This window comes from Streptococcus infantarius subsp. infantarius ATCC BAA-102, assembly GCF_000154985.1.
In the GTDB taxonomy this organism is placed as follows: Bacteria; Bacillota; Bacilli; order Lactobacillales; family Streptococcaceae; genus Streptococcus; species Streptococcus infantarius.
This window is the reverse complement of sequence record NZ_DS572689.1, coordinates 1-115,343: the sequence shown is the minus strand read 5'-3', so window position 1 is coordinate 115,343 and position 115,343 is coordinate 1. Positions and strand designations below refer to the sequence as shown.

Below are 115,343 nucleotides of genomic sequence, written 5' to 3'. Positions count from 1 at the left end.
ACAGCTGCTGTAAAAATCCTTCTTGATGACTTGATTTCGATGGACATTATTGCTAGTTATGATGAAATAACTGGTGTTGGTCACCGCGTGGTGGCTGGGGGTGATTATTTCAAAGAATCTGCCCTGGTAACCGATAAGGTGATTCAACAGGTTGAAGAATTGTCAATGCTAGCACCGCTTCATAATCCTGGAGCAGCTCTTGGGATTAAAGCGTTCAAGGAAATATTGCCTGATATTACGAGCGTTGTTGTTTTTGATACTGCCTTCCATATGACAATGCCTGAAGTAGCTTACCGTTATCCTATTGCTAATCGTTATTACACTGATTATAAGATTCGTAAATACGGAGCACACGGTACAAGTCATCAGTACGTTGCCCAAGAGGCAGCTAAGGTTTTAGGCAAACCTTTAGAAGACTTGAAATTGATTACTTGTCATATTGGTAATGGAGTCTCTATTACAGCCATTAAAGGTGGTAAATCTGTTGATACTTCAATGGGATTAACTCCACTTGGTGGTACAATGATGGGAACACGTTCAGGAAGTATTGATCCAGGTGTCATTACTTATCTTCTAGAATGTGAGCCAGCGATGGATGATCCTAAAAAAATTCGTACCATCTTGAATCGTGATTCAGGTTTACTTGGTATTTCGGAAAAATCAAGTGACATGCGTGATATTCTAGCAGGAAAAGCAGAAGGTGATGAAAAATGCCAACTTGCTTACGATATGTATGTTGATCGCTTGAGAAAATATATTGGACAATACTTCGCCGTTTTAAACGGTGCCGATGCTATTGTCTTCACCGCTGGTATCGGTGAAAATTCTAGTGATGTTCGTGCGGATGTCATTTCTGGAATGACTTGGTTTGGTGTCGATGTTGACCCAGCTAAGAATGTTTCAGGTGCTTATGGTGTGATTTCAACAGATCAAGCTCGCGTAAAAGCAGTTGTTATTCCAACGGATGAAGAACTTGTGATTGCGCGTGATGTTGAACGTTTCAAACACCCTACTAATTAGTTATCAAAATATTATGATAAGACCAGAAAAGCTGACCTACGGGTCAGCTTTTTTGATGTTTTTATAAAAAAGTAAAATAAACTTGACACAAAATGTAAAGTGTACTATACTTTAAATGTAAAGTTAACTTTACCAATGATAAGTCGTTGGAGGGATAAATGGAAACAAGAATTCAAGAACTCCGAAAAGCAAATAAAGTTAGCCAAGCTGAGCTTGCTGAGGCACTTGGAGTTACAAGACAAACCATTATTTCCTTAGAAAAAGGACGCTATAATGCTTCTTTAGAATTAGCGCATAAAATTGCCGAATATTTTGGTATGACAATTGAGGAAATCTTTATTTTTGATGAAGCGTAAAGAGGAGATGTAGAAATGGAAAAGATTAGAGCTATAGTTGATAGGCAAGAAAGTAGAAAAGAAACTGGAATGTTCTTGTTATTTTTAGGAGAAAGTTTATTTGTTTTTAGCTACTTCATGAAGATGAGCGATTTTCTTCATGGTATGGGGCTTGGTATGAGTATGATATTAAATTTACTTGCAGTGATTTTTCTATCAGCAAAGGGAGAGGAGTAAATGATGTTATTAAAAGCTGTTGCTAGCTGGAATCGTAAGAAGAGTTTGGAAGAGTATCGCCGATATTTACTAAGACTTTCCTACTTTATCTTAGCTTTGGCTGGTCTTAGTTTGGTGTTAGCTAGTTTGATAAGAGACAATGATTTTGCGTCAGGATTACTGCTTGGTGGTGGTAGCGCTGGTCTTGTTTTTGCTATTTACTATTGGCTGCTTTCTCGTCAGCCAAAACGTTTGAAGGCTGCTTACATTGCTCTTTATGATGAACGTAATCAGTATATTTTGCGAGTGACTGCTGTATCAACTTTGATTTTTATGTTTCTTGTAAATGTGATGTTGATTGCTTTGTATGCTTTCCTAGGCATTGCCTTTTCTTATGTTATTTTACTGATGATTTGGTTGTATTGTTTGCTTCTAGGATTTTTAGGCTTACGAATTATTTTTTCAAAGATTTTATAATGGGGGAGATTCTTATGAAAAAATTGGTATCATTTTTTAAATATTTGGGGCTAGCAGTAGGTGTGATTTTCTTGGAACAATTACCTATTGCTTTTCTAAGAAAAAATCAGCCTTTTTGGCAAACTTTTATGTTGATCCTAGCTTTTTTAGTGGTGACTTTAGTAACGGTTTTGATTGCTAAGCGTTTAGGCTTTTTAAATCATGCTAGTCAGTTGTTGACGGGAGATGCTTGGAAGAGTATTTTTATGGGATTTTTAGTTATGGTTCCTGTGAGAATGCTTGGAGGCATTACTTTAGTTTTGGAGCATGGTACAAAGGCAAATACGCTGAATCAATCAGTTATTGAAAATCTTGGCATGTCACCAGCTTTGCTTTTTGTGATGACAGTTGTAGCAGCTCCGATTGTTGAAGAATTTGTTTTTCGTGGATTGATTGTCAAACAAGCCTTCCAATTTTCGAAACTGGGTATTTTTGTTAGCAGTTTTCTTTTTGGGGCAATTCATATGCCGACAGATTTGGGAAGTTGGATTCTTTACGGTGGTATGGGATTAGTGCTGGCGATGATTTATCGAAAAACACAAAAACTAGAGTTCTCTATTGCTGTTCATGCTCTGAATAATTTTCTAGGTGTTCTAAGTATGATTTTATAAACAAAGCGACTGAATTCAGTCGCTTTTTAGTGTATTACAAGGTTTTTGCTTTTGCAATTGTCGCATCAATACTTGAAACAACGCTTGCGGTTAAACCAGTTTTTTCAAGGTCTAGAAGGCCTGCAATGGTTGTTCCACCAGGACTTGAAATTTTATCAATCAAATCGTGTGGACTGTCAGAGCCTTGAAGAAGATTTTCAGCACTAGCAAGGACTGTTTGTGTCACGATGTCTAGTGATTTTTCCTTTGGAATACCGTATTTAACGCCAGCTTTGGCAAGTGCCTCGATAAAGAGGTAAATGTAAGCTGGGCTTGATCCAGCAAGGGCTGTAAAGGTATCAAAATCTTTTTCAGGGATATCAAAGGTTGAACCAAAACTGTCAGTGATTTCTTTGGCAGTTGCTAGAAGTTCAGCAGAGACTTTGTCATTTGTACAAATAGCAGTCGTACTTTTCAAGATTTGTGCATTAAGGTTTGGCATAATGCGGATTAAGGGAAGGTTTGGATCTGTCAATTTGCCAAGGCGTTCAAGGGTGACACCAGCTGCCATTGAAAGAATGGGTTGGTGAAAGTGAAGTCCAGCAAGGACAGGTTCAAACATTTGAGGCTTGATGCCAAGGACAACCAAATCAGATTGGTCGATGAGTTCTTGGTGTGAAAGAGCTGCTTCAACTTCAAGTTGCTCTGCAATTTCGCGTGAGCGAGAAAGTGAAGAACCTGAAATGATGATATCGTGTGATGTTGCATTAAGTCCATTGATAATGGCAGTTGCCATTTTTCCGACTCCGATAAATCCGATTTTCATAGTAAGACAAAGGGGAAAGTACAAGAGAAATGTTTAATGACCTGAGTCCCCTAGCTCCTTTCTAGTATTTTTTGATGAGGTCAACAGTTGAGCGGTCTAGTTTTTTAACGATAGCTTGAATGAAAGCTTGGGCTTGCAAGAAGTCATCCATAGCATAAAGGCTTTGATGTGAGTGAATGTAACGCGCACAAACACCGATAGTTGTTGATGGAATACCACCGTTTTTGAGGTGAGCAGCACCAGCGTCTGTACCACCTTTGGCGGCATAGTATTGGTATTTGATACCAGCTTCTTCTGCAGTTGTGAGCAAGAAGTCACGCATATCTTTCAACATCACGTGTCCTGGATCGTAGAAACGGAAAAGTGTTCCGTCGCCAATTTTACCTTGGTTGCCATAAATGTCACCAGCTGGTGAGCAGTCAACAGCAAAGAAGAGTTCTGGTTGGAATTTTGTAGCAGAAACATGCGCTCCGCGAAGACCAACTTCTTCTTGAACGTTAGCACCAGCGATAAGGGTGTTATCAAGTTTTTGACCTTTAAGGCTTTCAAGCAATTCTGTCACCATAAGCACACCAAAGCGATTGTCCCAAGCTTTTGAGATAACATTTTTTTGGTTGGCTGTAAGGATTGTTTCAGATTTTGGCACGATAATATCGCCAGGAAGGATACCAAATGTTTCGGCTTCAGCTTTGTCTGTAAATCCTGCATCAAAAATGATGTCATCGATTTTTGGAAGAGTAGCAGAGCCATTTGCTCCGCGAAGGAAATGTGGTGGGACTGAGCCAGAAACAACAGGAATGGCAGAACCATCACGTGTGTAAAGAGTGAAGCGTTGTGAACTTAGAACTAGTGGATTCCAGCCACCGATGCCAACAGCACGCAATGTCCCGTCAGCTTTGATATCGCTGACCATGAAACCAACTTCATCCATGTGAGCAGCAACCATGATGTGTGGGGCGTTTTCAGCGTCAGAGTGTTTGATACCGAAAATACCACCAAGTCCATCAGTTTGCACCTCATCAACAAGTGGAGTGATTTTTGAGCGAAGATAGTCACGAACGCTGTGTTCGTATCCAGCGATACTATCAAGTTCAGTGACTTCTTTTATTTTTGAAAATAAATCTGACATAAAAACCTCGATTCTATGGTTTCTATTTTACCACGTTTTCTGACAATTTTTAGATTGAAATAACATTAAATATTTGGACCTTGGTATTATGTGCTGAAATATGCTAAAATAAAGCGTATGAGAAACAAAAAAAGAAGCTTACTGCCAAGTCTTGGTTTAGTGGGAGTCGGTGGTGTCATCGCTTTGGGAGCAATCTTAAAGAAGAAACACGAAGAAAAGCGACAAGAACAGATTAAAGATACCATTCGTGAATATTTCAGCCGATTTGGTAGCATTTCGGTGCTTTATTTGAATGTTTATGAATCTGATGAGGAAAAAACGACTGGAGGTCTCGTTTTAGAGGACGGCCGCGCTTTCCAATTTATTTACCAAAATGGTGAGATTAGCTACGAGGAGGAGAAAAATGATTAGTCCAAAATCCTATGAAGAAATGGCTACCTACCTAGAAAATGATGGCAAAGTAGTTTTCTTTTTTACGGCAAATTGGTGCCCAGACTGCCAATTTATTTACCCAGTAATGCCAGAAATTGAAGTGGAAAATCCAGAATTTACCTTTGTTCGTGTTGACCGTGATGATTTCATGGAAGTCGCTCAACGTTGGAACATCTTTGGCATTCCAAGTTTTGTGGTAACAGAAAATGGGAAAGAAATTGGCCGTTTAGTTAATAAATTACGCAAAACCAAAGCAGAAATTAACAGCTTTTTAGCTGGATTGAAATAGGAGAGAAAATGATTTTTACGTACAACAAAGAACACGTCGGTGATGTCCTTATGGTGATTGTCAAAGATATCAAAGGTGCTAAACTTGACTACGAACGTAAAGGTAACGTATCACGTGTTTTCCTTGAAAAAAATGGTGAAATAGTCGCTTGGAATATTTTTGAAGTATCAAGTCTAATTGCAATTGACGGTGTTGGACAAGTGACTTTGTCTGATGAAGATGTTGCTAAGCTTAACGCTGAATTGACAAAAGAAGGATTTAGCGAACAATTGGAAAATGACCCATCACCAAAATTTGTTGTTGGTCAAATCAAAGAAATGGTTGCTCACCCAGATAGTGACCACTTGAACATTTGCCAAGTGCAAATCTCAGATGACAAAACTGTTCAAATCGTTGCAGGTGCGCCAAATGCTGCGGTTGGTTTGAAAACAATCGTTGCTCTTCCAGGAGCTATGATGCCAAACGGAAGCCTCATCTTCCCAGGTGCCCTTCGTGGTGAAAAGAGCTTTGGTATGATGTGCTCACCTCGTGAATTAGCTCTTCCGAATGCTCCACAAAAACGTGGTATCATTGAACTTGATGACACAGCTGTTGTCGGTGAAGCCTTTAATCCAGCAAAACACTGGAAAGGATAACATAATAAAAAACGAGTTAGAATAATCTAGCTCGTTTTAGTTTTTTCGTAAAGTAAGGTGTTGTAGAAAAGCGATGTCTTTATAGGGCTTTTGATTAGCGACAGCTAATTCCATTTTTGTTAAACGTTCTAGCCAACCATCCTCAGTTTTGAATTCATTTGGCTGAAGGGCATAAAATGTGCGCAGACTTTGGTAATTTTCAAGAGTCAAGTTAGTTTTGTTGGTAAGCTCTTCAATACTGTAAGTTTCCCCACGTCCGAATGATGAACTATTGTAACTGTCTTTCCCATCTAAGAGATAAAGTGCATCTTCAATATTATTGTTAAAAATGACTTGATGTAAGACTTTTCCAGTAAGATTGTGTTTAATTAAGGAAAGTTCACCATGTGGTTTTAAGAGGCGTTCAAATTCATTAAGGTATTTTTGATGTTGAGATTTGTCGATGTATTCAAAGACATTGTGACAAACGATGATATCAAAAGATGAATCAGGTAATTCTTTTAAAGCATCTAGACTACCATTGATTTTAGTGAAGGTCTGTGTGCCATCTGCAAAAAGCATATCAGCATTTGGCTCAATCGCAGTAACGGTATTATTTTGTGATAAATATTCTGAGGTTGTTCCAAAACCAGCACCAAAATCAAGGACTTGTTTATCTTTGATGTGGCTTAGTTGTGCAAAAATCAAACGGTACATGATTTTTCCCCAAGGCTGATTCAGCATTTCTTTGTAGGCATTGATGTTGACTGTCATAGAATCTCCTAGCTTGTAAAATATATTTTATTTTAACAGAATATTTTGAAAAATTCTTTTTTAAAGTGGATTACCAAATTTTTTTCGAATAATAAGATAGGAGGTAATTGATGTATAATAAAGTTATTATGATTGGGCGTTTGACAGTGCAGCCTGAATTGGTGACAACGCCAACCGAAAAATCTGTTACACGTGTAACACTAGCCGTTAACCGTCGTTTTAAATCACAAAATGGTGAGCGTGAAGCGGATTTTATTTCGCTTGTGGTTTGGGGGCGTTTAGCAGAAACGCTCGTTTCTTATGCTGGAAAAGGGAGTTTGATTTCTGTTGATGGAGAGCTTCGTACGCGTAAATACGAAAAAGATGGTCACACCAATTATGTGACAGAAGTGCTCTGCCATTCTTTCCAACTTTTAGAAAGCCGTGCCCAACGTGCCATGCGAGAAAATAATGTGGCAAACGACCTCGCTGACTTAGTTTTAGAAGAGGAAGAATTGCCGTTTTAACCAACCCAAGCTCGAGTTATTTTTTGACTTGGGCTTTTTTTGTTATTTAGTGAGATAAATTTTTCTTATATTTGGTCATAAGAAAAATAGATTAGGCAATTACATTGAAACATGTTAATCTAATCGTATCATTAATTCGGAGGTAATAAATGCTTTTAAAAATAATTTCAGGTGGTCTTGTAGGTATTGCCTTTGGGTTTGTCTTGCAACGTACACGGTTCTGTATGACAGGTGGCTTTAGAGATATGTATATTGCCAAAAATAATACTTTATTCTACGCGTTTTTAATAGCAATCACGGTAGAAAGCGTTGGTGTTCTTAGTCTAATTAAGTTGGGAATTGTTTCCTCTCCTTATGAGGATTACTCAGTGCTGGGGGCGATTATAGGATCTTATTTGTTTGGGATTGGTATTGTGTTAGCAGGTGGTTGTGCTACAGGAACTTGGTATCGTGCAGCTGAAGGATTAATAGGTAGTTGGGTGGCCTTATTTTTCTATATGTTAAGTGCAGCAAGTATGAAGTACGGTGCTTTACAATTTTTAAATCAAGCAATTTCCAAATACTGGGTAGTTAACGATAATTTAGCAGGGCAATTAGGTATTTCGGTGTGGTATTTTGTTTTACTTTTAGTCATTGTAACAATACTTTTAGTAATCAGAGAATTAAATAAACCTAAAAAAATTGTTGCTACTCTTGCTCCCAAATATAAAGGAATTCGACATTTGCTTTTTGAAAAGCAATATCATAAGTTTTGGGCTGGATTCGTCATTGGTTTGATTGCTCTTATAGCATGGCCAGCAAGTGAGTTTGCTGGACGTACAGGTGGTTTGGGTATTACAACACCTTCTGCTAATCTTATTAGTTATGTTGCGACTAGTGATATTAATTTACTTAATTGGGGAGTCTTTCTTGTTTTGGGAATATTCCTAGGATCTTATATTGCTGCTCGAGGTGCTGGAGAATTCCGATGGCGTCTTCCTGATATAAAAACTATTAGGAAGAGCACTGTTGGTGGTATTCTTATGGGAATAGGTGCTTCTTGGGCAGGGGGATGTACGATTGGAAATGGTTTAACAGCGACAGCGGTCATCTCTAGCAAAGGTTGGATTGCTTTGCCCTTAACTATTCTTGGAGTATGGACTGCATCTTATTTTATATTTGTTAAGCCAAATCAATATTTGAAAGGAGAGTAGTTATGGCTGTGGTAGAACTTGAAACGGGTGGATTAGTGTGTCCTTTTCCATTGATTGATGCTAAAAACAAGATGAAAGAATTATCAATTGGTGATGAACTTCTTATTAAATTTGATTGTACACAAGCAACGGAGAGTATTCCAAATTGGTCAGCAGAGAATAGCTACCCTGTTACGCGTTTTGAACAAGTTGGTCAAGCTTCATGGGAGATTGTTGTTCAAAAACAGTAACTAACCTTTTAACCAACCCAAGTTCGAGTTAGTTTTTGACTTGGGCTTTTTTTGTTATTATCAGGAAATAGTTTTTGAAACCCTTTTCAAAAAATGCTATACTGAGAGAAAATAGGAGGAAAAGTACAATGGTAAAAATAATTTTTAGTGATATTGACGGCACTCTTATTAATCATGCCTTGAAAGTGACGCCTAGGACACGCCGAGCTCTTCGTCATGCTGCTGATACTGGTATTTTATTTGTTCCAGTTTCGGCGCGTATGCCAGAGGCGATTAAGCCAATTTTGAAAGATTTTTTACCTGATGTACCCATGATTTCCTATAATGGTGCCCTCACCCAAGATGAACAAGGGCAAGTGATTGATAGCTGTCCGATGAGTCCACAAGAAGCGCAAGCGATTTGTCAGTATTTAGAAAAAGAAGTTTTTGACGTTGCTTGGAATGTTTACAGCAGTGAAAAGTGGTTGTCACAAAACCTTGCTAATCGTTGGATTTCACGTGAAGAGCGCGTGGTGGGCTTAGCCTCTAAGGAAGCGAACTTGGAACAAATCGGTCGATTGCCAGAAGTTCATAAAATCTTGTTAATGGGTGAACCAGAACGCATGGAAGCTTTGGAAAATAAGCTAAATAGTCTCTATTCAGATTTGTCAGTTGCAAGGTCGCTGCCTTATTATATTGAAATTATGGCAAGTGGGATTCATAAAGGAAGGGCAGTCCAGACTTTGGCGCAGCATTACGAGGTTGATATGGCAGACACGCTTGCTTTTTGTGACAATTTTAACGATTTAGACATGCTAGAGGCAGTAGGTGAAGCTTATGTTATGGCAAATGCGTCTCAAGAAGTCAAGGAGCGTGTTGGACACGTAACAGCCAGTCACAATCATGACGGTATTGCCTTAGTTCTGGAAAAACTTGGCATAAGTAGTTTCGAATAATAGAGTATAAAAAACACCTGCGGGTGTTTTTAAAATTCGTTAGATAGAATGAGGGGCTATCTCTGACTGAATTGTCTGTACAATTTAAACGTGTTATAATTAAGGCAAATATAGCTATCAGTGGTCTCTTGGTTTTAGTGAAAAGGTATGAGATAAAAAAAACGGAAATATGTTGGTGTTTTGATAAGTGCTTTTATTGGGGTTCTTGCCATTGTTGGGGTTTATTGGAACTATAAAATGGTTCCTTCAAATGAAAATCAGGTTAAGATTGGTGCAACCTACATGACCATGAACAATGATTTTTACAAGGTATTAAACAATGAAGTTGAAAAAATCGTTGAGGAAAATAATGATATTTTGTACACCAGAGCCCCTGCTTTGGACGTTGATAAACAAACGCAACAGGTTGAATCGTTTATTGAAAAGGGTGTTAATATCATTATCATCAATCCTGTTGATGCAAACAGTCAAAAATTAATAAAAGCTTTGAAGAAAGCGAAAAAAGCTGGGATAAAAATTGTTGTTGTCGATAGTCAACTATCAGATGATTCTTCAGTAGATACGAGACGATTGTATCGGATAATTATCAAGCTGGTGTTTTATGCGCTCAAAATTTAATGCAGACGCAATCAAGTGCCAAAATTTTGTTATTGGAACATCAAAATGCAGTATCAGCAGTAGATCGTATCAATGGATTTTTAGATACGATTAAAGGACATGATGCCTATCAAGTGGTAGACCGTAAGGATTGTTTGGGTCAGACAGAACTCTCAATGCCGCAAGTTGAATCAGTGATTAATTCGGCGGAATCTTTTGATACGGTGATGGCACTTAATGACCAAGTGGCTATTGTTGCCCTAGCGGCGATTGAAAATATGGGCTTGACGGATACGGTGAAAATTTACGGTGTCGATGGTTCGCCAGATATGAAAATTCTTTTGGCAACAACATCATCAATTCAGGCAACCATAGCTCAATCACCGATAACGATTGGCGAAAAGGCGATTCAAGCAGGTTATCAGCTGGACAAAGGAAAAAAGGGTTCTGTTGCAAAGTTTTAAATCTACTATCAAATAAGGTAGAATAATAGAAAAAGATAGCAGGAGGAATGACGATGAATCATTTTAAAGGAAAGCAATTTCAGCAGGATGTGATTATTGTAGCCGTGGGCTACTATCTTCGTTATAACCTTATCCACGGTGTTCAAGAAGCAACTCCTCAGCAATAAGCGCTAGATTTCCAAAATATGAGAAACTATTTTAGAAATCTAGTTCTTATTTGCTCGGAGCTGGACGCTTCTTTCACAACCTCTATCCTCGATCTTTTTGGTCATACACTTCTTTGACGTTGATAAATTGATCAAGTATTGGATTTTCTCCTTTTAGGTCAGCTTCGAAACGGATACCGTCAATATTGATTCTGGCGTTACGGTAGTAGTCAGTTCCTAGTTGTCCCCATGCAGGAGTTGAGGCATCGACATTGCAGAAGATATCAAATCCTTGTTGTTTCAAGTAAGCAAATTTTTGATTTGCTTCAGAATAAGGTTGCCAATCGCTGATGTCAGCGCCAAATGGGTAGATCAAAATATTTGTTTTGCCTAAAATAGGTGCAACTTCATTTTGCCAACGTTCATTATCTTGTTGGATATCGGCTAAAGAAGCTTGTGTCATATTCAAGTGTCCCCAAGTATGAGAAGCAAAACTCCAACCATCTTTCTTTAATTGATCAGCAACTTTTTTGGCTGCTTCGATTTCTTTGTTTGTTTTTTCGTTATCACCATATTCTGATTTTGATGTACGGTAACCTAATACACCATTATAGCCTGTTAAAGCTAATGTTCCTTTGGCGCCTTGATAAGAAAAATCGGGATGTTTTTTAATGAATGAATCGATCAATGGAACCATATCATAGTCACCAACAGTTTCCTTCTTATTGTCGATATAAATATTCTTGATTTGGTTCTGTTTATCGACAATCAACTTACTAGGAAATCCTGAATTGTCCATGTATTCATAATAGCTGACATCGTCTTGCGAAAGAATTAACGGTTTCTTTCCTTCTGGAAGAGAAACACCTGTAAAAGTCAGTTTTCCATCTGTTCCTTTTTTGACTAATCCATTTAGATTAACAAGAACATAGTTATTTTTATATAACTGATCAATGGTTTTATTGAATTCGGAAATAGTGACCATATAATCTTTATACCCTTGTGCTTGCTGGGAATGAAAAGCCTTAGCTGGATCAACAATCAGACTATGAAAGAAGACGTGTGAGATTTTGGTCGGGTCTTCCCATTTTACCAAGGATTCTTTTTCTTTTTTCAAAGTTGCTAACAATTGTTGCGCTTCTTTGGCGTCGTCTTTTTCAAGTAAGGCGATGGCTTCATCATAATGATAACTTGCAGCAAGCTGTTTTGCTTGATCAAGCTGTTTCGTCGTTTGTTTATCTTCAACAGGTTTTGAGCTGCTGCTTGAGTGTTGAGTTGTTTGACTAGTGTTTTCTAATTTATTGTTTGTTGCTCCTTGTGTAACAAAAAAGATACTTACACCTAGAATAATAACAGTGCAAACAGAAGTGACAGCCAATATGATTTTGTGTGTATGTTTCATTTTATCGTCCCCTACTACTTTTTGATTTCAAAAACCCCCGTAAGCTTTTCTTAACCTTTTGAAAAACTTCCCATAACCATTGTAACGAATATAGGGTTCGTTTGCAAAGTTTTAAATCTACTATCAAATAAGGTAGAATAATAGAAAAAGATAGCAGGAGGAATGACGATGAATCATTTTAAAGGAAAGCAATTTCAGCAGGATGTGATTATTGTAGCCGTGGGCTACTATCTTCGTTATAACCTTAGCTATCGTGAAGTTCAAGAAATCTTATATGATCGTGGCATTAACGTTTCTCATACGACGATTTATCGTTGGGTGCAAGAATATGGCAAACTACTCTATCAAATTTGGAAAAAGAAAAATAGACAGTCCTTCTATTCGTGGAAAATGGAAGAAACCTATATCAAAATTAAGGGGCGTTGGCATTATCTCTATCGAGCGATTGATGCGGACGGTTTAACCTTAGATATCTGGTTACGAAAGAAACGAGATACACAAGCCGCTTATGCTTTTTTAAAACGACTCCATAAATAATTTGGACATCCTAGAGTCATCATAACAGATAAAGCTCCCTCTATTGGATCTGCCTTTAAAAAGTTACAAAGAAACGGGTTATACACCAAAACAGAGCATCGAACAGTGAAATATCTTAACAATTTAATAGAACAAGACCATCGACCAATTAAACGACGGAATAAATTTTATCGAAGTCTACGTACTGCCTCAACCACGATTAAGGGCATGGAGACCCTTCGAAGAATATACAAAAAGAACCGAAGAAATGGAACACCCTTCGGCTTTTCAGTTTCTACTGAAATCAAAATATTAATGGGAATCCCAGCTTAAATCATAGATACCGTAAGGGATTTTATTCTTTATTTAAAACTTTGCAACAGAACCATCAGATGTTATGAAACTGAAATAGCTTATCAAAAACACATGCTTGAAAATTTAGGTCGTTGGATGACCTTATTTCTAGCAGTAACGAGTTTAGGATTTTTACTCATTTATTTCTTTAACAAACACATCATTTTGCTAATTCTCGGTTTTGTCTTAATGATTTCTGGAAGTATAGAAATGCTGTTATTTGGTTACGGCATATACCATGGCAAAAAGAATGTTGCCAAGGTTATTGATGATTTTGAAACGAAACTCCAATCTTTTAAAAAACTATTCTAAAATAGCAATACAAAAAAATTACAATACTTACTCAAACACTCAATATGAAAAAGTTTCTAGCAGATAATCTCCATGCTAGGAACTTTTTTATTGTTATTTTTTCTGAATTTTAAAAATATATTGACAAAACATCAAAATAAGGCTAGAATAGTTTATAATCAAAAACAATTGATGCAAGTCAATACCTAGCACTCATTGATTTGTAAATCTTAACAGGAGAAAAAGTATGCTTAATTTAATGTCTATAACGACTGAAAAACTGAATCGATACTATTACTTTAGTTTCTTTAGATAGACGTTTGTAGCCATCATGGATGCAAACGTCACCTGCGTTTGTATCTATGAAGCTAAAGCATTTTGCCTGTTTTGAAAAGCCGATTAGATACTTAAAAATCTAACTGGCTTTTAAGTGTTTCTACTTTTTTTGCATATGCATAAAAACCAGTTAGTTTTTTGAACTAGCTGGTTTTTGTTGTGATTGATTTAGGGGAAATCCCTAATGGTGATATTAGGTTACCTTGTCTAGCACGTGCTTTAGGCAAGTAAGTAAAAAGTAGAGGAAGGTAAATTATGAAAAAAGGTTTAACGGCTTTAATGGCTGTCATGTTAGCCGCACTCGCCTTAGCTGGGTGTTCGTCAAGCAAAAATGCAAGCAAAGATGTTGTCCATCTTGGCATTCTCCAATATGTGGAGCATCCATCATTGACTGCTGCGCGCAAAGGTTTTGTGGATGAATTGAAAAAAGAAGGTTATGTCGAAGGTAAGAATCTTAAGCTAGATTATGAAAATGCTCAAGGTGACCAGTCTAATCTTCAAACCATTTCCACAAACCTGCTTTCAAATAATGACTTGGTGCTTGGTATTGCGACGCCAGCCGCGCAAACTTTGTCAAATCTATCATCAGATGTTCCCGTGGTCTTTACAGCCGTTACCGATCCTGTGTCAGCTAAATTAGTAGATACTATGGAAACTCCTAACGGCATTGCGACTGGAACGAGCGATATGTCTCCTATCTCAAAACAGGTTGAATTGCTGCAAAAAGTTATGCCTGATGTGAAAAAAGTTGGGATTATGTACACAACTAATGAACGTAATTCAGAAGTTCAAGTTGAAGAAGCACAAAAAGAATTTGCTAAAGCAGGCATTAATGTCATTACCAAAGGGATTTCATCAACTAATGATGTTCAAGACACTGCTAAAAGCTTAATGAGTCAAACACAAGTTCTTTTCATCCCAACAGATAATATGATTGTCAGTGCCATTTCACTACTTACTGAACTATCAAAAGAAATGAAAGTTCCAGTTGTTGGTGGCTCTGCAGACGTAGTTGACCAAGGCGTCCTTTTCACTTACGGTGCCAATTACGAGGCGCTTGGTCGTCAAACAGCTAAATTAGCAGTTCGTATTATCAAAGGTGAAGACGTAAGCAAGGTTGCTGCAGAATATCCTAAAGCTCTCAATGTTGTTGCTAATGATGATATGGCAAAAACGCTTGGTATTGATTTAAGTAGCATTGAAAATGAAGCAACTAAAGCATCGACTGATGATAGTGAAAAGACAAGTACGCAGGCAAGTAGCACTGCTAAAGCAAATCCGACAAAAACATCAAATAAGTCAGCTAAAAAAGCTTCAAATGCTTGGATTGATATCATTTTAACAGCTATTTCACAAGGTCTCTTGTGGGCTATCATGGCTATCGGTGTGTTTATTACTTTCCGCATTTTGGACATTGCTGACCTTTCTGCTGAAGGATCATTCCCACTTGGTGCAGCTTCAACAGCTATCATGATTGTTAATGGCATTAATCCATTGCTTGCGACAATTGGTGGTTTTGTGGCTGGTATGTTAGCTGGTGCTGTTGCTGGCTTCTTGCACACCAAGATGAAAATTCCAGCACTCTTAACAGGGATTATCGTGTTAACAGCTCTTTATTCTGTTAACCTTTTGGTTTTGGGTAGTGCCAATGTGTCACTAGTTGGTCAAGAAACTCTTGTAACAGTGATGACGTCAGCTCTCAGCTTTTCAAAACTTTACGCCGTGATTTTGATTGGTGTTATCTTTGTAGCTTTGGTCATTCTATTACTTGTGGTCTTGTTGAACACACAAATGGGACTTGCTCTTCGTGCGACAGGTGATAACCTTGCTATGGGTGAGGCTAACGGGATTAAAGTTGACCGTATGAAGATTCTAGGTTACATGGTTTCAAATGGTTTGATTGCTCTTGCTGGTTCACTCTTAGCGCAAAATAACGGCTACGCTGATATGAATATGGGAACAGGAACAATCGTTAATGGCTTGGCTTCAATTATTTTGGCTGAAGTGATTGTCAAATACTTGCCACTTGGTAAACGCCTCTGGTCAATTGTTCTTGGATCAATTCTATACCGCTTGGTACTTGTTATTATCTTAGCCATGAATGTGGATGCCCAAATGCTTAAATTGGCCTCAGCAGTTCTTCTTGCTTTGATTCTTTATGTTCCAGAAATTCGCAATAAACTACACATTAAACCCTCAAAAACATTGACTCCAGGAGGTAACGACTAATGGCACTTTTAAGCTTATCAAATATCCATAAAACTTTTGAAAAAGGAACCGTTAATGAAAATCATGTCTTGCGTGGCCTTGACTTGGATATCGAACAAGGGGATTTTATATCAGTTATCGGGGGAAATGGTGCTGGTAAATCTACTTTGATGAATTCTATCGCTGGTGTGGTTGAAATTGACAAAGGCGATATTGTCCTAGATGGAAATTCTATTCGCAAAGCTTCAGTTGCTGCACGTTCAAAAGACATTAGTCGAGTCTTTCAAGATCCACGTATGGGAACAGCAACCAATCTGACGATTGAAGAAAATATGGCTATTGCTTATCGTCGTGGGAAAAAGCGCAGCTTCTTCAAAAAATCAATCACAGAAGCAGAACGCCAACTCTTCAAAGACAAATTGTCTGAGCTTGGCTTAGGTTTGGAAAATCGTATGAAGACTGATGCTGCCTTTTTATCAGGCGGGCAACGTCAAGCCTTAACGCTTGCCATGGCAACCTTGGTCCGTCCTAAAATTTTGCTTCTTGACGAACACACTGCAGCCCTTGATCCCAAAACAAGTGACATGGTCATGCAGCTGACTAAGAAAGTCGTTGAAGAAGAGAAACTCACAACCTTGATGATTACGCACAACATGGAGCATGCTATCGAGTATGGTAATCGTCTCGTCATGCTTTATCACGGGAAAATCGTCGTGGACGTTCGTGGCGAAGAAAAGAAAAATCTCACCGTCGCACAGCTCATGGACCTCTTCCATAAAAACAGTGGCCAAGTCCTAAATGATGATGCTTTGGTATTAGGATAATAAGAAAAAAGACAACTTAGATGACTTAGGGTCTAAGTTGTCTTTTTAGTGTTTTTTTCTTGACTATTTTTGACCAAGTGTTAAAATAGTTTTTGTAAAGACTAGCACTCTTATGCAAGGAGTGCTAACAATAATAAAAATATAGGAGGCAAAAGCATGTTGAAACCATTAGGTGACCGTGTGGTCTTGAAAGTTGAAGAAGAAAAAGAACAAACAGTTGGTGGTTTTGTCCTTGCTGGCGCAGGCAAAGAAAGCACACAAACGGCAACTGTTGTAGCTGTTGGTACTGGTGCCCGTACATTGACAGGTGAATTGGTCACACCAAGTGTTGCAGCTGGAGATAAAGTGATTATTGAAACTGGTGCAGGTGTCGAAGTGAAAGATGGTGACGATGCAGTTACTATCGTTCATGAAACAGAAATTTTAGCTGTATTAGCATAAGATAGATTAACAAAATAGTAGCCTTTAGTTACTTAGTTAGAATGTAGATAAACTAAAATTAATTATTTGTTGCAGTTGAATTTTAGGATTATTTGCGAGTGAAGCGAGCAATAAAACGATACTTTCTGCTGTGGTGAAAGTGGCTGAAATAGTAATAAATCAGCCACCCGGAAGTTTTGAGACTCTCGGCTCAAAACTTAGGTATGGAATTCCGTAGGAAGTCGCTGCCGACCGCACCACCTAAAGAAAGTATCAGAAAAAGGTCTTGTCTTCAACCTAGATAGCTTTTAGCTACTTAGTTTTATTTGAAATACATAATAGAAATCAAATGGAGGAATAGATATGGCAAAAGATATTAAATTTTCATCAGATGCACGCGCAAGCATGATGCGTGGGGTTGATATTTTAGCGGACACTGTTAAAGTAACCTTAGGCCCTAAAGGTCGTAACGTTGTTCTTGAAAAATCATTTGGTTCACCACTTATCACTAATGATGGTGTGACAATTGCCAAAGAAATCGAACTAGAAGACCACTTTGAAAACATGGGAGCTAAACTTGTTTCAGAAGTTGCTTCTAAAACAAATGACATCGCTGGTGATGGTACAACAACTGCTACAGTGTTGACACAAGCTATCGTTCGCGAAGGTCTTAAAAACGTGACTGCTGGTGCTAATCCAATTGGTATCCGTCGTGGTATCGAAGCAGCTGTTAAAGTAGCTGTTGACGAATTGAAATCAATCGCTCAACCAGTTGCTAATAAAGAAGCTATTGCCCAAGTCGCAGCCGTTTCATCACGTTCTGAAAAAGTTGGTGAATACATCTCAGAAGCCATGGAAAAAGTTGGTAATGACGGTGTTATCACAATTGAAGAATCACGTGGTATGGAAACAGAACTTGATGTTGTCGAAGGTATGCAATTTGACCGTGGATACCTTTCACAATACATGGTTACTGACAGCGAAAAAATGGTTGCTGACCTTGAAAATCCATACATCTTGATTACAGATAAGAAGATCTCAAACATCCAAGATATCTTGCCACTTCTTGAAGAAGTGCTTAAAACAAGCCGTCCACTTCTTATCATCGCTGATGACGTTGATGGTGAAGCTCTTCCAACACTTGTTCTTAACAAAATCCGTGGTACATTCAACGTTGTAGCTGTTAAAGCTCCAGGATTTGGTGATCGTCGTAAAGCAATGCTTGAAGATATCGCTATTTTGACTGGTGCTACAGTGATTACAGAAGATCTTGGTCTTGAGTTGAAAGATGCTAACATGGCGGCTCTTGGTCAAGCAGCTAAAGTAACTGTTGATAAAGACAGTACAGTTATCGTTGAAGGTGCTGGTGATGCAGATGCTATCGCTAACCGTATCAACGTGATTAAATCACAACTTGTTTCAACAACATCAGAATTTGACCGCGAAAAACTTCAAGAACGTTTGGCTAAATTAGCTGGTGGTGTTGCAGTTATCAAAGTTGGTGCTGCTACAGAAACAGCTCTTAAAGAAATGAAATTGCGTATTGAAGATGCCCTTAACGCAACACGTGCCGCTGTTGAAGAAGGTATCGTTGCTGGTGGTGGTACTGCCCTTGTTAACGTTATTTCTAAAGTTGCTGAACTTGAACTTGACGGTGATGAAGCTACAGGTCGTAACATCGTTCTTCGCGCTCTTGAAGAACCCGTTCGTCAAATTGCCTTCAACGCCGGTTACGAAGGTTCAGTTATTATTGAACGTTTGAAAAACTCAGAAGTTGGTACAGGATTCAACGCTGCTAACGGTGAATGGGTGAACATGGTTGAAGCTGGTATTATTGACCCAGTTAAAGTAACACGTTCAGCTCTTCAAAATGCTGCTTCGGTCGCAAGCCTTATTCTTACAACAGAAGCAGTTGTAGCTAACCATCCAGAACCTGCTGCAAGCACACCAGCAGCTCCTGGCATGGATCCATCAATGATGGGCGGATTCTAATCCAAAATTCGAATAGATTAATTAGAAAGAACACCTCAAGCGAGGTGTTCTTTTTGTTGATTATGTGATTTATTTATCTAAAAAGAATTTGATATAATTAAAAAAAGCAATTTTTTTAGAAAGAGGGGTGTGTTATCGTGGATGAAAAAGAAATGATGAGCTTAGGCGAGCTATATCGTGAATTACGCATGACGCGGGGCTTAAAGTTAAAAGATGTTGCTGGTCAGAAGTTGTCAGTTTCGCAGTTATCAAAGTTTGAAAATGGGCAAAGCATGCTTACAGCAGACAAACTTTTAGTGGCGATTTCGGCGATTCACATGAGCTTTTCAGAATTTGGACACGCCCTGAATCATTATCAAGAAAGTTCTTATTTTAGACTTGGAAACCAGTTGGCTAATTTACAAGTGGCTGGTGATATTGAAGGCCTTAAAGAGGTGCTGAAAAATTTTGAAGCTGACGAAAATTTTGATACCTATAATCGTTTGATGAGGATTGATATTGTCAGTGCTATTTATGCCCTTGATCCAAGTTATGAGATTAAAGAAGATGATAAGCAATTTTTGATGCAATATCTCTATAGCATCGAACAATGGACAGAGTATGAACTTTATCTTTTTGGAAACACCATGTCGATTTTATCTGATGCTGATTTGATTTTCTTAGGAAGAGCGCTTGCTGAACGCAATGAATTTTATCTGTCACTTCCTCAACATAAAAAAGCTGCGCAGTTGACCTTTATTAATATTATCTTAGCTTTGATTGAGCGTAATCAGCTTTACTACACGACTTATTTTATGACTAGGCTAGAAAGCATGATTAATTATCAAGACATGTTTACCGTAGTATTTTTAACCTTTTTAAAAGATACCTTGGCTTATTTGAAAGGTGAGACTGATGATGTTCAACCGATGAGAGAGTGTATTGAAATGGTTAAAAAATTAGGAAATCCTACAATGGCTAAGCTCTTAGAGGAACATTTGGAACAATTTATTAAATGATATAAATAATAAAAATTGAAGGATTAAACTTTCCGGTTTTTATTAGAGTGAATAGACTTTGGATTAAAAAGGCCAGAATAAGAAGTGCTATTAATAAAAAAATCTTCTTAGGCATATAATGACCTCCTATGTCCTTATTGTATCGTAAAAAACAGGGAAAACTTAAAATTATCATATATGAAAAAACAAAAATTGAATTTTCATATTTGCGAATTTCTAATAAGTGCTTTTTTCCGTGGTATATTATACTCGTAAGTATTTGAAGAAGTACTTACAGAGCAGTATTAGTCTTGGTTAGGCAAGATGTTTTTACATGTGAATAAATCAATTGTTTGGGAGCTTTTGATTTTTGGGAGTCATGTGTGATGGGAAGTATTGCTCTAAAGGGATGGGTTTTTATCCAGGAGAGTTAGCAATATGCTAATCATGGCATCTGAATCTTTGGATTGAGATGTATAAGTCATATCTTTTTTTCTTATTGAGCGACACCGTCTGTAGTATTAGTAGTATTATGCGTTCAATTACAAAAATTAGTACATTTCCGAGAGGTATGACATGAGATAGGTTTATTGAGAGTGTTTTAGCTAGGTGATTGTTCACACTAAAAAAGCGACTGATAACTCAGCTAGGCATTCTTGTAAACTGATTTACTTTTGATATCGTATTTTCAGTTGGGGGCAGCTGAAAATATGTTGGTGCAGCTTGACTGTATAACTTTCTGAAAAGACTGACAGCCACACTAAAAACTTAGGAGAAAGCAAACCTTTTTGATTTGGTAAGGTTTGCTTTTTTCTTGGGTAAAGTTACAAAATAATCGTAAAAAACCTTTGTCTGTAGTATACTAAGATTAGAAAATGTTGGTTTAGTTTTAGATATGCTTACTGTATGAAGGGAGTAGGCTTATGATGTTTTGGTTAGGTGTTGCAGGTGCGGTTTTAGTTGCTATTTATCTTGTTATTGTTGATAACAAAGATGATTTCTGAGAAGTAAAAGGTGGCCTTTAAGCCGCCTTTTTAGGTGTCATATGGTGTGATTTTTCTGTAATGGTAGCTTAAAAAGTTTTTGGTATAATAATGACTTAAGATTTGATGGAATAGGGAGGCTAAAGATGAAAAAGTTTAAACACACGCTAAAACGTAAAAAAGTCTGGATTCCTAGTGTGATTGTGGGAGTGCTACTATTGGTCTTTGTGGTTTGGGGAAGTTTTCACTACTCTAAAAAACAAGTCATTCGAGATTATGTAGCAGCCTACCAAAAATCTGGGGATACTTTTGACAATATCAAAGGTTATATCGTTTGGGCTGATAACAATGAAAAGGTTACAACTGATGAGGCTAAGTATGCGACATTTACCAAGTTATCAACATCAGAAGCTGACAAGTTAAGTAGAGATTTAATAAACGCTGATGCTTCTGATGATGCTTACGTTAAAAAAATCGGTCGTAAATTTTTGATTTTCCCAAATTATCGTATCGCTTTGAAACCTTTAGATTTGACCATTAAGACGAATGTTGATAAGGTCGACATTTTGCTCAATAAAAAGAAAGTTGCGCTTAGTGATTCAACTGATTACAGCATCAAGCTTGAACGCTTGCCAATCGCTGATTACACGGCAAGTATTTCTGGAAAATATAATGGCAAACCAATCGAGTTAAGTAAAGATTACGATGGCAAGGACAAGGTTCTTGATTTATCGGTGACTTTTAAAAACTTTAAAGTCACAAGTAACTTAGTTGATGGTGAGCTTTATTTTGATAACACACGCGTAGGCACTTTGGAAAATGGTGAGTACGAGGTTAGTGATTACCTGTTGACAGATTCAGCTAAAGCTTACGTGAAGAAGAAATTCTCAGATGGTGATTTGAAATCACAAAAACAAGCTCTAGCAAGTATCGCTGATGGGGACACGGTTGCTTTGAATGCCGATAATCTTTTGGACAATGAAATGGCTGGAAAAGTCTTGGTATCAGCTTTTGACCAAATGATTTTGTATTTGAACGCTGGGCAAGACTCATCAACGGTATCTACGGTTTTTGAAGACGGCGGTAATAATGACTTTTACAAAGGCTTGAAAGAAAGTATCAAGGCTAAGATGCAGACCGATAGTCGCAAGGCGACAAGTCTAACAGTACCAAATATCACTTTGACCAGTCTATCTCAAGTCGGCAAGGAAACTTATGTGGCAGGATTTACAGCAACTTATGATTTCCACTACGATAAATCGACAGACACTGAAAAGCAAACATCAGGTGAAGTCATCCAAGACTTAGAAGGTAAAGTAACCTTGAAGAAAGCTGGCGCGACTTATGTTGTCGCTAATTCAGGTCAAAAGAGTATCACAGTGACAAATGAAGATAATCAAGTCAAAGGAGAGTCGCTCTTTCCAGAAGCTATGCTTGGCACATGGAAAGTCGACGATAAGAGTGATACATCATTTACCTTTGAGGCTGATGGGACAATCACTCAAACGACTAAAAATAACAAGAAACAAACCAAGGTTACGGGTATTGAAGACAAAGGAAATAATGTCTATCATTACCTTTACGGAGACGATGCCGACACAAGCGTCTTTACAGTTAGTGGTCTTGGCGGTGTTGGTGTTAAATATACTTTCGGTATTAAAGTCGACGGTAATAAACTTACCTTAGTGGTATGGCAAGCAAATAAAGATGCTGATTTTGATTACAGCAAACCAATGCTTGCCAGCACTTTGAGTAAAAAATAAGAAAAGGAATCAGTAGTCTTATAAAACTTGATTTCTCAACGCATTAGAACCCACTTAATCACTCCGTTTTGCTTATTATAATTTCATAAATAAAGGGGTTGGTGACTTTTGTCCCAACCTCTTAATGTAATCCTGCTTCAAATGTTTTGGATTTAGCTTCAACACTGATTTTTTCAAGAGTAAATGGGTGTGTGAAGCTGAGTTTATGCGCGTGGAGCATGAGGCGCTTAGCAGGAGTGTTACTGTATAATGGGTCACCGATGATGGCATGTCCGTGTGCTGACAGATGGACGCGGATTTGGTGCGTGCGTCCCGTTTTTAGACGGCATTTGACCAGCGATCCTTTTGGAAAGACCTTGAGGCGGTCAACAATAGTTAAGGCAGTTTGGCCATTTCTGCGGTCCACAACACGTTTTCTGCGATCATGTCGATCACGTCCAATTTTATCTTGAAAGACTTGGTGTTTAGGTTCAAATTTTCCTTGAGCTAGTGCCCAATATTCACGTGAAATGTCTTTGTTTTCAAGCAGACGATTTAGAATTGGCAGAACAAAAGGATTTTTAGCAAACATAACAGCGCCACTCGTTTCCATATCTAAGCGGTGAATGACGTAGCATGTTTTTCCGACATAGGCTGACACATGGTTGAGTAGAGCAATTTCATTTGGCTCGTTGCCGTGTGTCTTTATGCCTTCAGGTTTGTTGACAATGATGAGATGCTCATCTTGGTAAAGACAATCAACTAACTTGCTATCACCAAATGGAATCGTTTTTTGTGGGTAATCGTCGTCATCAAAAGTTAGCTGGATAGTGTCGCCTGTTTTGACCAAGCTCTGCCAGTTGATATTTTCCCCGTTAATCAGTAAGTGTTTTTTGGTGCGTAAAAAATGGCGAATTTTTCGCGGAATCAGTAAATGCTCTTCTAACAGTTCCTTAACTGTGCTATCTGGATAAGGATTTTTAAGCGTATATGTTAAAGTCATAGCTCTATTATAGCATGAGTGCGCAAAAAAAAAACGCACCTTATGGCGCGCTTAGATTTACTTGTCTTTAGCTTCGTTTTCGTGTAGCCAATCGTGGTATTTTCCCAAAAGGTTAACTGCCATTTGAGTTGCGACAGCCATTGAGTAAGCTTCAGTGCCTTCAGCTTCACTTTCTGAAACTTCGATTTTTGTTTCGTCGTAAACGGCTTTTAAACTATCGTGTGACAATGTTTTTTTGAATGCTTCGAATCCTTTGTTCATGGTAAAATCCTTTCTAATACTCGTTCAAGTATCGTGGACAATTGTGACAACCAGATAAGTTGTGAGCGTTTTTATTGATACTTTTATTTTACCACAAAAGAGATGAAAATGTTGTAATCAAGATGAAATCCCTTTTCATCTGACGTTTTTCAAAAGAACTGTTATAATGTGGTTATGACAAAATTTAAAATGATTAAAGAAAAGCTTCTTTCTTTTTTTAAATCAGAAAAAGAAGAAGTGCCTTTCAAGAATCACATCAGTCAGGAAAATGACAATGATTATCTGGCTGATGACTTAAGTGACTTTGAAACTGAAAATACTGAAGAGCAGGCAGCTCCAACCTACCAACGTAGTAAAGAGTACCACGAAAAAGCAAAGAAGCAGCCAGCTTGGCTGCAAAAGCTTTCGCGTTTTATGCCATCACCTAAGAATCCTATTAGACGTTTTTGGCGTCGTTACCGAGTTGGAAAAATCTTACTCATTTTGGCTGGTATTGGTGTTTTAGCCATTGGCTCTTACCTTTTTGCCGTTGCCAAATCAACCAATGTCTCGGATTTGCAGGACGCATTGAAGGCGACAACTGTTATTTATGATAAAGATGACAATCAAGTTGGTTCGCTTTCAGGGCAAAAAGGGACTTACGTTGAGTTAAACGCTATTAGCGATAACATGAAAAAGGCGGTAATTGCAACAGAAGACCGTTCATTTTACAAAAATGGTGGGATTAATTACTCTCGTTTCTTCTTAGCTTTGTTCACCATGGGACACTTTGGTGGTGGGTCAACCATCACGCAACAATTGGCTAAAAATGCTTATCTAAGCCAAGAACAAACGGTCACTCGTAAAGCTAAAGAATTCTTCTTAGCGATTGAATTGACCAAAAAATACAGTAAAGATGATATCTTGACCATGTATTTGAACAATGCTTATTTTGGAAATTCGGTCTGGGGTGTCCAAGATGCCAGCCGCAAGTATTTCGGAACGGACGCTGCCAATCTGACTGTTGAACAATCAGCTATCTTAGCAGGGATGCTAAAAGGTCCTGAAATTTATAACCCTTATTACTCTGTAGAAAATGCGACAAACCGACGCAATACGGTCTTAGGAGTTATGGTTGATGCAGGAAAAATCACACAAGCAGAAGCCAATCAAGCTAAGCAAGTTGATATCGCAAGTGAATTGAACGATACTTATACTGGAAATTCTGATGATTATCAGTACGGTTCATACTTTGATGCGGTTATTCAAGAAGCTGAAAAAAAATATGGCTTGTCTGAAAATGATATTGTCAACAATGGCTATAAGATTTACACAGAATTAGACCAAAACTATCAAGCAAATATGCAGGCTGTTTTTGATAACACGGCTTATTTCCCAGTATCTGATTATGATGGCCAAACAGCCCAAGGAGCTAGTGTTGCCATGGATCCGTCAACTGGTGCGGTTCGTGGTTTGGTTGGACGTGTCAGCCCAAGTTCAGCAACTTTCCGTAGCTTTAACTACGCGACACAAGCCTCACGAAGCCCTGGTTCAACCATTAAACCTCTAGTGGTTTACTCACCAGCTGTTGCTTCAGGTTATGCCATTACGACTGATTTACCAAATACACCTAGGGATTACGATGGTTATTCTCCAACGAACTACGCCGGTATTGAAACAGCAGACCTTCCAATGTATCAAGCTTTGGCAAATTCATACAATATCCCAGCGGTTTACTTACTTCATAAAATCGGTGTTAGCAAGGGAATGAGCTACGGTCAAAAATTTGGTCTTAACATGAAAAATGTTAAGGAAGAATTGGGCGTTGCCCTTGGTGGTGGTGTTACAACCAACCCACTTGAAATGGCTCAAGCTTACGCAACCTTTGCTAATGGTGGTGTAATGCCGAAAGGACATTTGATTACCAAGATTGAAAATGCCAGCGGTGATGTTATTGCGGAATTCAAGCCCTCAACCAAGCGCGTGATTAGCCAATCTGTAGCTAACAAAATGACCAGCATGATGCTTGGAACTTTCTCAAACGGTTCAGCGGTCAACGCCAATGCTTATGGTTACACAATCGCAGGTAAGACTGGGACAGTGGAAGCTAACTTCAATGCTGATTTGACAAGTGACCAGTGGGTTATCGGTTATACGCCAGACGTGGTTATCGCACAGTGGATTGGTTATGATTCGACAGATGAAAATCACTACCTGACTGATGCAAGTTCTGGTACAGCGTCGACAATCTTTAGCGCAGTAGCCAGCAGCATTTTGCCATATACTGCAGGAACAGAATTTACCGTTGAAAATGCTTATAGCCAAAATGGTTACGACTTGGTTTACAGCGCAAATGGTCAAACAAGTACAAGTCAATCCTCAAGTTCTGATAACATTCTTGATAAAGTTCAAGAATCAGCTCAAGATGCAGGAGATAAGATTGGACGTGCGGTTAAAGATGCTTGGGATAACTTCTCAAGTTGGTTCAACAAGCAGACTAACTAAGTCACTTGCCAACTTATGAAAAACATGATAAAATAAGATCTCGGAGGAATTATGGCACAGAAAAAAGCAAGTTTAGCTTGTACAGAATGTGGAAGCCGTAACTACTCTATCGGAGTTAGTAGCAACCCCAAACCTGTACGACTAGAAGTTAATAAATATTGTAAACATTGTAAAAAATACACGCTACACAAAGAAACACGATAATTTGTAGCGGTCATTCTCAGCTTTAGAGTAATGAGCGAGATGATAGAATAAGGAGGAGTCGCCTGTGGCATTCATTAAGGGAGTATTTACGATTTTAAGTGAAACAACTTGGCCAGATCGTAAACAACGTTGGAAAGATTATATCTCTGTACTTGAATATACAGCATTCTTTACCATTGTTATTTTCATTTTCGATAAATTGCTCTCACTGGGAGTGATGAATTTGTTAAATCGATTTTAAAGTACAGCCGTAGCTTTGAGCTACGGTTGTTTATTTTTGTCATTAAAGGGCATAATGGAGCTGAAGTAGCTAACAAAAGTTTTGGGGGTAATGAGCATGATAGCCTTTTTTATGATTTTTCCAGCATTATTTATGACACATGAGATGGAAGAGTTGATTTTTATGCCTGGATTTGTGACAAAGTTACCAGCATCTAAGGCAACTAAAAAAGTTCAAGCTTATTATAGCCCATTGGTTTTTAATCTTACGGTTTTGGAGCAACTCTTGCTTTTGCTATTGATTTTAGGCATCAGCTATTACAGCAAGCATTTTGGTTTTTATGTGACAGTTATAATTGCTTATATCTACCATATTGTTGGTCATCTTGTGCAAAGTTTGGTGCTAAAGAGATATGTCCCAGGCTTGATTGGTGGTATTATAACTGCTGTTATCTCTCTTGCTTTTCTATTTTCTTTTGGCTTAGTTGATTATCGTTATTACCTTTATGCGCTAGTAACTTTGCTGATTATCTTTGGCAATATCTTGCTGTCTTTTAAAATGTTAAATCAGCTTCTTTAGCAGTAATTCATTGACAGCGCTAGCGATTTTTCCTATAATAAAATAAAGAAAAACACCCAAGAAGCCTTTAAGGGGCTTTTTTATAATGGAGGAAATTATGTTAGATTCTTTTGATAAAGGTTGGTTTGTGCTACAAACTTACTCTGGTTACGAAAACAAAGTAAAAGAAACTCTTTTGCAACGTGCACAAACTTATAACATGTTGGATAACATCTTGCGTGTCGAAATTCCAACACAAACAGTTAACGTTGAAAAAAATGGTAAAGTCAAAGAAGTTGAAGAAAATCGCTTCCCAGGTTATGTTCTGGTTGAAATGGTTATGACAGACGAAGCTTGGTTCGTTGTTCGTAACACTCCAAACGTTACTGGTTTCGTTGGTTCACACGGTAACCGTTCAAAACCAACTCCACTTTTGGAAGAAGAAATCCGTTCAATTCTTATCTCAATGGGACAAACTGTTGATGTCGTTGACACAAACATCAAAGCTGGTGATGTGGTTCAAATCATCGACGGTGCTTTCTCTGGTCAAGAAGGACGTGTTGTTGAAATTGAAAACAACAAAGTTAAATTGATGATTAACATGTTCGGAACAGAAACACAAGCTGAATTGGAACTTTACCAAATCGCTGAATTGTAATATCAAAAAGCTGAGCTCTTTTAAGAGTTCAGCTTTTTAGTTATTTAATGTTTATGTCTGTGTCGTCGTGTTTCGATTTCTTCAAGATAGCCTGCGGTCATGATGCTGACAGGAAGAGCGATGATTACCACGCCAAGGATTGATGAAATCATGGTGATTAATTTTCCGATGGCAGAAACGGCGTAAATATCACCGTAACCAACGGTTGTCATAGAAATGGTCGCCCAATAAAGTGCATCAAAGAAGTTGCCAAAAGTTGTTGGCTCAACATTGAAAATAACGAGAGCAGAAATGAAAATATAAATAACAACTAAAGCTCCAACGATTAACAAAGATTCTTTTTGCTTTTTAAGAACATGGATGAGCGTGTTGATGCTTCTAGAATAACGAAAGAGTTTGAAAACGCGAATGGTACGAATCATCCGCACTATTTTAAATAATCGAAAAGTATTATTCCAAAATAATAGAGAAGATAAAATGGCAATAAGGTCTGTCATCGCAAGGAAAGTAAAAGGGTATTTGATAAAAGAGATTTTTCCTTGCTTGAGTTTGAAATCAGCCGTCATCAAGCGTAACAAGTAATCAATGATAAAAATCAGAGTGGTTACATTTTCCAGAATCGCATAAAAAGTAAAATGTGTTTTGATAGTTAGCGGAAGTAAACTTGCAATAATGACAAGGATCATGAAAATATCATAGATTTTTTCAATGGTAGTTATATTTTTGGTTGGCTCGATAATGTTGTAGATTTTCTTTCGCATAACTATCTCCTTTGAATTCTTAAGACTATTATAACATAGTAAAATCCATCTAAATAGCACAGTTTTTGGTATAATAAGTAACAAAATTAGAAAGAACGGAGGAGGAGAATGTCTGTTGGTTTAGTACTAGAAGGTGGCGGCATGCGAGGCCTGTATACAGCAGGAGTGCTAGATACTTTTTTAGAGGCTGGTATCAAGGTTGATGGTGTTGTTTCGGTATCAGCAGGGGCACTTTTTGGCGTTAATTTCTTGTCAAAACAAAAAGGTCGTGCCATTCGTTACAATAAAAAATACGCTTCTTACCCAAATTATATGGGGCTTCGTTCGTGGTTAAAAACAGGAAATGTCGTTAATAAAGACTTTGCCTATTACAAGGTTCCAATGGAATTAGATGTTTTTGATGAAAAAGCTTTTGAAGAGTCAGGAGTTCCTTTTTACGCAACGGTGACGAACCTAGCAACTGGAAAACCCGAATACCACAAAGTTGATAATGTCTTTGACCAAATGGAGCTGCTCCGAGCTAGCTCTGCTTTGCCATTAGCTTCAAAAATCGTGGAATGGAAAGGACAAAAATATCTTGACGGTGGTTTGTCAGACAGCATTCCAGTTGATTTTGCAAGAAATTTAGGATTTGATAAATTGATTGTTGTCTTAACACGTCCAATTGATTACCGCAAAAAACCAAGCAGCAGTCGTCTTTATAGACTTTTTTATAGAAAATATCCTAAATTTGTAGAAGTTGCTTCAAAACGTTACGAGCATTACAATAATACCATTGAGCATATCATTGACTTGGAAAATAAAGGCGAACTTTTTGCTATTCGTCCAAGCCAAAATTTAGAAATCGGACGTCTTGAAACAAATCCTGAAAAATACGAAGAAATTTACCAAGTCGGCTTAGCAGATGCCAAAGAAGATATGACAAAATTGAAGGAATATTTAGCAAAATGATGAGCGAAGATTTGATTTGATATCAAACTGCTCTTATCAACTAACAAAAGGCATGAAATCCCCCGTGATTTCGCCTTTTTTCTTTATTCTTTTCGTGGTATAATAGTAACTAATACTAAGAACATGGAGAAATGACATGGCAACTTATAATCATAAAGAGATTGAGAAAAAATGGCAGGCTTTTTGGGCCGATAATCATACTTTTAAAACAGGAACAGACACTGATAAACCAAACTTTTACGCCTTAGATATGTTCCCATACCCATCTGGTGCTGGTCTTCACGTAGGACACCCAGAAGGATACACTGCAACTGATATTCTTAGCCGTTTTAAACGTGCTCAAGGTTACAACGTTCTTCACCCAATGGGTTGGGATGCCTTTGGTCTTCCTGCAGAACAATACGCGATGGATACAGGTAATGACCCAGCTGAATTTACAGCTAAAAATATCGCTAACTTCAAACGTCAAATCAACTCACTTGGTTTCTCATATGACTGGGACCGCGAAGTGAACACTACTGACCCTAACTACTACAAATGGACTCAGTGGATTTTCACAAAATTGTATGAAAAAGGTTTGGCATACGAAGCTGAAGTACCAGTTAACTGGGTCGAAGAATTAGGTACAGCTATCGCCAACGAAGAAGTGCTTCCGGACGGAACTTCAGAACGTGGTGGATATCCAGTTGTTCGTAAACCAATGCGTCAATGGATGCTTAAAATCACAGCTTACGCAGAACGTTTGCTTGAAGATTTGGATGATCTTGATTGGCCAGAATCAATCAAAGACATGCAACGTAACTGGATTGGTAAATCAACTGGTGCTAATGTTACTTTCAAAGTAAAAGATACTGATAAAGACTTCACTGTCTTTACAACTCGTCCAGATACACTATTTGGTGCAACTTACGCTGTTTTAGCTCCTGAACACCCACTTGTTGAAGCTATTACAACACCAGAACAAGCTCAAGCAGTTGCTGATTATAAACACCAAGCAAGCCTTAAATCAGACCTTGCTCGTACAGACCTTGCTAAAGAAAAAACAGGTGTTTGGACTGGTAGCTATGCAATCAACCCAGTAAACGGTAAAGAAATGCCAATCTGGATTGCTGACTATGTTCTTGTAAGCTACGGAACTGGTGCTATCATGGCTGTTCCTGCCCACGATACACGTGACTGGGAATTTGCAAAACAATTTAACCTAGAAATCATTCCAGTTCTTGAAGGTGGAAATGTTGAAGAAGAAGCTTACACAGAAGATGGACTTCACATCAACTCTGGTTTCCTAGATGGTCTTGATAAAGCGCAAGCTATTGACAAAATGGTCGAATGGCTTGAAGCAGAAGGTGTTGGTAATAAGAAAGTAACTTACCGTCTTCGTGACTGGCTCTTCTCACGTCAACGTTATTGGGGTGAACCAATCCCAATCATCCACTGGGAAGATGGTACAACAACAGCTGTTCCAGAAGATCAACTTCCACTTGTATTGCCAGTAACAAAAGATATCAAACCTTCAGGTACAGGTGAATCACCACTTGCTAACTTGACTGATTGGCTTGAAGTGACACGTGAAGACGGTGTTAAAGGTCGTCGTGAAACCAATACAATGCCTCAATGGGCTGGTTCAAGCTGGTACTTCTTGCGTTACATTGATCCACACAACGATGAAAAAATGGCTGATGAAGAGCTTCTAAAAGCTTGGTTGCCAGTTGATATCTACATCGGTGGTGCTGAACACGCTGTGCTTCACCTTCTTTATGCTCGTTTCTGGCATAAATTCCTTTATGATTTAGGTGTCGTTCCAACCAAAGAACCATTCCAAAAACTCTTTAACCAAGGGATGATTTTGGGAACAAGCTACCGCGATCACCGTGGTGTACTTGTGGCAACTGACAAAGTTGAAAAACGCGACGGTTCATTCTTCCATATCGAAACTGGTGAAGAACTTGAACAAGCCCCAGCTAAAATGTCTAAATCACTTAAAAACGTTGTTAACCCAGATGACGTCGTTGAACGTTACGGTGCGGATACTCTTCGTGTGTACGAAATGTTCATGGGACCACTTGACGCTTCAATCGCTTGGTCTGAAGAAGGTCTTGAAGGCTCACGTAAATTCCTCGACCGCGTCTATCGCTTGTTGACAACAAAAGAAATTGTTGCAGAAAACAATGGCAATTTGGATAAAGTTTACAACGAAACAGTCAAAGCTGTAACTGAACAACTTGAAGCCATGAAATTCAACACAGCTATCGCACAATTGATGGTATTTGTTAACGCAGCAAATAAAGAAGATAAACTCTTTGTTGACTACGCTAAAGGCTTTGTACAATTGTTAGCACCATTTGCACCACACCTTTCTGAAGAATTGTGGCAAACATTGACACAATCAGGCGAATCAATTTCATACGTTGCATGGCCAACATGGGACGAAGCAAAACTCGTTGAAAACAACGTTGAAATAGTTATCCAAATCAAAGGTAAAGTTCGTGCAAAACTTGTTGTACCAAAAGATTCAAGCCGTCAAGAACTTGAAAAACTTGCTCTTGCAAACGAAAAAATTCAAGATGAAATCACTGGTAAAGACATTATCAAAGTGATTGCGGTACCTAATAAACTTGTAAACATTGTTGTAAAATAAGTTTAAATAGATGAATCCTGTCCTTAAGGGCAGGATTTTTTTGTTGGTAAAAACTGAGTTTTAGTAAAACCTTGGTAAAAACAAGCAGAAAACGTTTACAAAAAATTTTAGGAGGAGTAAAATAAAGACAAGACCTAAGAAAGAGGGAAAAAATGGAAGTAAAACAAGAAATTGTTGAGACAATTAATCGGCAAAAGATTGAAAAATACACTATTATTAATGATAACGGTGTCCAAGTTGGTTTACTAACACTGGGAGCAACTTGGCAAGAATTTTTAGTGCCAGATGACAAAGGTGGTCAGAAAAATCTTATCATTGGTTTTGATGAGCCAAGTGATTATCTGAAAAATCCTTTATGTGCAGGTCAATCAATCGGACGTGTTGCAGGGCGTATTAATCAAGGGAAAGTTAACCTTGATGGCAAAGAAATTCAGCTACCACAAAACGAAAAAGGAAACACTCTTCACGGTGGTCCAAAAGGTTTCCACAAACACATTTGGCAAGCAAGAGTTGAAAATGATATTGACAAAGCCACTGTTGTCATGACTTACAATGCCAAAGAAAGCGTTGATGGTTTCCCTGGTGATATGTTGATAACAGCACGTTTTACGCTGGATAACGACAATCGTTTTACAATTACTTACACTGGTAAAAATGGCGGTCAAGCGACCCTCTTTAACCCAACTAACCATGTTTACTTTAACCTCGGTGAACGCCAAGACTTGACACACCATACCTTTACTTTGGCTACTGACTGTTACTTGGAAACACATGATGATTTGGTGCCAACAGGAAAATTCATTGACGTTGCTGGCACAGCTTATGATTTTCAAACTGGGCAAAACCTTGGAGAGGCTATCGCTGATACAGGCGGGCTTGACGATGCTTTCTTGGTAAATGCTTCGGTTGATAAACCTTGTGGAGAATTGAAAGATGAAGAAAGTGGCGATTCTGTTCACCTTTATTCTGACCGTGATACTTGGGTCGTTTACAGTATGGGTGGCATTCCTGAGGATATTTATCCAGCGCGTGATAAGGGTAAAATGGCTAAAGAATTTGAAGCCTTAGCGCTTGAAGCACAATTTCTCCCAGATGCTATTAATAATGACGGTTTTGGTGATATTGTTCTTCCAGCCAATACCGAAAAGACTTACACCATTGCTTTTGAATATCACAAAGGATAATATAATTTTACAAATTCAGTTAAAAAAGAGATTTCTGTTTGGAATCTCTTTTTATAATTTACAATTGATTCTTGAATTATGATTGAGAAAATCCAGTCAGAGCAAAATAGTTGTGTAAAAACATACTTTGTAGTAGCATAGCGTTATACAGTTCTACATACTATATTCCAACATCAAAGTAATATAGTATGTAGAATTAGAAAGGAAATGTAAATAATGATTGAAATTACATTTTTAAACTCCGTAAACCAAGAACGATTAGTGACGTTTGACTCATACGAGGAATTCGAACGTTCACAGCAAACCTGCTCAATCGATATTGCCGACTATTACAAAGTCACTAAGGTCGTATATAACGGTCATGTACTGGATTATTCAGGAAATTATGGCAACCTATTTTACTACTTCTTAAAACAAGATTTAACACAATATCGCTAATATCATGTTTGTTATTTAATGATGCGGTGCTTTTATGGGGGAAGAAAAATGAAAACATATGATTTATTAGTCATAGGCTTTGGTAAAGCTGGAAAGACACTTGCTGCTAAAATGAGTTCTCTTGGCAAGAAAGTTGCTCTTGTTGAAGAAAGTTCTTCAATGTATGGAGGAACTTGTATCAATATTGGCTGTATTCCAACAAAAACATTAATCCATGCAGCTGAAAATCATTTAACATTTGAGCAGGCAATGGCTGAAAAAGAGGTAGTTACGCATCGATTAAATCAGAAAAATAAAGCCAATGTGGTCAATGCTGGTGTAGATCTTTATGATGCTAAAGCAAGTTTTGTCTCTAATAAGGTTATTAAAATAGTTGCTGGCGAGGATAGTGAACGGTTAACAGCTGATACTATAGTGATTAATACAGGCGCCATTTCAAATCGTTTGCCTATCCCAGGATTAAAGGAATCTAAAAATGTCTTTGACAGCACTGGTATTCAAAAATTAGAAACTTTGCCACAAAGGTTAGGAATCATTGGAGGGGGTAATATCGGGCTTGAATTTGCCAGCCTTTATGCTAATCTTGGCAGTAAGGTCACCGTTTTTGAGACTGCTAACCGTATTTTGCCACGTGAGGAGGATATCGTTGCGCAGCTAGCAAAAGAATACATGGAAGAAGACGGTATTTCCTTTGTTTTAAATGCTCAGATAAATGCTTTAGAAAATGATGAAGAGGATAATGTTATTTTAAGCAATCATGGTCAGAAAATGAGTTTTGATGCTGTCCTTTATGCGACTGGTCGTAAACCGAATATTACTGACTTGGGACTTGAAAATACAGATATTGTGGTAACAGACCGTGGTGCCATTGAGGTTGATGATTATTGTGAAACTAGTGTTCCAAATGTTTATGCTGTTGGGGATGTCAATGGCGGACTCCAATTTACTTATGTGTCATTAGACGATTATCGCATAGTTTTTAATAAATTAACTGGACAGAGTGATTATAACGCTAGTCAGAGAAATAATATCCCCACTACATTATTTATTAACCCTGCTTTGGCACGTGTAGGTTTAACAGAAAAAGAGGCTGCAGAGGCAAATCTTCCCTATAAAGCAAATGAATTAATGGTTTCAGCTATGCCTAGAGCTCATGTTAATGGCAACCTTCGAGGTATTTATAAGGTTATTGTTAATGAAAAAACACAAGATATTTTAGGAGCAACTCTTTTTGGTGAAGGTGCTCAGGAAAATATAAACCTGATTAAGTTAGCTATGGATAACCATATTCCATACACTTATATTAAGAATCAAATATTTACGCATCCTACTATGGCAGAGAACCTTAATGACGTTTTTAATTTTTGAAATAAAAGACGACCAGCAGATTGTCAAAAAATTGATAAAATCGCAACAAATCGATTTTATAACAAGCAAAAAGCCCTAAACAAAGGGCTTTTTCTTATGACGTTTAGTCCTCCCTATAGGTAGTTTATAGAGATTTATACATACTAAAGAAAAGGATTTTTATTGATTTTATGCGATTTTAGTATCTTTATATTTTAAAAGAATTTATGTTTCGCAACAAATTTGCAACAAATTGAGGAAAGATTTTATGCAACTTATCAATAAAGTCATTTCTAATCAGTAGCTTCTGTACTTCCATTAATAATTTTTAAGTAATGTTCAGTATAATTAGTAAGCATAGTCGTATCACCAAGTATTTCAAATACCTGCAATGCTTGTTCCATTTTTTCTCTTCCTTTGCTTTTTGATTTTTTAAACTCAAAAAATCCTTCTGCATATAGGAAAACAGTTTGTTCATAATAATTTAGTTCGCCATCTAGTAACTTTTTTATTTTTTTTATTAGGTAGTTACAATCATTAAACTTCCTATGCTCAATACTTGTTATTAAACAATTAATTGCAAGTTGTGTTACCAACTTTTTATTGTTTTTATTTAAAGAAGAATATATATAATTTCTTAGCATCTCCCTTGTTAGTAAAATCAAAGATGAGTAATCTATAGTGGGTGCACAATTTCCTAATAGGATAATTTCATAATATCCCCAAAATTCAACTTTAAAAAGATAGTCAGTTAATTCAAGTAATTCTTCTTGGCTAGGTTTTATTGAACTATCAATGGTGTATAAGATAGATTTTATCATTGTCTTATCAAATTTGCTTAACTGAAAATTATCTTGAGTATTTAGTAGATTTATTAAAGTATCAATCTCTTGCTCAGAATAAGCTTTACGGATGTATTCAAGTAAGTCGATAAAAGACTGATTTTTTTTATTATCATTATTATATAAAATCATGAATTCATCTAAAGTAACATTCATTTTATCTAATATATTAACTAGACGAATACAGGAGATTTCAGATTCTCCTCTTTCGAATCTTGAGATTTGAGATTTTGAAAGATATTTGTCTGCAATAAAGGTGAGGGAAATATTTTTCCCTTTTCTTATTTTTCTGAGTATTTTCCCAAGAGATGACTTCATATAAATTCCCACTTTCACAACAAAAATTAAGTTGCTTTAAATTTATTATACAATAATCGGAAATAAAGGAGAAATATTATGAACAAATTTTTTCGAATAGTAACGATAATTGTGGGAATAATTATTATTGTCGGCGGATAATATATACTATGATAGTAGTTGTATGTTATATAGTTTGTACAGATATTTTAGATAATGAGGTGAAAAATGACTGAATTTTCAAAAAGAATAGATTATTTGAAGGATTCTCCAACTTTAAAATTAAATGACAGGATAAATTTTTTAAAAGGACAGGGGAAAGATATAATCAATCTTACAGTAGGTGAACCGAATTACTATGAACCAATAGTATCAAGTGAAGCAGCAATTTCTGCTATACAAAAGCATTTCACACATTACACGAATAGTTCAGGGATTCTTTCATTAAGAAAGAATATATGTGAGAAGCTTAGTAAAGAAAATAATTTGAATTATAGTCCGCAACAAATTACAGTATCTACGGGAGGAAAACAGGCACTTTTTAATACTCTCTCAGTGCTGGTAAATTATGGAGATGAGGTTATCATCCCCACTCCTGCTTGGCCAAGCTACGAGGCACAAGTTAGACTTGTTGGTGGGATTCCTAATATGGTTCAATTAAATGAAGAAACAAATTTTAAACTTACTCCAGATATATTGGAAAAAAATATTAGTAATAAGACCAAAGTCTTATTACTAAATAGTCCATCAAATCCTACAGGAGCAACATATCATAAAGAAGAAATGGTAGAATTAGCCAGAATTATTGAAGAAAATGGATTAATTGTTATAAGTGACGAAATCTATGAGAGATTGGTCTATGATATAGATTTTATTTCTCCCGCCTCTTTATCTGATTATATGTATGAAAATACAATTACTATTAACGGTTTTTCAAAATCATTTGGCATGACTGGTTGGAGAATAGGATATTCTGCTGCTCCTATTGAGATTGCAACAAAAATATCGGCTTTTCAAAGTCAAATTACAGCCAGTATTTCCTCTATCTCTCAGGTAGCAGCAGAGAATGCGGTTTTAAATTTTGATTACTCACATGTAGAGGATTTAAAGACTTGTAGAGATTATTTAATGGATATTATAACAGATAATACTGACTTATTATTACCTAATAGACCAGATGGAAGTTTTTATTTGTTCCCGAACTTAGAAAAATTATTCGGGAAGAAGTTTTTTGGACATATAATTACTAGTGATGAGGACTTTTGTGAATTATTATTATCTGAGGTAGGAGTTGCATTAACTCCAGGCTCATTTTTCAATGCACCAAGGAATGTGAGAATATCTTATGCTAAGTCGTTTGATGAGATTCAGGAGGCAGGAAAAAGACTTATTAAATTTTTTGGAGATGAATAATAATGGTTGCTGGTGACTACAAATCGCTTGTTGATACAGTTATTGAAAAAGCAAGAAAAGAAAAAGATATTTTGATTGCTTTAAGATTATTATTAACATTAGATGGAAAACAAGAATTTGATGAAGCAATACTTCCTTTATCAAATAGAGATGTTAAAGTTATTGAGAATCTGCAAATTTTACCTGAGGATTCTGAACAAACAATAAAACTACATTGTTATTTTAGAAATAACAAAATAGAATTTTCTGATGTAGAACTATTAGAAGATGAAAATTGTAAATTTGTACTATCTTTTATGCTATCTAAAGATAGGTGGCATGAAATTTGTAAACAAGGTAGTGAAGTGATGAGAAAAGAGTATAAAAGATGCTATAGTTTACTTAAAAAATTAGATGAAGCTGGTTTGCAACAACGTTTATTAAGAATAAAATATTATTTGTTACATATGGCTCCGGTAATTTATTATGTAGGAGCGTCGTGCTATTCAAATTTTGATTATCTTAATAATTTAAGTAGCAAAACTAAAGAAATTAACAGAAATTGTCTACTAGAATATTGGCTTGAAAGTCCATTGGAAAAGTGGGAAGAAAACGACTACATATTTGTATGTTTTACGGATTATATACTGAATTCTGGAATACAGACACGCTTAGAAGAATTTAATGGAAAGCAAATTTCCTTAGGTAATTTAGAAGAGTATCTAGAATTTAAGTATTATCAATACAAACGACTTCTTGGAGATACGGATGTAGAATTTTTAGGGGATTTTTCAGAACTTGAATTAGATAATAAAGTACAAAAACTAAAGGAGAAGTGGGAGAAAATATCGAAAACAACTGTTATTTATAGAGGAATTAATGGTTTATCTCTACAAAAGTCAGAAGAGTTCATTCAAAACGAAGACCTCCTTTCTAAATTCGTTTTCGATTCAGATTTGAGTAGCGAATTGTACGATACATTTGGAGTGAAATCTAACAGTTTAGAAGAATTTCAAACAAGTATTAAAGAATATTTTCAAAGAGATTTATCCCATCTTGAAGAGCGTTTTCTAGATTTATTAAATTTTATTTTTCTACGTTTATCCGATATTACTCACAGTGATATTGCATTTTCAAGATATTTTGGTAATGTTGGCTTATTAATAAAATTAGATTCAGAAAAAGATTATCAAAATATTATCTCTCTTAGTCCTAAAAATTATTATTGTCTTGTTACCCCAAGTAAAAATATGTTAGAGAATGTTCCAGTTGATTTACTTTCAAAAATTGGAATGGCAATAAATTCACGTATGCTGTACAATGGATGGCATTATATGCCAGGGAATTTTATTAATTGTGAGCAGGTTGATTTTAGTGAACGGGATTTTTATTTTTCAGCAGTTTTGTCTGATGTTACGAATAAAGATAAATATCATCATGTTGGTCACGTCAAATTGGATATTAATAATTGTATAAGAGTTCCTTTAACTATGACTATTAATGGTAGAGCATACAAAGCATTAATGGATGTGAGAACTTTTAGAAGAGGAGATAATGAATATTCAATAAGCGACCTAGAAAATGTAATAATATATTCTAAGTACGTTAAAGTCATTGGACAAGCAATTTTTGATATAATTACAGATAAAAAAGATTTTTCTTTTGCGTTACAACAAGTAAATAGAGATAATTATACTAAAAATTTAGCTGAATTGAAGAAAAAGAGGTATTAAAGTGAAAAGAATTTTATTCATTAATTTGCGTTCACATTATGTTGAACGTATGGAGCCATTGTACGCAGCAAAAAAATTAGGGGTTGAAGTTGTACTTCTTGCAGATATAAAGCCACAAATTGATGATGGATACATATCAGAAGATAATTTTATTATTACGGATACATATGATATGGCTAATGCACTTCAAAAAGTTATAGAGTTTGCTAAAGATAAGCCCATTGATGGTGTCCTAACTTGGTCAGATAGAGATATCGAGTTAGTCTCACTTATTGCTGAAAAGTTAGATATACCTGCTCCAAATATTGAAGCAAGTAAGAATGCTAGGAATAAGTTTTTGATGCGGAAAGCTATTTCAGAAGAAAACCCAGAACTATGCCCAAAATTCTTGAGAGTTACAAATCTTAGCGAATTCAAAGAAGCAGTTGATGTAATAGGTACTCCAGGGGTATTAAAACCAGTAGGGGCTTCTGGTAGTAAAACGATTGTAAAAATATATTCGGAAACTAATTTGGAAAGTGTATTTGAACGAGTAAGGTCAGAAACTAGAATTTCAAGGGACAAAGTTTATAAATACTTTCCTGATGAATATATTTATGAAGAATTACTTTCTGGTGATGAAATGTCAGTAGAAGGTTTTGTTTCATCAGTAACTGGAGAAGTAGTGATAGCAGGTATGACTGATAAATATGTTACGGATGAGTATTCAACAGAATATAAAGAAGTAGAACCATCTCAAAAATCTCCTAAATTTCTTAAACTATACAGCGAAAAGGTAAAGTCCGCAGTAAAATCACTAGGACTTACAGCCTGTGCCTTTCATGCTGAAGTAAAAGTAGTCGGTGAGACTTTAAAAGTTATTGAGATAGCTGCACGACCGGGAGGCGGCTTTATAACAACACATTTAGTAAAATTGGCATCAGGAGTTTCATTTATTGAAGAAACCATAAAGAATGCTTTGAATCAGCCAATCGATAAAAAAATCTTTTTTGAAAGTTGGTCTCAATCTCCTAAGTATGTTGTTGGGCAAGAAGATTTTATGTCTGAAAAAGAGGGTGAGGTGTCTAGAGTAGGAGGTCTACCAGAAATCTTTGAAGATTCTAATGTTAGATGTTTATCCTTGAAAGAGGTGGAGATGAAGTTATTCTCCTCCTAAAATACGGCTCACTTACACAGGTAGAATAATGTAGCTGCTTCAAATATAAAGAAGTTGAAAAGTCACTATTAAGAGCAAAAAATAAATATAGATTTGAAGTAAAGTAAATATGTAATTTAAAATTGACATTCATTAATAAGGGGATACTATGAATTTTTTTAATAAAAAACTTTTCTCCTATTCAACGTCTGTAAAATTTTATTTAATAGGAACTTTCATATCTAGTATAGGTGATGGAATGTTTTCCTTAGCTGTTAGTAAGTTAGCTTTTGATAAAACTGGTACAGTAGCTGGAGTTGGTGGTGTGATTATCATTCAGTCTATAACAACGTTTTCGCTTAACCTACTTGCGGGCTATGTTGCTGATGCATATGATTCTAAAAAGATTTCAATTTATTCAGATTTAATACAAGCGATATTAATAATATTGTATGCCTTCTCATTAATTTATCTTAACGGTGTAAGTTTGCTTTTATTTTTATTAACGACTGTTATTAGTTGTATATCTCCTTTTTTTAGAGCTGCAAATTTTAAGCTTCTTCCAGAGATTGATAGAAAAGATTTAAGTTTGGTTAAATTAAATGGGCTAAGAAGTTCTGTTAAACAAGGAGGTTTACTACTTGGCTCCACTCTCATTGCACCTTTTATTTTTTTTAATTTGCTTCCACTTACTTTTCTATTAAATGGCATTAGTTTTCTTATATCTTGCTTATGTACATATAGGGTAATTCTTACAAGCACTACTAAAGAGGGAAGAATAGGGCCTTTATCGAAGATTTCAGAAATCTATAAAAGTTGGTTTTCATTAGTAAAGGAGCTATTTCTTAATCATAAAGTATTTTTCCTTGTTTTATTTTCAACTTTTGATTATTTGACAATAAATTTTATTAATTTAATAGGTATAAAATATGCTGAAACAGTATTACATAATTCAGCTTTTATTTCTCTCATTGATGGTGGCTATGCTGCAGGTGCAATTATTTCGTTTTTGTTAATTAACATAGTCTTTTCAAAGTGTGACTTTAATTACATTTTATGGATAGGACTGTTTGTCCAAGGAATAACGATTATTTTAATGAACTATTTTTCAACGGCGTATAGTACATTTATTCTAATATTTATTATAGGAGTTTTTACAGGTACCTCTATTTCCCTTTTTCAAACAATTCTGCATAAAGGAATATCTCAAAAATTTCATGGAAAGATATCAAGCTTTAGGGATATGATGGTTTCCGGTGAAACACTTTGTATTATTCCAATATTTTCTTATATTATAAATTTTGATTTTAAAAGGGGAATTTTGATTTTTGGAATTCTTATATTAACACTGTCGTCTATTTTAGCTTGGTTAGGTCTGACTAAATATTTTCCAAGTATAAAACTCAGAGAAAATGGAGAATAAAATGAAAAAAAGAATATGTGTTATAAATACTGTGACTTGGCTTAGAGCACCTATTTCAAATTGGCTTAATGATAATCTTGATACTACCTTAATCTCGAGTTATCAAGTTGATAAATCATTGCTTAAAGATATTAATCAATTTATATATTTTGAAAAATACAATGATGATGAGGAGCTTGAGAATTTAGTTATTAAACTTCACCAACAGGAGAAATTTGATTTACTTATTGCTCTCTCTGAAAAGGATATTTTGCGAGTAGCAAAGTTGAGAGAGCTTTTGGGAATACAAGGGCAAAATTATTTTTCAGCACTTCTTTATAGGGACAAATATATCATGAAGCAATTTGCTAAAATAATCGGATTAAATGTTCCAGAATTCAGCACTTTTTCGGAGCCTTGTGAGTTGATGGAAAAGGTTTCAAAAATTGGTTTTCCTATCTTAATCAAGCCTTTATCAAAATCGGGTTCTGAGGGAGTTCAGGTTCTAAAAAATAAAGAGGAGTATGATGACTACTTAGAAAAGAAGAGTCTCTGGGGAGAAAATTATGATGTAGAACAGTTTATTTTAGGTGATACGTATCATGTTGACGGAATTGTTGAAAATAATGAGCTTAAATTTGTATCAGTTTCTAAATACTGGAATAGTCTAGGAAAAAGTACAACATTAATGGAAAGTACGCAAAATACAACAATAACTTTTGCAGACTTTACAATAAATAAATCAGATTGGGAGTTTTTACTATTAAAAGGGGAGACTAAAAAATTTGTGGAAAAATCTAATTTTAATAATGGCACTATCCACGCAGAGTTTATAATTTCAGAGAAAGATAAAACGCCTTATTTTATAGAAATAGCAAGCCGTACAGGTGGTCTAATGATAAGCGATACGATTGAAAAAAAATATGGCATTATCATGAATGAAGTTTCCTTTTATTTACAAGTTGGACAAAAAGTGACTTATCCTTTAAAAAATGAGCCAGAAAATTTTGGTTTTTTAACAGTTTTTCCACAGAATAAAAAATTAATTGAATATGACGTAAGTAAAATTAAGCAAGATTTAAATGTCATTGATTTTTATGAAAATCATAAAATAGGTAAGCACTACAAATCTACGGAATATATGAATCATATAGGTATTATTTTATTTAAAGGTACCAGTCAAGAGAATATGAAACAAAAAATACAATATTTAACACGACTTATTGATTCAAATATAAAGTGGGAATAGCGTATTTATAATTAAAGCTAACTCTACCTTACTTATCCTAATTGGTAACTTTATAACTGAGAATTTTTTAAAATATAAAAGCGAACAACATTGGTTAGAACTCCAATTTGTTCGCTTTTATTTATGGTTGGTAATTGGGTAAAGTTTACATGTTAGGTAAATAAGGATATTGATTATGCAGTAATTGCTAAGTTAGTTACTTTGCAGTGTTTTGTTGTGTTTTTATAAATTTCTAGTTGCTAAAAATAGTGCTATTTAATATTAAATATTTTCTGATTACTTCCAGTTAGAGTTAGTGTTTTCTATGAGGAAATGCTTCTGAGATATCTTTCTCAACTTCTATAAATATAGTATTAAGAATTTCTCGTTCATCATCATCTAATTTGTATTTTGTGATTAAATTGTCTTTAAGATTGAATGCCTTAATTTTATTTTGCGTCATTTCAAATAGAATAGCCCACTTTAATTTATCTCGCTCTACTTTAGAAAAGTTCTTAATATCACTAACATCAAAATCAGACAAAAATCTTGTAACATCAACTCGTGAATAAATTGTTTGTCCTAATAGTTCATCAAGCGATAGGAGTGATGTTACTAAGTCAAAATATCTAATGCGAAAAAATGTTATCATACGCTTATTTGGAGATAAGAAAATTTCAAAAATAAAACCTAGTGAATATCAACGTATTATGAATGAGTATGGTAAAAAGGTATCAAGAAAACATTTAGGTCGGTTGAATAGCAATATAAAATCAAGTATTCATATGGCGATTGCTGATAAAATTGTCATTGAGGATTTTACAGCCTATGTAGAATTATTTTCTTCAAAACAAGGTCAAGAGACCGAAGAAAAGTATCTTCACACGGAAAAAGATTACCAAACTGTTTTAATCTATTTAAAAGCTAAGTTTGATTATCAAAATTCAATTGTTCCCTATATTATATTTTTCCTTTTCAAAACGGGTATGAGATTTGCAGAATTGGTTGGATTAACTTGGGAAGAGATTGATTTTGAGAAAGAAGAAATTAGAACATATAGACGTTATAATACTGCTACACATCAATTTACAGGACCAAAGAATAAAACTTCTGTAAGGAGTATTCCAATAACTGCTGATATGTTAAAAGTATTTGCTTTCTTAAAGAAAATGCAAGAAAAGACTAACAAAGAGCTAGGAATTAGTAATAAAAATAATCTGGTTTTCCAACATTTTGGTTATGTTCATGATATGCCAGATATTGCAACTGTCAATAAAGCTATGAAAATAATGCTTACTGAACTTGACATTTGCCCCATTATCACAACAAAAGGTGCACGCCATACTTATGGTAGCTATCTTTGGCATAATGGGATTGACCTTGGTGTTATTGCAAAAATATTAGGTCATAAAGATATTTCTATGCTAGTTGAAGTTTACGGACATACCTTACAAGAAAAAATTGATGAGGAATTTCTAGCTGTTAAACATTTATTATAAAATCGCAACAAATTTCGCAACAAATCGATTTTAGAACAAGCAAAAAGCCCTAAACAAAGGGCTTTTTCTTATGATATTTAATCCTCCCTATAGGGCTCGAACCTATGACCCATGGATTAAGAGTCCACTGCTCTACCAACTGAGCTAAGGAAGGATAATAAGCTGTATTGGCACCGTGATTCACGCTTTGTATTGAACCCGCGATCTTAAAGCAGGTGGGCAACTCGCTTCTCCTTAGTCGCTTCCGCGTGTGACGGCTTGCATACTGGAGAAAGACTACTGTTTCCCGAAATACAAAAATTTAGTCGGTCAACACATTGATGTGAATTCGTATGCCACAGCAATAACCTATGTAATTATGATACCACTTTAAAAAATTTTTTCAAGGGATAAACTGAAATTTTAGAAAGCGTTTTTTGAAAAAACTCAAGAAAACTTACAGAAAATAGGTCGTAATTATTTTGATAAATGATCGATGCGTTCTTTATTGGCACTGAGGGCACGCTCGTATTTTCCTGTTTGGTTGGGGTCAAAATAATTTTTACCGACCAATTTATCTGGAAGGTATTGTTGTTTCACCCATTTTTCAGGATAGTTGTGAGGGTATTTGTAATCTTGAGCATTACCTAGCTCTTTACTACCAGCATAGTGTCCATCACGCAAATGGCGTGGGATTGGTAGTGAGCCGTTTTTGTGCAAATCAGCGATAGCTTTGTCGATAGCTGTGTAGGCTGAATTTGATTTTGGTGATAAGGCTAGGTCAATTACGACGTTAGCAATCAAGATGCGGGCTTCAGGAAAACCTATTTTTTGAGCTGCATCAAGTGCTGTGACGGTATGAATCTGGGCATCGGGATTGGCAAGACCAATGTCTTCATACGCGATGACAGTCAGTCTTCTAGCAAGGCTTGGTAAATCTCCAGCTTCAATCAAGCGAGCTGCGTAATGCAGGCTGGCATTAACGTCAGAACCACGGATGGATTTTTGAAGAGCTGAGAGCACGTCGTAGTGTCCATCGCCGTTTTTATCCATGGTAATGTAGCTGCGCTGTAAGCTATTTTCAACGGTATCAAGGTTAATGTGGCGAATACCTTTATCATCAGCTTTGGTTGACATGACCGCTAAGTCTAGCGAGTTAAAGGCAGAGCGCAAATCACCGTTGGTAGCTGTTGCGATGAAATCAAGAGCATCCGCATCAATATCGACATCAAATTCAAAGCCGCGCTCTTTATCTGATAATGCAGTTTGTAGGGCTTGTTTGATATCGTCGGTTGATAGAGGTTCTAACTCAAAAATTTGCACGCGGGAGCGAATGGCGGGTGTCACTGAGAAAAATGGATTTTCTGTGGTTGCCCCAATCATGATGATATTTCCATTTTCAAGTAGGGGTAAGAGAAAGTCTTGTTTGGTTTTATCGAGACGATGAATTTCATCAAGGAGTAAAACCAGACCACCAGAAAATTTGGCTTCTTCAGCGATTTCTTGCAGGCGCTTTTTACTGTCGGTTGTGGCATTGAAGGTCCGAAAGGCGTACTTGGTTGTTCCTGCGATAGCACTAGCAATTGAGGTCTTTCCAATTCCAGGAGGACCGTAAAGAATCATGGATGAAAGCTTATTAGCTTCTACCATGCGGCGAATGATTTTTCCTTCGCCTACCAGATGCTTTTGTCCAATGACTTGATCGATATTTTTAGGACGCATCCGTAAAGCGAGATTATTTGGCATGTATTTCCTCCAAGTAATAACTGTACATGAGGTCGTCGACGTAATTATGGTTTAGGTAAAATTGATTTTTCAAAATAGCCTCTTGTTTAAAGCCTAATTTTTCGTAGAATGTGCAGGCTTTTTCATTTGATGATAGCACATGAATGAGAACTTTTTGGTAGCCGTCAGCTTTTGCCATATCGAAGAAAGTTTGGATAAGTTTGCGTCCGATACCTTGACCGCGCGTTTTTTCAGAAACGGCAATGCCAAAAGTTACCACGTGATGACTGCTAGGGAAAGGATAATAAGTATGGTAATCAAGAACACCTAAAATGTCCTGATTTTCTTCAGCGACAAGATAATGTGTTCCATTTTCAAAATCTTTGATGATTTTATCCTTATTTGCAATAGGTAGCGGAGCTGGCGTGTTAAATGTATCCCATGTTTGGTTTTCTAGTATAACCACTTGTTCAATATCTTCTAGCTCCATTGGTCGTATTTGCATGTCATTTCCCCTTAAGTATGATAAAATAATTGTAACACAAAAGAAGATTGGAAGAAATTTTTAATGGCTAAATTTGGCTTTTTATCAGTATTAGAAGAAGAAATGGATAAGCACTTCACCTTTGATTATGCCATCGATTGGAATAAGAAAAATCATGCGGTGGAAGTGACTTTTATTTTGGAAGTGCAGAACCAAGCTGCTGTTGAAACCGTGGACGACCAAGGTGAGGTTAGCAGCGAGGATATCGTTTTTGAAGATTACGTGCTATTTTACAACCAAGCAAAATCTAAAGTTGACCATGATGACTACTTGGTGACTGTTCCTTTTGATGCGAAAAAAGGATTCTCACGCGAATTTTTAGCGTATTTTGCAGAAACATTAAATGACGTTGCAACTAAAGGTCTTGATGATTTGATGGATTTCTTAGCAGATGAAAATGCAACTGACTTTGCTCTTGAATGGGATGCTGAGAGCTTTGAAAAAGGCAAAGCAGAGTTAAAAGAAACAGAATTCTTTGCATATCCGAGATATTAAGATGGTAAAAAGAGGTAAAAATATAAATATGTTTCTGATGGATGGTGAAGTCACTGCTAAGATTAAGTGTACTTTATCCAACTGGACAGGCGTGATTTATAAAATTCCTAGAATTCAATTAGGTGATTTAAAATCAAGACCTGAGATGAAACAAAGTGGTGTTTATTTTTTACTCGGTCGTGATGATGCTAATCAGCAGGATACAGTTTATATTGGTCAAGCAACGAGCCGAAAGAATGGTGAAGGTGTTTTGTTACGTGTTCAAGAGCATACTAGGGATAATCATGCTGATTATTTCAATGATGTCATTGTATTAACAACTCAAAATAATTCCTTCGGGCCGACTGAAATCAGTTATTTGGAAAACAGATTTACTTAGCTAGCAAACGAAGCAAATCGTTTTGTTGTTCGAAATGGTAACGAACCAAATTCTGGCAATGTAACTGAAGAAAAGCAATCTGAACTGGATGAGGTTGTTGAGAATACAAAAACAATAATTGGAACCCTTGGTTATCGAGTATTTGTTCCTATGATTAACGGTGACAATTCTGTTGATGAAGAGCCAATTGAGGCTGAAACTGTTCTTGCTCTTAAACGTAACATTAAGCGATCAAACCGTGAAATTATTGCAACTTGCCGACAGACAGCAGAGGGATTTGTTGTTCTTGAAGGCAGTATGATTGAACTTACAGATGGTAAAGGAATTCCAGAATCTATTCGTAACTTGCGACAAGAGTTACTGAAAGAGGGAATTATCAAGGATGGTATCCTCAAGAAAAATCGATTTTTCAATAGTCCATCTTATGCAGCATCTTTTGTTTTAGGTATGCCTACAAACGGTCGTACTGATTGGAAGGATTCAAATGGATGTACTTTGAAAGAGAGAGAAGAAAATTTATAACAATATGTAAATGTTCAGGTGTTTTATTGTGGATAAAGAGAGTTAATAGCTCCGCCTGAAATAGATTAGATAGAAAGGAAAAGGTTCGGTTAGTATTTTAACTGAACCCGCCCGAAACACTGTGCCAAAAAGATAAAATTCTCCTAGACGCAAGCGCCGTCGGTGATTTTCCTATTTTGGCTTTGTGTTTTACGGGCTTGGTATCTTAATTATGGACAAGTGGCAAGAGTTGACTGTTGAGGTTTTACGTGATGCAGAAGAGGCTGCGTCAAATATTTTGATTGAATTGGGTAGTCAAGGGGTTGCTATCGATGATAGTGCTGATTATCTTGGACACGTCGGGAAATACGGTGAAGTTTTCCCAGAAATCAAACAAGTAGAAACTGTGAAAATTACGGCTTACTACCCTGAACACATTGACATTGAAGAAGTTGAAAAAGAAGCGTCTAAACGTTTGGCTGAATTGACACATTTTGGTCTGGATGCTGGTGAGGTTCACTATGAGACACAAGAATTGGCTGAGCAAGATTGGGCTGAAAATTGGAAGAAATATTATGAGCCAACACGTATTAGTCATGATTTGACAATTGTTCCAAGTTGGACAGATTATGAAGCTAGTGAAGGTGAAAAGACGATTCGTCTTGACCCAGGTATGGCTTTTGGTACAGGAACTCACCCAACGACAAAAATGAGTCTTTTTGCGCTTGAACAAGTGCTTCGTGGTGGTGAAACTGTGATTGATGTGGGAACTGGTTCAGGTGTGCTTTCAATTGCAAGTTCACTTCTTGGGGCTAAAGATATCTACGCTTATGACCTTGATGAAGTAGCTGTGCGCGTGGCACAAGAAAATATTGACCTTAATGCCAACACTGAAAATATCCACGTGGCTACTGGTAACCTTTTGCAAGGTGTAGACATTCAAGCTGATGTTATCGTGGCAAATATCCTTGCGGATATCTTGGTTAACATGACCGAAGATGCTTATCGTCTTGTGAAAGATGAAGGCTACCTTATCATGTCAGGAATTATTTCTGATAAATGGGAAATGGTTCGTAAGTCAGCTGAAGACGCAGGATTTTTCCTTGAAACACATATGGTTCAAGGGGAGTGGAATGCTTGTGTCTTCAAAAAAACAGATGATATTTTAGGTGTAATTGGAGGATAAATGCAACAATATTTTGTAGCTGGACAGGCTCAAGATGTGGTGACAATCACAGATAAAGACACGGTAAAACATATGTTTAACGTTATGCGCTTGACTGAAGATGAAGAAGTGGTGCTAGTTTTTGATGACCATATCAAGCGTTTAGCAAAGGTTATCGACAGTGCTGAGCATTGTTTTGAAATCATTGAAGAGCTTGATAGCAATGTTGAAATGCCAGTTGAAGTGACGATTGCTGCTGGTTTTCCAAAAGGGGATAAGTTAGAATTTCTAGCTCAAAAAGGTACTGAACTTGGGATGGCAAATCTTTGGGCATTCCCAGCAGATTGGTCAGTAGTTAAATGGGATGGCAAAAAGTTAGCTAAAAAAGCAGACAAATTGGCAAAAATTGCGCTTGGTGCTGCTGAGCAAAGCAAACGTAATGTGATTCCTCAAGTCACTCTTTTTGAGAAAAGAGCGACTTTTATGGCTGAGCTTGAGCAGTTCGATAAGATTTTCATTGCCTATGAAGACTCAGCAAAAGAAGGCGAAACAGCTGTTTTAGCGCGTGAATTGTCACAAGTTAAAGCGGGAGAGAAAATTCTCTTTATCTTCGGACCAGAAGGTGGGATTTCCCCAGAAGAAATTGCAGCGTTCGAGGAAAAAGGTGGTCTGAAAATTGGCTTAGGTCCGCGTATCATGCGTGTAGAGACAGCACCGCTTTATGCTTTATCAAGCGTCAGCTATGCTTTGGAATTATTAAAACAAGAGTGAGATTTTTCTCGCTCTTGTTTTATTTTTTAATTGACAGCGCTTTAAAAAATTCTTATCCTATAGATAACGATTTCAAGATGAGGATAGAAAATGACAACGATAAAGAATGTAGCAAAGCTTGCTGGCGTCTCTACGTCAACAGCTTCAAGAGCTTTGCATAACAGTGACATGATTAGTGAAGCGACAAAGGAACGTGTTCGTCGTGCTATGCAAGAATTAGATTATTCACCAAATTATTCTGCGCAAAATTTGGTTAACCGCACGACTAACACCATAGGGATTGTTCTGCCAGTTCGCGAGAGACAAGACTCTCTTGGTAATAACCCTTTTTTCATGCAGATTATCCAAGGCATCTCAAGCGTTTGTAGTGAGTATGATTATATGGTTAGCTTGGCAAGTGGGCGTACGGTAGATGAGCTACGCAAAAATTGTCAGGCACTGATTCGCAGTGGAAATATTAGCAAATTTATCTTTTTGTATTCGCACAAAGATGACCCTGTTTTTGATTTTGTCAAAAAACAGAAAAAAGTTTCTTGTGTGGTTGTCGGAAGTTCTTATGAAAAGCTTGCTACCAAATCTGTCCAATTTGTGGATAATGATAACCATCAGGCAGGGCGAGATGTTGCTGAATTTATGGTGAATAAAGGTTTTGAACATCTTGTCTTTGCCTATACTGACATGAATGAATTGGTGCAGACTGAGCGTTATCAAGGCTGTCGCGACTATCTGGAAGAACATCAAAAAGACAGTTTGTCTCTTCATTTTTCAAGGGTCAAAGAAGATGAGAATATTCTTAAGTTACAGCAGTTTTTAGCTGAACACCCAAAAACACAAGCTTTTATTGCTTGTGATGACATCATGGCTATCCGTTTGCAACGTTTGCTTAAAAATGGCGAACAAGAAAAGTCTTATGCTGTGATTAGCTTTAACAATTCTTTGATTACAGAAATTGCCAATCCAGCTTTGACATCGGTTGATATTTTTCCTTATCAGCTTGGTGAAAAAGCAGCGCAATTGCTTTTAGAAAAATCTATAAAAAGCGTAAGCCAGAAAGTCATCATTCCTCATCAAATCATCGAAAGAGAATCAACCTTGCGTTTTTAATTAAAAATGAAAAGAGTAAAGAAAGCTTTTTTCATTGGGAAAGCATCTCTTTACTCTTTTTGTTTTAAATTTTTTCTAGAAAACGCTTTACAAAATAAAAATACGTGCTATAATAGAATCATCAAAACAACGCAAACGTTTGCGTAAATTATTCAACTCACAAATCATTTATTTTACAAAAAACAAGTAATATTAGTGACGTTATTGCTTTGTTTGTAAAGCAAATGGTTTCCGAGAAAAAGTTTTAAGGAGTCATTTCATGAAGAAGGCATTTAAAAAATTGACCAGCTTCGAATTTTGGCAAAAATTCGGTAAATGCTTGATGGTTGTTATTGCCGTTATGCCGGCAGCCGGATTGATGGTTAGTATTGGTAACTCGCTCTCGCTAATCAATGCTGACTCAGCTGTACTTGCTACTGTTGGTAATGTTATCGCACAAATTGGTTGGGGGATTATCAATAACCTTCACATTTTGTTTGCTCTAGCTATTGGTGGTAGCTGGGCAAAAGAACGTGCTGGTGGTGCATTCGCCGCTGGTATCGCATTTATTCTTATCAACTTGATCACTGGTCACATTTACGGTGTATCACTTGATATGATCGCTGATAGTAAAAGTGTTGTTCACAATGTTCTCGGTGGCAAGATGCTTGTCTCTGACTACTTTGTCAATGTGCTTGGTCAACCAGCGCTTAACATGGGTGTCTTTGTAGGTATTATCTCAGGTTTTGTTGGGGCAACAGCTTACAATAAATACTATAACTACCGCAAATTACCAGATGTTCTTTCGTTCTTTAATGGTAAACGTTTCGTACCATTCGTTGTTATCTATCGTTCAGTTCTTGTTGGTTTGTTCATGTCACTTGTTTGGCCAATCATCCAATCAGGAATCAACGGATTTGGTATGTGGATTGCATCTTCACAAGATTCAGCACCATTTTTAGCACCATTTTTATATGGTACTTTGGAACGTTTGCTTCTTCCATTTGGTCTTCACCACATGATTACTATCCCAATGAACTACACTTCACTTGGTGGTACTTATGAAATTTTGACAGGTGCTCAAAAAGGTACTGAAGTCTTTGGTCAAGACCCACTTTGGTTAGCATGGGTAACAGACCTTATCAACCTTAAAGGTTCAAATCCTTCAGATTACCATCACCTTATGGCAACTGTAACACCTGCCCGCTTCAAAGTCGGACAAATGATTGGTGCAACTGGTACACTTATGGGGCTTAGCCTTGCAATGTACCGTAATGTTGACCCTGACAAGAAAAAAAAATACACTGCTATGTTCATCTCAACAGCAGCAGCAACATTTTTAACAGGTGTTACTGAACCAATCGAATACATGTTTATGTTTGTCGCAATGCCACTTTATGTTGTATACGCACTTGTACAAGGGGTGACATTTGCTCTTTCTGATTTAGTTAACCTTCGTCTCCATTCATTTGGTAATATCGAACTTTTGACACGTACACCAATGGCTCTTAAAGCAGGTCTTGGTGGAGATTTAATTAACTTTGTTATTTGCTCTATCTTATCAGGTGTTGTGATGTACTTCATCGCAGACTTTATGATTAAGAAATTTAACTTTGCCACTCCAGGTCGTAACGGTAATTACGATGACATGGATGATGACACTGCTGTATCAACAACTGGTGCGACAGTATCTGCAAACTCTCAAATCGTTCAAATCATTAATCTCCTTGGTGGCCGCGATAACATTGAAGATGTTGATGCTTGTATGACACGACTTCGTGTAACTGTCAAAGATGTCGCACGAGTTGGTGATGAAGAAACTTGGAAAAAAGCTGGTGCTATGGGTCTCATTATCAAAGGCTCTGGTGTTCAAGCTGTTTACGGACCAAAAGCAGATATCTTGAAATCTGATATTCAAGACCTTCTTGATTCTGGTGCTGAAATTCCAACAATCGACTTAGCAGAAGTTAAAGGTAATGATGTTACAAAAGTCTCATATAAAGGTGTCACAGAAGATGTCCTATCAATCGCAGATGGTGAAGTAAAACCAATCACAGCTGTTAAAGATCCCGTATTTTCATCTAAAATGATGGGTGATGGCTTCGCTGTTGAACCAGAAAATGGTAATGTTTATGCACCTGTGTCAGGTATTGTCACAAGTGTCTTCCCGACTAAACATGCCTTTGGTTTATTGACTGATAGTGGTCTTGAAGTTCTTGTTCACATCGGACTTGATACTGTTGCTCTTAACGGTGTGCCATTCTCTGTTAAAGTAGCAGAAGGTCAACGTGTTCAAGAAGGTGATCTTTTGGTGGTAGCTGACTTGGCAGCTATCAGTTCAGCAGGACGTGAAACGACAATCATTGTTGCCTTCACAAATACAGCAGAAATTAAAGCAGTCAATTTAACACAAACAGGAAAAGTTTCTGCTAAAACACCTGTTGCAAAAGTAGAACTTTAAGCTTATATTACTAATAGTGATAAAGAGATTTGGGTTAAAACTAAATAGAAGGGAGTCCGGGGTAGACATCTCGGACTCTCCTTTAACTTGAGGAGAAAGGACATGGCAAAATTTTTAACACTTAATACGCATTCTTGGTTAGAGGCAAATTCGCTAAAAAAATTATTCGATTTGGCAGAAAATATTTACATTGAGAATTATGATGTCATTTGTCTTCAAGAAATTAACCAAGATATTCGAGGCTTAGCTGCAAAAGATGTGGAAGGGTATGAAAAATTACCTGGTAGCCCAGAATTACACTGTGATAATTATGCTCTTCAATTGGTCAATTACCTCAAAAGCCAAGGAAGACATTATTATTGGTCTTGGGCTTATAACCATATTGGATATGATAAGTACAATGAAGGTGTTGTGATTTTATCGAAAAATCCAATTAAGGTAAAAGATATTCTTGTCTCAGAGGTGGATGATGAGCATGATTATCATACTAGACGTGTCCTAGCGGCTGAGACTGAAGTTGATGGCAAACCAGTTACCGTGGTGAGCCTTCATATGTCTTGGTTCGGTAAAGGATTTGAAAGTGAATGGGCAAAGTTAGAAAAAGCGCTCAGCGATTTTCCTAAACCACTTGTCCTTATGGGAGATTTCAACAATCCTACCGATACGGCTGGCTATGATATGATTTTAAATAGCCCGCTTGAGTTGCAAGATAGTCACAAAGTGGCTAAATCCATTCAAGGTGATCACACCATTATCGAAGATATTGATGGCTGGGAAGGAAATAAACAGTCACTCAAGGTTGATCACGTTTTTACAAGTAAAGAAATTGAGATTCAATCCTCAACCGTTGTCTTTGATGGTGGTGAATCTCCAATCGTCAGTGACCATTTCGGTCTTGCTGTCGACCTTAACTACTAACTAATTCTACCTCCTAATTATTTGTTTGTTTTTTGTAAAAAAATCGCTCCTGTTTTCAGGGGCGATTTTGATGTGTAAAAAAAACACCTTGGTAAAAGGCGTTTTAAAATATAAACAAATCTAAAATTAGTTATTTACTATAATTTGATTTTAGAAATATTGCGAGCTTTGCTCTCGATAGAGTGATACTTTCTACCGTGGTGAAAGTGGCTGAAATAATGATAAATCAGCCACCGGGAAGTTTTGAGACTTTAGGCTCAAAACTTAGGCATGGAATTTCGAAGAAATTCGCTGCCGACCATACCACCTAAGGGAAGTATCAGAAAAAAGATTTTGTTATATATCTTTACTCCACAATTGGGCTTTTTAGGTAAGCGTCAACAAGGCGTTCTGTTGCTTGGACAGAGTCGATGTGTGTGCGTTCGTATGAGTGGCTTGATTCGATGCCTGCGCCAAAGAGGGCGTGTTTGACTTCGGCACCTGCACGAAGGGCAGCAGAGGCATCACTACCATAGTATGGGTAGATGTCCAATTTGTATGGGATTTTATTTTCTTCAGATAGGGTAACAAGGTGTTGGCGGAGTTCGTAGTTATAAGGTCCAGAACCGTCTTTGACACAGATTGAAACGCTGTATTCATCTGTTTGTTGGTCGTCACCCATAGCCCCCATGTCAACTGAAAGGTATTCGACTGTTGCAGCTGGAATGCTTGAGTTAGCACCATGACCGAGTTCTTCGAAAGCTGAGAAGTAGAAGTGAGTTGTGTATGGCAAAGTGATATTTTGAGCCTTGTATTCTTTGAGCAATTCAATGAGAATGGCTGCTGATACTTTGTCATCCAAGTGACGTGATTTGATGAAACCTGATTCGGTAACAACCACGCGTGGATCAAATGAGATAAAGTCCCCAACTTCGATACCAAGGGCGCGTGTTTCTTTTTCGTTGGTCACTTTTTCGTCCAGACGAACTTCCATGTTTGCTTGATTGCGTTCAGCAGTTCCAGCATCTTTGTAGACATGAACAGAAGTTTGGTGCATAAGGATTGTACCACTAATTTTTTTACCATTTTTGGCAACGTGGATAGTACAATTTTCACCTTCGATAGCGTTGTAGACAAAGCCACCGATAAGGTCCATTTTAAGGCGACCGTCTGGTTTGACAGCTCGCACCATAGCACCAAGGGTATCAAGGTGAGCTGTGACCACGCGGTGTTTGCTGTCATCTTTACCAGTGACAGTGACCATAACGCCACCTTTATTTGTGCGGACAGGAGCGTAGCCAAAGTTTTCAAGCTCAGCAATCACGTAATTCATAATGTGGCTTGTGTAGCCAGTAGGTGAAGGGATATTTGCAAGTTTTGTAATATAATCAACTGTTGTTTTCATTGTCTCTCCAATACCATCTAGTCATTTGTCGGACATTTCCGACAGTCTAATGTCATTATAACATTTATTTGCGACTTTGTTTCTGACGAAGAAAAAAAGTCATTTTGACTGAGGTGTAAAGTTTTGAAAATGGTCTACGATAACTTCTGCTAGTCGTTCAATATCTGAGCTTGTGCCGCGGAGTTCAAAGTCCCCAAGCATGGGAAATCCAAAGCGGTTGGCGTATTGTTTGGCTGTTAAGCAGTATTGTTCATTGAAATTGCGGTTGCCTGAGCCGATAATACCAAAACAATGTTTGTCATTATCATGGGCAGCAATGAAATCTCCAAGTGGGGTGGTCAAAATCTCAACATCACCCGAATCAATGCCATTGCCACCTTCAAGGTAGGTCGGCAGAATAGCCACAAAAGGTGAGGCAACGGGAAAGGTTTCGTGGTTAAGATCCTTGATATTGATGGCTTTGCTAGAGAGCTGATAGTGGTTCTGAAGATATTCTCCTAAACGTCTCACAAAACTCTGGACATTGCCACTTAAGCTAATGTAGACGATGGTTAGTGTTTTTTCTGTCATAAGACACCTCATGTGAATAGTGTTTTTAGTCAATTTACCATAATGAAAGGGCAGAGACAAATGATTAGCTTGGAGAAATTGGTAGGATTTTAAATGTGATTTTTAAAAAAGTTTGTTCTTTTAAAATAAAAAACTAGACTTATTAAAATACCTGCGACATACTTTTGGTAAAGATGTTGGGGAGTGAAAACATCTTTAGCTAATATTTATATTCAAAAAGAGAGAATGCCCATGTCAAAAGCATTAATTATTTGTGTTGCTGGAATGTCATCATCACTTATGGCTCAAAAAACAATAGAATTTTTCAAAAATCAAGGTAAAGATATTACTGTTGAAGCGATTAGCTCTAACGAAGGTGAGCGCGTGATTACGGATGCTACTTATGATTTGTATCTTGTTAGCCCGCAAGCAACTATGTACTACAACCAATTTGCGATTGCTGGTGAAAAATCAGGACGACCAGTCGTTAAAGTGCCACCACAAGCTTATGTTCCAATTCCAATGGGAGTTGAAAAAATGGCTAACTTAATTTTATAAAGCATTTAATGAGGGATTGCAAGATATGACAGAAGAAGAATTACAACTTGCCACTTTTGAGATTATTTTACACAGTGGAACAGCTAGAACTTACGTTCATGAAGCATTTGATGCCATGAAAGAAAGTAAATTTGAAGTGGTGGAAGAAAAATTAGCTGCTGCTGACGAAGAATTATTACAGGCACACCATGCTCAAACAGATTTGTTGCAGAAATATGCAAGCGGTACCGAAATTAAAATTGAAATTATCATGGTACATGCCTAGGACCATTTGATGACGACAATGACTTTGAAAGAAGTTGCTATCGAGATGATGGGAATGTATCAAAGATTTGCACTTAAATAACTGAAATTAGATGAGCGAGTGACAAACTCGCTCTTTTTATCATCATCAAAAACTCCCTTCCTTGGTTAGAGGAAGGGAGCTTTTTGTTTGAATTAATAAAAGGATAGAAGTTTTGATTATCGAGGATGGGAGATAATCATAAATATTAATTTTAATTGGAGGATTGAAATATGGGATTAGGAGGGATTAATCGGTAAAACCATTATCGATAGTGACTTGTTTGAACCATTCACCTGATTTTTTAATGGTTTTGATTTGAGTGTGGATATTATTTGAGATGAATCCGTAGCGGTTACGGTAAGCATTCATCCAAGACCAGCAGTCAATTGGTGTCCAAAGATGGTAACCAAAGCAATTGAACCTTCTTGGATACCACGGTGAAGGCAAGCAAGGTGTTCTTTGATGAAATCAATGCGGTAGTCGTCTTGGACTTGACCGTTTTCATCCATGAAGCGTTCCTCGCGAGAGACTCCCATACCATTTTCAGAGACGAACCAAGGAATATTATTGTAGTTGTCGCGGATGTTAATGGCGATATCATAAATAGCTTCTGGGTAAATTTCCCAGCCTTTATCAATATTCATGCGACGTCCTGGCATATGGTATTCGTCATAATAACGATTTGGCATCCAAGCTCCGACAGAGTTTGGTGCAATGTCTGGTGCTTTGACGTTAATGAGCCTGTTATCTTTGGGTTGCCAATCGTTTTGAATGCTACAATTCTTATTCCATGGGTCATCTCACCAATTATTGTCACAGCCCTTAACTACTTTGTGATGTCAATTGGTCTTGTTCCTGCACCAACAGGGGTTTCAGTTCCTTGGACAGTACCTGTCTTCTTTAGTGGAATGATTGCGACAAACTCACTTGCTGGTGGACTTCTTCAAATTGTTGACTGCTTGATTGTTGGCTGTATTTGGCTACCATTCTTGCACATGCTGGACAAACAACCTGACTCTGTGCTATAATATGACTATAGTTTAAAAATATTAGTCTATACAAGTAGAGTAAGAGCGATCTATGTCAAAATATGAAGAGATTGCAGGGATTATTCGAGCTAGAATTTCAGATGGAACGTATCCGATTGATTCCATGTTGCCGATTCAGTCTGATTTGGCAAAGGAATTTGGCGTTAGTCGAATGACGGTGAAAAAAGCTATTGAGATGTTAACCATCGAAGGCTTGGTCATTTCAAAACAAGGAAATGGCACCAAGGTTTTAAATTCCTCATTTTGGGACAAAGAGGATTCAAAATTTCGATTGAACAACTACAATGGTTTAAGTAACGATTTGAAGGATGACCCTCGACAATTAACGAGTCAAATTATTGAGTTTATGGTTGAATTTCCCAATGCGGAAATGGCTGAGCGCCTTCAAGTGGAAGAATCAACGCCAGTTTATAAGATTATTCGATTACGTCTCTTAGATGGTGAGCCGTATGCGCTTGAGCATACTTACATGGCTTGCGATTTAGTTCCAGGTCTGGATGATAGTATTTTATTAGCATCCGTTTATGATTACCTTTGGAATACTTTGGAACTTAAATTTGCTGGGTCTTATCGTCATATTACGGCTGAAAAGCCTGACCACTATGACAAAGATTACCTTGCTTGCAAGGATGATGACCCAATTTTGCAAGTTGAGCAAGTGGTTTATTTGGAAAATGGTAGACCGATTGAGTATTCACGTACGCGAAATCGTTATGATGTCCGCGGGTATTCATTGCTAGATGTTAAAAATAGTTAAGAGTCGATAGGGTAACGGTTAAGTCTGGAGAAAAGTCTCCAGGCTTAACTGCTGAACGGGGAGATCCCCCGAAAGAAAGGATAAATTATGGCAGAACCATTATTTTTAAAAGCGCAAATGCACGATAAAATTTGGGGTGGAACTAAGCTTCGTGATGAGTTTGGTTACGATATTCCAACAGAAACGACTGGTGAATACTGGGCAATCTCAGCTCATCCAAATGGTGTGTCGATTGTGGATAATGGGACTTATAAAGGACAAGGCTTAGATAAACTTTATCGTGAGCACAAAGAGCTTTTTGGCAATCCAAAATCAGAAGTCTTTCCATTGTTAACTAAAATTTTGGATGCCAACGATTGGCTTAGTGTCCAAGTTCACCCAGATGATGCTTACGCTCTTGAGCATGAAGGTGAGCTTGGTAAAACAGAATGCTGGTATGTCATCTCAGCGGATGAAGATTCTGAGATTATTTACGGTCATAATGCCAAATCTAAAGAAGAACTTGCCAAGATGATTGAAGCAGGTGATTGGGATAATTTGTTGACAAAAGTTCCAGTCAAAGCAGGTGATTTCTTCTACGTACCAAGCGGCACAATGCATGCCATTGGTAAAGGTATTTTGATTTTGGAAACACAACAATCAAGTGATACAACTTATCGTGTCTACGATTTTGACCGTCGAGATGCTGCTGGGAATCTTCGTGATCTTCATATCAAACAATCAATCGATGTCTTAACCATTGGTGAACCAGCTAACAGCACCCCTGTGACTCTCGGTGTGGATAACTTGACTTCAAGCCTTTTGGTGTCAAATGAATTCTTTACGGTTTATAAATGGGTGGTGTCTGGTGAGGTTGCTTTTAGTCAAACAGCTCCATATCTTTTGGTCAGTGTTTTGTCTGGTCAAGGTAGATTAACTGTTGATAACTGTGTGTATAACGTGAAAAAAGGTGACCATTTCATTCTTCCAAACGATGTGAAAACTTGGAAATTTGAGGGCAACCTAGAAATCATTGCTAGTCACCCAAATGAAAACTAATTATTTGTAAGTAGATATAACTAAAAAAAGGAATCCGAGAATTTCGGATTCCTTTTTAGTTTATTTTTCAACTTCAAGGTCATACAAACGTCCAGCTTTTTCGTAGCGCGTGAAACGAGCTAGTTGATTATGTTCATCAACGAAGACAACACGTGGTTTGTGCGTTTTGGCTTCTTCAGGTGTGAAGTCAGCGTATGACATGATGATGACGTGGTCACCGACATTGACGAGTTTTGCTGCGGCACCATTAAGGCAAATTTCGCCTTTACCATGTTCGCCAGCGATGATGTAAGTTTCTAAGCGGCTACCTGTTTCAACATCAGCAATCTGTACTTTTTCGTATTCTACCATACCAGCTAACTCAAAAATTTCTTGGTTGACGGTGATACTTCCAACATAATCCACTTCAGCACCTGTAACCACAGCGCGGTGGATTTTTGGTTTTAGCATTTGAATGTGCACGTTTTTTCTCCCCTACTCGTAAATGTGATTGTCGATTAAGCGTGTTTTGCCGATATAGACAGCGATAGCATTGAGAACAGGACGTTCAATTTCGCTGACAGGTTCAAGCGTCTTCCAGTCGACAAATTCGACATAGTCAATCTTAGCTAGTGGTTCTTTTTCAATAAAAGTAGTCATAGCTTCTTTTAATTTGCTAGTGTCTTTTTCACCGTCATTAATCATTTTTTCAGCGAGTGCCAAACTTTGTGAGAGAACTAGCGCAGCTTTTCGTTCATCAGCTGAAAGATAAGTATTACGAGAACTTTTAGCCAGCACAATCAACCATAATAGTGTTTTTGATACCAGTGTTACGAAGTTTGGGGATAACTTGTTGATAACCTGATGCCCAAGTAGAACTATCTCAAGAACCAGCCCATTCATTAGCGATGTTTAAGATGACATGGTCTTCGTTTCCAATTAGAGCTTCTTTCATTTCCATCCAATAATTAGCGGCATTTTCCAAATCTTGAATGTTGTCGGAACCAGTAGCATCATGCGCTTCAACAATGGCAATCAAGTGGTTGTCTTTACAAAGCTGCAATAGTTTTTGAATTTCTGCTAGTGAAGTTTTGCTGTATTGTTGCCCATCTCCCATAACGATACGAATACAGTTGGCTCCAGTTTTTGCAATAGCAGGAATAGCAGTTTCCTCATAGCCTTGATACCAGACGTAAGGGTGATTAATACCTCGCATGACAAATGGTTGATTTTTGGCGTCATAAAGGGTTGTGCCACTTGTGTGGAAACCAGCAGTAGCCACAGGGGTATCACTGCCTGTGTTGCTACCAGTATTATGACTTTCGTCAACTTTAGTGAATTGCCATTTTTGATTATCGCCACCAGTTTCGTACCATTGTTGAACATTTGCTCCTGCTTTGGTATCGCCGTAAGCTACGTCCAAAGCTTTGCCACTGACAGCAGAAATTAGTTTGTAGTAACCATTTCCGGCATCAATGATTTTCCAACGTTGGCATGTGCCATTTGTATCATCCCACTGTTGGACATTAGCCCCATCGTAGGTAGCTGCGCTAGCGACGTCAAGAACTTTGCCGCTATTTTCTGAGACTAGCTTATAGTAGCCGTCTCCAGTGTCAACAACTGTCCATTTTTGATTGGTTCCGTTTGTGTCATTCCACTGCTGAACGTTAGCGCTAGCAGTTTTGGCACCGCGGGCAACATCAAGGACTTTGCCACTGTGTTTTGCGGTGATTTTGTAAGTATTTCCTGAAATAATCGCATCAGCTTTTACCTCATAAGCTGCTACAATACCAGAAAGTACTGTTAGTGCCGTTAAAGATCCAATGAGTGTTTTTTTCATTAGTTTTCTCCCCCTAAAAAGTTTTAGGCCCTTATGTTTTGAATATAACTTTTTTCCGCGGTAAATAAAGCAATTGTATACAAATAATCAAAAAAAGTTTCATGAAGCGCATCCAAAAAAGTATAACATAATTCTTTATAAAAGTATATACTTTTATAAAGTAAAATGATAAAATGAAGCTGTCAAAAGAAGGAGGAGGTGAATAGCTTATTAATTGACAAATTTATTATCCGATAATTAAAGAATTTTATTAGTTAACCATAAAAATCAGAGCAACTTTTAAAATCTCCTGGGCTGTCTTGATTTTTTATGGTTATATTTTATGGGAAAAAGTATCATTTACAAGAAATTATCAATTAACATTTGGAACTTTAGCTCTTCTAGTTTAAAATATAGATAATAATATGCATTAGTTTATATATTAGATTCAGAGGAGAAGTAATGGAAAAATATAACCTTATTGCAAATGATGTGCGTAAGAAAATTTTAGAAGGTGTTTATCAACCAAATGAACAGCTGCCTTTTGAAAAAGATTTTTGTCGCATGTACAAGGTTAGTAAGATGACGGTCAAAAAAGCCTTAGATATTCTCGTTACAGAAGGCTTGATTTACAAACGTCGTGGAGCAGGGACTTTTGTCATGGACCTGTCAGTTGAAAAAATGGAGAAAATGTTGATGGATATCCAAATGATGGGGACAACAGCATTTTATCCAGACAAAAAAATTTCAAGTCGCGTGATTGATTTTACGGTTGTGAAAGCAGACGCGGAAATTGCAGAAAAACTAAAAATTAAGGAAACAAGCTTCGTTTATAAAATTCATCGTGTCCGCTTAGTTGATGATAGACCAACGGTTATCGAAGAAACTTACATGCCAATCGACTTGATTACAGGTTTGAAAATCGAGCATGTGGAAAATTCGATTTATGACTACATTGAAAATGACCTTGGTTTAAAAATTCAATCAGGCCACCGTACGATTACTGTTCGTCGTGCGACGAATGAGGAAGCTGATTACTTGTCACTTGAAAAAGGTGACCCAGTAGCAGTAGCTGTTCAAACGGGGTATTTAACAAATGGTGCTGCGTTTGAATACTCAATTAGTACACATCGTTATGATGAATTTTCATTGGAGATTGTTTTAACACACCGCTAGCAGTGTTTTTGCTAGGTAGAAATGGAGAAGAAAATGAATTTAGTCGTGTTTGATATTGGTGGAACTTCTGTGAAATATGGCCATTAGCAAGACAGTGCCATTGATAAGAAAGGTGCATTTGCTACCCCAAAAACTTGGGAAGAAATGAAAGCAAACTTGTATCGTGTCTTTACAGAATTATCAGATGCTGATACCAAAGGGGTTGCTATCTCAAGCGCAGGTGCTGTAGATACTGAAGAAGGTGTAATTAAAGGATTTAGTGCGATTCCTTATATCCATCATTTTAAAATTATCGATGAGTTGGAAGCTATGTTTGGCCTTCCGGTGACCATCGAAAATGATGCTAACTGTGCAGGTCTAGCTGAAAGTCAATTTGGTATCGGAAAAGACAGTAAAAAATCAATTTACTTCATTCTTGGGACAGGCATTGGTGGTGCGGTTTGCCTTGATGGTAAATTGTACAAAGGAAGTAGCCTTTACGGTGGTGAATTTGGTTTCATGATTATCAAAGACGGCATTACGCTTAGTAACCTAGCTAGTCCCGTTGCCGTGGCTAAAAAATATGCTAAAGAACATGGCTTGACTGATTTTACTGGCAAAGATTTATTTGATTTGGCAGATGCTGGCAATAGCGATGCTAAAGCTGCCTTATCAGAGATGTATGATGTCATTGCTATTAGTATTTTTAATTGCCTAGTCAGCATCAACCCAGACTTAGTTGGTATTGGTGGTGGTATTTCTGTGCGTGAAGATTTGGTGCCAGAACTTGAAAAACGTCTGCAAAAACTTGTTGAGAAAACAGATGTTCATGGTTTAGATTACCAAGTGAAAACTTGGTAATTTCGAAACGATGCCAACCTTTTAGGAGCCGTTTCTAACTTCTTAAATAGCGGATAACAGTTTAAGGCTTGATGAATTTTCAAGCCTCTTTTTTATTTAGTAAACAAAGTCTTTAAAATGGATAAGGCAATGGTATTTTGGGGCGTTTAGTGTTAAAATAATATACAATATAAATCTGTATGCAAAGAAGAGGTCCTTATGGCAAAAATTGTAAATTTGACGGGTGAGGAGGTCGTTGCCCTAACGGCCCAATATATGAGCGAATCTGATGTGGCAATTGTTCAAAAGGCATTGGATTACGCAACAAAAGCACATATTTCTCAAGTCAGGCAATCAGGTGAGCCTTACATTGTTCACCCTATCCAAGTTGCAGGTATTTTAGCAGATTTGCATCTTGATGTGGTGACGGTAGCTTGCGGTTTTTTGCATGATGTTGTTGAAGATACTGAAGTTACTTTAGATGACATTGAAGCGGAATTTGGCAAAGATGTTCGTGATATTGTCGATGGTGTTACAAAACTTGGTAAAGTTGAGTACAAATCACATGAAGAACAATTGGCAGAAAATCACCGTAAAATGTTGATGGCGATGTCTAAGGACATTCGTGTTATTTTGGTTAAATTGGCAGACCGTCTCCACAATATGCGCACTTTAAAACATCTGCGCAAAGATAAGCAAGAGCGTATTTCACGAGAAACAATGGAAATCTATGCACCCCTAGCTCATCGTTTGGGGATTAGCCGTATCAAGTGGGAATTGGAAGATTTGTCATTCCGTTACCTCAATGAAATTGAGTTCTACAAGATTTCTCACATGATGAATGAAAAACGTCGTGAACGTGAGGCCTTGGTTGATGAAATCGTTAAGAAAATTAAAGACTATACTGAAGAACAAGGGCTTTACGGAGACGTTTACGGTCGTCCAAAACACATCTATTCTATTTATCGCAAAATGCGTGATAAAAAGAAACGTTTCGACCAAATCTATGATTTGATTGCCATTCGTTGTATCATGGAAACCCCTAGCGATGTTTACGCTATGGTTGGTTACATTCATGAATTGTGGCGTCCAATGCCAGGGCGTTTCAAAGATTACATTGCTGCGCCCAAAGCCAATGGTTACCAATCTATTCACACGACTGTTTACGGACCAAAAGGACCAATTGAAATTCAAATCCGTACCAAAGAAATGCACCAAGTTGCTGAATATGGGGTTGCTGCTCACTGGGCTTACAAAAAAGGGATTAAAGGCAAGGTTGACAGTCAAGAACAAGCTGTCGGCATGAGCTGGATTAAAGAATTGGTTGAATTGCAAGACGCTTCAAATGGTGATGCGGTAGACTTTGTCGATTCAGTTAAACAAGATATTTTCTCAGAACGTATCTACGTCTTCACCCCAACAGGTGCTGTACAAGAATTGCCAAAAGATTCTGGGCCAATTGATTTTGCTTACGCTATTCACACACAAGTCGGTGAAAAAGCTGTTGGTGCTAAAGTTAATGGCCGTATGGTACCTCTAACTGCCAAACTTAAAACAGGTGATGTGGTTGAAATTGTAACTAACCCAAATTCATTTGGACCAAGCCGCGACTGGATTAAAATTGTTAAGACAAATAAAGCCCGCAACCGCATCCGCCAATTCTTGAAAAATCAGGATAAGGAATTATCAGTCAACAAGGGCCGTGAACTTTTAATGGATTATTTCCAAGACCAAGGCTATGTGGCTAACAAATACTTGGATAAAAAACACCTTGAAGCCATTTTGCCACGTTTCAGTGTTCGTAGCGAAGAAGCTCTTTATGCGGCTGTTGGTTTCGGTGAAATTAGTGCGGCAGCTGTTTTCAATCGCTTAACGGAAAAAGAACGCCGTGAAGAAGAACGCGCCAAAGCGAAAGCAGAAGCAGATGAACTTATGAATGGTGGTGAAATCAAGACAGAAAATAAAGAAGTCTTGAAAGTCCGCAGCGAAAATGGCGTTATCATCCAAGGTGCTTCAGGTCTTTTGATGCGTATCGCTAAATGTTGTAACCCAGTGCCAGGTGACCCAATCGAAGGTTATATCACCAAAGGTCGTGGGGTGGCTATTCACCGTGCGGACTGTCACAATATCAAGAGCCAAGAAGGTTATGAACAACGCCTTATCGAGGTTGAATGGGACGATGCTACTAGCGCTAATAATGATTACATCGCTGAAATTGATATTTACGGTCTTAACCGTTCAGGACTTCTAAATGAGGTCCTTCAAGTTCTTTCAAACGTCACTAAGAACATTTCAACCGTCAATGCCCAACCAAGTAAGGATATGAAATTTGCGAATATCCACGTTAGTTTCACAATTCCAAACTTGACGGAATTGACTGCTGTTGTCGATAAAATTAAAATCATCCCAGACGTTTATTCTGTCAAACGTACAAATGGATAACTAAAATGAGCTGATAATGCAGCTCATTTTTTTGTTTGAAAGAGAAAAGGTAAGTGCTTTTTTTATTTTTCTGAAAATGTTAAAATGACAATAATGAAAGCGAATTTATTTTCAGAAAGGAATAGATATGAAAGTAGTCATTCAACGTGTTAAAGAAGCGCAAGTTACGATTGATGATGAACTGGTTGGAGATATCAGTCGAGGCTTATTGTTGTTAGTTGGAGTAGGACCAGATGATGAGCAAGAAGACCTTGATTACGCTGTTCGTAAAATTACTAATATGCGTATCTTTTCAGATGATATGGGCAAGATGAATTTATCTGTCCAAGATATTAAGGGAAGTATCTTATCAGTGTCTCAATTTACTTTGTTTGCGGATACCAAAAAAGGCAATCGTCCGGCATTTACAGGTGCCGCAAAACCTGATAAAGCTGAAAAAATGTACCTCGACTTTAATGAAGCCCTTACCCAATTCGTTCCTGTTGAAACAGGTGTTTTTGGCGCTGACATGCAAGTTAGTCTAGTCAATGACGGTCCTGTTACTATTATTTTGGATACAAAATCACGTTAAGTTGAGTTAAAAAGGAACGGAGGTGGAAGATGTCACTAGAGCGATTATTCCCAGAAGCTGTTGAGGCTGGTAAGATCGAACATGCAGAAGATTGGGTAGCTATTGAGGAAAATGGGCAAACGTATTACCTTCCTCTAGCAAATCTGAGCGAGCGTGAAAAAGCATTACTGGCTTTGCAAAATGACGGTATTTTAGAAGACAAGGTGACTGAGAATCCTTGGTACCGTTATTTGATTCAAGATGATTTGAGTGTGGCAAAAGATTATAAAGCCTTGCAAATCATTTACATCGATCACAAGGAAGCCTTGCCAGAAGAACTGTGTGATTTTTTTGTGACCTTGTTACCCAATTTACTTGCGACGGTGGTCATTTCAAAGACTAGAACATTACTCATTCTTAATCAAGAAGAGATGATTGAAGCAGAAGATTTAATTGATGATGTGCTGCCGACTTTGGAAAGTGACTTTGGTATCAAGTTAACCATTTTCTTTGGCAATGTCTGGTGTAAATTTCAAGCAGATGATTTGCCAGCTTTTTACCGTGAAGAAAGTCGCTTGTTTGCCAATATGAGACATTTCCGTGGTAATGAACGAACAGTCAGTTTTTCACAAATGTTGCTGCTAGCTTATGCGCACCAGCTTGATTTGCCAGCTATTAAACATAAAATGTTACAGGCTATTGATGATAGTAAAGACATCAGACCGATTATCATGACCATGTGGCAAGAACAGGGTAATCTTGCCAAAACAGCACAAAATCTTTATATTCACCGTAATTCCTTGCACTATAAAATCGAGAAATTCCGCCTTTTTTCAGGCTTGAATTTGAAAAATCTTAATGATTTGGCATTTTCGTATCTTTTAATTATGGAAAATTAGTTTTTGGGCACATTGCACAAAAAATCTTGTGACTCCTGTCTATATCATGTAAGCGTTATCTTTGTTATAATAAAGCCACATAGATCAAAGGAGTTAAAAAATGGTAGAACTTAATCTTAATCATATTTACAAAAAATACCCAAATGCAAGCCACTATGCTGTTGAAGATTTCGATCTTGACATTAAAGATAAAGAATTTATTGTTTTCGTAGGACCTTCAGGTTGTGGTAAATCTACAACGCTTCGTATGGTTGCTGGTCTTGAAGATATCACAGAAGGTGAACTTAAAATTGACGGCGAAGTCGTTAATGATAAAGCACCAAAAGACCGTGATATTGCCATGGTTTTCCAAAACTACGCTCTTTACCCACACATGACTGTTTACGATAACATGGCATTTGGGCTAAAACTTAGAAAATATAAAAAAGATGAAATTGACAAACGTGTTCGCGAAGCCGCACAAATTCTTGGCTTGACAGAATTCCTTGAACGCAAACCTGCTGACCTTTCAGGTGGTCAACGTCAACGTGTTGCCATGGGTCGTGCTATCGTGCGTGATGCCAAAGTATTCTTGATGGACGAACCTTTGTCAAACTTGGATGCCAAACTTCGTGTGTCAATGCGTGCTGAAATTGCTAAAATTCACCGTCGTATCGGTTCAACAACAATCTACGTTACTCACGACCAAACAGAAGCCATGACACTTGCTGACCGTATTGTTATCATGAGTTCTACTAAAAACCCTGACGGTTCAGGAACAATCGGTCGCGTTGAACAAATTGGTACACCACAAAAACTTTACAACCGTCCAGCTAACAAATTCGTTGCTGGTTTCATCGGAAGTCCAGCCATGAACTTCTTTGAAGGAACAGTCAAAGATAATACCTTGGTTAGCGACTCAGGTTTCACAATTACTTTGCCAGAAGGTCAAAAGAAATTACTTGAAACTAAAGGTTACAATGGTAAAAAAGTCATCTTCGGTATCCGTCCAGAAGATATCTCAAACACCCCACTTGCTCGTGAAACATACCCAGGAGCAACTCTTGAAGCTGAAGTTACTGTTTCTGAATTGCTCGGTGCTGAAACAATGCTTTACGTTAAAGTAGGTAACACTGAACTTGTTGCTCGTGCGGATGCGCGTGATGTTTACCAACCAGGTTCAAAAGTGGAATTGACATTGAATGTTGCCAAAGGTCACTTCTTTGACCCAGAAACGGAGGCAGCTATTCGCTAATTTAACGCTATCCAAAACAGAACTCTTCTAGAATATAAACCAAAAAGCCTTACGTCTAACGACGTAGGGCTTTTTTGGGTTTTCATCATAAAATAAAGTTACTTACCAAATGATAAGTAACTTTTTATTGTCTAAACTTATTCGTTAGCAACCATGATATCAGTTAATTGACCAAATTTTTCTTTGGCATCTTCAGAAATACCTGAATCAGTGACCAGATGATCGATTTTACTAACATTGTAGAAATCATAAAAATCGTATTTATTGAATTTTTCATGGTCGACGAGAAGGAATTTTTCAAAGGCATTATCAAGGGCAATGCGTTGAATTTCTCCTTCACTTTCGCTGTAAGTAGCTACAGAATCCCCAAAGACACCGTTAGCACTGACAAATGCTTTTGAGAATTTGAGGTTTTGCAAGTAGTTAGCAGTCAGTGAGCCAACAAAGGCACCTGTAATATCACGATATTCACCGCCGGTTAAGATTAAATCGGTGCTTTTATTTTGATTTAAAATAGTGAATACTGACAAACTATTTGTCACGACACGGATGTTTTTGGCAACAAGTTCATGAGCAAAATGTTCCAGCGTTGTTCCGGGACCGATAAAGACTGTTTCGCCTTCTTGAATGAGTGTGCTGGCAAATTTAGCAATGGCACGCTTTTCTTCAATTTGTAGTTCTTGTTTTTCAGTGTTTGATTTTTCGTATTTAGGTTTTACTTTTGGTGTATCGATACTTTGAGCGCCACCATGGATACGAATCAACAAACCTTCTTTATCGAGTTCGTCAAGGTCACGACGAACAGTCATATCTGAAACACCAAGTTCTTTAATGATGTCGTTAACTGTAATAACACCTTTGACGTTGATTTTTTCGAGAATCCACTGGAGGCGTTCTTTTTTCAGCATGTCAATCTCCTTTCTTTTCTTTTTTTCTTCTCACTATCATATCACAAACAAAGAACTAACTCAACAAATAAGAAAAAAAAGAAACAATTCAAAACATTGTCGTCATAAAGGTAACAATTACTGAAAATAAAGGATTTCTATGACGTTGTCTTTAATGAAGGAAACAAAAATAAACAAACATTTTTAAAAAATACTAAACAAATATGTTGACAAATGTTTGTTTTAGATTTATTATATAAACATAAAAAAACGTTTTTAAAAAATTATCTAGATAAAAGAAAAATTTTGAGGTGTTAAAATGACAATTATTCTTGGTTCAGATGCTGCAGGTGAAACTTTGAAAAATATTATCAAAGATTACTTGCTTGAAAATGATTATGATGTCAAAGACGTCACAGAGGTTAATAAAGATTTCGTTGATAACACGCTTGCTGTTGCGGCTGGTGTCAACGAATCAGATGAAAATTTAGGTATTATGATTGATGCCTATGGTGCAGGTAGCTTTATGACAGCAACTAAAATCAAAGGTATGATTTGTGCGGAAGTTTCAGATGAACGCTCTGCTTATATGACACGTGCTCACAATAATGCTCGCATGATTACTATGGGTTCTGAAATTGTCGGAGTTACTTTGGCGAAAAATATTGTTAAAGGATTTTTGGAAGGTCACTATGATGGTGGTCGTCACCAAATCCGTGTCGATATGCTAAATAAAATGTGCTAGGAGCGAGGAAGATAAAATGAAAATTGCAATTGGATGTGACCATATCGTAACAACAGAAAAAATGGCAGTGTCAGATTTCTTGAAATCAAAAGGTTACGAAGTAATTGACTGTGGGACTTATGACCACACACGTACGCATTACCCAATTTTTGGTAAAAAAGTCGGTGAAGCGGTGATAAGCGGTAAAGCAGATTTAGGTGTTTGTATCTGTGGAACAGGTGTTGGAATCAACAACTCTGTCAACAAAGTTCCAGGCATTCGTTCTGCTTTGGTTCGTGATATGACAACAGCGATTTACGCCAAAGAAGAATTAAATGCTAATGTCATTGGTTTTGGTGGCAAAATCACAGGTGAATTACTCATGTGCGATATTATTGAAGCCTTTATTAAAGCTGAATACAAACCAACAGCAGAAAATAAAGCTTTGATTGAAAAAATTGCACAAGTCGAAACGGATAATGAGGACCAAACATCACTAGATTTCTTTGATGAATTTCTTGAAAAATGGGACCGTGGCGAATATCACGACTAGGAGAAAATCAGATGATTCTTACAGTAACACTGAATCCGTCAATTGATATTTCTTATCCGCTTGATGAACTAACTTTGGATACGGTCAATCGTGCTTCTGAGGTTAAGAAAACAGCAGGTGGTAAGGGTTTGAACGTCACACGTGTACTATCAGAAATTGGTGACAATGTGACTGCGACAGGCTTTATCGGTGGAAAGCTCGGTGACTTTTTAACCAGTAGGCTTGATCAAAATGGTATTCAACATCGTTTCTTTCCGATTCATGGGGAAACCCGCAATTGCATTGCGATTTTACATGAAGGTTTGCAGACAGAAGTGTTGGAAGCAGGTCCGATGATTGACCGAGATGAGGCAGATGGTTTTCTTAATCATTTTCGTTACCTTTGCCCGTCTTATGAAGTCATCACGATTTCAGGAAGTCTTCCAGCGGGACTTGAAAGTGATTATTATCAAAAAGTCATTTGCTTTGCTAATTCGCAAGGCAAAAAAGTGGTGCTAGATTGTTCTGGTGAAGCTCTGGAAGCTGTTTTAACAGGTGATGATAAACCGTTTGTTATCAAGCCAAACACAGAAGAATTATCACAACTTGTTGGAAGAAAAGTGAGCGATGATGTGGATGACTTAAAGGAAATCTTGCAAGATGATTTGTTTGCAGGGATTGATTGGGCGGTCGTTTCACTAGGCAGCAAAGGAGCTTTTGCGAAACACGGTGACCACTATTATCGCGTTACCATTCCAAAAATCGATGTGGTCAATCCTGTTGGTTCTGGTGATTCAACGGTGGCTGGTATTGCGTCAGCGATTATCCATAACCTTTCCGACAAAGACTTCTTACGTCATGCGAATGCCCTTGGTATGCTAAACGCTCAAGAAAAAGTGACAGGTCATGTCAATATGACAAATTACGAAAACTTATTTAATCAAATTCAGGTAGAAGAGGTATAAGAAAAATGGTATTAACACAAGAAAAACGCAGATTACTTGAGAAGCTTAGCCGTGATGGCGTGATTTCTGCTTTGGCATTTGACCAACGTGGAGCACTTAAACGCATGATGGCGAAATATCAAACAGAAGAACCAACAGTTGAACAAATCGAACAATTGAAAGCCTTGGTTTCAGAAGAATTGACACCGTATGCGTCATCTATTCTTCTTGACCCTGAGTATGGTTTGCCAGCAAGTAAGGTTCGTGATGCGAATGCTGGACTTTTGCTTGCTTATGAAAAAACAGGTTATGATGCGACAACGACTAGCCGCTTGCCAGATTGCTTGGTCGAATGGTCTGCTAAACGTCTTAAAGAAGAAGGAGCTGATGCAGTGAAATTCTTGCTTTATTATGATGTGGATGGTGATGAATACGTTAATCTTCAAAAACAAGCTTATATCGAACGCATTGGTGCCGAATGTAAAGCTGAAGATATGCCATTCTTCCTTGAGATTTTGACTTATGATGAAAATATCACTGACAATACAAGCGCAGCATTTGCCAAAGTAAAACCTTACAAAGTTAACGAAGCCATGAAAGTTTTTTCTGACGACCGCTTTGGTATTGATGTGCTCAAGGTTGAAGTCCCTGTTAACATGAAATATGTTGAAGGTTTTGCGGACGGTGAAGTGGTTTACACTAAAGAAGAAGCTGCTAAAGCTTTCAAAGACCAAGAAGCAGCAAGTCATTTACCATATATCTATCTTAGCGCAGGTGTGTCAGCAAAGCTTTTCCAAGAAACGTTGGTATTTGCGGCTGAATCAGGTGCTAAATTCAATGGTGTCCTTTGCGGACGTGCTACTTGGGCTGGCTCTGTACAAGTGTATATCGAAGAAGGCGAAGCCGCAGCGCGTGAATGGCTAAGAACACAAGGACGCAAGAATATCGAAGAACTCAACGCAGTCCTTATCAAAACAGCCAGCTCATGGAGTGAGAAAGTTGTAGAACCAGTATTTGCCTAATCTAACTCACTAAAACTTCTTTTATTATTTTGTTTTTACGCGTGATGAGAATGGCAGTTATGAGGCTGTTCATTCTCATTTTATTTAGGAGAAAATAATGGTTATTGAATTAAAAAATGATTTCTTAACAGTTCAGTTTAAGGAATTTGGTGGCGCTTTGTCATCCATAAAAGATAAAGACGGCGTCGAATATTTGTGGCAAGGAAATCCAGAGTATTGGAGTTCACAAGCACCAGTATTATTTCCGATTTGTGGGAGCTTACGCGATGATGAAGCTATTTATCGTCCTAGTAGCCGTCCCCATTTTACAGGTGTGATACCGCGACATGGTTTGGTGCGTAAGAAGACTTTTAATTATGAACCATTATCTGAAAATAGCCTTGCTTTTTCAATCACTCCTGATGCGCAAATGTTGGCAAATTATCCTTATGATTTTGAGTTGAAAATCATTTACACTTTGATTGGAAAGACGATTAAAACAAGTTACCAAGTGACAAATCGCGAGACAGAAAAGGTCATGCCTTACTTTATTGGTGGGCACCCTGGGTTTAATTGCCCATTGCTTGCTGATGAGTGTTATGAAGATTATTATCTCGAATTTGAAAAAGAGGAAACTTGTACTGTTCCAGAATCTTTTCCCGAAACAGGGCTTCTTGATGTGAATAAGCGTACGCCATTTTTAGAAAAGCAAAATATTCTAAATTTGGATTATGCTTTGTTTGCCAAAGATGCCATTACTTTGGATAAATTAGCTTCACGCAGCGTTTCTTTGAAATCTCATAAACATGATAAAGGATTGCGTTTGGATTTTGAAGATTTTCCAAATTTGATTTTATGGTCAACCGTCAATAAGAGCCCTTTTATTGCTCTAGAGCCGTGGAGCGGCTTGTCAACGTCGCTTGATGAAAGTGATATTTTAGAAGATAAACGTCAAGTAACTTTTGTAGCGAGTGGGAAAACGAGTAAAAAATCCTTTGATATTACGATTTTTTGAATTTGTTTAAAATAAAACAAAAAAAAATACAAAAAAACACAAAGAAAGGGTTTTACAAAATTAAAATTATGTGTTATATTATAATCGTAGAAATTAATAGAGTGGATTGTAACTAAGACATTAGGCAAGACCGCAAATGACCTAGAAGGGAGGATTCTAATTTGTTTGTGGTTTTTTGTCTAAGAACCACTTGAGGAGAGTAGAATGTTTCGGATTGTACAAGCGCTCAACAATAATGTCGCTCTGGTAAAAAATGAGCAGGATGACCAAGCCGTTGTCATGGGGCTAGGGATAGTCTTTCAAAAGAAAAAAAGTGATTTAATCACTCCAAGCAAAGTCGAGAAAGTTTTTCTTTTGAAAACAGAGGAATCCAAAGAAAACTTTTTAACCCTTTTGAAAAATATTCTGCTTGATATTCTAACGGTGACTTATAACATGATTGATGATTTGGTAGCTAAATATCATTTTCCTGTTCAGGAATACCTATATGTAAGCCCTACCGACCACGTTTATTTGGTATATCAAAAGCTTTTAAAGGGAGCTCATCAGGAAAGTCATTTACCAGATATTTCAGCGGCGTATGTTACTGAGTTTCAAATGGCGCAAGAAGCTGTTGCTATTTTAAGTCAAAAGTTGTCAGTAACTTTTCCTGAGGACGAACTTGGAAGAATTGCTATTCATTTTATAAATGCCAAGAGAGAAGGGGAAGTGACCCCATCGTTTCAGATTAGTCGAACGAAGCATATTCTTGAATTAGTTAAGCAGGAATTTTCTCGAGACAATATTGAACGAACTCCACAGTGAACGAATTTATATCATTCTTCATGTTCAACGTCTTTTGTAAAAATTTAATTTGCTCTATATCATTAGAATTATAAGGAGGAATTATTATGAATAGAGAAGAAGTCCAATTACTTGGCTTTGAAATTGTCGCTTATGCTGGTGATGCTCGTTCTAAACTTCTAGAAGCATTAAAAGCTGCTGAAGCTAGCGATTTTGCTAAAGCAGAAGCTCTTGTTGAAGAAGCAGCAAATTGCATTGCGGAAGCTCACAAAGCGCAAACATCTATGCTTGCTCAAGAAGCTGCGGGTGAAGAAATTCCATACAGCATCACAATGATGCACGGACAGGATCACTTGATGACAACCATCTTGTTAAAAGATGTGATTCATCATCTTATTGAATTATACAAAAGGGGAGCTAAATAATGAACAAACTCATTGAGCTTATTGAAAAAGGGAAACCATTCTTTGAGAGGATTTCTCGTAATAAATATTTGCGAGCGATTCGTGATGGTTTCATTGCAGGGATGCCTGTAATCTTATTCTCATCTATCTTCATCCTAATTGCGTATGTGCCAAATGCTTGGGGATTCCACTGGTCTAAAGATATTGAAACACTCTTGATGACTCCATATAACTATTCTATGGGCATCTTGGCCTTCTTCGTTGGTGGTACAACGGCTAAGGCTTTGACTGATTCAATGAACCGCGACCTTCCAGCAACCAACCAAATCAACTTCATTTCTACAATGTTAGCTTCTATGGTTGGATTCTTGCTCATGGCTGCCGAACCTGCTAAAGAAGGTGGATTCTTAACAGCATTCATGGGGACAAAGGGGTTGCTAACAGCCTTTATTGCTGCATTCGTTACTGTTAATGTTTACAAAGTCTGTGTGAAAAACAATGTGACTATCCGCATGCCGGACGAGGTTCCACCAAATATTTCACAAGTATTTAAAGACTTGATTCCATTTACATTGTCAGTTGTACTCTTGTATACACTTGAATTAGTTGTGAAAGCAAGCCTTCATGTAACAGTTGCTGAATCAATTGGTACTCTTCTTGCCCCACTATTCTCAGCTGCAGACGGATACCTTGGTATTACTTTCATCTTTGGTGCTTATGCCTTCTTCTGGTTTGTAGGTATCCATGGTCCTTCAATCGTAGAACCAGCAATCGCTGCAATTACTTACGCAAATATTGATAACAACTTGCATTTGATTCAAGCTGGACAACATGCCGATAAAGTTATCACATCTGGTACTCAAATGTTTATCGTTACCATGGGTGGTACTGGTGCAACCTTGATTGTTCCATTCCTCTTCATGTGGTTGTGTAAATCAGAGCGTAACCGTGCAATCGGACGTGCATCTGTTGTTCCTACATTCTTCGGTGTAAACGAACCACTCTTGTTCGGTGCTCCAATTGTATTGAACCCAATCTTCTTTGTTCCATTTATCTTTGCTCCAATTGCAAACGTGTGGATCTTCAAATTCTTCGTTGATACCTTGGGAATGAACTCATTCTCTGCTAACCTTCCATGGGTAACTCCAGGACCTCTTGGTATTGTTCTTGGTACGAACTTCCAAGTACTTTCATTCATCCTTGCTGCGCTATTAGTAGTAGTTGACGTGATCATTTACTACCCATTCGTTAAAGTTTATGATGAACAAATTCTTGAAGAAGAACGTTCAGGTAAATCAAACGATAGCTTGAAAGAAAAAGTTGCTGCAAACTTTAACACTGCTAAAGCAGATGCTATTCTTGAAAAAGCTGGTGTTGAAGGCGAACCAGTTCAAAACAATATCACAAAAGAAACAAACGTATTGGTCCTTTGTGCCGGTGGTGGAACTAGTGGACTTCTTGCCAATGCTTTGAATAAAGCTGCTGCAGAATACAACGTTCCTGTGAAGGCTGCTGCTGGTGGCTACGGTGCTCACCGTGAAATGTTGCCAGAATTTGACCTTGTTATCCTTGCTCCTCAAGTAGCTTCAAACTATGAAGATATGAAGGCTGAAACAGATAAACTTGGAATCAAATTGGCTAAGACTGAAGGAGCTCAATACATCAAGTTGACTCGTGATGGTAAAGGCGCTATTGCATTCGTTCAAGAACAATTTCAATAATAAATAGATTTACTGTTGATTGAAGTGAGATGGAGAAGGATTGCTCACTGACTCCTCTTCATCTTGCTTTGTTTTTATTTTATGATTGAGAAGGGGAAACTTATGTCAAAAACATTACCTAAAGATTTTATTTTCGGTGGCGCAACAGCAGCTTATCAGGCAGAAGGTGCTACACATATAGATGGAAAAGGTCCTGTTGCTTGGGACAAATACCTAGCAGATAACTATTGGTATACTGCTGAACCAGCGAGTGATTTCTACCATAAATATCCAGTAGACCTACAGTTAGCTGAAGAATATGGCGTAAACGGAATCCGTATTTCTATTGCTTGGTCACGTATTTTCCCAACTGGCTATGGTGAAGTCAATCCAAAAGGGGTAGAATTCTATCATAAGTTATTTGCAGAATGTCATAAACGTCATGTAGAACCATTTGTAACTCTTCACCACTTTGATACACCTGAAGCTCTTCACTCAAACGGAGACTTCTTGAATCGTGAAAACATTGAACACTTTGTAGATTATGCCGCCTTCTGTTTTGAAGAGTTCCCAGAAGTCAACTACTGGACAACCTTCAATGAAATTGGCCCAATCGGTGATGGTCAATACTTGGTAGGTAAATTCCCACCAGGTATTCAATATGACCTTGCCAAAGTCTTCCAATCTCACCACAATATGATGGTTTCTCATGCACGTGCTGTGAAATTGTACAAAGGCAAAGGTTATACAGGTGAAATTGGGGTTGTTCACGCCCTTCCAACTAAGTATCCTTTGGATCCTAAAAATCCTGCAGACGTTCGTGCTGCTGAGTTGGAAGATATCATCCACAACAAATTTATCTTGGATGCGACTTACCTTGGACACTACTCAGATGAAACCATGGAAGGGGTAAACCACATCTTATTAGTAAATGGTGGTAGCTTGGATCTTCGTGAGGAAGACTTTGCAGTGCTTGAAGCAGCTAAAGATTTGAACGATTTCCTTGGAATTAACTACTACATGAGTGACTGGATGGAAGCCTTTGATGGTGAAACTGAAATCATCCACAACGGTAAAGGTGAAAAAGGAAGCTCTAAATACCAAATCAAAGGTGTTGGACGTCGTGTGGCTCCTGACTATGTCCCTCGGACGGATTGGGACTGGATCATCTACCCTCAAGGTTTGTATGACCAAATCATGCGTGTCAAGAAAGATTATCCAAACTATAAGAAGATCTACATCACTGAAAACGGACTTGGATACAAAGATGAATTTGTGGACAACACTGTTTACGATGATGGCCGTATTGATTATGTGAAACAACACTTGGAAGTATTGTCTGATGCGATTGCCGATGGTGCAAACGTAAAAGGATACTTCATCTGGTCATTGATGGACGTCTTCTCATGGTCTAATGGTTATGAAAAACGTTACGGACTCTTCTACGTTGATTTCGATACACAAGAACGTTATCCTAAGAAATCTGCACATTGGTACAAGAAATTAGCTGAAACTCAAGTGATTGAATAACCTCACTTGAACGTATCCTATTTTGTTATCAGATATTCTAGAAAAGGTGGCTCTTTGCCACCCACTACAGTTGACAAAGAGCCGAACTTTGAAGACGTAGAACTAAAGATGTTTAGAGGCATTGTAGCCAATATCGGCTAAGCCTTTAAAAAACGGTAGCTCTATGATTGCGAACAGATTGGCAAAGTGGCAAAGGAAAACTATCTATAATGGCTAGTTTATCAGATGGAAGCATTTCACTCATAGCTTTTCGGATTAATTGGACGAGCCAAATCAATTATTTTGACCGACGATTGAAATGACTTCTTTCTAGTAGCTGTCCACAAGGAAAGAGGTGGCAGATGCTGTAGAAATGACGCTGTGATGTTATGCCTAGTTCAGCCTATAACAAAAGCAAGATAAGGATTGATTCATCTGAAACTATGGCTAAACTAACATTACGCCGATGTTTGAAGGAATCTGGACAGTAGTTTTGGTAGAAGTGATGACAAATTTGTGATAATTGGTGTACATTCCATTGCAATGATGAGATTTAGCAGTATACTGTGAGTGGCTCATTTGGACTAACCTCCTGTATGTGTCATAACTTACGCTATTTTGAAATGAACTAGCACCACGAGTAAAAGGTATCCTAGCAGCATTTATCACTGTCAATGTTTATAAATTCTGTGTGCTTTGTGACATCACCATCAAGATGCCAAAAGAAGTACCTGGTACTATTTCTCAAACATTCCGTGACATTTTCCCATTCTCATTTGCGGAAGCTGTTATCACACTTCTTCAACCATTGTTCACGGCAGCAGATGGTTACCTTGGAATTGCCATTATCTGGGGGTGCTATGGCGCTCTTCTGGTTTGTTGGTGTGCATGGTCCATCAATCGTAGAACCAGCTATCGCAGCTATTATCTATGCTAATGTTGAAACTAACCTTCAATTATTCAAAGCTTGATGAAATGGAACAAAGCGGAGCTATTTACAAAATTAATGGTAAACAACAAGATCCGCTGACCATTTTAAAAGATAATGGTGTCAACTATGTTCGCTTACGCTTCTGGGTTGACCCTGGAAAACAAAATCTTCCCAAAGCTTGGCAGAATCAATCCTTTGAACAATTAAATTCAACAGTGTATTCTTACACAGCTGATGTTCTCAATCAGATGAAAGCAAAAGGTATTTATCCTGATATGGTTCAAATTGGTAACGAACTTAACAGTGGTATGCTTTGGTCTTACGGGAAAAGTTGGGGTGGTGATGGAAAGGAATTCACTCGCCTAGCGACTTTCTTAAAATCTGGTGTTCAAGCTGTGAAAGACACGCAGCAAAGCACCCTCAAAAATTATGCTTCATTTAGCAGACGGCGGTGACAAATCAGCTTTTCAATGGTGGTTAGACGAAATCACTAAGCAATCCGTTGATTTTGATATTGTCGGTATTTCTTATTACCCATATTGGTACGGTACATTGGCGGAACTCTCTGAAAATATGGATAATATCAGCGAACGCTACAACAAAAAAGTTGTTGTGGTTGAAACAGCTTATGCCAATACTCTTGACAATCTTGACCAAAAGACAAATGCTGTCACAGCAACAGAAGAAGCAGCAGCTGGTTACAAAGCTAGCCAAGATGGTCAGTAAGAATTTTTGACAGACTTGGTTGATGAGATTAAAGACGTCAAAAACAACAATGGACTTGGTTTCTTCTATTGGGAACCACTCTGGTATAATGGCAACGTCTCATGGGCCACACAAGCAGGGATGTCATATCTTGGCGTTTCAGATGTGACAGGTAACGAATGGGAAAATCAAGCTGTCTTTGATTTCCAAGGAAATGCTCTACGTGGCATCAGAGCCTTTAATTACTCTAATCTAACAAATCTTCTTCAAAACAATAGCTTTGAATGGGACAGTTATACCGAAAGTCCATCATCTTGGAATGTTTGGAAAAATGGCCAAATTTCTGGGATTAAGACCGAAGTTTATGATAATACGCGTTATAAACTCAGCTTCTGGTCAGACAAAGCATATGAAAGTTCTATCTATCAAACAGTAGGAAATCTCAGCTCAGGTACTTACAAATTAAGCATCGATGCTATGGGTGGTACAAGTCTTGAAAATGCAGAACTTTATATCAAAAACTACGGTGGCAACGAACAAAAAATCTCTCTCAAAGATTCAAATACTTGGAAAACCTATACCATTGACAACATTCAAATCACAAACGGACAGTGTGAAGTTGGCGCTTACGTCAAATCATCTGCCAACAAATGGTTAAACATTGATAACGTCAGACTTGTTAAAGTTAATTAAGAAAAACTCTCCAAGAACTTAGTTCTGGGGGAGTTTTCTGTTTTATTTTTTCAGCGCTTTTCGGTAATGGCTTGGGCTTTGTCCGAAATGTTTTTTGAAAGCCTTGCTGAAGGCGAGAGCATCTGGAAAGCCTACAGCGTTTGCGATCTCTGATATGTGAAAAGTCGTTCTGGTAAGCAAATCAGCACTTTTTTCCATGCGGATTTGGATGAGATAATCCTTGAGAGAATAATCTGTTTCTTCTTTGAAAATCTTATACAAGTAGGAGCGATTTAGATTGAGCTTTTTTGCAATCTCACTGATTTTTAAAGGATTTCCATATTGTGTGTGAATGATTTTTTTAACTTGCTTGATGTAATTTTGAATCAAAATACTGCTATCAGACATTGCTTTGCTTGGAAATTCTTTCATAAGAAAAGCTAGAAGTTTATAGAGTTCCGCAGTCAGTTGGAGTTCAGTCACATCATCTAGTTTTTGGTCACGAAATTGCGTTAATTTGACGATTTGATCAAGAACTTTAGACTCAAGCGTCGAATGGCAGAAGTAGTGGTCGAGCAGCTGAGTTTTGCTCAAAATATTTTCAGCTTTTGATCCGCTAAAGCCAACCCAGAGATAAGTCCAAGGATGCTCACCATCGGCTTGGTAAAAGGCTACTTTACCTTTTGGGAGAATAAACATATCACCTGTTTTTAGCTGGGTTGTTATCCCGTCAATGGTGAACTTTCCTTTACCATCTACAATGAAGTGAAGGACATAGTTATCCCTGACAGTTGGGCCAAAAGAGTAGTTTTTAGCACATATTTCAGCGCCGTAATGGTCAACGTTTAAGTCAAAATTGTTGGTATTAAATTCATTATAAGTATTTAGAATATTCAAAGTATCCCCTCCTCGCAAGCAACATTTTACCATATTTATCTAACATCCTACCATTCATTATAGTGAAAATAGGTGGTAAAATTTTAGTAAATATTAAGGAGGAAGCTCAATGGGGATCAAAATTGAAGGAAATCTATTTTACGTAAATAGTAAAAATATGTCACTGATTATTGAAAATCACGAGGGAGATTTGTTGCTTCGTCATATTGGAGGAAAAATCACAGCTTACCATGGCTCTAATGCTCTTTTTGAAAAAGACCATGCCTTTTCAGGTAATCCAACTCCTGATGATAGAACTTACAGTTTCGATACGCAACGTCAGATTTTGGGGGTACATGGCTTTGGTGATTTTCGCCAGCCATCCATTAGTATTTCACACGACACTAATGACTTAACGCAATTTAAATTAAAAGATTATCACGTCTTATCAGGAGCTGTTGAGGCAGCAGGGCTACCAAATCCACACAGTACAGAAAATGCTGAAACACTTGCTTTAGTCTTAGAAGATAAGTTGGCTGGTTTGGAGTTGACGCTTTATTACACAGCTTATGCTGAGCGTTCAACAATTTCTAGCTTTGCTAAGATTAGCAATTTATCAGATAAAGCAGTTGTTATCAACCGCGTTCTGTCAACTATGCTTGATGTTCCAGCTTCTGATTATGATGTGGTGACTTTGCAAGGAGCTTATGCGCGTGAAAAGACAGTTCGTCGCCATAAGCTTGAACAAGGTATTTTCACTGTCGCTTCAAATCGTGGTGCTTCAGGTCATGCACACACACCAGCTATGGTGTTATGTGACCACACAGCTACGGAAGATGCTGGTCAAGCTTTGGCACTTCAATTGCTTTATAGTGGTAATTTCCAAGCTTTTGTTCAAAAAAATCAATTGAACGAAGTTCGTTTGGGTATCGGAATTAACGATGATAACTTTGCTTGGGAATTGTCAGCGGACGATAGTTTTGACACACCAGTAGCCATCATGACTTATTCAGCCAAAGGTTTGACACATTTGACTCATGAAAGTCAATTATTTGTCCAAGAACATATCATGCCAAAACAATTTGCTCATGTTGAACGTCCGATTCTCATCAACAACTGGGAAGCGACTTATTTTGATTTCAAAAAAGAGAAATTGCTTGACTTAGCTGATGAAGCTAGCAAGCTTGGTATCGAACTTTTTGTTCTTGATGATGGTTGGTTTGGCAATCGCTTCGATGATAACCGTGCACTTGGTGATTGGGTGGTTAACGAAGAAAAACTTGGTGGTCCATTAAATGACTTGATTAATCAAGTTCACGCCAAAGGATTGAAATTTGGTTTGTGGTTTGAACCAGAGATGATTTCTGTGGACAGTGACCTTTACCGTGCATATCCTGACTGGGGTATTCAATCGAAAGGACGCGGTCATACTTATTCTCGCAACCAATTGGTGCTCAACCTTGCTAATCCAGACGTAGTAGCCTATATCAAATCAGCTATCGATAAGATTTTGACAGAAAATGCTATTGATTATGTTAAATGGGATTATAACCGCAATATCACAAACATCGGAAATGGTGATTCAGTCCTTGCGACACAAATGCAGTCACATGCTTATATGCTGGGCTTGTATGATTTGGTGTCTTATTTGACAGAAAAACATAGTAACATTCTCTTTGAATCTTGCTCAGGTGGCGGTGGTCGAAATGACCTTGGTATGATGCGCTATTTCCCACAAGTTTGGGCGAGTGATAATACTGATGCTATTTCACGTTTACCAATTCAATACGGTTCAAGCTATCTTTACCCGACAATTTCTATGGGAGCTCACGTGTCAGCTAGTCCTAATCATCAAATGGGGCGCACAACACCGCTTGAAACTCGTGGTAATGTCGCGATGATGGGAAATCTTGGCTACGAACTTGATTTGACAAGTTTACCACAAGCTGAAAAAGATGTGATTGCTGCTCAGGTTGCACACTACAAAGACATTCGACCAGTTGTTCAATTTGGTAAACAATATCGCCTCATCAATCCAGAAGCAGGTTCAAATGAAGCAGCCGTAGAATTTGTTTATGAAGATAAGGTTGTCGTGACCTACGTGCGCACACTGTCAACGATTGAAACAATTGAAACAACACTTAAGTTGAAAGGATTGGAAGAAGAGGCAACTTACCAACTACAAGGAATAGATCAAGTCTTCTCAGGGGCAGAGCTCATGTATGCGGGCCTCACAACGATTCTCCCACAAGGTGATTACCTCAGTAAACAATACTATTTCGTGAAACAATAAGGAGGTTTTCTATGAAATGGCCTAAACGATTAATAGTGACTGGAGTGGCAATGTTGACAGCGGCAGCTGCTTTGACATTGACAGCTTGTTCAAAAAACAGTGATTCCTCTAATGATGGCAAGGTAACTATCGAATATTTCAACCAAAAAACAGAAATGGTTGATACGCTAAAAGAAATCATTAAGGATTTTGAAAAAGAAAATCCAAAGATCCATGTTAAAATGACCAGTGTACCAAGTGCTGGTACCGTCCTAAAAACACGTATGCTCGCAGGCGATGCTCCAGATGTCATTAACATTTACCCTCAGAACGTTGATTTTAAAGAGTGGGCAAAAGCAGGTTACTTTGAGAATATGACTGGAAAATCATACCTTGAGAACATCAAAAATCATTACGAAAAAAATTATGCTGTCAACGGCAAAATTTATAGCGTCCCGCTATCAGCCAACGTTTCAGGGATTTATTTTAACAAGACAAAATTTGAAGAATTAGGCCTCAAAGTTCCAGAAACGTGGGATGAATTTGAAACACTTGTTAAACAAATTAAAACTGACGGTGAAACGCCATTTGCGCTTGCTGGCAGTGAAGGTTGGACTTTAAATGGTTATCACCAATTAGCCTATATCAGTGTGACTGGCAGTGGTGATAAGGCAAATGATTATCTTCGTTTTTCTCCTGTTAATTCTATTTCAACTTCAGATAGTGAGGTTAAAGGGGTGCTAACGCGTCTAGATTTGCTTGCTGATAAAGGAAATCAACAAACTAACTGGCAAGGTGCTTCCTACAATGATTCTGTAGTGGCGTTTGCGACTGGAAAAGCTTTGATGATGCCTGGTGGTTCATGGGCTTTAGCTGCTATCAAGCAACAAAATCCAAATTTTGAAGTATCAACATTTGCCTTTCCTGGTGAAAAAGCTGGTCAGGAAGTAACTGTCGGTGCAGGTGATTTGGCTTTATCTATCTCATCATCAACTAAGCATAAAAAAGAATGTGAAACATTCATTTCTTATATGGCATCAGCAAAAGCTATGCAAAAATACTATGACGTTGATGGTTCACCAGTGTCTGTAGAAGGTGTAGTTGAAGATGATAAATCACCGCTTGCTTCTCTTTATAAGCTTGCTTTTACTGATAAACATTATGTTTGGCTTGGTGAAAATTGGACAAGCGAAGATGACTTCTTTAGTTTGACAGCCAATTATTTGGTGAGCAAAGACGCGAAGCAATATACAGATGAATTAAATGCCTTTTTCAATCCGATGAAAACTGATGTGACGAAGTAGGAGGAAACTAGAATGCGAAAATTTTTAAATAAATATTGGGGCTGGGTGTTCTTGATTGTTCCCTTGATTCTACAAGCAATTTTCTTCTATTTCCCAATGATTCAAGGTGCTTTCTACAGTTTTACAAACTGGACTGGATTGACTTACAATTTTGATTTTGTTGGTGTCAACAATTATAAAATCTTGCTAACGGATACCAAATTCTTTAAAGCTCTTGGCTTTACTTTGATTTTGACCATTGCGTTAATTGTCGGTGAAATTGTGATTGGTATCTGGGTGGCGCGTGCTTTGAATACTAAAATCAAAGGTCAAACGTTCTTTAGAGCTTGGTTCTTTTTCCCAGCTGTTTTGTCAGGGTTGACAGTGTCTTTGATTTTTAAACAAGTTTTTAACTATGGTTTGCCTGCTATCGGCGAAGCTTTGAATATTGAATGTTTAAAAACAAGTCTTTTAGGAACAACTGGCGGTGCTGTTTTTGCAGCAATCTTTGTTATGTTGTGGCAAGGTGTTGCCATGCCGATTATTCTCTTCCTATCTGGTCTTCAAACCATTCCGAGTGAGATTACAGAAGCGGCAGCAATCGATGGCGCAAATAGCAAACAAACGTTCTGGAACATTGAATTACCATATCTGCTACCAAGTATTTCTATGGTCTTTATCATGGCACTAAAAGGTGGCTTAACAGCTTTTGACCAAATCTTTGCTTTAACTGGTGGTGGACCAAGCAATTCAACAACATCAATCGGACTTTTGGTTTACAATTATGCCTTTTCAAGTAACCAATACGGTTATGCTAATGCAATTGCCTTGATTCTTTTTGCCATCATTGTTCTTGTTTCAGTGTTGCAACTTAAATTATCAAGTCGTTTTGAAGTATAGGAGTGAGAGATGAAAAAAGAAGAACGTTATAATACTTTTTGGAAATATGTGCTCTTAATTGCAGGTTCAATTCTGATTTTGATTCCTTTATTAGCAACTGTCTTTAGTTCGTTTAAGACAACTAAGGATATCATGCAACATTTCTTTGCTTTTCCAAATCCTGTCACTCTAAGCAACTACACACGCTTGCTTGCTGATGGCATCGGACATTATTTCTTAAATTCAACTATTATCACCGTTGTATCAGTGATTTTGGTGACTTTATTTATTCCTGCGGCAGCTTATTCCATTGCACGTAATATGAGTAAAAAACGTGCTTTCAATATTATGTATAGTTTATTGATTTTGGGAATTTTTGTGCCATTTCAAGTTATCATGATTCCAATCACAGTGATGATGAGTCGACTTGGCTTGACAAATATTTGGGGTTTGATTATTTTGTACTTAACATATGCTGTACCACAAACCTTATTCTTGTATGTTGGTTACATTAAGCTAAGTGTTCCTGAAAGTTTGGATGAAGCTGCTGAAATTGACGGAGCTGATAAATTTACCACATACCGCAAAGTGGTCTTTCCAATGTTAAAACCAATGCATGCCACAACTTTGATTATCAATGCTCTTTGGTTCTGGAATGACTTTATGCTCCCCCTCTTAATGTTGAATAAATCTTCAGAGTCATGGTCATTGCCACTTTTTCAATACAACTACACAGGACAATACCTCAGCGACTACGGACCAAGCTTTGCATCATACGTCGTTGGTATTATTACTATCACAATCGTTTACCTCATTTTCCAAAAACATATCATTTCAGGAATGAGCAACGGCGCAGTGAAGTAAGGATAGGCCGTATAGCGAGCGTAGCAAAAATAGGAATTTTGACGCAGAACATGTACGTTCTAGGAAAAAATTATCTTTTTTGTACTGCTCGTAGGTCGTGTTCAACTTAACTTGGTATAGTTGATGGCTGCTAAAGCAACTCATCAACTAACGCTAATCGCTATTGCAGCTTAGCTAACCACCTTACTAGCTCGAAAACAAAATATTATCGATTTTGTTTTTTCACGTCGTAATATATAAGACGTATAGCGGGCACAGTGAAAAAATACGGAAGTGATGTGGTGTCATTAAGGCACAAAGTGGCTCATCTTTTTTACCAAGCCTGTAGCCCGTTTTCAACGCACAATATAAATGATGAAAATAAAACAAAGGAATAACTATGGGAATTCAAAATAAAACAATGTTAATCACTTACTCGGATAGTCTGGGTAAAAATTTAAAAGAACTTAAACAAAATCTTGATAAGTATTTCGGCGAAGCTGTCGGAGGTATTCACCTTTTGCCTTTCTTTCCCTCAACAGGTGACCGTGGTTTTGCACCTGTTGATTATGACGAGGTTGATTCCGCTTTTGGTGATTGGGATGATGTGAAAGCTCTTGGTGAGCGGTACTACCTCATGTTTGATTTCATGATTAATCACATTTCCCGTCAATCAAAATATTATAAAGATTATCAAGAAAAACACGAATCAAGTCCATACAAGGATATGTTTCTTAATTGGGATCACTTTTGGCCTGAAAATCGTCCGACCCAAGCTGATATCGATTTGATTTACAAGCGTAAAGACAGTGCACCAAAGCAGGAAATTCATTTTGCGGATGGTTCAGTTGAGCATCTTTGGAACACTTTCGGTGAGGAACAAATTGACCTTGACGTGACAAAAGAAGTGACCATGGATTTCATTCGAAAGACTATCAAACATTTAGCAGAAAATGGCTGTGATCTCATTCGCTTAGATGCCTTTGCTTATGCAGTTAAGAAATTGGATACTAATGATTTCTTTGTAGAACCGGATATCTGGGGTTTGCTTGATAAAGTACGTAGCATTGCTGCGGAATCTGGTACAGAATTGCTTCCAGAAATTCATGAACATTATTCGATTCAGTTTAAAATTGCTGAACATGACTACTACGTTTACGATTTTGCTCTTCCAATGGTGACGCTTTATAGTTTATACAGCGGAAAAGTTGAACGCTTGGCAAAATGGTTGAAAATGTCTCCAATGAAACAATTTACAACACTGGATACGCACGACGGGATTGGTGTGGTTGATGTCAAAGATATCTTGACGGATGAGGAAATTGATTACACGTCAAATGAGCTCTATAAAGTTGGTGCTAATGTGAAACGTAAATATTCATCAGCAGAGTACAACAATCTTGATATTTATCAAATCAATTCGACCTACTATTCAGCACTTGGTGATGATGACAAGAAATATTTCCTTGCTCGCTTGATTCAAGCTTTTGCACCAGGCATTCCGCAAGTTTATTATGTTGGCTTTTTAGCAGGGAAAAACGACCTAGAATTGCTAGAAAAAACCAAAGAAGGTCGCAATATTAATCGTCATTATTATACGAGTGAAGAAATTGCTGAAGAGGTTAAGCGTCCGGTAGTTCAAGCCTTGCTTAAGCTCTTTACCTTCCGAAATCAATCTGCGGCTTTTGACCTTGATGGTAGCATTGATGTTGAAGTTTTAGATGAAAATACATTGGTCATTACCCGTCGAAATCAAGGTAGCAGTGTTGTAGCAGAAGCTAAAATTAATCTCAAGGAGTTGACTTATACAGTGACTGAAAACGGTCGAGAACTGATATTTTAAAATTCATCCGTAAAAAGGTTCTCAAAATTATTTGGGAATCTTTTTTGTGTGAAAGATTGGAAAAAGTTTAGTGCAAACGATTGCATAATTTAAAATAAAAAGCTAAAATAGAGTCAAAGAATTGTAAGAAAAGAGGTGCTCTATGGAAAAGCATTGGTGGCATAAGGCAACAATTTATCAGATTTATCCAAAATCATTTAAGGATTCAAATGGTGATGGTGTTGGAGATTTGCAGGGAATTATCAGTAAGCTAGATTATCTTAAAAAGCTTGGTATTACAGCGATTTGGCTCTCACCAGTTTATCAGTCTCCTATGGATGATAATGGTTATGATATTTCAGATTATGAGGCGATTGCAGATATTTTTGGTGATATGTCTGACATGGAAGAATTGCTAGAAGAGGCTAAGGCGCGTGGCATTCGTATCATTATGGATTTGGTGGTTAATCATACATCGGACGAACACGCTTGGTTTGTTGAAGCGCGTGAAAATCCAGACAGCCAGTATCGAGATTTTTATATTTGGCGTGATGATCCAAACGAGCTAGAGTCGATTTTTGGAGGCTCTGCTTGGGAATATGATGCTGCTTCTGGTCAATATTACTTGCACTTTTTCAGTAAAAAACAACCTGATTTGAATTGGGAAAATAAGGTCTTGCGTCAATCTGTTTACGACATGATGAATCGCTGGATTGACAAAGGAATTTCTGGTTTTCGTATGGATGTGATTGACATGATTGGGAAAATTCCTGACAAACTCATCGCAAACAACGGTCCAAAATTGCACGATTACTTAAAAGAAATGCACCAAAAAACTTTAGCTGGGAAAGATTTGCTAACGGTTGGTGAAACTTGGGGAGCAACACCAGAAATTGCTAAGCAGTACTCATCGCCAGCTGAGAAAGAATTGTCTATGGTCTTCCAGTTTGAACACATTGGTCTTCAGCACAAACCAGATGCCTCAAAATGGGAATACGAAGAAGAACTAAACGTTCCCGCTCTCAAAGCTATTTTTAACAAATGGCAGACTGAACTTGAACTTGGTCAGGGTTGGAATTCCCTTTTCTGGGACAATCATGATTTGCCGCGCGTACTTTCTATCTGGGGTAACACAGACATTTATCGTGAAAAATCAGCTAAAGCGCTAGCTATTTCCTTACACTTAATGCGTGGAACGCCTTATATTTATCAAGGTGAGGAAATTGGAATGACCAATTATCCGTTTAAGGATTTGGAAGAAATTGATGATATCGAGTCGCTTAATTTTGCCAAAGAAGCCCTTGAAAATGGTAAGACGCTAGAAGAAATCATGGATAGCATTCGCATGATTGGACGTGACAATGCCAGAACCCCAATGCAGTGGGATAGCAGTCAGAATGCTGGCTTTTCAACTGCTGATAAGACTTGGTTGCCAGTCAATCCAAATTACACAGAAATTAATGTACAAGCAGCCCTAGACAATCCAGATTCTATTTTCTACACTTACCAAAAACTCATCAAGCTTCGAAAAGAAAACGATTGGTTGATTGACGCTGATTTTGAACTTTTAGAGACAGCTGATAAAGTGTTTGCTTACCTCAGAAAAACAGCAGAAGAAACTTACCTAGTGGTCGCAAACTTATCCGATCAAGCCCAAGCCTTTGAAACAAACTTCGCTTATCAAAAAACAATCATTAGTAATATCACTGAACTCACTGACTTTGAAAACCACCAACTCCAACCCTGGGATGCCTTCTGCGTGAAAGTAGGGTGAGAATAAAAAAAGTCCGAATATTATTTGACCTGCACCCCAAAAGTTAGACAGAAAAAAATCTAACGATTGGGGTGTTTTTGTATGAAATTAAGTTATGAAGATAAACTAGAAATATATCAGTTAAGACAGGCTGGTTTTTCTTGGCCTTATATTAGTCGAAAGTACGGTGTATGTCTATCCAATCTTAAGTACATGGTACGGCTTATGGAGAGACATGGTATTGAGGTTGTTAAAAAAGGGAAAAATAAGTATTATCCCTCTAAATTAAAGCAGGAAATCATTAATAAAGTTCTTATTGACGGTCAATCTCAGCTCACCGTATCACTGGATTATGCTCTTCCCCAACAATCCCTACTCACCAATTGGATAGCACAATACAAGAAAAACGGGTATACTATTGTTGAGAAACAACGAGGGAGACCGAGTAAGATGGGACGTAAACCAAAGAAAACTTGTAAAGAAATGACTGAGCTAGAACATATTCTGGAAGAGAATGAGCGTCTGCGTACCGAGGTAGCTTATCTAAAAAAGTTGAGGGAATTGCGCTTGAGGGACGAAGCCTTACAGCGCAAAAGGCGGAAACAGTTAGAGAACTGGTCTCAGGAGGATTTCGATTAGACCTCTTACTAAAAACCGCTAAGCTAGCTCGTTCTACTTATTATTATCAGTTGAAACGGTTTAATAGAGCTAAGAAAGATAAGAAGGTCAAAGAGATGATTCAAACCATTTACGTTGACCATAAAGGCAATTATGGATACCGTCGTATTTATTTAGAACTAAGAAACCGAGGATTTGTTATCAATCATAAGAAGGTTCAACGGTTAATGAAACTCATGGGACTCGCTGCTCGTACTCGTTGTAAGCGTAAATACTCGTCTTACAAGGGAGAGATTGGGAAGAAAGCTGATAATCTAATTCAACGTCAGTTTGAAGGGGCTAAGCCTTATGAGAAGTGTTATACGGATGTCACTGAATTCGCTTTACCAAATATTAGAGAGAAACTCTATTTATCCCCTGTTCTTGATGGATACAATAGTGAGATTATTGAATTCACCTTGTCACGCTCACCTGATTTAAAACAGGTTCAAACCATGCTTAAAAGAGCATTTCCGGCTACCTCTTACCAAGGAACTATTCTTCACAGCGACCAAGGGTGGCAATATCAACACCAGTCTTATCATGATTTCTTGGCATCCAAAGGGATTCGTCCATCTATGTCACGCAAGGGAAATAGTCCAGATAATGGCATGATGGAGTCCTTCTTTGGCATCTTAAAGTCTGAGATGTTTTACGGTTATGAAAAGACTTTTAAGTCGCTTGATAAGCTAGAACAAGCCATTACGGATTATATTTTTTATTACAACAATAAACGTATCAAGACAAAATTAAAAGGACTCAGTCCTGTGCAATACAGAACTAAATCCTTTCAATAATTTATTGTCCAACTTTTTGGGGTCAGTACAATTCAGGCTTTTTTTTTATTTTGTACTTTCGCGAAGGGTTAGTGTGGTTGCGAGTCGCGTCATGGTTGGGACGGTATGACGTTTGATCAGTTGATGATTTAAGATATCTACGGCTGTGCGTCCCATTTCTTCGGTATAAACGGTGATACTTGAAAGAGCAGGAAAGACTTGCTTAGTTAGGGCTGTATCATTAAAAGAAATGAGGCTGACGCGGTCAGGTACGGAAATGTTAGCTTCTTGAAGGGCACGAAGGGCACCAATGGCTAGGGTATCGTTTGCTACAAAGAAAGCTTGTGGAAGGTCATCACCTAGTTCGGTGATGGCTTTTTTCATCAAAGCATATCCTGAAGGTGCTGAAAAATCACCGACAAAGACATAGTCAGGGTTGTAAAGATTATTTTCGTAAGCGTAGTTTTTAAAAGTACGGAAACGTTGGTCGACAATGAGTTCTTTCTGGTCAGTCGTACGTTCTTCACCAGCAATCATACCGATTTTTGTAAAGCCTTGTTGCATGAAGTAGTCAAGGACTTTAACAACGGCATTATCAAAATCAGTTGTCACACAAGGATGACCAGCATTTAAGGTGTCGCTATCAACGAAAACAAGATTTTTTGAAAGATTTTCGAGGCGGTTAATTTGTTCACTAGAAAATTTACCAATGGCAATAATACCACTGACATTTTCTGAAATGGTTAAAATATCGTTATTAAAGTAACGAACCACATCATAGCCCAATTCTTGGGCGCGTTTTTCAAGACCGATACGAATACTATAGTAGTAAAGGTCGTTTAACTCTTCTTGTTCGCTGTACCACTGCACGATAGCGATTTTTTGACGTTCTTGGTTGCTGTTTGTGCTGCGTTTGTGTTTTTCATAACCCAACTCTTCAGCAATGGTTAAAATACGGTGTCTTGTTTCTTCACCAACGGAGAGGGTTTTGTCTTTGTTAAGGACTCGTGAGACGGTCGCTGATGAAACATTTGCTAACTTTGCGATATCTTTTAATGTAGCCATAAGTATCCCTTCTTTCTTAGTATTATTATATCACATTATCAGAAAAAACAAAAATTTTAAGTAAAACTTTAGTAAAAAATATTGACTTAGTTTAACTAGGAGGTTAAAATGAAACCGTAATCATAAAAGAAACAAGAAAAAAGGAGACCCTCATGAATACTAAAGAACTTAACCAAGCTTTTACTAATGTTTTTGGAAGCGACGCAGACGCAACTTTCTTCTCACCAGGTCGTATCAACTTAATCGGTGAACACACTGACTATAATGGTGGTCATGTTTTCCCAGCAGCGATTACGCTTGGAACTTACGGTGCCGCTCGTAAACGTGCTGATAAGACCCTTCGTTTTTACTCAGCTAACTTTGACGAATTAGGCATTATTGATGTTGATCTTGACAATCTTGTCTACGATAAAAAAGATAGCTGGACAAACTATCCAAAAGGTGTTATCAAATTCTTGAAAGAAGCTGGACACAAGATTGAATCTGGTTTTGAACTTTATGTTAATGGGAATATTCCAAATGGCTCTGGTTTGTCATCATCAGCTTCACTAGAACTTTTGGTAGGGATTGTTGCTGAAGAATTATTCAACCTAAAATTAGACCGTTTGGATTTGGTAAAAATTGGTAAACAAACTGAAAATGAGTTTATCGGAGTGAACTCAGGAATCATGGACCAATTTGCCATCGGTATGGGAGCTGAAAAACAGGCCATCTACCTTGATACCAATACTCTAGAATATGACCTTGTTCCTTTGGACCTTGATGACAATGTCATTGTGATTATGAATACCAATAAACGCCGTGAATTAGCCGATTCAAAATACAATGAACGTCGTGCGGAATGTGAAAAAGCTGTAGAAGAACTTAATCAAGTGCTTGATATCAATACTCTCGGTGAGCTTGATTTGCAAACATTTGACGAATATAGTTACCTTATTAAAGATGACAATCGACTAAAACGTGCTCGCCACGCTGTTTGGGAAAATCAACGTACCCTTCAAGCCAAAGAAGCTTTGACAGCAGGTCAGCTTGAAAAATTTGGTCGCTTGGTTAATGCCTCACACGTCTCACTTGAACATGACTACGAAGTAACTGGTATCGAACTTGATACCCTTGCTCACACAGCTTGGCAACAAGAAGGTGTTCTCGGAGCTCGTATGACAGGAGCGGGATTCGGTGGCTGTGGTATTGCCATTGTTGCTAAAGATAAAGTTGATGATTTTACAAAAGCTGTTGAACAAGTTTATACAGAAACAATTGGTTATGCGCCAGCCTTCTATATCGCTGAAATTGCTGGTGGTTCACGTGTCCTTTCACGAAAATAAAGAATAAAAAGAAGACGATAAAATGATGAAACTTTTAGATACTTTTGTCGCTAAAGTGATTGAAGCTAGCGACTATACTGAAGATGATATGTTTTACTTGCGCAATCGCATCCTTGCCCTTGTGGGCGAGGATGGTGCAGAGCAAGAGACAAATCAAACAGATTTGATTGCTCTTAAAGAAGAACTGGTTAACCTAGCTGTGAAAAATGGTAAGGTTGGTGACTTAATGGCTGAAAGGGATTGTTTGGGTGCTGAATTGATGAACTTCATCACACCTGTCCCAAGTCAGGTGAATCGCAATTTCTGGGATATGTATGCTCAATCTCCTCAACAAGCTGTCGCAGATTTTTACGAACTCAGCAAACGAAATGACTACATTAAAGTAGCTGCAATCGCCAAAAATATTGCTTTTACGGTGCCATCACAGTATGGCGATATTCAAATTACCATTAATTTATCAAAACCTGAAAAAGATCCCAAGGCCATTGCTGCAGCTAAGTTAGCCAAGGCATCTTCTTATCCAAAATGTCAGTTATGTATGGAAAATGAAGGCTATCAAGGTCGCCTTAATCATCCAGCGCGTGCTAATCACCGTATCATTCGCTTAAATTTAGGTGATGAAAAATGGGGCTTCCAATATTCGCCTTATGCTTACTTCAATGAACATTGTATTATTTTAAATACTGAGCATGTTCCAATGGTTATCAGTAAAGCTACTTTCGAACAGCTCTTAGATATTGTCGATATTTTCCCAGGTTATTTTGCTGGGTCAAATGCCGACTTGCCAATTGTTGGTGGGTCAATCTTGACTCACAACCACTATCAAGGTGGACGTCATGTCTTTCCTATGGAAATAGCAGAACTAGACAATGAGTTTCATTTCAAAGGCTTTTCAGATGTAACAGCTGGTATTGTCAAATGGCCAATGTCAGTCATTCGTCTTCGCAGCAAGAATAAAGAGCGCTTGGTAGAACTAGGTGAAAAAATTCGTTTGGCTTGGCGAGATTATTCTGACGCGAGTGTTGATGTGGTGGCTTATACAGGCGATACGCCACACCACACAGTGACTCCGATTGCGCGCAAACGTGATGGGCAATTTGAACTAGATATCGTTCTTCGCGACAATCACACCACTGCTGAATTTCCTGATGGTGTTTATCATCCACATGCTGATGTGCAACATATAAAAAAGGAAAATATTGGACTAATTGAGGTAATGGGCTTAGCTATTTTGCCACCTCGTCTCAAAAATGAATTGCTAGAAGTTGAAAAATATCTTTTGAACCAGTATAATGAAATCGCTGCCTATCATAAGGATTGGGCGGATGAGATTAAAAAGCGTTCGGATATTACGACTGATAACGTACATGATATCGTACAAGAAGAAGTCGGTCACGTTTTTGTTCGCGTTTTAGAAGATGCAGGTGTTTACAAACGTGATGAAAAAGGAAGAGAAGCCTTTATGCGCTTTGTGAACAGCGTGGGGTTAGAATAGGAGAAAAATAAATGTCAATTTTAGTGCTTGGTGGGGCTGGTTACATTGGCTCTCACATGGTTGATCGTTTAATTGAAAAAGGTGAAGAAAAAGTTGTTGTTGTCGATAGTTTGGTAACAGGCCACCGTGCAGCGGTTCATCCTGATGCAACATTCTATCAAGGCGATCTTGCTGATCAAGATTTCATGCGCAAAGTCTTTACAGAAAATCCAGACATTGATGCTGTGATTCACTTTGCTGCTTATTCATTGGTTGCTGAATCAATGGAAAAACCACTTAAATATTTTGATAACAACACTGCTGGTATGATTAAATTGCTTGAAGTGATGAATGAATTTGGTGTTAAATACATTGTCTTCTCATCAACTGCAGCAACTTACGGTATTCCAGATGAACTTCCAATTAAGGAAACTACACCTCAACGTCCAATCAATCCATACGGTGAAAGTAAACTCATGATGGAAACAATCATGAAATGGTCTGACCAAGCTTACGGCATTAAATTTGTTCCACTTCGTTACTTTAACGTGGCTGGTGCTAAACCAGATGGTTCTATCGGTGAAGATCATGGACCAGAAACACACTTGTTGCCAATTATCTTGCAAGTGGCACAAGGTGTTCGTGAAAAAATCATGATTTTTGGTAATGATTACAACACACCAGATGGTACAAATATCCGTGACTACGTCCACCCATTTGACCTAGCAGATGCTCACTTGCTTGCGGTTAAATATCTTCGCGAAGGAAACCCATCAACTGCCTTTAACCTAGGTTCTTCCACTGGTTTTTCAAACCTTCAAATCCTTGAAGCAGCTCGTAAAGTAACGGGTAAAGAAATTCCTGCAGAACTTGCTGACCGTCGTCCTGGTGACCCAGATACCCTTGTTGCGTCATCAGATAAAGCGCGTGAAATTCTTGGTTGGAAGCCACAATTTGATGATATTGAAAAAATCATTGCTTCTGCTTGGGCATGGCATTCAAGTCATCCAAATGGATACAATGACCGTTAATAAATGATTATAGTCTGGGGCTAGTGCCTCGGGCTTTTTTTGCATCATGAGGATGTGCTAGAAAAAAGGAAAAAGATGATGTCCGTTATTAAGACACCTTGTTTAGATAAAGAACAAAAATTACAGGTAGAAGCATTAATCAAAGAAGTTCAGGTTTTTGATGGGACTCACCGCATCCCGTATTTATCGAATAATCTCAATTTTGATCAGGAGATGCCAGCTTTCTTTTTAGCTTATGATAAGAATCAACTCGTGGGATTACTGACAGTTTATGCTGACGTGCCCGACGAGACAGAACTTGCTATTATGGTTCATCCTAATTATCGCCGCTTAGGATACGTTAAAGAATTGTTTCATGTTTTCCGTGAAACCATGCAAGAGTATCAGCTGAGTTTTACAGTAATGTCGGAGCGAGCTTTCTTAGCAAAACACCCAGATGTGCTGGCTAATCTTGGCATGACTCTAGAAGATGATTTTGAGTATTGGCTTAGTCGACAACGAAAAGCCTATTTGCTTGAAAAGCGTGACGATTTGTCGGTCACCAAAGCTAGTAGAAAACACCTTGAAGCGATTGCAGACTTTCAAGCAAAAGCTTTTGGCGAACCTCATGAGGTTACACTACGCTATGCAAAAGAAGCTCTAGTTGATGAGACTGGAAAACTTTATATTGTGATGAAAGACGACGAAGTTGTTGCTTCTTGCACGGTGGATTTTAGCACGACTTACAATTACCTTTATGGCTTAGTAGTTGCCGAAGGCTACCGTGGTCAAGGGATTGGGACTTATTTTATGAAAGTACTTGTCAATAGCTTGCTAGCTGAAAATGAGAAGGCCTTTCAAATTGCGGTTGAATCAGATAATCTAGCGGCTAAAAGGCTCTATGAAAGTTTAGGTTTTGAAGAACAAACGCAGGTTGTTTACGCTAAGGTGACTGATGCTAGTAAACTTTGGGAGTTTTAACGGTCATTTCTTGCGTTGTTAAATGTAATTTGGTATAGTTGTCATTAAGCTTATATTTATGGAGGATTCTTATGCCAACAGTTATTATGTTGCTCGTTATGGTTGGTTTGATTTGGTTCATGCAACGTTCTCAAAAGAAACAAGCACAAGCCCGTCAAGATCAACTTAAAGCATTGCAAAAAGGTGATGAAATCGTAACAATTGGTGGTCTTTACGGTGTTGTTGATGAAGTTGACACTGCTAACCAAAAAATGGTTTTGGACATCGATGGTGTTTATCTAACATTTGAACTTGGTGCTTTAAAACGTGTTGTTAACAGAGCTGAACAAGAAGTTGTTGAAGCTGCACCTGTTGAAGAAGCAGTTGAAGAAACAACTGAAGCAGCTCAAAATACTGCCGTTGAAAGTGAAGACTAATCATAAAAATTACCAGATGAGAAATCATCTGGCTTTTTTTATGCCAATATTCCCTAAAAGCCATCAATTAAGTAGAGAAAAAATAGCTATTTTATGGTAAAATATTATGATAAGTATACTTTTAAGGAAATTATATGTTTAAATTTAATTTTAGAAAAAAGAAAGAGGCTGTAAGCCTTGACAAGATTCCAAATCATATTGGAATTATCATGGATGGAAATGGTCGTTGGGCCAAAAAACGCATGCAACCACGTGTCATGGGACACAAAGCTGGTATGGATGCTTTGCAGGAAGTGACGATTGCTAGCTCAGAACTTGGTGTAAAAGTTTTGACAGTTTATGCTTTCTCAACAGAAAACTGGTCACGACCCGAGGACGAAGTCAAATTCATTATGAACTTACCCGTTGAGTTCTTCGATAAATATGTCCCTGAATTGGACACTAATAATGTCAAAGTTCAAGTTATCGGTGAGACAAATCGTTTGCCAAAAGCAACTTTTGATACGATGAAACGTGCTTGTGAACAAACGAAGCACAATTCTGGTCTTATCTTGAATTTTGCACTTAACTATGGTGGCCGTTCAGAAATTACAGAAGCGGTTAAAAATATTGCCCAAGAAGTGCTTGAAGCAAAAATCAGCCCAGATGATATTACAGAAGATGTGATTTCAAATCATTTGATGACGAATCACTTGCCGTACTTGTATCGTGATCCGGATTTGATTATTCGAACAAGTGGTGAACTTCGTCTTAGTAATTTTCTACCATGGCAATCAGCATATAGTGAATTTTACTTCACACCTGTTTTATGGCCTGATTTCAAAAAAGATGAGTTGATTAAGGCGATTGCTGAATACAATCAACGTCATCGCCGTTTTGGTGGAATCTAGAAAGGAAATATCATGAAACAACGTGTGATTTGGGGGGCGATTGCCCTATTGATTATGCTGCCGTTTCTATTGCATGGAGGCCTACTGTTTCAAGTCTTTGTAGGCTTCCTAGCAATGATTGGTGTGGCAGAAATGTTACGCATGAAACATCTTGAATTTTTCTCAATTGAAGGTGTTTTGTCAATGCTTGGTGCTTTTGTTTTGACAGTGCCTTTGGATAACTACTTTACATCACTACCGATAGATTCTAACTTTGCCGTCTATGGGTTGTTGGTTTTCTTGCTTTTGGCAGGAACAGTTATCAATTGTGATGATTATTCATTCGATGATGTCTCTTATCCGATTGTAGCTAGCCTTTATGTGGGAATTGGTTTTCAAAACTTGGTCAATGCTCGTATGGGAGGCTTAGATAAAGTGCTCTTTGCTTTATTTATCGTATGGGCGACTGATATCGGTGCTTATATGATTGGTCGTCGCTTTGGTCAACGTAAATTGATGCCGAAGGTTTCTCCAAATAAAACTATCGAAGGTAGTCTTGGCGGGATTGCTTGTGCAGTTGTCGTTTCACTAATTTTTATGTTAATTGACAAAGCTGTGTATGCACCGCACAATCTATTTGCAATGTTGATTTACGTTATCTTGTTTAGTATTTTTGGTCAATTCGGTGATTTGGTTGAAAGTGCTATTAAACGTCACTTTGGCGTTAAAGATTCTGGAAAACTTATTCCTGGTCACGGTGGTATTTTAGACCGCTTTGATTCAATGATTTTTGTTTTCCCAATTATGCATCTATTTGGTCTTTTCTAATTGACTTGTTTGGCAGCTGCCACAAATTTTTGGAGTTTGCTTACTAGTGAATGGTTATTAGGATAATAATGTTACTGGTATAGAGAGGAGCAAAATGCTCGGAATTATAACGTTTATTATTGTTTTTGGAATATTAGTTATTGTCCACGAATTTGGTCACTTATACTTTGCCAAAAAATCAGGCATTCTGGTGAGAGAATTTTCTATCGGGATGGGCCCGAAAATCTTTTCTCATTTTGATAAGGAAGGGACAGCTTACACCTTTCGTATCTTGCCTTTAGGTGGTTATGTCCGCATGGCTGGCTGGGGTGATGATACCACTGAAATCAAGACAGGTACACCAGCTAGCTTGAGTTTGAACAAAGACGGACTTGTGACACGTATTAATCTATCACATAAACAGTTGGATAATACAGCTCTTCCTATGAACGTGACTTCTTATGATTTGGAAGATAAATTAGAAATCACTGGATTGGTTCTAGATGAGCAAAAGACATATAAAGTTCATCACGATGCCACAATCGTTGAAGAAGATGGCACAGAGATTCGCATTGCGCCCCTTGATGTGCAGTATCAAAATGCTACTGTCTGGGGACGTTTGATGACAAACTTTGCTGGTCCGATGAATAATTTTATTCTAGGAACGCTAGCTTTCATCTTACTTGTCTTTATGCAAGGCGGAGTCCCGAATCCCTCGACAAATGCTGTGCGAGTGACTGACGGTGGTGCCATGCAAGCTGCAGGTGTCAAAGATGGTGACAAAGTCTTAGCTGTCGGAAAATACAAAGTCTCAAATTGGTCTGAATTGACTGAGGCTGTTGCCAAATCGACAAAGGGCATTCCAAAAGGTGACACCATTCCTGTTACCGTAAAAGACGCTTCTGGAAAAACTAAGACTCTTGATATTAAGCCAGTCAAAAATCATGGCAGCTATCTTATCGGAGTTTCTTCAGCTTTGAAAACAGGCTTTTGGGACAAAATTACTGGTGGCTTCCAAATGTCTTGGCAAAGTGCCATGTTAATTTTGAATGCTTTGAAAGGCATTGTGTCAAACTTCAGCTTGGACAAACTTGGTGGTCCCGTTGCCATGTACCAAGCCTCTAGTCAAGCAGCTTCTTATGGATTGCCATCAGTGATTAATCTTTTGGCCCTCTTGTCAATCAACCTTGGAATTGTTAACCTTATCCCGATTCCAGCTTTGGATGGTGGGAAAATCTTGATGAATCTTATCGAGATTGTTCGTCGTAAACCACTCAAACAAGAGACAGAAACTTATGTCACTCTGGTTGGCGTGGTCATCATGATTATTCTGATGATTGCCGTTACTTGGAATGATATCATGCGAGTTTTCTTCTAACTTACATCAAGACTAATCAATAATTTAGTACATCATATTTTTAAATACACATTTTTTAGAAAGGAATTGATACGGTCTTCTCTAAAAATGCGAATAAGTGAGCTACTTGCCTAAACAACAAGCGGCTTACTTATTTTCGTGATTTGACCGCAATATTTTATTATGAAACAATCCCAAATGCTTATCCCAACGCTTCGCGAAATGCCAAGCGACGCTCAAGTTATCAGTCATGCTCTTATGGTTCGTGCTGGTTATGTTCGCCAAGTCTCGGCAGGTATCTACGCTTACCTACCACTTGCTAACCGCACAATTGAAAAATTCAAAAAAATCATGCGTGAAGAGTTTGAAAAAATCGGTGCCGTTGAAATGCTTGCACCAGCACTTTTGAACGCTGACCTTTGGCGTGAATCAGGTCGTTACGAAACTTACGGTGAAGACCTTTATAAACTTAAAAACCGTGATAAATCAGACTTTATCCTTGGTCCAACTCACGAAGAAACATTTACAAGCCTTGTTCGTGATGCGGTTAAATCATACAAACAATTGCCATTGAACCTTTACCAAATCCAATCTAAATATCGCGATGAAAAACGTCCTCGTAACGGACTTCTTCGCACACGTGAATTTATCATGAAAGATGGTTATAGTTTCCACGCTGACTACGAAGGATTGGACACAACTTACGAAGATTACCGTAAAGCATATGAAGCTATCTTCACACGTGCTGGTCTTGATTTCAAAGCTATCATTGGTGACGGTGGTGCCATGGGTGGTAAAGATTCTCAAGAGTTTATGGCTATCACTCCAGACCGTACAGACCTTGACCGTTGGTTGGTTCTTGATAAATCAATCGCTTCAATTGATGAAATTCCAGCTGATGTTTTAGAAGATATCAAAAAAGAATTGGCATCATGGTTGGTTTCAGGTGAAGATACCATTGCTTACTCAACAGAATCAAGCTACGCTGCTAACCTTGAAATGGCAAGCAATGAATATAAACCAACAACAAAAGTTGTCTCTCAAGAAGATGTCAAACGTGTGGAAACACCAGATTGCAAATCAATTGATGATGTTGCTGCATTCTTGAAAGTTGACGAAGAACAAACAATCAAAACACTTTTCTTCATTGCTGATAATGAACCAGTAGTTGCTCTTCTTGTCGGAAATGACCAAGTCAATGATGTTAAATTGAAAAACTATCTTGGAGCTGATTTCCTTGAACCTGCAAGCGAAGAAAAAGCTGTTGAAGTCTTTGGTGCTAACTTTGGTTCACTTGGACCAGTTAACCTTCCTGAAAATGTCCGCATTGTTGCTGACCGCAAAGTGCAAGATGTTGCCAATGCAGTTGTTGGCGCAAATGAAAACGGCTATCACTTGACAGGTGTTAACCCAGGACGTGATTTTGAAGCGGAATACGTTGATATTCGTGAAGTTAAAGAAGGTGAAATCTCACCAGACGGTAAAGGTGTTCTTAAATTTGCTCGTGGTATCGAAATTGGACACATCTTCAAACTCGGTACTCGCTATTCAGAAAGCATGGGAGCAACAATTCTTGACCAAAATGGACGTGCTATTCCAATCGTTATGGGATGCTATGGTATCGGTGTTAGCCGTATCTTGTCAGCTGTTATCGAACAACATGCCCGTCTCTTTGTTTCTAAAACACCAAAAGGTGCTTACCGCTTTGCATGGGGTATCAACTTCCCTAAAGAATTGGCACCGTTTGATGTACACGTCATCACTGTCAATGTGAAAGATGAAGAAGCACAAGCTTTGACAGCGAAAGTTGAAGCTGAATTGGTTGCTAAAGGTTACGAAGTCTTGGTTGATAACCGTAACGAACGTGTCGGCTCTAAATTCTCAGACAGCGACCTTATCGGTCTCCCAATTCGTGTCACAGTAGGTAAGAAAGCTGCTGACGGTATCGTTGAAGTGAAAATTAAAGCAACTGGTGATACTATCGAAGTTAACGCAGAAAACCTTATCGAAACTCTTGAAATTTTGACAAAAGAAAATTAATGATAACAAGGTCAGGCAGTCAGTTCTGACCTTTTTCTTTTGTGTCGAAAAAAGATTTCATTTGTGGTAAAATTAAGAGATAACGTAACTAGAAAAGAAGGCAAAATATGGTAACCAATAGGTGTATTTTGCCTTAGTAGATAAATTTAGTTTTTGGAATTGAGGTAGTTTACGCATTATGTCAGAATTATTTAAAAAATTGATGGAGCAAATCGATATGCCGCTTGACATGCGACAATCTTCTGCTTTTTCATCTGCAGATATTCGTGAAGTTAAGGTGCATTCTGTATCTCGCCTCTGGGAGTTCCATTTTTCATTTGCGGAAATTTTGCCAATTGACATCTATCGTGAATTGTCTTATCGATTGGTGAACACTTTTAAGCAAGCGGATATCAGAGCGACTTTTGATATTCAGGCAGAAACTGTCGATTTTTCACAACCTTTATTGCAAGCCTACTATGAAGAGGCTTTTGAGCATGCTCCGTGTGATAGCGCCAGCTTCAAGGCTTCTTTCAGTAAATTGAATGTCTCTTATGATGGCACAAAATTATTGATTGAAGCGCCAGCATTTGTTAACAATGACCATTTTCGCAAAAATCATCTGCCTAATCTAGCTCGTCAATTTGAAGCATTTGGTTTTGGCAAACTTACCATTGACATGGTTTCTGATGAAGCGATGACGCAAGCTTTACGAGAAGACTTTACGTCAAATCGCGAAGCTATGGTGGAAAAAGCGGTGCAAGAAAATCGTGAGGCGGTTAAATCTCTGGAAGCTTCTATGCCAACAACTGAAGAAGCACCAAAACCTAAATTTGATTTTAAAGAACGTGCCAAACAGCGCCGTGTAGGTTTTGAAAATGCCAAAATCACACCAATGGTTGAAGTCACAACAGAAGAAAACCGAATTGTCTTTGAAGGAATGGTTTTTGACGTTGAAAAGAAAACAACTCGTACAGGACGTCACATTATTAATTTTAAAATGACTGACTACACATCAAGTTTTGCCATGCAAAAATGGGCAAAAGATGATGATGAGTTGAAAAAATACGATATGATTGCCAAAGGGTCATGGCTTCGAGTTCGTGGAAATGTTGAAAATAATAATTTCACCCATGCATTGACCATGAATGTGCAAGATGTCAAAGAGATTGTTCATCATGACCGCAAGGATTTAATGCCAGAAGGTCAAAAACGTGTGGAATTCCATGCTCATACGAATATGTCAACTATGGATGCGTTGCCAACGGTTGAAGAATTAATTGATACAGCAGCGAAATGGGGACACAAGGCTGTTGCTATTACTGACCACTGCAATGTGCAAAGTTTCCCACACGGCTATCACAGAGCACGTAAAAATGGTATCAAGGCGATTTTTGGTTTAGAAGCTAATATCGTTGAGGACAAAGTGCCGATTGCCTACAATCCTCAAGATATTGAGTTAAACGAAGCTACCTTCGTCGTATTTGACGTGGAAACGACTGGGCTTTCTGCGGTCAATAATGACTTGATTCAGATTGCGGCTTCAAAAATGTACAAGGGAAATATTGTTGAGCAGTTTGATGAGTTCATCAACCCAGGTCATCATTTATCAGCTTTTACAACGGAATTGACTGGTATTACGGATAATCATGTTCGCAATGCTAAACCGATTGAAGAAGTCCTTCAAATGTTCCAAGATTTTTGTCAGGATACTGTGCTAGTTGCCCACAATGCAACCTTTGACGTTGGCTTTATGAATGCCAATTATGAACGTCATGGCATGCCAATCATTACACAACCTGTCATTGATACCTTGGAATTCGCCCGAAATCTCTATCCAGAATACAAACGTCATGGTTTGGGACCATTGACCAAACGGTTCCAAGTTTCGCTAGAACACCACCATATGGCGAACTATGATGCGGAAGCAACGGGGCGCTTGCTCTTTATTTTCTTGAAAGAAGCACGTGAAAATCACAATTTAACCAATATGATGGATTTGAATACGAAATTGGTTGCTGAGGATTCTTACAAGAAAGCACGTGTCAAACACGCGACGATTTATGTTCAAAACCAAACAGGTTTGAAAAATATTTTCAAACTTGTCAGCCTTTCTAATGTCAAATATTTTGAAGGTGTGGCTCGTATTCCAAGAACGGTTCTTGATGCCCACCGTGAAGGGCTCTTGCTAGGTACAGCCTGCTCAGAGGGCGAAGTCTTTGACGCAGTTTTATCTTCAGGGGTAGATGCTGCAGTCAAAGTGGCGAAATATTATGATTTCATCGAAGTTATGCCACCAGCGATTTACGCTCCACTATTGGCGCAAGGAACAATCAAAGATGAAGAAGGTATCCGACAAGTTATTCGAGATTTGCTTGAGGTTGGACGTCGTCTGAACAAGCCTGTTTTGGCGACTGGGAATGTCCATTATATCGAGCCTGAAGATGAGATTTACCGTGAAATCATTGTCCGTAGTCTAGGGCAAGGGGCACCGATTAACCGTCCGATTGGTCGTGGTGAAGACGCTCAACCTGCTCCGCTACCAAAAGCACATTTCCGTACAACCAATGAAATGTTAGATGAATTTGCCTTTCTTGGCGAAGATGTCGCGTATGAAATTGTTGTTAAGAATACCAATGATTTTGCTGACCGTTTCGAGGAAGTTGAGGTTGTTAAGAAAGACTTGTACACACCTTTCCTTGAAAAATCAGAAGAACGTGTCGCTGAAATGACCTATCAAAAAGCCTTTGAAATCTATGGTAATCCACTACCAGATATTGTTGACCGACGTATCGAAAAAGAATTGACTTCGATTTTGGGTAATGGATTTGCCGTGATTTACCTGGCGTCTCAGATGTTGGTTATTCGTTCTAATAAACGTGGTTACTTGGTTGGTTCGCGTGGATCTGTTGGTTCAAGTTTCGTGGCAACCATGATTGGGATTACCGAAGTTAACCCAATGCCGCCACACTATGTCTGTCCAAATTGTCAGCATTCAAAATTCATCACCGATGGTTCTGTTGGTTCTGGTTATGATTTGCCTGACAAGGATTGCCCAGAATGTGGCACACGTTACAAGAAAGATGGACACGATATTCCGTTTGAAACCTTTCTTGGTTTTGATGGAGACAAGGTTCCCGATATCGATTTGAACTTCTCTGGTGATGACCAACCGTCAGCTCACTTGGACGTTCGTGATATTTTTGGAGAACAATATGCCTTTCGTGCCGGAACCGTTGGTACGGTCGCTGACCGTACAGCTTACGGATTTGTTAAAGGTTATGAACGTGATTACGGGAAAATGTACCCAGAAGCAGAAGTTGAACGCTTGGCACAAGGTGCTGCAGGGGTGAAACGTACAACTGGACAACACCCGGGTGGTATCGTTGTTATTCCAAACTACATGGATGTTTATGACTTTACACCAGTTCAGTATCCAGCCGATGATTTGTCAGCTGAATGGCAAACAACTCACTTTAACTTCCACGATATCGATGAAAACGTCTTGAAACTTGATATCCTCGGTCATGATGATCCGACGATGATTCGTAAGTTGCAAGACTTGTCTGGTATTGATCCCAAAGATATTCCTGCGGATGACCCAGATGTTATGGCACTCTTCTCGGGAACAGAAGTTTTAGGAGTTACTCCTGAACAAATCGGAACACCAACAGGTATGCTTGGTATTCCAGAATTCGGAACAAACTTCGTTCGTGGTATGGTTGAAGAAACTCACCCAACAACATTTGCCGAATTGCTCCAGTTATCAGGGCTTTCTCATGGTACCGACGTTTGGCTAGGAAATGCTCAAGACTTGATTAAAGAGGGGATTGCCACGCTGAAAACCGTTATCGGTTGTCGTGACGACATCATGGTTTACCTCATGCACGCAGGTTTGGAGCCAAAAATGGCTTTTACCATTATGGAACGTGTGCGTAAGGGAATGTGGCTTAAAATCTCTGACGAGGAACGTAATGGATACATTGAAGCTATGCGAGAAAATAATGTGCCCGACTGGTACATTGAATCCTGTGGTAAAATCAAGTATATGTTCCCCAAAGCCCATGCGGCAGCCTACGTTTTAATGGCGCTTCGTGTAGCTTACTTTAAAGTACATTATCCGATTTACTACTACTGTGCTTATTTCTCAATCCGTGCTAAGGCCTTTGACATTAAGACAATGAGTGCTGGTCTTGACGCCGTTAAAGAACGCATGGCTGAGATTTCAACCAAACGTAAAAATAATGAAGCTTCAAACGTTGAAATTGACCTTTATACAACACTCGAGTTGGTCAATGAAATGCTTGAACGTGGTTATAAATTTGGTCAGCTTGACCTTTACCGCAGTGATGCGACAGAGTTCATCATTGACGGTGATACCCTTATTCCACCATTTGTAGCTATGGATGGTCTCGGAGAAAACGTTGCAAAACAAATCGTTAAAGCGCGTGAAGAAGGTGAATTCCTATCTAAAATGGAACTTCGCAAACGCGGTGGTGTTTCAGCAACACTAGTTGAAAAAATGGATGAAATGGGAATCCTAGGCAACATGCCAGAAGATAACCAACTCAGTTTGTTTGACGATTTCTTCTAAAATCATTACAATAATAAAAAAAGAGCGAACAAATTATTTTCAGTTTATCTGAGATAGTTTGTTCGTTTTCATATCAGTTGAAAAGCAGGAGGAAAGATGTCAGATATCACGAATACAGCTGTGAAGGCTATGGTTGTTTTGCGAAAAGCCTATCGAACAATTGATGCCAAGACCTCAGAATCGTTCAAAGAAGATGACTTGACGCAGACCCAATTTGGTGTTTTGGATGTTCTTTATAGTAAAGGGCCTATGAAAATTGGTGAATTAATGGACAGTATTTTAGCGACTTCAGGTAATATGACGGTAGTAATTCGTAACATGGAGAAAAAAGGATGGGTGACACGCCACACTTGTCCTGACGACAAACGTGCTTATCTAGTAACTCTAACAGACGCAGGTCGTCAAGTCATTGAACATGCTTTGCCACTACACATCGAAAAAATCCAGGACACCTTTTCAGTGCTCACTGAAGAAGAACAAAAGGAATTTATCCGACTTCTAAAAAAATTTAAGCCGCATGAGCATATTAATTTACAAAAGTAGCAATAATTCGTACAATGACAATATAGAAAAAGTACTATTTAGTGATAAATAACTTTTAACAGACTAATTAACCTTAAAAGGGAGATATATCATGAAAAAAATTCTATTTGTTGTTGGTTCATTACGTGAGGGATCTTTTGATCAACAATTTGCTCAAAACGCTGAAAAAGCACTTGAAGGCAAAGCAGAAGTATCATACCTAGACTGGTCACAGGTTCCGGTCTTTTCACAAGATTTGGAAGCTAACACACCAGCTGCTGTGCAAGCTGCACGTGACGCTGTCTTGGCAGCTGATGCTATCTGGTTCTTTTCACCAGTTTATAACTTTGCGATTCCTGGTTCAGTGAAGAACTTGCTTGACTGGTTGAGCCGTGCGCTTGATCTTTCAGACCCAACAGGTCCATCAGCCCTTAATGAAAAAGTGACAACTGTTTCTATCCTTGCAAATGGTGGACACGAAGCTGTAGCCGATGCTTACCGTACTTTGTTCCCATTCATTCGCACAAAATTTGTTGATGAAATCACAACAACACGTGTGAACGACTCTGCATGGGCAGATGGCAAATTTATCGCAACTGATGAGGTTCTTGCTAACCTTGACAAACAAGCTCAAGCTCTTCTTGCTGCGCTTGATTAATCTAAGTTTTACCATTTAACAAATTCATAGGTGAGTCAGCTTTTCCTATTTTCAGCTTAGCTCACCTTTATCACAGTCATATTGGTTTAGCCTTTCAATATCAAAAACTGTGAGATAAAAATGGCCTAGGATTTTGATATCCTAGGCTTTTTTAGTCACAAAAAAAGAGAGGATTTCCTCTCTTTATAGTTTATTCGACAATTAGCATACCATCTTTAACAGCAAATGGATTATCTTCGTTGATGCGATCGTAGAACATGATACCGTTTGTGTGGTCAATTTCGTGTTGAACGACGATTGAGTTGTAACCTTTAAGTTTGATGCGGTGTTTTTCACCGTTTTTGTCGAAGTATTCAACAGTCACACGTGAATGGCGAACAACGTATCCTTCAACGACACGGTCAACAGACAAGCAACCTTCACCATCAGCAAGTGCTGCATCTTGAACTGAGTGTGCAACAACTTTTGGATTGTACATTACTTCTTGTAAGCTGTAAGCTTCTTTTGGTGGATTGCCATCTTTATCTTCCATATTTGGTACAAGAACGGCAATGATTCGTTTTGAAACATTCAATTGTGGTGCTGCAAGACCAACACCACCGCGCAAGCCCATTTTTTCAGCTGTTACAGGGTCTTGAGAATTTTTCAAGAACTGCATCATTTTTTCACCTAAAATGATTTCTTCATCAGATAATGGGAATGTGACATCATCACAAATCTTACGCAAAGTTGGATGACCTTCGCGAATAATATCGTTCATATTGATTAAATGACTTGGTTTAGCTAATTTTTCAATAACTGACATATTTTCTCCTCAAATTATTCTATATAACACTATAGCATAAAAATGCTGAACGAGAAAGCTAAAGGCTCAGTTAGTAATCTTCAAGTCAATGAGCTGCGCCATATCTTTGATATAATAGTTAGGGCGACGTTTTTCGATAATTCCTAAATCAATAAATTCATGAATGACACGAAGTAAATGACGGTAGCTGACACTGAAGGAATCAGCAAGATTAGTTAATTCTAGTTTGAAGACACCTTTATCTTCGATAGCCAAGATATGAGTAGCTAGGCGTTCTTTAAGTGTGTAATTCAAATTCGTTGAGGCATGGATGTTTTGCTCATAAAGTGATTGAGCTAGGCCTCGGCTAAGGTTAAGGAGCAAATCATTATCAGCTAATAATTCTTTGCGAATCCCAGTCAAGGGAAGTTGGATGACTAATGTATCCTCAAGAGCGACAACTGAAGACACGATTGGCTGATCAGTTAATAATTCAATATCTCCGATAAGCGTTGGTTTTTCTTTGATATCTAAAATATGCTCTTTTCCGTTAAATAAGCGACGAACAATTTTTAATTTTCCTTTTGCAAAATAAGAGAGTGCTGTCAAAGCTTCTCCTTGATGACAAATGGCATCTCCAGCAACTAATTCGCGGACTTGCAATTTATCAAAATAATGTCTCGGAAAGATTTTTTCAAGCTGATAGTCTTGGATATACTTTTCTAAAGACACACAGACCTCCTTTGTTATGACAAAAGTCATATTTTTATGCGCTAACTTTGATTATACTTGAAATGGAAGAAAAAAACAAGTAAGGAGTTTCTATGAAAACATTTTTGGAGAAATTTAGTCTCCTATCTCTATCTTTGATGCTGGTCTCGACGTTATCTCCGTCGACAGCATTACCCCAAATGATTACAACATTTCATCAGCAAGGATACGCTGCTAGTCAGGTGGAATTTCTATTTTCACTATCATCTTTTGCGATTCTTGCCATGTTGTTACTAAATCCAATTATCGAACGTCTAATCTCTGAACGTCTCAGTATCATCTTAGGTCTTCTTTTGATTGCTTTTGGTGGTAGTATGCCAGTCGTTTTTCAGACATATTCATTAGTTTTTGTATCACGTATTTTACTTGGTATCGGAATTGGTTTGATTAATTCTCGTGCCATCAGTATTATCAGTGAGACTTATGCTGGACGTGAGCAAGCACAGATGCTCGGTCTTCGTGGTTCTTTTGAAATTATTGGTAATGCCTTATTGACCATGATTGTTGGTTTCATTGTTGTTCTTGGCTGGTCATGGACATTTAGTGTTTACTTATTTGCTTTGCCAATTCTTGCTGTTTACCTAATTTTTGCACCAAAACCTAAGGTTGAAGTAGAAGAACCCCAACAAGATGAGACTCGTGCTAAATTTAGAAAAGAAGATATTTTGTATATCGTCGGATTATCTTTATTGGCAGGTTTTGTTATTAACATCAATAGTGCGAACAGTCTTCGTATCCCAGTTATTGTTGACCAACTGCATCTTGGAAGTCCTCGTCAAGCCAGCCTAATCTTGAGTGGTATGATGCTTATGGGAATTCTTTCAGGAATTTGTTTTGAAGGTTTGCTTGGACGCTTTAGCAAAAACTTGATTACCATTTCAATGATTCCATTTGCTCTTGGACTATTTATGGTAGGTTTTGCTAACAATCTTTGGGTGATGCTAATCGGTGCAATGCTATCAGGTTTCTGGTACAGTATTGTGGTTACCTCCGTCTTCAGTGATGTTTCAACTAGCATCTCACCGCAATTAATCGGAAATGCGACTACGCTTATCTTGATTTTCTGTAATCTTGGTGGGGCAAGCGCAGCAATTGTTTTGAACCTCTTCTCAAAATTTAGCTCACAACCAGGCTTTGCCTTTATCATTTACGCTGTTATCAGCTTGGTTATTTGCCTAGGTTTGATTATTAAAACACGTTTTTCAAAGAAAAATTAATTTGTGTTAAAGTCACGTTAAATTAAGGGAAAACCTTTGACAAAAGCAGAAGTAATCTGCTACAATAAGGACTGTCGTAAGACAAGTAACTTCTTCTTGGTCGTAGGATTCGCCAAAAACCTACCACTCGGATGAAGCAATATAAAGGAGAAAAATTATGGCAATCTCAAAAGAGAAAAAAAATGAAATCATCGCTCAATACGCACGTCACGAAGGTGACACAGGTTCAGTTGAAGTTCAAGTAGCTGTTCTTACTTGGGAAATCAACCACCTTAACGAACACATTAAACAACACAAAAAAGACCACGCAACTTACCGTGGATTGATGAAAAAAATTGGTCACCGTCGTAACTTGTTGGCATACCTTCGCCGTACAGACGTTAACCGTTACCGCGAATTGATCGCATCACTTGGTCTTCGTCGTTAATCTGACGTTTGGTCGAGCAAAAGCTTCTTGGGTTTTCCAAGGAGCTTTTTTTTGTGCAAATGCTTCGTTTGATTAACAAAATTAATCAACTTCCCATTGGGGTGATTTTAATGAAAATGAGGTTTTATATAGCGTGAAAATGTTAAAAGTGACAAAAGTATTAGTGCAAAAGGAAAATAGGGTATATAAATGTATCCCCTTACATTGGCTTTAAAATAAAAATGAAACAGCTTACAAAAAATACTTGACCTTTTTTTGAAAAAGGGTTAATATGGTTGGTGAAGAATATCACAATGATATGATGATTAAAGAATTTAACTGTTGATTTTGTGTAGTTTATATAGTGAAGAGAACCTCAAGTAATAACGTTGAGTTTTGAAATTCCAGACTATACGGTCTTGTTTTTATTTTAGTATCAATCATTAATATAGTTCTTCTCAAAAAATGAGGCACTTATTTTTAAGGGTACTTATAAGGAGGTTTTCTTAATGGCTAAAGCAACAAATGCAGATGTAAAGAATGACGAGTTGAGCGCAGAAGAATTGGCTCAACAGTACACTGGAGCTCTTGTCGAAAAAGCTCTTGAAGCTGAACGTGTTTATGCAACTTATTCACAAGAACAAGTTGATAACATTGTCGCATCGATGGCTCTTGCAGGTTCAGAAGCTTCGCTTGAATTAGCAAAAGAAGCTCATGCAGAAACGGGTCGTGGTGTCGTTGAAGATAAAGATATTAAGAACCACTTCGCTACTGAGTACGTTTATGAACGTATTAAAAATGAAAAAACAGTAGGTATCATTGGGGAAGATAAGGTTTCAGGAAGTATCCAAATCGCAGCACCTCTTGGTGTTTTGGCTGGTATTGTTCCAACAACAAACCCAACTTCAACAACAATGTTCAAGATTTTGGTAGCTCTTAAAACACGTAATGCGATTGTCTTTGCTTTCCACCCACAAGCGCAAAACTGTTCAGCACATGCTGCACAAATTCTTTATGATGCCGCAGTGAAAGCTGGTGCTCCAGAAAACATTGTTCAATGGATTGAAACACCGTCTCTTGCAAATACATCAGCGCTTATCCAAAATCCGAAGATTGCTTCTATTTTGGCAACTGGTGGGCCTGGTATGGTAAATGCCGCTCTTAAATCAGGTAACCCATCAATGGGTGTTGGTGCTGGTAACGGTGCTATCTACGTTGATGCAACAGCACACGTTGATCGTGCTGTAGAAGACTTGTTGCTATCAAAACGTTTTGATAACGGTATGATTTGTGCCACTGAAAACTCTGCAGTTGTTGAAGCACCAATCTATGATGAATGGCTTCAAAAAATGCAAGATAAGGGTGCCTACCTTGTGCCTAAGAAGGACTATAAAAAACTCGAAGATTTTGTCTTTAATGACAGACACGGTGTTAACGGTCCAGTTGCTGGTATGCCAGCTCGTTGGATTTGTGAACAAGCCGGTGTGAAATTGCCAGAAGGTAAAGATGTTCTCTTATTTGAACTTGATAAGAAAAATATCGGTGAAAAACTATCTTCTGAAAAACTTTCTCCACTCCTTTCAGTTTATAAAGCTAAAGATCGTGCTGAAGGTGTTGAAATTGTTGAAGCACTTCTTGACTACCAAGGTGCAGGACACAATGCTGGTATTCAAATTGGTTCTCAAGCAGACCCATTTGTTGCTGAATATGGCGACGCTGTGAAAGCATCACGTGTCTTGGTTAACCAACCAGATTCAGTCGGAGGTATTGGTGATGTCTACACAGATGCACTTAAAGCTAGCTTAACACTTGGAACAGGATCATGGGGGAAAAATTCATTGTCACACAATCTTTCAACTGGCGATCTCTTAAATGTTAAGACAGTTGCCAAACGTCGCAACCGTCCTCAATGGATTCGCCTACCAGAAAAAACTTACTACGAAAAAAATGCCATTTCTTACTTGCAAGATGAATACGAACCAATGCAACGCGCTTTGATTGTTGCAGACCCAGGTATGGTTCAATTTGGTTTTGTTGATACTGTTCTTGCTCAATTGGCATTGCGTGATGAAAAAGTTGCGACATCAATTTACGGCACTATCAAACCAGACCCAACACTTGGTCAAACAATTGAAATCGCAAAACAAATGCGTGATTTCAAACCAGATACAGTTATTGCAGTCGGTGGTGGTTCAGCACTTGATGCGGCTAAAATTGCACGTTACATCTATGAATACTCACTTGATCAAGAAGCTGATTTCCTTGACAGCTATGAGAACGTCAGCGAACTCTTCTTACGTTTGCAACAAAAATTCATTGATATCCGTAAACGTATCGTGAAATTCAAACATCAAACAGCAACTCGTCTCTTCTGTATCCCAACAACATCTGGTACAGGTTCAGAAGTAACACCTTACGCTGTTATTACTGATGATCATACTCACGTTA

General features: G+C 37.9%; 103 protein-coding genes, 1 tRNA gene, 1 other RNA gene and 10 pseudogenes (1 of these 115 running past the window's edge). 90 read left to right on the top strand and 25 right to left on the bottom strand.

Annotated elements, in window-relative coordinates; genetic code table 11:
• The 5 genes from STRINF_RS03965 to STRINF_RS03945 all read left to right on the top strand — a co-directional run.
• Nucleotides 1-1,020 carry the 3' portion of an acetate kinase gene (locus tag STRINF_RS03965; protein ID WP_006531742.1) on the top strand. It extends 180 nt beyond the left edge of the window, so the window shows 1,020 of its 1,200 coding nt (coding positions 181-1,200); its start codon lies beyond the left edge, outside the window; it ends in the stop codon at nucleotides 1,018-1,020.
• A 158-nt stretch (nucleotides 1,021-1,178) separates the two neighbouring features.
• The gene (locus tag STRINF_RS03960; protein ID WP_006531741.1) at nucleotides 1,179-1,376 is read left to right on the top strand and encodes a helix-turn-helix transcriptional regulator; all 198 of its coding nucleotides are present in this window, start codon (nucleotides 1,179-1,181) and stop codon (nucleotides 1,374-1,376) included.
• 15 nt (nucleotides 1,377-1,391) lie between these two features.
• Nucleotides 1,392-1,592: a hypothetical protein gene (locus tag STRINF_RS03955; RefSeq protein ID WP_006531740.1), complete on the top strand. Its 201-nt coding sequence runs from the start codon at nucleotides 1,392-1,394 to the stop codon at nucleotides 1,590-1,592.
• Complete coding sequence (locus STRINF_RS03950) at nucleotides 1,593-2,048, top strand: hypothetical protein (protein ID WP_006531739.1); 456 nt, start codon at nucleotides 1,593-1,595, stop codon at nucleotides 2,046-2,048. It begins immediately after the preceding gene.
• 14 nt (nucleotides 2,049-2,062) lie between these two features.
• A complete protein-coding gene (locus STRINF_RS03945; protein WP_014334210.1) occupies nucleotides 2,063-2,698 on the top strand; it encodes a CPBP family intramembrane glutamic endopeptidase in 636 nt (211 codons plus the stop codon).
• A gap of 34 nt (nucleotides 2,699-2,732) precedes the next feature.
• On the opposite strand, the gene proC is transcribed toward STRINF_RS03945, so the two are convergent.
• Both proC and pepA read right to left on the bottom strand, forming a co-directional pair.
• A complete protein-coding gene (proC, locus tag STRINF_RS03940) occupies nucleotides 2,733-3,503 on the bottom strand; it encodes a pyrroline-5-carboxylate reductase (RefSeq protein ID WP_006531737.1) in 771 nt (256 codons plus the stop codon).
• 61 nt (nucleotides 3,504-3,564) lie between these two features.
• Nucleotides 3,565-4,632, bottom strand: a complete 1,068-nt coding sequence (gene pepA / locus STRINF_RS03935) for a glutamyl aminopeptidase (protein WP_006531736.1) — start codon at nucleotides 4,630-4,632, stop codon at nucleotides 3,565-3,567.
• Between the two features lie 117 nt (nucleotides 4,633-4,749).
• Between pepA and STRINF_RS03930 the strand changes: the two genes are divergently transcribed.
• Genes STRINF_RS03930 through ytpR form a run of 3 tightly spaced genes read left to right on the top strand, consistent with a single transcriptional unit; the run spans nucleotide 4,750 to nucleotide 5,988 of the window.
• The gene (locus tag STRINF_RS03930; RefSeq protein ID WP_043878321.1) at nucleotides 4,750-5,043 is read left to right on the top strand and encodes a DUF4651 domain-containing protein; all 294 of its coding nucleotides are present in this window, start codon (nucleotides 4,750-4,752) and stop codon (nucleotides 5,041-5,043) included.
• Nucleotides 5,036-5,353 carry a thioredoxin family protein gene (locus STRINF_RS03925; protein WP_006531734.1) on the top strand — a complete coding sequence of 106 codons (318 nt, stop codon included), beginning with the start codon at nucleotides 5,036-5,038 and terminating at the stop codon, nucleotides 5,351-5,353. Before STRINF_RS03930 ends, STRINF_RS03925 begins: the two co-directional genes overlap by 8 nt.
• Before the next feature lie 8 nt (nucleotides 5,354-5,361).
• On the top strand, nucleotides 5,362-5,988 hold the full coding sequence (ytpR, locus tag STRINF_RS03920; protein WP_006531733.1) for a YtpR family tRNA-binding protein: 627 nt from the start codon (nucleotides 5,362-5,364) through the stop codon (nucleotides 5,986-5,988).
• Between the two features lie 36 nt (nucleotides 5,989-6,024).
• Here ytpR and STRINF_RS03915 read toward each other — a convergent pair whose 3' ends face one another.
• Nucleotides 6,025-6,741, bottom strand: a complete 717-nt coding sequence (locus tag STRINF_RS03915) for a class I SAM-dependent methyltransferase (protein ID WP_006531732.1) — start codon at nucleotides 6,739-6,741, stop codon at nucleotides 6,025-6,027.
• Nucleotides 6,742-6,851: 110 nt separating this feature from the next.
• Here STRINF_RS03915 and STRINF_RS03910 point away from each other — a divergent pair, with 110 nt between their 5' ends.
• The 6 genes and pseudogenes from STRINF_RS03910 to STRINF_RS10125 all read left to right on the top strand — a co-directional run bounded on the left by STRINF_RS03910 (nucleotide 6,852) and on the right by STRINF_RS10125 (nucleotide 10,833).
• Entirely contained in the window at nucleotides 6,852-7,247 is a 396-nt protein-coding gene (locus tag STRINF_RS03910; protein WP_006531731.1) for a single-stranded DNA-binding protein, read from the top strand.
• 149 nt (nucleotides 7,248-7,396) lie between these two features.
• A complete protein-coding gene (locus STRINF_RS03905; RefSeq protein WP_006531730.1) occupies nucleotides 7,397-8,440 on the top strand; it encodes a YeeE/YedE family protein in 1,044 nt (347 codons plus the stop codon).
• 2 nt (nucleotides 8,441-8,442) lie between these two features.
• A complete protein-coding gene (locus tag STRINF_RS03900; protein WP_006531729.1) occupies nucleotides 8,443-8,670 on the top strand; it encodes a sulfurtransferase TusA family protein in 228 nt (75 codons plus the stop codon).
• Nucleotides 8,671-8,798: 128 nt separating this feature from the next.
• Nucleotides 8,799-9,605: a Cof-type HAD-IIB family hydrolase gene (locus tag STRINF_RS03895; RefSeq protein WP_006531728.1), complete on the top strand. Its 807-nt coding sequence runs from the start codon at nucleotides 8,799-8,801 to the stop codon at nucleotides 9,603-9,605.
• Between the two features lie 180 nt (nucleotides 9,606-9,785).
• Nucleotides 9,786-10,645: pseudogene (locus STRINF_RS03890) on the top strand (substrate-binding domain-containing protein); the annotation flags it as partial.
• 68 nt (nucleotides 10,646-10,713) lie between these two features.
• Complete coding sequence (locus STRINF_RS10125) at nucleotides 10,714-10,833, top strand: IS6 family transposase (RefSeq protein ID WP_006531725.1); 120 nt, start codon at nucleotides 10,714-10,716, stop codon at nucleotides 10,831-10,833.
• Between the two features lie 82 nt (nucleotides 10,834-10,915).
• On the opposite strand, the gene STRINF_RS03880 is transcribed toward STRINF_RS10125, so the two are convergent.
• The gene (locus STRINF_RS03880) at nucleotides 10,916-12,214 is read right to left on the bottom strand and encodes a polysaccharide deacetylase family protein (protein ID WP_006531724.1); all 1,299 of its coding nucleotides are present in this window, start codon (nucleotides 12,212-12,214) and stop codon (nucleotides 10,916-10,918) included.
• Nucleotides 12,215-12,382: 168 nt separating this feature from the next.
• Between STRINF_RS03880 and STRINF_RS03875 the strand changes: the two are divergent.
• The 8 genes and pseudogenes from STRINF_RS03875 (at nucleotide 12,383) to STRINF_RS03840 (ending at nucleotide 22,878) form a co-directional block, all read left to right on the top strand.
• Nucleotides 12,383-13,063: pseudogene (locus tag STRINF_RS03875) on the top strand (IS6 family transposase).
• A 93-nt stretch (nucleotides 13,064-13,156) separates the two neighbouring features.
• A complete protein-coding gene (locus STRINF_RS03870) occupies nucleotides 13,157-13,396 on the top strand; it encodes a hypothetical protein (protein WP_006531722.1) in 240 nt (79 codons plus the stop codon).
• A 570-nt stretch (nucleotides 13,397-13,966) separates the two neighbouring features.
• A complete protein-coding gene (locus STRINF_RS03865) occupies nucleotides 13,967-15,940 on the top strand; it encodes an ABC transporter substrate binding protein (protein WP_006531721.1) in 1,974 nt (657 codons plus the stop codon).
• Entirely contained in the window at nucleotides 15,940-16,743 is an 804-nt protein-coding gene (locus STRINF_RS03860; protein ID WP_006531720.1) for an ABC transporter ATP-binding protein, read from the top strand. The genes STRINF_RS03865 and STRINF_RS03860 overlap by 1 nt, the downstream gene beginning before the upstream one ends.
• Nucleotides 16,744-16,899: 156 nt before the next feature.
• The gene (gene groES / locus STRINF_RS03855) at nucleotides 16,900-17,184 is read left to right on the top strand and encodes a co-chaperone GroES (protein ID WP_006531719.1); all 285 of its coding nucleotides are present in this window, start codon (nucleotides 16,900-16,902) and stop codon (nucleotides 17,182-17,184) included.
• A gap of 342 nt (nucleotides 17,185-17,526) precedes the next feature.
• Nucleotides 17,527-19,155, top strand: coding sequence for a chaperonin GroEL (groL, locus tag STRINF_RS03850; RefSeq protein ID WP_006531718.1), 1,629 nt, complete (start codon nucleotides 17,527-17,529; stop codon nucleotides 19,153-19,155).
• 137 nt (nucleotides 19,156-19,292) lie between these two features.
• Nucleotides 19,293-20,153: a helix-turn-helix domain-containing protein gene (locus STRINF_RS03845; protein ID WP_006531717.1), complete on the top strand. Its 861-nt coding sequence runs from the start codon at nucleotides 19,293-19,295 to the stop codon at nucleotides 20,151-20,153.
• Nucleotides 20,154-21,261: 1,108 nt separating this feature from the next.
• Nucleotides 21,262-22,878 carry a zinc ribbon domain-containing protein gene (locus STRINF_RS03840; protein ID WP_006531716.1) on the top strand — a complete coding sequence of 539 codons (1,617 nt, stop codon included), beginning with the start codon at nucleotides 21,262-21,264 and terminating at the stop codon, nucleotides 22,876-22,878.
• Between the two features lie 121 nt (nucleotides 22,879-22,999).
• Here STRINF_RS03840 and STRINF_RS03835 read toward each other — a convergent pair whose 3' ends face one another.
• Both STRINF_RS03835 and STRINF_RS03830 read right to left on the bottom strand, forming a co-directional pair.
• Nucleotides 23,000-23,860: an RluA family pseudouridine synthase gene (locus tag STRINF_RS03835; protein ID WP_006531715.1), complete on the bottom strand. Its 861-nt coding sequence runs from the start codon at nucleotides 23,858-23,860 to the stop codon at nucleotides 23,000-23,002.
• A 57-nt stretch (nucleotides 23,861-23,917) separates the two neighbouring features.
• Nucleotides 23,918-24,121 carry a hypothetical protein gene (locus STRINF_RS03830; RefSeq protein ID WP_006531714.1) on the bottom strand — a complete coding sequence of 68 codons (204 nt, stop codon included), beginning with the start codon at nucleotides 24,119-24,121 and terminating at the stop codon, nucleotides 23,918-23,920.
• A gap of 174 nt (nucleotides 24,122-24,295) precedes the next feature.
• Between STRINF_RS03830 and pbp2a the strand changes: the two genes are divergently transcribed.
• The 5 genes from pbp2a to nusG all read left to right on the top strand — a co-directional run bounded on the left by pbp2a (nucleotide 24,296) and on the right by nusG (nucleotide 28,245).
• Nucleotides 24,296-26,605, top strand: a complete 2,310-nt coding sequence (pbp2a, locus tag STRINF_RS03825; RefSeq protein WP_006531713.1) for a penicillin-binding protein PBP2A — start codon at nucleotides 24,296-24,298, stop codon at nucleotides 26,603-26,605.
• A gap of 51 nt (nucleotides 26,606-26,656) precedes the next feature.
• Nucleotides 26,657-26,809 carry a 50S ribosomal protein L33 gene (rpmG, locus tag STRINF_RS09850; RefSeq protein WP_003067827.1) on the top strand — a complete coding sequence of 51 codons (153 nt, stop codon included), beginning with the start codon at nucleotides 26,657-26,659 and terminating at the stop codon, nucleotides 26,807-26,809.
• 64 nt (nucleotides 26,810-26,873) lie between these two features.
• Nucleotides 26,874-27,050 (top strand): preprotein translocase subunit SecE, encoded by a 177-nt coding sequence (gene secE, locus STRINF_RS03820; protein ID WP_006531712.1) that lies wholly within the window; start codon nucleotides 26,874-26,876, stop codon nucleotides 27,048-27,050.
• A 111-nt stretch (nucleotides 27,051-27,161) separates the two neighbouring features.
• Entirely contained in the window at nucleotides 27,162-27,608 is a 447-nt protein-coding gene (locus STRINF_RS03815) for an HXXEE domain-containing protein (RefSeq protein ID WP_187361778.1), read from the top strand.
• A 97-nt stretch (nucleotides 27,609-27,705) separates the two neighbouring features.
• Nucleotides 27,706-28,245: a transcription termination/antitermination protein NusG gene (gene nusG / locus STRINF_RS03810; RefSeq protein ID WP_014334231.1), complete on the top strand. Its 540-nt coding sequence runs from the start codon at nucleotides 27,706-27,708 to the stop codon at nucleotides 28,243-28,245.
• A gap of 44 nt (nucleotides 28,246-28,289) precedes the next feature.
• Here nusG and STRINF_RS03805 read toward each other — a convergent pair whose 3' ends face one another.
• The gene (locus STRINF_RS03805; protein WP_014334232.1) at nucleotides 28,290-29,006 is read right to left on the bottom strand and encodes an ion transporter; all 717 of its coding nucleotides are present in this window, start codon (nucleotides 29,004-29,006) and stop codon (nucleotides 28,290-28,292) included.
• A gap of 108 nt (nucleotides 29,007-29,114) precedes the next feature.
• Here STRINF_RS03805 and STRINF_RS03800 point away from each other — a divergent pair, with 108 nt between their 5' ends.
• The 5 genes from STRINF_RS03800 to STRINF_RS03785 all read left to right on the top strand — a co-directional run bounded on the left by STRINF_RS03800 (nucleotide 29,115) and on the right by STRINF_RS03785 (nucleotide 35,585).
• The gene (locus STRINF_RS03800) at nucleotides 29,115-29,957 is read left to right on the top strand and encodes a patatin-like phospholipase family protein (RefSeq protein WP_006531708.1); all 843 of its coding nucleotides are present in this window, start codon (nucleotides 29,115-29,117) and stop codon (nucleotides 29,955-29,957) included.
• 136 nt (nucleotides 29,958-30,093) lie between these two features.
• Nucleotides 30,094-32,595 (top strand): leucine--tRNA ligase, encoded by a 2,502-nt coding sequence (gene leuS, locus STRINF_RS03795; protein ID WP_006531707.1) that lies wholly within the window; start codon nucleotides 30,094-30,096, stop codon nucleotides 32,593-32,595.
• A 152-nt stretch (nucleotides 32,596-32,747) separates the two neighbouring features.
• Nucleotides 32,748-33,779, top strand: coding sequence for an aldose epimerase family protein (locus tag STRINF_RS03790; RefSeq protein WP_006531706.1), 1,032 nt, complete (start codon nucleotides 32,748-32,750; stop codon nucleotides 33,777-33,779).
• A gap of 216 nt (nucleotides 33,780-33,995) precedes the next feature.
• The gene (locus tag STRINF_RS09845) at nucleotides 33,996-34,217 is read left to right on the top strand and encodes a DUF4649 family protein (protein WP_006531705.1); all 222 of its coding nucleotides are present in this window, start codon (nucleotides 33,996-33,998) and stop codon (nucleotides 34,215-34,217) included.
• A 48-nt stretch (nucleotides 34,218-34,265) separates the two neighbouring features.
• Nucleotides 34,266-35,585, top strand: coding sequence for an FAD-containing oxidoreductase (locus tag STRINF_RS03785; RefSeq protein ID WP_014293819.1), 1,320 nt, complete (start codon nucleotides 34,266-34,268; stop codon nucleotides 35,583-35,585).
• 272 nt (nucleotides 35,586-35,857) lie between these two features.
• Here STRINF_RS03785 and STRINF_RS03780 read toward each other — a convergent pair whose 3' ends face one another.
• Nucleotides 35,858-36,724, bottom strand: coding sequence for a helix-turn-helix domain-containing protein (locus STRINF_RS03780; RefSeq protein ID WP_006531703.1), 867 nt, complete (start codon nucleotides 36,722-36,724; stop codon nucleotides 35,858-35,860).
• Between the two features lie 207 nt (nucleotides 36,725-36,931).
• Here STRINF_RS03780 and STRINF_RS03775 point away from each other — a divergent pair, with 207 nt between their 5' ends.
• From STRINF_RS03775 to STRINF_RS03755, 5 genes are all read left to right on the top strand, one after another.
• Nucleotides 36,932-38,116 carry a pyridoxal phosphate-dependent aminotransferase gene (locus STRINF_RS03775; protein WP_006531702.1) on the top strand — a complete coding sequence of 395 codons (1,185 nt, stop codon included), beginning with the start codon at nucleotides 36,932-36,934 and terminating at the stop codon, nucleotides 38,114-38,116.
• A gap of 2 nt (nucleotides 38,117-38,118) precedes the next feature.
• Nucleotides 38,119-39,828: a hypothetical protein gene (locus STRINF_RS03770; protein WP_006531701.1), complete on the top strand. Its 1,710-nt coding sequence runs from the start codon at nucleotides 38,119-38,121 to the stop codon at nucleotides 39,826-39,828.
• A gap of 1 nt (nucleotide 39,829) precedes the next feature.
• A complete protein-coding gene (locus STRINF_RS03765; protein WP_223903589.1) occupies nucleotides 39,830-40,984 on the top strand; it encodes an ATP-grasp domain-containing protein in 1,155 nt (384 codons plus the stop codon).
• Between the two features lie 148 nt (nucleotides 40,985-41,132).
• Nucleotides 41,133-42,386: an MFS transporter gene (locus STRINF_RS03760; protein ID WP_006531699.1), complete on the top strand. Its 1,254-nt coding sequence runs from the start codon at nucleotides 41,133-41,135 to the stop codon at nucleotides 42,384-42,386.
• Between the two features lies 1 nt (nucleotide 42,387).
• The gene (locus STRINF_RS03755) at nucleotides 42,388-43,614 is read left to right on the top strand and encodes an ATP-grasp domain-containing protein (protein ID WP_043878319.1); all 1,227 of its coding nucleotides are present in this window, start codon (nucleotides 42,388-42,390) and stop codon (nucleotides 43,612-43,614) included.
• A gap of 292 nt (nucleotides 43,615-43,906) precedes the next feature.
• Here STRINF_RS03755 and STRINF_RS03750 read toward each other — a convergent pair whose 3' ends face one another.
• Nucleotides 43,907-44,137 (bottom strand): hypothetical protein, encoded by a 231-nt coding sequence (locus tag STRINF_RS03750; protein WP_006531697.1) that lies wholly within the window; start codon nucleotides 44,135-44,137, stop codon nucleotides 43,907-43,909.
• Between the two features lie 52 nt (nucleotides 44,138-44,189).
• Here STRINF_RS03750 and STRINF_RS03745 point away from each other — a divergent pair.
• A pseudogene (locus STRINF_RS03745) lies at nucleotides 44,190-45,092 on the top strand (site-specific integrase); the annotation flags it as partial.
• Between the two features lie 81 nt (nucleotides 45,093-45,173).
• Here STRINF_RS03745 and STRINF_RS03740 read toward each other — a convergent pair.
• From STRINF_RS03740 to STRINF_RS03730, 4 genes are all read right to left on the bottom strand, one after another.
• Nucleotides 45,174-45,246: transfer RNA gene (locus STRINF_RS03740), tRNA-Lys, on the bottom strand.
• A 1-nt stretch (nucleotide 45,247) separates the two neighbouring features.
• A non-coding RNA gene (gene ssrS / locus STRINF_RS09840) (6S RNA) lies at nucleotides 45,248-45,439 on the bottom strand.
• A gap of 109 nt (nucleotides 45,440-45,548) precedes the next feature.
• Complete coding sequence (locus STRINF_RS03735) at nucleotides 45,549-46,817, bottom strand: replication-associated recombination protein A (RefSeq protein WP_006531695.1); 1,269 nt, start codon at nucleotides 46,815-46,817, stop codon at nucleotides 45,549-45,551.
• A complete protein-coding gene (locus tag STRINF_RS03730) occupies nucleotides 46,807-47,301 on the bottom strand; it encodes a GNAT family N-acetyltransferase (protein WP_006531694.1) in 495 nt (164 codons plus the stop codon). Before STRINF_RS03730 ends, STRINF_RS03735 begins: the two co-directional genes overlap by 11 nt.
• A gap of 63 nt (nucleotides 47,302-47,364) precedes the next feature.
• On the opposite strand from STRINF_RS03730, the gene STRINF_RS03725 reads away from it, so the two are divergent.
• From STRINF_RS03725 to STRINF_RS03695, 7 genes and pseudogenes are all read left to right on the top strand, one after another.
• Nucleotides 47,365-47,835: a DUF3013 family protein gene (locus STRINF_RS03725; RefSeq protein ID WP_006531693.1), complete on the top strand. Its 471-nt coding sequence runs from the start codon at nucleotides 47,365-47,367 to the stop codon at nucleotides 47,833-47,835.
• Between the two features lies 1 nt (nucleotide 47,836).
• Nucleotides 47,837-48,736, top strand: a pseudogene (locus STRINF_RS03720) (GIY-YIG nuclease family protein).
• 211 nt (nucleotides 48,737-48,947) lie between these two features.
• A complete protein-coding gene (prmA, locus tag STRINF_RS03715) occupies nucleotides 48,948-49,901 on the top strand; it encodes a 50S ribosomal protein L11 methyltransferase (RefSeq protein WP_006531689.1) in 954 nt (317 codons plus the stop codon).
• Complete coding sequence (locus tag STRINF_RS03710) at nucleotides 49,902-50,651, top strand: 16S rRNA (uracil(1498)-N(3))-methyltransferase (protein ID WP_006531688.1); 750 nt, start codon at nucleotides 49,902-49,904, stop codon at nucleotides 50,649-50,651.
• 90 nt (nucleotides 50,652-50,741) lie between these two features.
• Nucleotides 50,742-51,755, top strand: coding sequence for a LacI family DNA-binding transcriptional regulator (locus STRINF_RS03705; protein WP_006531687.1), 1,014 nt, complete (start codon nucleotides 50,742-50,744; stop codon nucleotides 51,753-51,755).
• Between the two features lie 259 nt (nucleotides 51,756-52,014).
• Complete coding sequence (locus STRINF_RS03700; RefSeq protein ID WP_006531685.1) at nucleotides 52,015-54,195, top strand: PTS transporter subunit IIBC; 2,181 nt, start codon at nucleotides 52,015-52,017, stop codon at nucleotides 54,193-54,195.
• A 102-nt stretch (nucleotides 54,196-54,297) separates the two neighbouring features.
• Nucleotides 54,298-55,113 carry an endonuclease/exonuclease/phosphatase family protein gene (locus STRINF_RS03695; protein ID WP_006531684.1) on the top strand — a complete coding sequence of 272 codons (816 nt, stop codon included), beginning with the start codon at nucleotides 54,298-54,300 and terminating at the stop codon, nucleotides 55,111-55,113.
• Nucleotides 55,114-55,459: 346 nt separating this feature from the next.
• Here STRINF_RS03695 and STRINF_RS03690 read toward each other — a convergent pair whose 3' ends face one another.
• Both STRINF_RS03690 and nrdI read right to left on the bottom strand, forming a co-directional pair.
• Nucleotides 55,460-56,497 (bottom strand): M42 family metallopeptidase, encoded by a 1,038-nt coding sequence (locus STRINF_RS03690; protein WP_006531683.1) that lies wholly within the window; start codon nucleotides 56,495-56,497, stop codon nucleotides 55,460-55,462.
• 99 nt (nucleotides 56,498-56,596) lie between these two features.
• Nucleotides 56,597-57,079: a class Ib ribonucleoside-diphosphate reductase assembly flavoprotein NrdI gene (nrdI, locus tag STRINF_RS03685; RefSeq protein ID WP_398577250.1), complete on the bottom strand. Its 483-nt coding sequence runs from the start codon at nucleotides 57,077-57,079 to the stop codon at nucleotides 56,597-56,599.
• Nucleotides 57,080-57,298: 219 nt separating this feature from the next.
• Here nrdI and STRINF_RS03680 point away from each other — a divergent pair, with 219 nt between their 5' ends.
• Nucleotides 57,299-57,604 carry a PTS cellobiose transporter subunit IIB gene (locus tag STRINF_RS03680; RefSeq protein ID WP_043878318.1) on the top strand — a complete coding sequence of 102 codons (306 nt, stop codon included), beginning with the start codon at nucleotides 57,299-57,301 and terminating at the stop codon, nucleotides 57,602-57,604.
• Nucleotides 57,605-57,629: 25 nt separating this feature from the next.
• Nucleotides 57,630-57,950 (top strand): annotated as a pseudogene (locus STRINF_RS03675) (PTS cellobiose transporter subunit IIA).
• 186 nt (nucleotides 57,951-58,136) lie between these two features.
• Here STRINF_RS03675 and STRINF_RS09835 read toward each other — a convergent pair.
• Nucleotides 58,137-58,621, bottom strand: a pseudogene (locus STRINF_RS09835) (family 1 glycosylhydrolase); the annotation flags it as partial.
• Between STRINF_RS09835 and STRINF_RS03665 the strand changes: the two are divergent.
• From STRINF_RS03665 to manA, 3 genes and pseudogenes are all read left to right on the top strand, one after another.
• Nucleotides 58,616-58,918, top strand: a pseudogene (locus STRINF_RS03665) (PTS cellobiose transporter subunit IIC); the annotation flags it as partial. The pseudogenes STRINF_RS09835 and STRINF_RS03665 overlap by 6 nt on opposite strands.
• A 52-nt stretch (nucleotides 58,919-58,970) precedes the next feature.
• Entirely contained in the window at nucleotides 58,971-59,696 is a 726-nt protein-coding gene (locus tag STRINF_RS03660; RefSeq protein WP_006531676.1) for a GntR family transcriptional regulator, read from the top strand.
• Between the two features lie 87 nt (nucleotides 59,697-59,783).
• A complete protein-coding gene (gene manA / locus STRINF_RS03655) occupies nucleotides 59,784-60,734 on the top strand; it encodes a mannose-6-phosphate isomerase, class I (RefSeq protein WP_006531675.1) in 951 nt (316 codons plus the stop codon).
• A 60-nt stretch (nucleotides 60,735-60,794) separates the two neighbouring features.
• Here manA and panD read toward each other — a convergent pair whose 3' ends face one another.
• From panD to STRINF_RS03640, 3 genes are read right to left on the bottom strand one after another with little or no spacing between them, the layout of a single operon-like run.
• Complete coding sequence (gene panD, locus STRINF_RS03650) at nucleotides 60,795-61,184, bottom strand: aspartate 1-decarboxylase (RefSeq protein ID WP_006531674.1); 390 nt, start codon at nucleotides 61,182-61,184, stop codon at nucleotides 60,795-60,797.
• Between the two features lie 24 nt (nucleotides 61,185-61,208).
• Nucleotides 61,209-61,616: a pantoate--beta-alanine ligase gene (locus STRINF_RS03645; protein ID WP_006531673.1), complete on the bottom strand. Its 408-nt coding sequence runs from the start codon at nucleotides 61,614-61,616 to the stop codon at nucleotides 61,209-61,211.
• Entirely contained in the window at nucleotides 61,597-62,553 is a 957-nt protein-coding gene (locus STRINF_RS03640; RefSeq protein ID WP_006531672.1) for an RICIN domain-containing protein, read from the bottom strand. The genes STRINF_RS03645 and STRINF_RS03640 overlap by 20 nt, the downstream gene beginning before the upstream one ends.
• Nucleotides 62,554-62,994: 441 nt before the next feature.
• Here STRINF_RS03640 and STRINF_RS03635 point away from each other — a divergent pair, with 441 nt between their 5' ends.
• The 6 genes from STRINF_RS03635 to STRINF_RS03610 all read left to right on the top strand — a co-directional run bounded on the left by STRINF_RS03635 (nucleotide 62,995) and on the right by STRINF_RS03610 (nucleotide 69,652).
• On the top strand, nucleotides 62,995-63,708 hold the full coding sequence (locus STRINF_RS03635) for a GntR family transcriptional regulator (RefSeq protein ID WP_006531671.1): 714 nt from the start codon (nucleotides 62,995-62,997) through the stop codon (nucleotides 63,706-63,708).
• 144 nt (nucleotides 63,709-63,852) lie between these two features.
• Nucleotides 63,853-64,548, top strand: coding sequence for an ROK family protein (locus tag STRINF_RS03630; protein WP_006531670.1), 696 nt, complete (start codon nucleotides 63,853-63,855; stop codon nucleotides 64,546-64,548).
• 198 nt (nucleotides 64,549-64,746) lie between these two features.
• Complete coding sequence (locus STRINF_RS03625) at nucleotides 64,747-66,969, top strand: RelA/SpoT family protein (RefSeq protein ID WP_006531669.1); 2,223 nt, start codon at nucleotides 64,747-64,749, stop codon at nucleotides 66,967-66,969.
• A 127-nt stretch (nucleotides 66,970-67,096) separates the two neighbouring features.
• Nucleotides 67,097-67,540, top strand: a complete 444-nt coding sequence (dtd, locus tag STRINF_RS03620; protein ID WP_006531668.1) for a D-aminoacyl-tRNA deacylase — start codon at nucleotides 67,097-67,099, stop codon at nucleotides 67,538-67,540.
• Nucleotides 67,541-67,569: 29 nt separating this feature from the next.
• Nucleotides 67,570-68,418, top strand: a complete 849-nt coding sequence (locus STRINF_RS03615) for a helix-turn-helix domain-containing protein (RefSeq protein WP_006531667.1) — start codon at nucleotides 67,570-67,572, stop codon at nucleotides 68,416-68,418.
• 100 nt (nucleotides 68,419-68,518) lie between these two features.
• A complete protein-coding gene (locus STRINF_RS03610; protein ID WP_006531666.1) occupies nucleotides 68,519-69,652 on the top strand; it encodes an ABC transporter ATP-binding protein in 1,134 nt (377 codons plus the stop codon).
• A gap of 137 nt (nucleotides 69,653-69,789) precedes the next feature.
• On the opposite strand, the gene STRINF_RS03605 is transcribed toward STRINF_RS03610, so the two are convergent.
• Nucleotides 69,790-70,560, bottom strand: a complete 771-nt coding sequence (locus STRINF_RS03605; protein ID WP_006531665.1) for a DeoR/GlpR family DNA-binding transcription regulator — start codon at nucleotides 70,558-70,560, stop codon at nucleotides 69,790-69,792.
• 298 nt (nucleotides 70,561-70,858) lie between these two features.
• On the opposite strand from STRINF_RS03605, the gene lacA reads away from it, so the two are divergent.
• The 9 genes from lacA to lacG all read left to right on the top strand — a co-directional run bounded on the left by lacA (nucleotide 70,859) and on the right by lacG (nucleotide 79,172).
• Entirely contained in the window at nucleotides 70,859-71,284 is a 426-nt protein-coding gene (lacA, locus tag STRINF_RS03600) for a galactose-6-phosphate isomerase subunit LacA (protein WP_006531663.1), read from the top strand.
• Nucleotides 71,285-71,300: 16 nt separating this feature from the next.
• On the top strand, nucleotides 71,301-71,816 hold the full coding sequence (lacB, locus tag STRINF_RS03595; protein ID WP_006531662.1) for a galactose-6-phosphate isomerase subunit LacB: 516 nt from the start codon (nucleotides 71,301-71,303) through the stop codon (nucleotides 71,814-71,816).
• A gap of 11 nt (nucleotides 71,817-71,827) precedes the next feature.
• Nucleotides 71,828-72,760 carry a tagatose-6-phosphate kinase gene (locus STRINF_RS03590; RefSeq protein WP_006531661.1) on the top strand — a complete coding sequence of 311 codons (933 nt, stop codon included), beginning with the start codon at nucleotides 71,828-71,830 and terminating at the stop codon, nucleotides 72,758-72,760.
• Between the two features lie 5 nt (nucleotides 72,761-72,765).
• The gene (lacD, locus tag STRINF_RS03585; RefSeq protein WP_006531660.1) at nucleotides 72,766-73,761 is read left to right on the top strand and encodes a tagatose-bisphosphate aldolase; all 996 of its coding nucleotides are present in this window, start codon (nucleotides 72,766-72,768) and stop codon (nucleotides 73,759-73,761) included.
• A gap of 97 nt (nucleotides 73,762-73,858) precedes the next feature.
• On the top strand, nucleotides 73,859-74,755 hold the full coding sequence (locus STRINF_RS03580; RefSeq protein ID WP_006531659.1) for an aldose 1-epimerase family protein: 897 nt from the start codon (nucleotides 73,859-73,861) through the stop codon (nucleotides 74,753-74,755).
• 204 nt (nucleotides 74,756-74,959) lie between these two features.
• Nucleotides 74,960-75,559, top strand: a complete 600-nt coding sequence (locus STRINF_RS03575; RefSeq protein WP_006531658.1) for a CAT RNA binding domain-containing protein — start codon at nucleotides 74,960-74,962, stop codon at nucleotides 75,557-75,559.
• 86 nt (nucleotides 75,560-75,645) lie between these two features.
• Nucleotides 75,646-75,963, top strand: a complete 318-nt coding sequence (locus STRINF_RS03570; protein WP_006531657.1) for a PTS lactose/cellobiose transporter subunit IIA — start codon at nucleotides 75,646-75,648, stop codon at nucleotides 75,961-75,963.
• Nucleotides 75,963-77,663, top strand: coding sequence for a lactose-specific PTS transporter subunit EIIC (locus tag STRINF_RS03565; protein WP_006531656.1), 1,701 nt, complete (start codon nucleotides 75,963-75,965; stop codon nucleotides 77,661-77,663). The genes STRINF_RS03570 and STRINF_RS03565 overlap by 1 nt, the downstream gene beginning before the upstream one ends.
• 102 nt (nucleotides 77,664-77,765) lie before the next feature.
• Nucleotides 77,766-79,172, top strand: a complete 1,407-nt coding sequence (gene lacG, locus STRINF_RS03560; protein WP_081442263.1) for a 6-phospho-beta-galactosidase — start codon at nucleotides 77,766-77,768, stop codon at nucleotides 79,170-79,172.
• Nucleotides 79,173-79,277: 105 nt separating this feature from the next.
• Here lacG and STRINF_RS09830 read toward each other — a convergent pair.
• Nucleotides 79,278-79,730: pseudogene (locus STRINF_RS09830) on the bottom strand (transposase family protein); the annotation flags it as partial.
• Between the two features lie 64 nt (nucleotides 79,731-79,794).
• Between STRINF_RS09830 and STRINF_RS09825 the strand changes: the two are divergent.
• The 3 genes and pseudogenes from STRINF_RS09825 to STRINF_RS03550 form a co-directional block, all read left to right on the top strand.
• Nucleotides 79,795-80,119, top strand: a pseudogene (locus STRINF_RS09825) (PTS transporter subunit EIIC); the annotation flags it as partial.
• Nucleotides 80,082-80,537 (top strand): glycosyl hydrolase 53 family protein, encoded by a 456-nt coding sequence (locus STRINF_RS10455; RefSeq protein WP_306473137.1) that lies wholly within the window; start codon nucleotides 80,082-80,084, stop codon nucleotides 80,535-80,537. The pseudogene STRINF_RS09825 and the gene STRINF_RS10455, both read left to right, overlap by 38 nt.
• Nucleotides 80,512-81,480 (top strand): annotated as a pseudogene (locus STRINF_RS03550) (glycosyl hydrolase 53 family protein). The gene STRINF_RS10455 and the pseudogene STRINF_RS03550 overlap by 26 nt, the downstream one beginning before the upstream one ends.
• A gap of 42 nt (nucleotides 81,481-81,522) precedes the next feature.
• On the opposite strand, the gene STRINF_RS03545 reads toward STRINF_RS03550, so the two are convergent.
• Nucleotides 81,523-82,356 (bottom strand): AraC family transcriptional regulator, encoded by an 834-nt coding sequence (locus tag STRINF_RS03545; RefSeq protein WP_014334258.1) that lies wholly within the window; start codon nucleotides 82,354-82,356, stop codon nucleotides 81,523-81,525.
• A 109-nt stretch (nucleotides 82,357-82,465) separates the two neighbouring features.
• On the opposite strand from STRINF_RS03545, the gene STRINF_RS03540 reads away from it, so the two are divergent.
• From STRINF_RS03540 to STRINF_RS09820, 7 genes are all read left to right on the top strand, one after another.
• The gene (locus STRINF_RS03540; RefSeq protein ID WP_006531647.1) at nucleotides 82,466-84,628 is read left to right on the top strand and encodes an alpha-galactosidase; all 2,163 of its coding nucleotides are present in this window, start codon (nucleotides 82,466-82,468) and stop codon (nucleotides 84,626-84,628) included.
• A gap of 11 nt (nucleotides 84,629-84,639) precedes the next feature.
• Nucleotides 84,640-85,911, top strand: coding sequence for an extracellular solute-binding protein (locus STRINF_RS03535; protein WP_006531646.1), 1,272 nt, complete (start codon nucleotides 84,640-84,642; stop codon nucleotides 85,909-85,911).
• 12 nt (nucleotides 85,912-85,923) lie between these two features.
• On the top strand, nucleotides 85,924-86,790 hold the full coding sequence (locus STRINF_RS03530; protein WP_003063104.1) for a carbohydrate ABC transporter permease: 867 nt from the start codon (nucleotides 85,924-85,926) through the stop codon (nucleotides 86,788-86,790).
• 9 nt (nucleotides 86,791-86,799) lie between these two features.
• Nucleotides 86,800-87,633 carry a carbohydrate ABC transporter permease gene (locus STRINF_RS03525; protein ID WP_006531645.1) on the top strand — a complete coding sequence of 278 codons (834 nt, stop codon included), beginning with the start codon at nucleotides 86,800-86,802 and terminating at the stop codon, nucleotides 87,631-87,633.
• Between the two features lie 379 nt (nucleotides 87,634-88,012).
• Nucleotides 88,013-89,455, top strand: coding sequence for a sucrose phosphorylase (gtfA, locus tag STRINF_RS03520; protein ID WP_006531643.1), 1,443 nt, complete (start codon nucleotides 88,013-88,015; stop codon nucleotides 89,453-89,455).
• 142 nt (nucleotides 89,456-89,597) lie between these two features.
• Nucleotides 89,598-91,208: a glucan 1,6-alpha-glucosidase DexB gene (gene dexB / locus STRINF_RS03515; protein ID WP_006531642.1), complete on the top strand. Its 1,611-nt coding sequence runs from the start codon at nucleotides 89,598-89,600 to the stop codon at nucleotides 91,206-91,208.
• Nucleotides 91,209-91,289: 81 nt separating this feature from the next.
• A protein-coding gene (locus tag STRINF_RS09820) for an IS3 family transposase (protein ID WP_115283723.1) occupies nucleotides 91,290-92,641 on the top strand; the annotation gives its coding sequence in 2 pieces (ribosomal slippage) (nucleotides 91,290-91,749 and nucleotides 91,749-92,641; 1,353 coding nt in all).
• Nucleotides 92,642-92,686: 45 nt separating this feature from the next.
• Here STRINF_RS09820 and STRINF_RS03500 read toward each other — a convergent pair.
• Nucleotides 92,687-93,685 (bottom strand): LacI family DNA-binding transcriptional regulator, encoded by a 999-nt coding sequence (locus STRINF_RS03500; RefSeq protein ID WP_006531640.1) that lies wholly within the window; start codon nucleotides 93,683-93,685, stop codon nucleotides 92,687-92,689.
• A 152-nt stretch (nucleotides 93,686-93,837) separates the two neighbouring features.
• Here STRINF_RS03500 and STRINF_RS03495 point away from each other — a divergent pair, with 152 nt between their 5' ends.
• The 12 genes from STRINF_RS03495 (at nucleotide 93,838) to STRINF_RS03440 (ending at nucleotide 109,717) form a co-directional block, all read left to right on the top strand.
• Entirely contained in the window at nucleotides 93,838-95,010 is a 1,173-nt protein-coding gene (locus STRINF_RS03495; protein ID WP_006531639.1) for a galactokinase, read from the top strand.
• Nucleotides 95,011-95,032: 22 nt separating this feature from the next.
• Nucleotides 95,033-96,505, top strand: a complete 1,473-nt coding sequence (gene galT / locus STRINF_RS03490; RefSeq protein WP_006531638.1) for a UDP-glucose--hexose-1-phosphate uridylyltransferase — start codon at nucleotides 95,033-95,035, stop codon at nucleotides 96,503-96,505.
• An 11-nt stretch (nucleotides 96,506-96,516) separates the two neighbouring features.
• Nucleotides 96,517-97,515, top strand: coding sequence for a UDP-glucose 4-epimerase GalE (gene galE / locus STRINF_RS03485; protein WP_006531637.1), 999 nt, complete (start codon nucleotides 96,517-96,519; stop codon nucleotides 97,513-97,515).
• A gap of 78 nt (nucleotides 97,516-97,593) precedes the next feature.
• Nucleotides 97,594-98,475, top strand: coding sequence for a GNAT family N-acetyltransferase (locus STRINF_RS03480; protein ID WP_043878315.1), 882 nt, complete (start codon nucleotides 97,594-97,596; stop codon nucleotides 98,473-98,475).
• Nucleotides 98,476-98,546: 71 nt separating this feature from the next.
• Nucleotides 98,547-98,891: a preprotein translocase subunit YajC gene (gene yajC, locus STRINF_RS03475; RefSeq protein ID WP_006531635.1), complete on the top strand. Its 345-nt coding sequence runs from the start codon at nucleotides 98,547-98,549 to the stop codon at nucleotides 98,889-98,891.
• 134 nt (nucleotides 98,892-99,025) lie between these two features.
• Entirely contained in the window at nucleotides 99,026-99,781 is a 756-nt protein-coding gene (locus STRINF_RS03470) for an isoprenyl transferase (RefSeq protein WP_006531634.1), read from the top strand.
• 12 nt (nucleotides 99,782-99,793) lie between these two features.
• Entirely contained in the window at nucleotides 99,794-100,588 is a 795-nt protein-coding gene (locus tag STRINF_RS03465) for a phosphatidate cytidylyltransferase (protein WP_006531633.1), read from the top strand.
• A 94-nt stretch (nucleotides 100,589-100,682) separates the two neighbouring features.
• Nucleotides 100,683-101,945, top strand: a complete 1,263-nt coding sequence (rseP, locus tag STRINF_RS03460; RefSeq protein WP_006531632.1) for an RIP metalloprotease RseP — start codon at nucleotides 100,683-100,685, stop codon at nucleotides 101,943-101,945.
• A gap of 162 nt (nucleotides 101,946-102,107) precedes the next feature.
• Entirely contained in the window at nucleotides 102,108-103,964 is a 1,857-nt protein-coding gene (locus STRINF_RS03455; protein ID WP_006531631.1) for a proline--tRNA ligase, read from the top strand.
• 178 nt (nucleotides 103,965-104,142) lie between these two features.
• A complete protein-coding gene (locus STRINF_RS03450; protein WP_006531630.1) occupies nucleotides 104,143-108,537 on the top strand; it encodes a PolC-type DNA polymerase III in 4,395 nt (1,464 codons plus the stop codon).
• 96 nt (nucleotides 108,538-108,633) lie between these two features.
• Nucleotides 108,634-109,080, top strand: coding sequence for a MarR family winged helix-turn-helix transcriptional regulator (locus tag STRINF_RS03445; RefSeq protein ID WP_006531629.1), 447 nt, complete (start codon nucleotides 108,634-108,636; stop codon nucleotides 109,078-109,080).
• 91 nt (nucleotides 109,081-109,171) lie between these two features.
• Nucleotides 109,172-109,717 (top strand): NADPH-dependent FMN reductase, encoded by a 546-nt coding sequence (locus tag STRINF_RS03440; protein ID WP_006531628.1) that lies wholly within the window; start codon nucleotides 109,172-109,174, stop codon nucleotides 109,715-109,717.
• A gap of 190 nt (nucleotides 109,718-109,907) precedes the next feature.
• On the opposite strand, the gene def is transcribed toward STRINF_RS03440, so the two are convergent.
• Nucleotides 109,908-110,522, bottom strand: a complete 615-nt coding sequence (def, locus tag STRINF_RS03435) for a peptide deformylase (protein WP_006531627.1) — start codon at nucleotides 110,520-110,522, stop codon at nucleotides 109,908-109,910.
• Nucleotides 110,523-110,588: 66 nt separating this feature from the next.
• Nucleotides 110,589-111,263: a Crp/Fnr family transcriptional regulator gene (locus STRINF_RS03430; protein ID WP_006531626.1), complete on the bottom strand. Its 675-nt coding sequence runs from the start codon at nucleotides 111,261-111,263 to the stop codon at nucleotides 110,589-110,591.
• 62 nt (nucleotides 111,264-111,325) lie between these two features.
• On the opposite strand from STRINF_RS03430, the gene STRINF_RS03425 reads away from it, so the two are divergent.
• The 3 genes from STRINF_RS03425 to STRINF_RS03415 all read left to right on the top strand — a co-directional run.
• Nucleotides 111,326-112,489, top strand: coding sequence for an MFS transporter (locus tag STRINF_RS03425; RefSeq protein WP_006531625.1), 1,164 nt, complete (start codon nucleotides 111,326-111,328; stop codon nucleotides 112,487-112,489).
• A gap of 157 nt (nucleotides 112,490-112,646) precedes the next feature.
• Complete coding sequence (gene rpsO, locus STRINF_RS03420; RefSeq protein WP_003063161.1) at nucleotides 112,647-112,916, top strand: 30S ribosomal protein S15; 270 nt, start codon at nucleotides 112,647-112,649, stop codon at nucleotides 112,914-112,916.
• A 488-nt stretch (nucleotides 112,917-113,404) separates the two neighbouring features.
• The coding region (locus STRINF_RS03415; protein WP_006531623.1) for an iron-containing alcohol dehydrogenase at nucleotides 113,405-115,343 on the top strand (1,939 nt) is incomplete at its 3' end.

Excerpts from the sequence above, each read along its gene's own strand:
- STRINF_RS03500 (WP_006531640.1), bottom strand. The coding sequence starts at position 93,685 with ATGGCTACATTAAAAGATATCGCAAAGTTAGCAAATGTTTCATCAGCG.
- STRINF_RS03770 (WP_006531701.1), top strand. The coding sequence starts at position 38,119 with ATGGTTGCTGGTGACTACAAATCGCTTGTTGATACAGTTATTGAAAAA.
- STRINF_RS09845 (WP_006531705.1), top strand. The coding sequence starts at position 33,996 with ATGATTGAAATTACATTTTTAAACTCCGTAAACCAAGAACGATTAGTG.
- def (WP_006531627.1), bottom strand. The coding sequence starts at position 110,522 with ATGTCAGTTATTGAAAAATTAGCTAAACCAAGTCATTTAATCAATATG.
- prmA (WP_006531689.1), top strand. The coding sequence starts at position 48,948 with ATGGACAAGTGGCAAGAGTTGACTGTTGAGGTTTTACGTGATGCAGAA.
- STRINF_RS03785 (WP_014293819.1), top strand. The coding sequence starts at position 34,266 with ATGAAAACATATGATTTATTAGTCATAGGCTTTGGTAAAGCTGGAAAG.
- STRINF_RS03895 (WP_006531728.1), top strand. The coding sequence starts at position 8,799 with ATGGTAAAAATAATTTTTAGTGATATTGACGGCACTCTTATTAATCAT.
- STRINF_RS03760 (WP_006531699.1), top strand. The coding sequence starts at position 41,133 with ATGAATTTTTTTAATAAAAAACTTTTCTCCTATTCAACGTCTGTAAAA.
- rpmG (WP_003067827.1), top strand. The coding sequence starts at position 26,657 with ATGGCACAGAAAAAAGCAAGTTTAGCTTGTACAGAATGTGGAAGCCGT.
- STRINF_RS10455 (WP_306473137.1), top strand. The coding sequence starts at position 80,082 with ATGCTAATGTTGAAACTAACCTTCAATTATTCAAAGCTTGATGAAATG.
- pbp2a (WP_006531713.1), top strand. The coding sequence starts at position 24,296 with ATGACAAAATTTAAAATGATTAAAGAAAAGCTTCTTTCTTTTTTTAAA.
- dexB (WP_006531642.1), top strand. The coding sequence starts at position 89,598 with ATGGAAAAGCATTGGTGGCATAAGGCAACAATTTATCAGATTTATCCA.
- STRINF_RS03805 (WP_014334232.1), bottom strand. The coding sequence starts at position 29,006 with ATGCGAAAGAAAATCTACAACATTATCGAGCCAACCAAAAATATAACT.
- rpsO (WP_003063161.1), top strand. The coding sequence starts at position 112,647 with ATGGCAATCTCAAAAGAGAAAAAAAATGAAATCATCGCTCAATACGCA.
- STRINF_RS03930 (WP_043878321.1), top strand. The coding sequence starts at position 4,750 with ATGAGAAACAAAAAAAGAAGCTTACTGCCAAGTCTTGGTTTAGTGGGA.
- STRINF_RS03910 (WP_006531731.1), top strand. The coding sequence starts at position 6,852 with ATGTATAATAAAGTTATTATGATTGGGCGTTTGACAGTGCAGCCTGAA.
- STRINF_RS03495 (WP_006531639.1), top strand. The coding sequence starts at position 93,838 with ATGAATACTAAAGAACTTAACCAAGCTTTTACTAATGTTTTTGGAAGC.
- STRINF_RS03830 (WP_006531714.1), bottom strand. The coding sequence starts at position 24,121 with ATGAACAAAGGATTCGAAGCATTCAAAAAAACATTGTCACACGATAGT.
- STRINF_RS03775 (WP_006531702.1), top strand. The coding sequence starts at position 36,932 with ATGACTGAATTTTCAAAAAGAATAGATTATTTGAAGGATTCTCCAACT.
- STRINF_RS03860 (WP_006531720.1), top strand. The coding sequence starts at position 15,940 with ATGGCACTTTTAAGCTTATCAAATATCCATAAAACTTTTGAAAAAGGA.
- STRINF_RS03725 (WP_006531693.1), top strand. The coding sequence starts at position 47,365 with ATGGCTAAATTTGGCTTTTTATCAGTATTAGAAGAAGAAATGGATAAG.
- lacA (WP_006531663.1), top strand. The coding sequence starts at position 70,859 with ATGACAATTATTCTTGGTTCAGATGCTGCAGGTGAAACTTTGAAAAAT.
- STRINF_RS03755 (WP_043878319.1), top strand. The coding sequence starts at position 42,388 with ATGAAAAAAAGAATATGTGTTATAAATACTGTGACTTGGCTTAGAGCA.
- STRINF_RS03565 (WP_006531656.1), top strand. The coding sequence starts at position 75,963 with ATGAACAAACTCATTGAGCTTATTGAAAAAGGGAAACCATTCTTTGAG.
- STRINF_RS03635 (WP_006531671.1), top strand. The coding sequence starts at position 62,995 with ATGGAAAAATATAACCTTATTGCAAATGATGTGCGTAAGAAAATTTTA.
- STRINF_RS03905 (WP_006531730.1), top strand. The coding sequence starts at position 7,397 with ATGCTTTTAAAAATAATTTCAGGTGGTCTTGTAGGTATTGCCTTTGGG.
- yajC (WP_006531635.1), top strand. The coding sequence starts at position 98,547 with ATGCCAACAGTTATTATGTTGCTCGTTATGGTTGGTTTGATTTGGTTC.
- STRINF_RS03710 (WP_006531688.1), top strand. The coding sequence starts at position 49,902 with ATGCAACAATATTTTGTAGCTGGACAGGCTCAAGATGTGGTGACAATC.
- gtfA (WP_006531643.1), top strand. The coding sequence starts at position 88,013 with ATGGGAATTCAAAATAAAACAATGTTAATCACTTACTCGGATAGTCTG.
- STRINF_RS03480 (WP_043878315.1), top strand. The coding sequence starts at position 97,594 with ATGTCCGTTATTAAGACACCTTGTTTAGATAAAGAACAAAAATTACAG.
- STRINF_RS03610 (WP_006531666.1), top strand. The coding sequence starts at position 68,519 with ATGGTAGAACTTAATCTTAATCATATTTACAAAAAATACCCAAATGCA.
- STRINF_RS03450 (WP_006531630.1), top strand. The coding sequence starts at position 104,143 with ATGTCAGAATTATTTAAAAAATTGATGGAGCAAATCGATATGCCGCTT.
- STRINF_RS03880 (WP_006531724.1), bottom strand. The coding sequence starts at position 12,214 with ATGAAACATACACACAAAATCATATTGGCTGTCACTTCTGTTTGCACT.
- STRINF_RS03605 (WP_006531665.1), bottom strand. The coding sequence starts at position 70,560 with ATGCTGAAAAAAGAACGCCTCCAGTGGATTCTCGAAAAAATCAACGTC.
- STRINF_RS03735 (WP_006531695.1), bottom strand. The coding sequence starts at position 46,817 with ATGCCAAATAATCTCGCTTTACGGATGCGTCCTAAAAATATCGATCAA.
- STRINF_RS10125 (WP_006531725.1), top strand. The coding sequence starts at position 10,714 with ATGACGATGAATCATTTTAAAGGAAAGCAATTTCAGCAGGATGTGATT.
- STRINF_RS03695 (WP_006531684.1), top strand. The coding sequence starts at position 54,298 with ATGGCAAAATTTTTAACACTTAATACGCATTCTTGGTTAGAGGCAAAT.
- STRINF_RS03835 (WP_006531715.1), bottom strand. The coding sequence starts at position 23,860 with ATGACTTTAACATATACGCTTAAAAATCCTTATCCAGATAGCACAGTT.
- manA (WP_006531675.1), top strand. The coding sequence starts at position 59,784 with ATGGCAGAACCATTATTTTTAAAAGCGCAAATGCACGATAAAATTTGG.
- STRINF_RS03730 (WP_006531694.1), bottom strand. The coding sequence starts at position 47,301 with ATGCAAATACGACCAATGGAGCTAGAAGATATTGAACAAGTGGTTATA.
- lacB (WP_006531662.1), top strand. The coding sequence starts at position 71,301 with ATGAAAATTGCAATTGGATGTGACCATATCGTAACAACAGAAAAAATG.
- STRINF_RS03705 (WP_006531687.1), top strand. The coding sequence starts at position 50,742 with ATGACAACGATAAAGAATGTAGCAAAGCTTGCTGGCGTCTCTACGTCA.
- STRINF_RS03530 (WP_003063104.1), top strand. The coding sequence starts at position 85,924 with ATGCGAAAATTTTTAAATAAATATTGGGGCTGGGTGTTCTTGATTGTT.
- proC (WP_006531737.1), bottom strand. The coding sequence starts at position 3,503 with ATGAAAATCGGATTTATCGGAGTCGGAAAAATGGCAACTGCCATTATC.
- nusG (WP_014334231.1), top strand. The coding sequence starts at position 27,706 with ATGTTAGATTCTTTTGATAAAGGTTGGTTTGTGCTACAAACTTACTCT.
- STRINF_RS03630 (WP_006531670.1), top strand. The coding sequence starts at position 63,853 with ATGAAAGCAAACTTGTATCGTGTCTTTACAGAATTATCAGATGCTGAT.
- STRINF_RS03645 (WP_006531673.1), bottom strand. The coding sequence starts at position 61,616 with ATGAATGGGCTGGTTCTTGAGATAGTTCTACTTGGGCATCAGGTTATC.
- lacG (WP_081442263.1), top strand. The coding sequence starts at position 77,766 with ATGTCAAAAACATTACCTAAAGATTTTATTTTCGGTGGCGCAACAGCA.
- STRINF_RS03465 (WP_006531633.1), top strand. The coding sequence starts at position 99,794 with ATGAAACAACGTGTGATTTGGGGGGCGATTGCCCTATTGATTATGCTG.
- groL (WP_006531718.1), top strand. The coding sequence starts at position 17,527 with ATGGCAAAAGATATTAAATTTTCATCAGATGCACGCGCAAGCATGATG.
- STRINF_RS03700 (WP_006531685.1), top strand. The coding sequence starts at position 52,015 with ATGAAGAAGGCATTTAAAAAATTGACCAGCTTCGAATTTTGGCAAAAA.
- STRINF_RS03535 (WP_006531646.1), top strand. The coding sequence starts at position 84,640 with ATGAAATGGCCTAAACGATTAATAGTGACTGGAGTGGCAATGTTGACA.
- STRINF_RS03590 (WP_006531661.1), top strand. The coding sequence starts at position 71,828 with ATGATTCTTACAGTAACACTGAATCCGTCAATTGATATTTCTTATCCG.
- STRINF_RS03690 (WP_006531683.1), bottom strand. The coding sequence starts at position 56,497 with ATGAAAACAACAGTTGATTATATTACAAAACTTGCAAATATCCCTTCA.
- STRINF_RS03445 (WP_006531629.1), top strand. The coding sequence starts at position 108,634 with ATGTCAGATATCACGAATACAGCTGTGAAGGCTATGGTTGTTTTGCGA.
- groES (WP_006531719.1), top strand. The coding sequence starts at position 16,900 with ATGTTGAAACCATTAGGTGACCGTGTGGTCTTGAAAGTTGAAGAAGAA.
- nrdI (WP_398577250.1), bottom strand. The coding sequence starts at position 57,079 with ATGAGGTGTCTTATGACAGAAAAAACACTAACCATCGTCTACATTAGC.
- STRINF_RS03950 (WP_006531739.1), top strand. The coding sequence starts at position 1,593 with ATGATGTTATTAAAAGCTGTTGCTAGCTGGAATCGTAAGAAGAGTTTG.
- galE (WP_006531637.1), top strand. The coding sequence starts at position 96,517 with ATGTCAATTTTAGTGCTTGGTGGGGCTGGTTACATTGGCTCTCACATG.
- STRINF_RS03815 (WP_187361778.1), top strand. The coding sequence starts at position 27,162 with ATGATTTTTCCAGCATTATTTATGACACATGAGATGGAAGAGTTGATT.
- STRINF_RS03640 (WP_006531672.1), bottom strand. The coding sequence starts at position 62,553 with ATGAAAAAAACACTCATTGGATCTTTAACGGCACTAACAGTACTTTCT.
- STRINF_RS03440 (WP_006531628.1), top strand. The coding sequence starts at position 109,172 with ATGAAAAAAATTCTATTTGTTGTTGGTTCATTACGTGAGGGATCTTTT.
- STRINF_RS03660 (WP_006531676.1), top strand. The coding sequence starts at position 58,971 with ATGTCAAAATATGAAGAGATTGCAGGGATTATTCGAGCTAGAATTTCA.
- STRINF_RS03955 (WP_006531740.1), top strand. The coding sequence starts at position 1,392 with ATGGAAAAGATTAGAGCTATAGTTGATAGGCAAGAAAGTAGAAAAGAA.
- STRINF_RS03870 (WP_006531722.1), top strand. The coding sequence starts at position 13,157 with ATGCTTGAAAATTTAGGTCGTTGGATGACCTTATTTCTAGCAGTAACG.
- STRINF_RS03580 (WP_006531659.1), top strand. The coding sequence starts at position 73,859 with ATGGTTATTGAATTAAAAAATGATTTCTTAACAGTTCAGTTTAAGGAA.
- STRINF_RS03625 (WP_006531669.1), top strand. The coding sequence starts at position 64,747 with ATGGCAAAAATTGTAAATTTGACGGGTGAGGAGGTCGTTGCCCTAACG.
- leuS (WP_006531707.1), top strand. The coding sequence starts at position 30,094 with ATGGCAACTTATAATCATAAAGAGATTGAGAAAAAATGGCAGGCTTTT.
- STRINF_RS03865 (WP_006531721.1), top strand. The coding sequence starts at position 13,967 with ATGAAAAAAGGTTTAACGGCTTTAATGGCTGTCATGTTAGCCGCACTC.
- STRINF_RS03680 (WP_043878318.1), top strand. The coding sequence starts at position 57,299 with ATGTCAAAAGCATTAATTATTTGTGTTGCTGGAATGTCATCATCACTT.
- rseP (WP_006531632.1), top strand. The coding sequence starts at position 100,683 with ATGCTCGGAATTATAACGTTTATTATTGTTTTTGGAATATTAGTTATT.
- STRINF_RS03540 (WP_006531647.1), top strand. The coding sequence starts at position 82,466 with ATGGGGATCAAAATTGAAGGAAATCTATTTTACGTAAATAGTAAAAAT.
- STRINF_RS03525 (WP_006531645.1), top strand. The coding sequence starts at position 86,800 with ATGAAAAAAGAAGAACGTTATAATACTTTTTGGAAATATGTGCTCTTA.
- STRINF_RS03425 (WP_006531625.1), top strand. The coding sequence starts at position 111,326 with ATGAAAACATTTTTGGAGAAATTTAGTCTCCTATCTCTATCTTTGATG.
- panD (WP_006531674.1), bottom strand. The coding sequence starts at position 61,184 with ATGCTAAAACCAAAAATCCACCGCGCTGTGGTTACAGGTGCTGAAGTG.
- STRINF_RS03800 (WP_006531708.1), top strand. The coding sequence starts at position 29,115 with ATGTCTGTTGGTTTAGTACTAGAAGGTGGCGGCATGCGAGGCCTGTAT.
- galT (WP_006531638.1), top strand. The coding sequence starts at position 95,033 with ATGATGAAACTTTTAGATACTTTTGTCGCTAAAGTGATTGAAGCTAGC.
- STRINF_RS03615 (WP_006531667.1), top strand. The coding sequence starts at position 67,570 with ATGTCACTAGAGCGATTATTCCCAGAAGCTGTTGAGGCTGGTAAGATC.
- ytpR (WP_006531733.1), top strand. The coding sequence starts at position 5,362 with ATGATTTTTACGTACAACAAAGAACACGTCGGTGATGTCCTTATGGTG.
- STRINF_RS03900 (WP_006531729.1), top strand. The coding sequence starts at position 8,443 with ATGGCTGTGGTAGAACTTGAAACGGGTGGATTAGTGTGTCCTTTTCCA.
- STRINF_RS03945 (WP_014334210.1), top strand. The coding sequence starts at position 2,063 with ATGAAAAAATTGGTATCATTTTTTAAATATTTGGGGCTAGCAGTAGGT.
- STRINF_RS03470 (WP_006531634.1), top strand. The coding sequence starts at position 99,026 with ATGTTTAAATTTAATTTTAGAAAAAAGAAAGAGGCTGTAAGCCTTGAC.
- STRINF_RS03455 (WP_006531631.1), top strand. The coding sequence starts at position 102,108 with ATGAAACAATCCCAAATGCTTATCCCAACGCTTCGCGAAATGCCAAGC.
- dtd (WP_006531668.1), top strand. The coding sequence starts at position 67,097 with ATGAAAGTAGTCATTCAACGTGTTAAAGAAGCGCAAGTTACGATTGAT.
- lacD (WP_006531660.1), top strand. The coding sequence starts at position 72,766 with ATGGTATTAACACAAGAAAAACGCAGATTACTTGAGAAGCTTAGCCGT.
- STRINF_RS03430 (WP_006531626.1), bottom strand. The coding sequence starts at position 111,263 with ATGACTTTTGTCATAACAAAGGAGGTCTGTGTGTCTTTAGAAAAGTAT.
- STRINF_RS03570 (WP_006531657.1), top strand. The coding sequence starts at position 75,646 with ATGAATAGAGAAGAAGTCCAATTACTTGGCTTTGAAATTGTCGCTTAT.
- pepA (WP_006531736.1), bottom strand. The coding sequence starts at position 4,632 with ATGTCAGATTTATTTTCAAAAATAAAAGAAGTCACTGAACTTGATAGT.
- STRINF_RS03790 (WP_006531706.1), top strand. The coding sequence starts at position 32,748 with ATGGAAGTAAAACAAGAAATTGTTGAGACAATTAATCGGCAAAAGATT.
- STRINF_RS03840 (WP_006531716.1), top strand. The coding sequence starts at position 21,262 with ATGAAAAAGTTTAAACACACGCTAAAACGTAAAAAAGTCTGGATTCCT.
- STRINF_RS03575 (WP_006531658.1), top strand. The coding sequence starts at position 74,960 with ATGTTTCGGATTGTACAAGCGCTCAACAATAATGTCGCTCTGGTAAAA.
- STRINF_RS03780 (WP_006531703.1), bottom strand. The coding sequence starts at position 36,724 with ATGAAGTCATCTCTTGGGAAAATACTCAGAAAAATAAGAAAAGGGAAA.
- STRINF_RS03925 (WP_006531734.1), top strand. The coding sequence starts at position 5,036 with ATGATTAGTCCAAAATCCTATGAAGAAATGGCTACCTACCTAGAAAAT.
- STRINF_RS03915 (WP_006531732.1), bottom strand. The coding sequence starts at position 6,741 with ATGACAGTCAACATCAATGCCTACAAAGAAATGCTGAATCAGCCTTGG.
- STRINF_RS03960 (WP_006531741.1), top strand. The coding sequence starts at position 1,179 with ATGGAAACAAGAATTCAAGAACTCCGAAAAGCAAATAAAGTTAGCCAA.